This window comes from Kitasatospora sp. NPDC090091 (genome assembly GCF_044747365.1).
In the GTDB taxonomy this organism is placed as follows: Bacteria; Actinomycetota; Actinomycetes; order Streptomycetales; family Streptomycetaceae; genus Kitasatospora.
Genome location: NZ_JBIVDY010000009.1, coordinates 253,698 through 343,811, shown reverse-complemented (window position 1 = coordinate 343,811; position 90,114 = coordinate 253,698). Strand labels below are relative to the sequence as shown.

64 protein-coding genes, 1 tRNA gene and 2 pseudogenes are annotated in these 90,114 nt (G+C 73.3%); 45 read left to right on the top strand and 22 right to left on the bottom strand.

Features of this window, described 5'->3' with window-relative positions; genetic code table 11:
* The 3 genes from ACIPSC_RS18585 to ACIPSC_RS18575 form a co-directional block, all read right to left on the bottom strand.
* A partial coding sequence (locus ACIPSC_RS18585; protein WP_400826817.1) for an AMP-binding protein occupies positions 1 to 777 on the bottom strand: 777 nt, incomplete at its 3' end.
* A 270-nt stretch (positions 778 to 1,047) separates the two neighbouring features.
* The gene (locus ACIPSC_RS18580) at positions 1,048 to 3,438 is read right to left on the bottom strand and encodes a SulP family inorganic anion transporter (RefSeq protein ID WP_400826816.1); all 2,391 of its coding nucleotides are present in this window, start codon (positions 3,436 to 3,438) and stop codon (positions 1,048 to 1,050) included.
* A gap of 493 nt (positions 3,439 to 3,931) precedes the next feature.
* The gene (locus ACIPSC_RS18575; RefSeq protein ID WP_400826815.1) at positions 3,932 to 4,924 is read right to left on the bottom strand and encodes an ATP-binding protein; all 993 of its coding nucleotides are present in this window, start codon (positions 4,922 to 4,924) and stop codon (positions 3,932 to 3,934) included.
* Positions 4,925 to 5,190: 266 nt separating this feature from the next.
* On the opposite strand from ACIPSC_RS18575, the gene ACIPSC_RS18570 reads away from it, so the two are divergent.
* Positions 5,191 to 6,084: an oxidoreductase gene (locus ACIPSC_RS18570; protein ID WP_400826814.1), complete on the top strand. Its 894-nt coding sequence runs from the start codon at positions 5,191 to 5,193 to the stop codon at positions 6,082 to 6,084.
* Positions 6,085 to 6,565: 481 nt separating this feature from the next.
* Here ACIPSC_RS18570 and ACIPSC_RS18565 read toward each other — a convergent pair.
* Positions 6,566 to 7,363, bottom strand: a pseudogene (locus ACIPSC_RS18565) (HAD family hydrolase); the annotation flags it as partial.
* A gap of 1,038 nt (positions 7,364 to 8,401) precedes the next feature.
* Between ACIPSC_RS18565 and ssd the strand changes: the two are divergent.
* From ssd to ACIPSC_RS18530, 7 genes are all read left to right on the top strand, one after another.
* Positions 8,402 to 9,523, top strand: a complete 1,122-nt coding sequence (gene ssd, locus ACIPSC_RS18560; protein WP_400826813.1) for a septum site-determining protein Ssd — start codon at positions 8,402 to 8,404, stop codon at positions 9,521 to 9,523.
* Positions 9,523 to 10,863, top strand: a complete 1,341-nt coding sequence (locus ACIPSC_RS18555) for a TadA family conjugal transfer-associated ATPase (RefSeq protein ID WP_400826812.1) — start codon at positions 9,523 to 9,525, stop codon at positions 10,861 to 10,863. The genes ssd and ACIPSC_RS18555 overlap by 1 nt, the downstream gene beginning before the upstream one ends.
* 487 nt (positions 10,864 to 11,350) lie before the next feature.
* Positions 11,351 to 12,247 carry a type II secretion system F family protein gene (locus ACIPSC_RS18550; RefSeq protein WP_400826810.1) on the top strand — a complete coding sequence of 299 codons (897 nt, stop codon included), beginning with the start codon at positions 11,351 to 11,353 and terminating at the stop codon, positions 12,245 to 12,247.
* 278 nt (positions 12,248 to 12,525) lie between these two features.
* Positions 12,526 to 13,161, top strand: a complete 636-nt coding sequence (locus ACIPSC_RS18545) for a type II secretion system F family protein (RefSeq protein WP_400826809.1) — start codon at positions 12,526 to 12,528, stop codon at positions 13,159 to 13,161.
* Positions 13,162 to 13,237: 76 nt separating this feature from the next.
* Positions 13,238 to 13,594: a DUF4244 domain-containing protein gene (locus tag ACIPSC_RS18540; RefSeq protein WP_400826808.1), complete on the top strand. Its 357-nt coding sequence runs from the start codon at positions 13,238 to 13,240 to the stop codon at positions 13,592 to 13,594.
* The gene (locus ACIPSC_RS18535) at positions 13,584 to 14,135 is read left to right on the top strand and encodes a TadE family type IV pilus minor pilin (RefSeq protein WP_400826806.1); all 552 of its coding nucleotides are present in this window, start codon (positions 13,584 to 13,586) and stop codon (positions 14,133 to 14,135) included. The genes ACIPSC_RS18540 and ACIPSC_RS18535 overlap by 11 nt, the downstream gene beginning before the upstream one ends.
* Entirely contained in the window at positions 14,123 to 14,638 is a 516-nt protein-coding gene (locus ACIPSC_RS18530) for an Rv3654c family TadE-like protein (protein ID WP_400826805.1), read from the top strand. Before ACIPSC_RS18535 ends, ACIPSC_RS18530 begins: the two co-directional genes overlap by 13 nt.
* Here the strand turns inward: ACIPSC_RS18530 and ACIPSC_RS18525 are convergent.
* Positions 14,633 to 17,239, bottom strand: a complete 2,607-nt coding sequence (locus tag ACIPSC_RS18525) for a DEAD/DEAH box helicase (protein ID WP_400826803.1) — start codon at positions 17,237 to 17,239, stop codon at positions 14,633 to 14,635. The genes ACIPSC_RS18530 and ACIPSC_RS18525 overlap by 6 nt on opposite strands.
* Before the next feature lie 221 nt (positions 17,240 to 17,460).
* On the opposite strand from ACIPSC_RS18525, the gene bldG reads away from it, so the two are divergent.
* From bldG to ACIPSC_RS18460, 13 genes are all read left to right on the top strand, one after another.
* Entirely contained in the window at positions 17,461 to 17,802 is a 342-nt protein-coding gene (gene bldG / locus ACIPSC_RS18520; protein ID WP_148644090.1) for an anti-sigma factor antagonist BldG, read from the top strand.
* Between the two features lie 159 nt (positions 17,803 to 17,961).
* Positions 17,962 to 18,381 (top strand): ATP-binding protein, encoded by a 420-nt coding sequence (locus ACIPSC_RS18515; RefSeq protein ID WP_400826849.1) that lies wholly within the window; start codon positions 17,962 to 17,964, stop codon positions 18,379 to 18,381.
* 256 nt (positions 18,382 to 18,637) lie between these two features.
* Positions 18,638 to 19,006 (top strand): cyclophilin-like fold protein, encoded by a 369-nt coding sequence (locus tag ACIPSC_RS18510; RefSeq protein WP_400826802.1) that lies wholly within the window; start codon positions 18,638 to 18,640, stop codon positions 19,004 to 19,006.
* Positions 19,007 to 19,203: 197 nt separating this feature from the next.
* Positions 19,204 to 19,944: a hypothetical protein gene (locus ACIPSC_RS18505; RefSeq protein ID WP_400826800.1), complete on the top strand. Its 741-nt coding sequence runs from the start codon at positions 19,204 to 19,206 to the stop codon at positions 19,942 to 19,944.
* 274 nt (positions 19,945 to 20,218) lie between these two features.
* A complete protein-coding gene (locus ACIPSC_RS18500; RefSeq protein ID WP_400826799.1) occupies positions 20,219 to 21,751 on the top strand; it encodes a methyltransferase in 1,533 nt (510 codons plus the stop codon).
* Positions 21,752 to 22,060: 309 nt separating this feature from the next.
* A complete protein-coding gene (locus ACIPSC_RS18495; protein ID WP_400826798.1) occupies positions 22,061 to 22,522 on the top strand; it encodes a DUF3592 domain-containing protein in 462 nt (153 codons plus the stop codon).
* Positions 22,523 to 22,995: 473 nt separating this feature from the next.
* Positions 22,996 to 25,869, top strand: coding sequence for a type I DNA topoisomerase (gene topA / locus ACIPSC_RS18490; protein WP_400826796.1), 2,874 nt, complete (start codon positions 22,996 to 22,998; stop codon positions 25,867 to 25,869).
* 168 nt (positions 25,870 to 26,037) lie between these two features.
* Positions 26,038 to 29,643: a dTMP kinase gene (gene tmk / locus ACIPSC_RS18485; RefSeq protein WP_400826795.1), complete on the top strand. Its 3,606-nt coding sequence runs from the start codon at positions 26,038 to 26,040 to the stop codon at positions 29,641 to 29,643.
* Between the two features lie 380 nt (positions 29,644 to 30,023).
* Positions 30,024 to 31,235, top strand: a complete 1,212-nt coding sequence (locus ACIPSC_RS18480; protein ID WP_400826848.1) for a DNA polymerase III subunit delta' — start codon at positions 30,024 to 30,026, stop codon at positions 31,233 to 31,235.
* A 318-nt stretch (positions 31,236 to 31,553) separates the two neighbouring features.
* The gene (locus ACIPSC_RS18475; protein WP_400826794.1) at positions 31,554 to 32,777 is read left to right on the top strand and encodes a hypothetical protein; all 1,224 of its coding nucleotides are present in this window, start codon (positions 31,554 to 31,556) and stop codon (positions 32,775 to 32,777) included.
* Between the two features lie 80 nt (positions 32,778 to 32,857).
* Positions 32,858 to 34,555: an alpha/beta hydrolase gene (locus ACIPSC_RS18470; RefSeq protein WP_400826793.1), complete on the top strand. Its 1,698-nt coding sequence runs from the start codon at positions 32,858 to 32,860 to the stop codon at positions 34,553 to 34,555.
* Between the two features lie 116 nt (positions 34,556 to 34,671).
* Complete coding sequence (leuE, locus tag ACIPSC_RS18465) at positions 34,672 to 35,331, top strand: leucine efflux protein LeuE (protein ID WP_400826846.1); 660 nt, start codon at positions 34,672 to 34,674, stop codon at positions 35,329 to 35,331.
* An 81-nt stretch (positions 35,332 to 35,412) separates the two neighbouring features.
* Positions 35,413 to 35,486 (top strand) — tRNA-Thr (locus ACIPSC_RS18460).
* A gap of 175 nt (positions 35,487 to 35,661) precedes the next feature.
* On the opposite strand, the gene ACIPSC_RS18455 is transcribed toward ACIPSC_RS18460, so the two are convergent.
* The 3 genes and pseudogenes from ACIPSC_RS18455 to ACIPSC_RS18445 form a co-directional block, all read right to left on the bottom strand.
* Entirely contained in the window at positions 35,662 to 36,546 is an 885-nt protein-coding gene (locus ACIPSC_RS18455; RefSeq protein ID WP_400826792.1) for a phosphotransferase family protein, read from the bottom strand.
* Complete coding sequence (locus tag ACIPSC_RS18450) at positions 36,543 to 37,553, bottom strand: hypothetical protein (protein WP_400826844.1); 1,011 nt, start codon at positions 37,551 to 37,553, stop codon at positions 36,543 to 36,545. The genes ACIPSC_RS18455 and ACIPSC_RS18450 overlap by 4 nt, the downstream gene beginning before the upstream one ends.
* A 162-nt stretch (positions 37,554 to 37,715) precedes the next feature.
* Positions 37,716 to 37,934 (bottom strand): annotated as a pseudogene (locus tag ACIPSC_RS18445) (helix-turn-helix domain-containing protein); the annotation flags it as partial.
* Positions 37,935 to 38,132: 198 nt separating this feature from the next.
* Here ACIPSC_RS18445 and ACIPSC_RS18440 point away from each other — a divergent pair.
* From ACIPSC_RS18440 to ACIPSC_RS18420, 5 genes are read left to right on the top strand one after another with little or no spacing between them, the layout of a single operon-like run.
* Positions 38,133 to 38,846 carry an ATP-binding protein gene (locus ACIPSC_RS18440; protein ID WP_400826791.1) on the top strand — a complete coding sequence of 238 codons (714 nt, stop codon included), beginning with the start codon at positions 38,133 to 38,135 and terminating at the stop codon, positions 38,844 to 38,846.
* A complete protein-coding gene (locus tag ACIPSC_RS18435) occupies positions 38,843 to 39,745 on the top strand; it encodes a phosphotransferase (RefSeq protein WP_400826790.1) in 903 nt (300 codons plus the stop codon). The genes ACIPSC_RS18440 and ACIPSC_RS18435 overlap by 4 nt, the downstream gene beginning before the upstream one ends.
* Positions 39,746 to 39,779: 34 nt before the next feature.
* A complete protein-coding gene (locus ACIPSC_RS18430; protein WP_400826789.1) occupies positions 39,780 to 40,775 on the top strand; it encodes a nucleotidyltransferase domain-containing protein in 996 nt (331 codons plus the stop codon).
* A gap of 10 nt (positions 40,776 to 40,785) precedes the next feature.
* The gene (locus ACIPSC_RS18425) at positions 40,786 to 41,460 is read left to right on the top strand and encodes a histidine phosphatase family protein (RefSeq protein ID WP_400826787.1); all 675 of its coding nucleotides are present in this window, start codon (positions 40,786 to 40,788) and stop codon (positions 41,458 to 41,460) included.
* Positions 41,461 to 41,469: 9 nt separating this feature from the next.
* Positions 41,470 to 42,606, top strand: a complete 1,137-nt coding sequence (locus ACIPSC_RS18420; protein ID WP_400826786.1) for a hypothetical protein — start codon at positions 41,470 to 41,472, stop codon at positions 42,604 to 42,606.
* 313 nt (positions 42,607 to 42,919) lie between these two features.
* Here ACIPSC_RS18420 and ACIPSC_RS18415 read toward each other — a convergent pair whose 3' ends face one another.
* From ACIPSC_RS18415 to ACIPSC_RS18400, 4 genes are all read right to left on the bottom strand, one after another.
* On the bottom strand, positions 42,920 to 45,994 hold the full coding sequence (locus tag ACIPSC_RS18415) for a type I restriction endonuclease subunit R (RefSeq protein WP_400826785.1): 3,075 nt from the start codon (positions 45,992 to 45,994) through the stop codon (positions 42,920 to 42,922).
* A gap of 1 nt (position 45,995) precedes the next feature.
* Positions 45,996 to 47,201: a restriction endonuclease subunit S gene (locus tag ACIPSC_RS18410; RefSeq protein ID WP_400826783.1), complete on the bottom strand. Its 1,206-nt coding sequence runs from the start codon at positions 47,199 to 47,201 to the stop codon at positions 45,996 to 45,998.
* Complete coding sequence (locus tag ACIPSC_RS18405) at positions 47,194 to 48,708, bottom strand: N-6 DNA methylase (RefSeq protein ID WP_400826782.1); 1,515 nt, start codon at positions 48,706 to 48,708, stop codon at positions 47,194 to 47,196. Before ACIPSC_RS18405 ends, ACIPSC_RS18410 begins: the two co-directional genes overlap by 8 nt.
* Positions 48,709 to 49,133: 425 nt before the next feature.
* On the bottom strand, positions 49,134 to 51,269 hold the full coding sequence (locus ACIPSC_RS18400) for an AIPR family protein (protein WP_400826781.1): 2,136 nt from the start codon (positions 51,267 to 51,269) through the stop codon (positions 49,134 to 49,136).
* 501 nt (positions 51,270 to 51,770) lie between these two features.
* On the opposite strand from ACIPSC_RS18400, the gene ACIPSC_RS18395 reads away from it, so the two are divergent.
* A complete protein-coding gene (locus ACIPSC_RS18395) occupies positions 51,771 to 52,535 on the top strand; it encodes a thioesterase II family protein (RefSeq protein WP_400826780.1) in 765 nt (254 codons plus the stop codon).
* 105 nt (positions 52,536 to 52,640) lie between these two features.
* Here the strand turns inward: ACIPSC_RS18395 and ACIPSC_RS18390 are convergent, their stop codons facing one another.
* Positions 52,641 to 54,155, bottom strand: coding sequence for an MFS transporter (locus ACIPSC_RS18390; RefSeq protein WP_400826778.1), 1,515 nt, complete (start codon positions 54,153 to 54,155; stop codon positions 52,641 to 52,643).
* Positions 54,156 to 54,283: 128 nt separating this feature from the next.
* Between ACIPSC_RS18390 and ACIPSC_RS18385 the strand changes: the two genes are divergently transcribed.
* From ACIPSC_RS18385 to ACIPSC_RS18360, 6 genes are all read left to right on the top strand, one after another.
* The gene (locus ACIPSC_RS18385) at positions 54,284 to 55,309 is read left to right on the top strand and encodes an Lrp/AsnC family transcriptional regulator (protein ID WP_400826777.1); all 1,026 of its coding nucleotides are present in this window, start codon (positions 54,284 to 54,286) and stop codon (positions 55,307 to 55,309) included.
* Positions 55,310 to 55,442: 133 nt separating this feature from the next.
* On the top strand, positions 55,443 to 56,360 hold the full coding sequence (locus ACIPSC_RS18380) for a sterol desaturase family protein (protein ID WP_400826776.1): 918 nt from the start codon (positions 55,443 to 55,445) through the stop codon (positions 56,358 to 56,360).
* Positions 56,361 to 56,668: 308 nt separating this feature from the next.
* Positions 56,669 to 66,523, top strand: a complete 9,855-nt coding sequence (locus ACIPSC_RS18375) for an amino acid adenylation domain-containing protein (protein ID WP_400826775.1) — start codon at positions 56,669 to 56,671, stop codon at positions 66,521 to 66,523.
* A gap of 115 nt (positions 66,524 to 66,638) precedes the next feature.
* Positions 66,639 to 67,829 carry a cytochrome P450 gene (locus ACIPSC_RS18370; RefSeq protein WP_400826843.1) on the top strand — a complete coding sequence of 397 codons (1,191 nt, stop codon included), beginning with the start codon at positions 66,639 to 66,641 and terminating at the stop codon, positions 67,827 to 67,829.
* Between the two features lie 116 nt (positions 67,830 to 67,945).
* The gene (locus ACIPSC_RS18365; protein WP_400826773.1) at positions 67,946 to 69,652 is read left to right on the top strand and encodes a phytoene desaturase family protein; all 1,707 of its coding nucleotides are present in this window, start codon (positions 67,946 to 67,948) and stop codon (positions 69,650 to 69,652) included.
* Positions 69,649 to 70,707, top strand: coding sequence for an MDR family NADP-dependent oxidoreductase (locus tag ACIPSC_RS18360; RefSeq protein WP_400826772.1), 1,059 nt, complete (start codon positions 69,649 to 69,651; stop codon positions 70,705 to 70,707). Before ACIPSC_RS18365 ends, ACIPSC_RS18360 begins: the two co-directional genes overlap by 4 nt.
* 131 nt (positions 70,708 to 70,838) lie before the next feature.
* On the opposite strand, the gene ACIPSC_RS18355 is transcribed toward ACIPSC_RS18360, so the two are convergent.
* Together ACIPSC_RS18355 and ACIPSC_RS18350 are read right to left on the bottom strand one after the other, a co-directional pair.
* Positions 70,839 to 71,414, bottom strand: a complete 576-nt coding sequence (locus ACIPSC_RS18355) for a TrmH family RNA methyltransferase (RefSeq protein WP_400826771.1) — start codon at positions 71,412 to 71,414, stop codon at positions 70,839 to 70,841.
* Complete coding sequence (locus ACIPSC_RS18350; protein WP_400826770.1) at positions 71,411 to 72,052, bottom strand: class I SAM-dependent methyltransferase; 642 nt, start codon at positions 72,050 to 72,052, stop codon at positions 71,411 to 71,413. The genes ACIPSC_RS18355 and ACIPSC_RS18350 overlap by 4 nt, the downstream gene beginning before the upstream one ends.
* Positions 72,053 to 72,300: 248 nt before the next feature.
* Here ACIPSC_RS18350 and ACIPSC_RS18345 point away from each other — a divergent pair, with 248 nt between their 5' ends.
* On the top strand, positions 72,301 to 72,495 hold the full coding sequence (locus ACIPSC_RS18345; RefSeq protein ID WP_313764447.1) for a hypothetical protein: 195 nt from the start codon (positions 72,301 to 72,303) through the stop codon (positions 72,493 to 72,495).
* Positions 72,496 to 72,577: 82 nt separating this feature from the next.
* Here ACIPSC_RS18345 and ACIPSC_RS18340 read toward each other — a convergent pair whose 3' ends face one another.
* A complete protein-coding gene (locus ACIPSC_RS18340; RefSeq protein WP_400826768.1) occupies positions 72,578 to 75,103 on the bottom strand; it encodes a lysylphosphatidylglycerol synthase domain-containing protein in 2,526 nt (841 codons plus the stop codon).
* Between the two features lie 186 nt (positions 75,104 to 75,289).
* Entirely contained in the window at positions 75,290 to 76,051 is a 762-nt protein-coding gene (locus ACIPSC_RS18335) for an SDR family oxidoreductase (protein ID WP_400826767.1), read from the bottom strand.
* 235 nt (positions 76,052 to 76,286) lie between these two features.
* On the opposite strand from ACIPSC_RS18335, the gene ACIPSC_RS18330 reads away from it, so the two are divergent.
* The 5 genes from ACIPSC_RS18330 to ACIPSC_RS18310 all read left to right on the top strand — a co-directional run bounded on the left by ACIPSC_RS18330 (position 76,287) and on the right by ACIPSC_RS18310 (position 80,638).
* Complete coding sequence (locus ACIPSC_RS18330) at positions 76,287 to 77,231, top strand: helix-turn-helix transcriptional regulator (RefSeq protein WP_400826766.1); 945 nt, start codon at positions 76,287 to 76,289, stop codon at positions 77,229 to 77,231.
* A gap of 55 nt (positions 77,232 to 77,286) precedes the next feature.
* Positions 77,287 to 77,553 (top strand): UBP-type zinc finger domain-containing protein, encoded by a 267-nt coding sequence (locus ACIPSC_RS18325; RefSeq protein WP_400826764.1) that lies wholly within the window; start codon positions 77,287 to 77,289, stop codon positions 77,551 to 77,553.
* A gap of 218 nt (positions 77,554 to 77,771) precedes the next feature.
* Entirely contained in the window at positions 77,772 to 78,041 is a 270-nt protein-coding gene (locus ACIPSC_RS18320; protein ID WP_400826763.1) for a hypothetical protein, read from the top strand.
* Between the two features lie 292 nt (positions 78,042 to 78,333).
* Positions 78,334 to 79,554 (top strand): serine hydrolase domain-containing protein, encoded by a 1,221-nt coding sequence (locus ACIPSC_RS18315; RefSeq protein ID WP_400826762.1) that lies wholly within the window; start codon positions 78,334 to 78,336, stop codon positions 79,552 to 79,554.
* Positions 79,555 to 79,657: 103 nt separating this feature from the next.
* Positions 79,658 to 80,638, top strand: coding sequence for a sigma-70 family RNA polymerase sigma factor (locus ACIPSC_RS18310; protein WP_400826760.1), 981 nt, complete (start codon positions 79,658 to 79,660; stop codon positions 80,636 to 80,638).
* Here the strand turns inward: ACIPSC_RS18310 and ACIPSC_RS18305 are convergent.
* On the bottom strand, positions 80,549 to 80,959 hold the full coding sequence (locus ACIPSC_RS18305; RefSeq protein ID WP_400826759.1) for a hypothetical protein: 411 nt from the start codon (positions 80,957 to 80,959) through the stop codon (positions 80,549 to 80,551). The genes ACIPSC_RS18310 and ACIPSC_RS18305 overlap by 90 nt on opposite strands.
* 223 nt (positions 80,960 to 81,182) lie before the next feature.
* Here ACIPSC_RS18305 and ACIPSC_RS18300 point away from each other — a divergent pair, with 223 nt between their 5' ends.
* The 4 genes from ACIPSC_RS18300 to ACIPSC_RS18285 all read left to right on the top strand — a co-directional run bounded on the left by ACIPSC_RS18300 (position 81,183) and on the right by ACIPSC_RS18285 (position 83,510).
* The gene (locus tag ACIPSC_RS18300; RefSeq protein WP_400826757.1) at positions 81,183 to 81,620 is read left to right on the top strand and encodes an SRPBCC domain-containing protein; all 438 of its coding nucleotides are present in this window, start codon (positions 81,183 to 81,185) and stop codon (positions 81,618 to 81,620) included.
* A 147-nt stretch (positions 81,621 to 81,767) separates the two neighbouring features.
* Complete coding sequence (locus ACIPSC_RS18295) at positions 81,768 to 82,265, top strand: MarR family winged helix-turn-helix transcriptional regulator (protein WP_400826755.1); 498 nt, start codon at positions 81,768 to 81,770, stop codon at positions 82,263 to 82,265.
* Positions 82,266 to 82,384: 119 nt separating this feature from the next.
* The gene (locus ACIPSC_RS18290; protein WP_400826754.1) at positions 82,385 to 82,843 is read left to right on the top strand and encodes a hypothetical protein; all 459 of its coding nucleotides are present in this window, start codon (positions 82,385 to 82,387) and stop codon (positions 82,841 to 82,843) included.
* A 175-nt stretch (positions 82,844 to 83,018) separates the two neighbouring features.
* Positions 83,019 to 83,510, top strand: a complete 492-nt coding sequence (locus ACIPSC_RS18285) for an NUDIX domain-containing protein (RefSeq protein WP_400826753.1) — start codon at positions 83,019 to 83,021, stop codon at positions 83,508 to 83,510.
* A 56-nt stretch (positions 83,511 to 83,566) separates the two neighbouring features.
* On the opposite strand, the gene ACIPSC_RS18280 is transcribed toward ACIPSC_RS18285, so the two are convergent.
* From ACIPSC_RS18280 to ACIPSC_RS18265, 4 genes are all read right to left on the bottom strand, one after another.
* Positions 83,567 to 84,340, bottom strand: coding sequence for a Clp protease N-terminal domain-containing protein (locus ACIPSC_RS18280; RefSeq protein ID WP_400826751.1), 774 nt, complete (start codon positions 84,338 to 84,340; stop codon positions 83,567 to 83,569).
* Between the two features lie 314 nt (positions 84,341 to 84,654).
* Positions 84,655 to 85,392 carry a tyrosine-protein phosphatase gene (locus ACIPSC_RS18275; protein ID WP_400826750.1) on the bottom strand — a complete coding sequence of 246 codons (738 nt, stop codon included), beginning with the start codon at positions 85,390 to 85,392 and terminating at the stop codon, positions 84,655 to 84,657.
* A 160-nt stretch (positions 85,393 to 85,552) separates the two neighbouring features.
* The gene (locus tag ACIPSC_RS18270; protein ID WP_400826749.1) at positions 85,553 to 86,290 is read right to left on the bottom strand and encodes a VC0807 family protein; all 738 of its coding nucleotides are present in this window, start codon (positions 86,288 to 86,290) and stop codon (positions 85,553 to 85,555) included.
* Between the two features lie 293 nt (positions 86,291 to 86,583).
* Entirely contained in the window at positions 86,584 to 87,297 is a 714-nt protein-coding gene (locus tag ACIPSC_RS18265; RefSeq protein ID WP_400826748.1) for a hypothetical protein, read from the bottom strand.
* 441 nt (positions 87,298 to 87,738) lie between these two features.
* Here ACIPSC_RS18265 and ACIPSC_RS18260 point away from each other — a divergent pair, with 441 nt between their 5' ends.
* Together ACIPSC_RS18260 and ACIPSC_RS18255 are read left to right on the top strand one after the other, a co-directional pair.
* Positions 87,739 to 88,635 (top strand): RNA polymerase sigma factor, encoded by an 897-nt coding sequence (locus ACIPSC_RS18260; protein WP_400826841.1) that lies wholly within the window; start codon positions 87,739 to 87,741, stop codon positions 88,633 to 88,635.
* Positions 88,632 to 89,726, top strand: coding sequence for a hypothetical protein (locus ACIPSC_RS18255; protein WP_400826746.1), 1,095 nt, complete (start codon positions 88,632 to 88,634; stop codon positions 89,724 to 89,726). The genes ACIPSC_RS18260 and ACIPSC_RS18255 overlap by 4 nt, the downstream gene beginning before the upstream one ends.
* Positions 89,727 to 90,114 lie beyond the last annotated feature (388 nt).

The window sequence follows — 90,114 nt, the reverse complement described above, 5'->3', positions numbered from 1 at the left end:
CAGCGGGTGCTCGGCCTCGTGCGGCTCGGGCGTGTGCTCGGCCGGCTGACGGCCGGTGATCTCGTGCCACCACACGTCACGGCCCTCGGTGAACGGGGTGTCCTGGCCGGTGCGGCGCACCACCAGCACGTGCTCGACGCCGTCGACCTTGGTCAGCGCCTCGTCGATGGCGGGCTTGAGGGCGGACGGCTTGCCGCGCCGGTAGCCGCCGTCGGCGGTGATGACCAGCTTGGCGCGGGCGTCCTGGATCCGGGAGGCGACCGCGTCCGCGGAGAAGCCGCCGAAGACCACGGAGTGGGTGGCGCCGATCCGGGCGCAGGCGAGCATCGCGACCACGGCCTCGGGGATCATCGGCAGGTAGACCGCGACCCGGTCGCCCTTGCCGACGCCGAGTTCCAGCAGCGCGTTCGCGGCGCGGGAGACCTCGTCCTTGAGCTGGGCGTAGGTGATCGAGCGGCCGTCGCCGGGCTCGCCCTCGAAGTGGATCGCGACCCGGTCGCCCAGGCCGGCCTCGACGTGGCGGTCCACGCAGTTGTAGGCGACGTTCAGCCGGCCGTCGGCGAACCACTTCGCGAACGGCGGGTTCGACCAGTCCAGCGTCTCGGTGGGCTCGACCGCCCAGCTCAGCCGGCGGGCCTGCTCGGCCCAGAAGCCCAGACGGTCCTCGGAGGCCTGCGCGTACGCGGCCGCGGTGACGTTGGCGCCGGCGGCGAGCTCTGCCGGCGGGGCGAAACGCCGCTCCTCCTTGAGCAGGTTGGCCAGGCTCTCGTTGCTCAACGCGCACTCCTCATCGAGTCATGATCGGGGTCGTTCCCGTGCGTGGGGATTGTCCCGTGTGTCCCAGCGCACAGCTCACCAGGCGAACAGGTCGGTTGACAAGAGGCGCCGGAGAATTGGTGTAGACCTTTGCTCGAATATCGAAGGGGGAGTCGAAGGCGGGTGCGAGTGGCCCGGTCGCGGCGGTTGCGGCGGGTGTGTGGAACTCGCCCGTGCGGAAAGGAGGTGGGTCCGCGCCCCTGCCCGCCCGGCGGGGCGCGGACCCGGCTCTCAGGCAGCCAGGCGGGGGTCGCCCCCGGTGGCAGCCGATGCGGCGGAGACCTGTTCGATTTCGTTCACCCGCTCGGGCGTGTCGCAGGGCGCGGGCCCGGCCGACTTGCCCTCCAGCGCCTCGACTGGGCTGAACCGGCCGCTCTCGCGGTCGAGCACGTAGGCCTGGGCGGTGGCGAAGTCGAAGTACATCCCGACCAGGCGCAGGGTTCCCTCGGCGACCCGTCGTTCCACTGCGGGGTTCGCCATCAGCTGGTCCAACTGCTGGACCACGTTGGTGATGCAGAGCTGTTCGACCAGATCGACCGCCGGCCGGGTGGTGAACCCGGCGGGGGCCCGGCGCAGCCGGTCGAGGGCGCCGCGGCCGTTGCGCAGCCAGCGGGCCAGCGGGGTCGGCGGCCCCGGGCGTTCGTGCACGCCGTCCAGCAGGGCCTTCATCGCGCCGCAGCCGGAGTGCCCGCAGACCGTGATCGACCGGACCTCCAGGGCCTCGACGGCGTACTGCACGGCGGCGGCCACCGAGTCGTCGGCCGCGCCCGGTTCGAACGGGGCGGGCACCAGGTTGCCGACGTTGCGAACGGTGAAGAGGTCGCCGGGGCCGCTGTTGGTGATCATGCTGGTGACCATCCGCGAGTCCGCGCAGGTCAGGAAGAGCTGGGAGGGGGTCTGCCCCTCCCTGGCGAGCCGGGCCAGCTCGGGGCGGACCAGCGGGGCGGTGTGCAGCTGGAAGCCGCGGACGCCGTCCAGCAGCCGGCCGTGCGGGTCCTCCTGCTGCTCGATGCAGTGGTGACCGACCCAGGGCGTCCACGCCCGGCACCGGTGCGGGCCGGGGGAGCTGCCCGTGCGAACCGTGCCGTCGGGGTCCAGCACCTCGTCGTCCTGGCGCCGCGTCACCATCGAGACCCGGCCGCCCGCCGCCAGGTGGCCGATCCGCCAGCTGTGCAGGGTCTCGTACGCGGCGTGGTCCAGGAAGGACCCGTCGTGGACGACCGCGACCTGGGCGGTGCCGGGGATGCCGGCCAGCGCGCGGCTCAGCCGGGGCACGGCGGCGAAGGTGAGCGGGCCGTGCGTCTGCACCGTGAACGAGTCGTCGGGGCCGGGCAGGACGTCCACGTGGGCGCGGGTCAGCCGGTAGAGCGCGAGCAGGACGGCCGTCGCGGCGCCCAGTGCGACGCCGAGCAGGACGCCGAGCAGCACCACGCCGAGGACGGTGGTCAGGTAGACCGGGAACTCGCGGTGCCGGTGCACCTTGCGGATGTGCGCGAAGCTCACCATCTGCAGCCCGACGACCAGGACCAGGGCGGCCAGCGCGGCGAGCGGGATCCGGCGCAGTCCGCCGGCGAGCAGCAGTGCGGCGGCCAGCACCCAGACGCCGTGCAGGATCGAGGACCAGCGGGTCTGCGCGCCGGCCCGGACGTTCGCGGTGCTGCGCACCGCGCCGCCGGCGATTGGCAGACCGCCGAGCAGGCCGCTGACCATGTTGGCGATGCCCTGGCCGCGCAGCTCACGGTCGAGGTCGCCGGTGCGGTGCGACATCCGGTCGATCGCGACGGCGGAGAGCAGCGACTCGACGCTCGCCACGGCGGTGACGGTCAGCACCGCGGCCAGCACGCCGGCGATGGGGCCGTGCGGCAGCTCGGGAATGATGCCGTGCGGCCGCCAGGTGGGCAGTTCGACCCGGGCGAGCCGCAGGTCGAGGGCCATGGCGAGGCTCGTGGCGACGGCCACGGCGACCAGCGGGCCCGGCACCTTGGCCAGTCGGGCACCGAACTCGCCCGCCCGGCCGGGGAGCCGGCCGAGCCGGGGCCAGATCACCAGGAGGGCCGCGGTGACCGTGCCGACGGCCAGTGCGGGCGGGTGCGAGCCGGCCAACTGGCCCGGCAGGGCGAGGAGATTGGCGGGCGCCGAGCTCTGCGGCGAGCCGCCGAGGACGACGTGGAGCTGGGCGATGGCGATGGTGAGGCCGATGCCGGCCAGCATGCCGTGCACGATGGCGGGTGAGACGGCGAGCGCCGTCCGGGCCACTCGCCGCACCCCGAGCAGGAGTTGGAGGAGGCCGGCGGCGAGGGTGACGGCGCAGGTGGCCTGCCAGCCGTACTGGGCGATCAGTCCGGCGGTGATCACGGTCAGCGCGGCGGAGGGGCCGCTGACCTGGAGTGTGCTGCCGCCGAGGAAGCCGACCACGAGGCCGCCGACGGCCGCGGCGGCGAGCCCGGCGGTGAGCGGGGCGCCGGTGGCCAGGGCGATGCCGAGCGAGAAAGGCACCGCGATCAGGAAGACCACGAGGGAGGCGGAGAGGTCCTGTGCCCAGCGGGCGCGGGAGTGCGGGCCCGGTGGGGCGTGGTCGTTGGTGTCGGAGGCGATGGGGGCGCTGGAGATGTCGAGGGTCATTGTCTTCCCGTCTGTCCGGGGGGAACGAACGCAGTCAGGTCCGGCGGGGAGTCCGGTTGTCGGCTCACCGGGGCGGATCGGCTGTCGTGGGTCGCGACGGTGTGGCGGGATGGCGTGGTCGCAGCGGGGATCGCGGGTGTCGCCGGCCGGACCGTGGACCATCTGGGGGCCTCGCTGAGGCAGTGGGCGGCTGCCTCGAAGAGGACCATCAAGAGTCGGTAAACCGAGGGTAATGAAAGCTTTGCACAGCGTCATCCCGGGCGACAGTGACAAAGCGCCCGATTCACCCCATTGGGTGGTGGTCGAACAGACGGGAATCTGCTGGTGACGGGCTCGGACGGGTGAGGCCGGGCGATGTGCGGCCGCGGTGGCCCTTCCGGGGTCGTACCGGGGGTGCGAAGGGGAACGGGCTGCGGCCCCCGGTGGACAGGGGGCCGCAGCCCGTTCGGCGGCTGCTCCGGTCGGCCGTGCGCGTCGCCCGGCCGGCAGTCGCTCAGCCGAGCGCCCCCGCGGTCGCGGCCTGCTCGCCACCGAGGACGAACGCATGGTCCACCTGGGTGGCGAGGTCGATCCCGACCTTGGCGTTGGCCCAGCTCTCGGCGTTGCGGAGGTGGAAGAGGACTGCCTGCTCGGTGTAGCGGCGGGCGTCCCGCAGCTCGTGGGCGGCGTCGGCCTCCTCACGCAGCTGCTCCAGCGCGGTCCGGTTGCCGGCTTCCAGCGCCCGCAGCGGCGGCTCCGCGCCCTGCTCCAGCCGGCGGACCCAGTCCGAGTGCCCGAAGGCCGTCAGCAGGTCGTCGCCGACCTCGCGGCGGAGGAAGTCCAGGTCGTCCGGGCCCTGCACCTTGTTGCCGACCACCCGGAGCTGTACGTCGAAGTCGCTCGCGTAGTCCTTGTACTGGCGGTAGACCGAGACGCCCTTGCGGGTCGGCTCGACCACCAGGAAGGTGAGGTCGAAGCGGGTGAACAGCCCGGAGGCGAACGAGTCGGAGCCCGCCGTCATGTCGGTGACCACGTACTCGTCCCGGCCGTCCACCAGGTGGTTGAGCAGCAGCTCGACCGCCCCGACCTTGGAGTGGTAGCAGGCGACCCCGAGGTCCTCCTCGGTGAACGCGCCGGTCGCCAGCAGTCGCACCGATCCCTCGTCCAGCGCGATCGGGCGGGCACAGGCCGCGTACACCGGGTTCTCCTCGACGATCCGCAGCAGGCGCGAACCCCGGCCGGGCGGGGTGGTCTTGATCATCTCCTCGGCGGACCGGATCAGCGGGTTGGAGCCGCGCAGGTACTCCTTGATCTCGGGCAGGTGGGCGCCGAGCGACGGCAGCTCCGCGGCCTGGGCGTCCGTCAGTCCGAGGGCCGGGCCGAGGTGTTGGTTGATGTCGGCGTCGACGGCGATGACCGGGCGGCCGGTGGCGGCCAGGTGGCGGATGAACAGTGAGGACAGCGTGGTCTTGCCGCTGCCGCCCTTGCCGACGAACGCGATCTTCATCTGGGACTCCGGCTCTCGCTCTGGGGCCCGCCGCCGGGCCTCGTGCTCGGTGCCTCGCCCGCGCCGCTCCGGGCCGCTCGTCCCGAGCCGGTGCCGACCGCGCCGAGGCGGGACGATCTCCAGAGTTGGAAATCGTTATCGTCTCCGATAGCGGCCATGCTATCGGCGGTTTCGGGTTCGTCGCCGGAGGGAAGTGATGATTGCCTCGAACGGGTGATGCGGGGTTGCTGTTCCAGGAGGGGCGTCCGGTCATTACTCTCGGGTAGGTGAGCACTGGAACAGATCCCCTCGCCCCGCTGGCCCAGCTCCCCGGGGTGCCCGACGCGGTGGCCGAGGTGCGCAAGGCCGTCGACCGCCTCTACGGGCACCGGGTGATGCGCCGCCGCGCGGCCGAGGTCACCTCCGAGTCCGCCCTGCGCGGGGCCCGTGCCTCGGCGGCACTGGCCGGGGCCGACTGGCCACTGGAGGAGGTTCGTCGCCGGAGCGACTTCGGCGCCGACGAGGAGGCCCGCACCGTCGGCGCCGCGCTGCGGATCGCCGCCGAGGCCGGCCAGCTGCTGAGCATCTGGCGGCACTCGCCGCTGCAGGTGCTGGCCCGGCTGCACCTGCTGGCGGTCGGCGACGCGGACCCGACGGCGGGTCGGCCGCGACAGGCCGGCGAGTCCGCCGAGGAGCTGTTCCCGCTGGAGCTGGAGCCGGTGGAGGGCGTCGACGCCGCTCCGGCGTCGGCCGGGCCGCCGGCCGCGCTCCCGCCCGCCCCCGGGGTCGAGGAGGTCGCCGCCCGGCTCGACCAGCTGTCCCGGCTGCTGGTCGCCCGCGCCGAGGGGCAGGGCGTCGGGACCCCGGCCCTGGTGGTCGCTTCGGTGGTGCACGGGGAGCTGCTGGCCCTGCGACCGTTCGGCGCCCACAACGGGGTGATCGCGCGGGCCGCGCAGCGGATCGTGCTGATCGCCGAAGGGCTCGACCCGAAGTCGATCTGCCCGGCCGAAGTCGGCTTCGCCGAGCTCGGCACGGAGTCCTACCGGCGGGCGCTGGCGGGCTACCTGGCGGGCACCCCGGAGGGGATGGCGGCCTGGATCGACCACTGCGGGCGGGCGCTGCGGCTCGGCGTGCGCGAGAGCACGGCGGTCTGCGAGGCGATGCAGCGCGGGATGGTCTGACGGCTCCGGTCCGGCCCGGGGTCCCGTGCGCGGACGCCGGTCGCGGAACACGCATCGGAACGCACGTCCGAACACAAGGATGCGGCGGCACCTGATCCTGCCGGGTGCCGCCGCTGGCACAGGTACCGGGTGACCATGCATGCACCGGAAGTGCCGATCAGACGGGGATCCTGCCCGTTCGTCTGGTCCGGCGGCCCGACAGCGGGTCGGCTGCATGTGGGTGCTCGGCTACTGTACACACGGTCCGTGGGGCCTGAACTGCGTTGTCGGTTTGACCTCTTCGGGTCCTGACCGGGTCTCGCGGGCCGTGCTTCATTTGTATCGCGTTTCGGGCGAAAGGGGAACCCGAAACGAGAAGTCTTCGGCTTTTGCCCGTTTTGTCCCAAAGTGCAGGGGTTTAGTGGCCCCTACCCCGTCGGCTCGCGGGCCGCGCTGGGCTGCGGGCACGGGGGTTCGGCCCCGCCGGTGCCGCGGGCTCGGCTCAGACGGCCGGGCGACGGCGCCGCGCGGCGTACCAGATCACCCCGGCGGTGAGCACCGCCGTGCCGACCGCCACCGCGGTCAGCACCGAACGGCTCGGCGTCGAGAACTCCGGGAGCCGGCGCCGCAGTTCCACCGGTCGGTCGAAGACCAGCACCGGCCACTCGCGGGCCACCGCCTCCTTGCGCAGTGCCCGGTCCGGGTTGACCGCGGACGGGTGGCCCACCGCCTCCAGCAGCGGCAGGTCGGTGGAGGAGTCGCTGTACGCGTAGCACGCGGCCAGGTCGTAGCCCTCGACCTCGGCCAACTCCCGGATGGCGGCGGCCTTGTTCTCGGCGTAGGCGTAGTACTCGATCTCGCCGGTGTAGCAGCCGTCCTCGATCTTCAGCCGGGTGGCGATCACGTGGTCCGCGCCGAGCAGGGCGCCGATCGGCTCGACCACCTCCGAACCGGAGCTGCTCACGATCACCACGTCGCGGCCGGCCGCGTGGTGCTGCTCGATCAGCGAGGCGGCCTCGTCGTAGATGATCGGGTCGATCAGGTTGTGCAGGGTCTCGGCGACGATCTCGCGGACCTGCTGGACGTTCCAGCCCCGGGTGAGCGCGGAGAGGTACTCGCGCATCTTCTCCATCTGGTCGTGGTCCGCGCCGCCGACCAGGAAGACGAACTGGGCGTACGCGCTGCGCAGTACGGCCCGACGGTTGATCAGGCCGCCCTGGTAGAAGGGGCGGCTGAAGGCGAGGGCGCTCGACTTGGCGATGATGGTCTTGTCGAGGTCGAAGAAGGCCGCGGTCCGCGGGCCGACCGGGCGGGTGCGGGCGAGCGGGGGCCTGGGGGAGGTGCTCCCGTCGGGCTCGGCGGTCCCGGGAGCTCCGGCGCCCTGGCCGGCGGACGCAGGGCCGGCGGCCGGACCGGCGGTGGCCCCGCCGGTGGTTCCGGGTGTTCCGGAGGGAGTCTCGGAAGGTGTCCCGGAAACCGTCTCCGGGGCGGCGTCGGCCGCCTCGGCGGCCCCGGTGGTGGAGTCCGCGGACTCGTCGGCGTACTCGTCGGCGTTCTCGGTGGTGTCCACGGGAACCGAGGATAGAGGGCGCCGCAAAACGGGCCGCCATTCGGCGTACTCGTGGGCGTGCGGGTTTGTGTTTCTGGCCGCTCGGGTACACCATGGAAGTCACGGATCGTTCGCGACCGTGCTAACCCGGTCCGGCTCCTCCCCCCCGAGTCGGGCTGTGGATAGACGACCCCCGCTCTCCCCCCCGGCGGGGGTCGTCGCACGTCCGGGGCCATTTTCAGGGCTTGAACGGCCGGCGCGGCGAATGCCGCGCCGCGTGTGCGGCTGTCTCCAGGGGGTGTCGGGTCGAGGAGCCGCCGACCCGCCTTCGTCACTCTGCGTTGCCGGTTGCACATGGTGGCCGGCCGCTTCGGCATGCCCGCCACGAGGGATCGGAGTGACCCCGAAGGACCGCCCGGAGGACTGGCGCGGAGGCGCCCGAAGGGGCCGGCGAGCGGGGCCGGCGGGGCCGGACCGGCGTGCCCTTCGGGGCAGCGACGGGCCCGCCGCCGGGCAGGCGCCGGGCCGGGCGGTTCTCCTCGGTGAGGCCTTTCCGTCAATTCTTCGCTCAATAGCCCCCCGCCCGGGTGAACGTAGTTATCCACAACCCCGAGTTGTCCACAGGGATTCGGAACCCGGCTGACGAAATCCGCACCTCCCCCCACCGTGGTGCACGGCAGCGGTTGCCGGGATCTCCTCGCGAGGTGTCCGGGCCGGCCGCCTGCCGGACCATCCGGACGCGTCCCGGACCGCCTCGCGCGGACGGGCGCCCGCAGAGGGGAGAGCACCATGTCGACGCCGATCGCCGGCCACACCGCCGCCCAGGGCCCGGAGACGGGGCCGCTGGTCGTCACCGACGACGAGGCCCTGGCCGAGCACCTGCTGCGGCTCTGTGCGGCCGCCGGCACCGAACCCCGGCTGATCCGGGGCGCCCCGCCGCCGCGCGGCCTCTGGGAGGGCTCCTCGCTCGTGCTGGTCGGGGACGACCAGGTCGAGCGGTGTGCGGCGATGCCCCGCCGCACAGGCGTGCTGCTGCTCGGGCTGGACCTCGACGACCCCGGCATCTGGGTCAGAGCCGTCCAACTCGGCGCCGAGCACGTGTTGTTCCTGCCCGACGCGGAGGCATGGCTGCTCGACCGGATCGCCGACGCCGCCGAGGGCGTCGGCACACCCGCCCTCACCGTCGCGGTCCTCGGCGGCCGCGGTGGTGCCGGCGCCTCCACCCTGGCCTGTGCGCTCGCCGTCACGGCCGCCCGGACGGGCCGCCGGACCATACTCGTCGACGGCGATCCGCTGGGCGGCGGGATCGACATCCTGCTCGGCGGTGAGACGGCCGGCGGCCTGCGCTGGCCCGACCTGGCCGCTGCCCGCGGCCGGGTCAGCGGGGCCGAACTGGCCAAGGCGCTACCGGTACTGAAGCGGCTTACCGCGCTCTCCTGCCTCTCCTGGGACCGCGGCGACACGCTCGCCGTGCCGCCCGAGGCCATGCGCAGCGTGCTGGCCGCCGCCCGGCGGCGCGGCGGGCTGGTCGTGGTCGACGTTCCGCGCCACCTCGATCCGGCGGCCTGCCAGGCGCTGGAACAGGCGGACACGGCGCTGCTGGTGGTCCCCGGCGAGCTGCGTGCGGTGGCTGCCGCCGACCGGGTCGCGGCCTGCGCCCGGATGCGGCTCGACGACCTGCGGGTCGTGGTGCGGCCGCTGCGCCCCTTCGGACTCCCGGCCCACCGGATCGCCCGCGGGCTGCGGCTGAAGCTCGCGGGCGTCCTGGAGGGCGAGCCCGGCCTGGCCGCCGACGTGGAGCAGGGCGTGCCGCCGGGGATCCGCGAGAACGGACCGCTGGCGCGGTTCTGCCAAACCTTCCTGGACGAGGTGCTGCCGCCGGTTCCGGCGGTCGGAGGAGGTGTCTACTGATGGTCCGTCTGCGCAGAACGTGCAGTGGGGCGGCGGCCGGTGGCCGGGTCGACGGTGCACGGGAGCACCGGTGGCTGAGGAGCGTCACCGCGGCCGACGAGCCGGGGCCCCGTCCGCGCCCGGAGCCGAACCCCTACGGTCGAACGGCCCGGGAGGAACGCACCGCGGCGCTGGTGGACGCGGTGCGGCTCCGGCTGGCGGAGTCCGGGGCGCCGCCGACGGCCGGGTCCGTCGCGGCGGTGCTGCGGGCCACCAGGCCGCCACTCGGCGGCGACGAAGTCCTCGACACGGTGCGGTCGCTGCGTGCCGAGCTGGTGGGTGCGGGCCCGCTGGACCGGCTGCTGGCGGCGCCCGACGTCACGGACGTCCTGGTGAACGGTCCCGACGAGGTCTGGGTGGACCGCGGCGGCGGGCTGCGGAGGGCGGTCGGCGTCCGCTTCGCCGACGCGGAGGCGGTCCGGCGACTGGCCCACCGGCTGGCCACGGCGGCCGGGCGGCGGCTCGACGACGCCCGGCCCTGGGTGGATGCGCGCCTCCCCGACGGCACGCGCCTGCACGCGGTGCTGCCGCCGATCGCGACCGGCTGCACCCATATCTCGCTCCGGGTCTGCCGGCCCCGCCCGTTCACGCTCGACGAGTTGGTGGTCGGCGGGGCGGTCCCCGAGGCCGGCGCCGGGCTGCTGGCGGGCATCCTGCGCGCACGGTTGTCCCTGCTGATCTCGGGCGGGACGGGCACGGGCAAGACCACGCTGCTGTCGGCCCTGCTCGGGCTGGCCGGACCGGACGAGCGGATCGTCGTCGTCGAGGACTCGGCCGAGCTCCGCCCGGCCCACCCGCATGTGGTCCGGTTGCAGAGCCGGCCGCCCAACCAGGAGGGGCTGGGTGAGCTGACCCTGCGCGACCTCGTCCGCCAGGCCCTGCGGATGCGGCCCGACCGGCTGGTGGTCGGGGAGGTCCGCGGAGCCGAAGTCTCCGACCTCCTGGCCGCGTTGAACACCGGCCACGAGGGTGGGTGCGGCACCGTGCACGCCAATACGGCGGCGGACGTCCCGGTCCGGCTGGAGGCGCTCGGCTCGCTCGCGGGGCTGGACCGGTCGGCCCTGCACAGCCAACTCCGGGCGGCGCTCGACCTGGTGGTGCACCTGGTGCGGGAGCCGGGCACCGGGCGACGCAGGGTCGCCGAGATCCACACGCTGGCCGGCGACCGCGACGGCCTGGCCGTCACCGAACCGGCGGTGCTGTTCGCGGCGGACGGCCGCACGGTGCGCGGTGCGGGCTGGGAGCGGCTGTCCGGACTGCTGGAAGCGCGGGGCGTGACGGCCGCGGACCGGGCGCTGTGATGCCGGCCCTCGTCGAGGCGGTGTTCAGCGTCGCGCTCTGCGGGTGCGCGGTGGCGGCCCTGTTGCTGCTCGGTCGCCGGGGTGGGTGGCCGGGCGGCCGGGCGGGCGGGGATCGGGTGGGGAATCGGAACGACGGAGCTGATCGAGAGGCCTGATCAGGGCCCCGGTCGAGAGGGAGGTGCGGGACATGGCGCGTGATCAGTTGTCCCTGTGCTGGGCGGCGGTGCTCGTCGTGGTGGCGTTCGCCGGGTGGTGGTCGCTGCAACCGGCCGCGCGCGGGTCGCGGAGGCGCCGGTTGGTGCTGGCCGGAGGTGACGGTGGCTTCCGGGGTGCCGCTGGAGGCGGCGGAGGCGGGGGAGGTTCCGGAGGTGGTGCGGGGTGCGGTGCGCGCCGGGCGCCGGGGGTGTGGTGGCGCGGCCCTGTCAGGTCCGGGGCCTCCGGGGCGTCGGCGGGCGGGCTGCGGGGCGGGTGCCGCGGGCGCGACCGGGTGATCCCCGAACTGCTGCTGGTTCCGGGCGGATTGGCCTTCGCGTGGGCGACGGGCTCGCCCGTCCCGGTGCTGGTGGCTGCGCTGGCCTTCGTGCCGCTGCGGCGTCGGCGGCAGCGCCGTGCCACGGAGGAGGAGGCCCGGCGGCGGGCCGCCGCGATCGTGGACCTCTGTGCCGGGCTGGCCGGCGAGTTGCGCGGCGGGGCGACACCGGAGCAGGCGCTGCACCTGGTGACGACCCGCCTCGCGGCGGACCGCGAGGCGCTGCACCGGATCGGTGCGGAGCCGGTGGCACGGCTCGCCGCGGGCTGGTACGGCGGGGACGTTCCGCTGGCCTTCCACCTGCTCGCGGAGCTTCCGGGCGGCAGCGGGGCCACGGCGCTCGCCGCCTGCTGGCGGGTCACCGCCGACGGCGGATCGGGGCTGGCGACGGCGCTGGACGGCGTGGCGGAGGCGCTGCGCGCCGAGCAGACGCTGGCCGAGGAGATCTCCGCCGAGCTGGCCGCACCGCGGACCACGGTCGCGGTCCTGGCGGCACTCCCGGTCGCGGGGCTGCTGCTCGGGGCGGCGCTCGGGGCCAGGCCTCTCACCGTCCTGCTCCACACCCCCGCCGGGCTGGCCTGCCTGCTGGGCGGGGCGGTCCTGGAGGGTCTCGGCCTGCTGTGGACGGCAAGGATCGTCCGGGCGGCGTCGCGCGGGGCCATGGAGACGCCGGTGGACGGTGGACCGGCGGCCGTTGAGGGCTCGGGCGGCCCGGATTCGGTCTCCGGCGCGGGTACGGGCTCGCGTCGCGGGCGGGACCGTGACGGCGAGGCCCGGCGGTGCGGCATTTCGCGGACCGGAACCCGCTCGGGGTGGCCGAGCGGCGTGTCCCGGACGGAGGTGATGCCGGCGTGATCCGGGGTGCGGGCAGCGCGGCCCTGGTGCCGGCGGTGACTGCCGGGGCGCTCCTGCTGCCCCGGACGGCGGTTCGGTGGGCTGGGCGGCGGCGGGCGGCAGCCTGGCTCCGCGCGGGGAGCCGGTCGCCGGACCGGGCCCGGAAACCACCCGTGCGACGGCTCCGCGAGCGGAGGCCCTGGGCCCCCGGTGGGGCCGGGGCGGACGGTGCCGGGCCGGGCGGAAGCAGGTCCGGGAGCACTTGGACGGATGGTGCGGGGACGGGCGGAAGCGGGCCGGTGCCGGAGGCCGTCGGCGCGGACCGCCTGCGGCGGGCGGTCGTCCCGGCCGGTGCCGGACTGGTCACGGCGACGGTGCTCGAAGGTGCGGCCGGGCTGGTGGTCGGTGTGCTGCTGGCCGCCGGGCTGTACCGGTGGCTGCCCAGGCCGCGGTCGCCGGCCGAACGGCGGGCCGCGCTGGAGGACGAGCAGCTGACGCGCCAGCTCCCGCTCACCGCGGAGCTGCTGGCCGCCTGCCTCGGCTCGGCCGCCTCGCCGGCCGTGGCGGTCGCGGCGGTCGGCCGGAGTGTCGGCGCTCCGATGGGGCCGCGGCTGGTGGCGATCGCGGCCGAGCTGGCCCTCGGCGCACCGCCGGAGGTCTGCTGGGTCCGCTTGGGCGAGGAGCACCCGGCCCTGGCGCCGCTGGCCCGCTGCCTCGTGCGGACGAGCCTCAGCGGCGCCCCGGCGGCCAAGCCGCTGACCGGGCTGGCGCACGGGCGGCGGTCGGAGGCCGTCCGCACGGCACACGCCCGGGTCCGCCGGGCCGGGGTGCTGGCCACGGCCCCGCTCGGGCTCTGCTTTCTCCCGGCCTTCGTGCTGATCAGCGTCGTCCCGGTGGTCCTCGGCCTCACCTCCCGCTTCGCGCAGGCACTGTGAGCGTCAGTGCTGCGGGCGCAGTCCTTCGTCGGCCGGGCCGACACCGAATCATCGTCTTCGATCGAGGAGTGAACTCATGACCGCAGTCACGACGCCCAAGTCGGTCGGCGGACGCCGCCGGCGCCGCCTGGTCGGAGTGCGCCGACGGCGAGACGCCTGGGTGGTCGGCCGGGTCCGGCGGGCACTCGGGCGCAGGAGCCCCGGCGGGGGCGAGGGCCGGGGCCTGGAGTTGCGCACGGCCAGGTCCAAGGGCAGGCCCGGTGGTCGGTCTGCCGGCAAGAGGCGGTCGGACGCCGGCATGACGACCGCGGAGTACGCGGTCGGGACGCTCGGGGCGTGCGCGCTGGCCGCCGGGCTCTACAAGGTGGTGACCAGCGCGGCCGTCATCGGCACCCTGACCGACCTACTGGACCGAGCGCTCCATGCGACGTGACGGCCGGCCCGCCGGTCGGCCGTCCTGGGCCGGCCGACCCGCTCGGTGGGCGTCCTGGGCCGGTCGGTGCGCCGGGCGGTGGCGCCGGGTTCGGTGGGCCCGGCGCCGGCGCGACGCCGGGTTCGCCACGGCCGAGACGGCGGTGGCCCTGCCCGCGCTGGTGCTGCTCGCGGCGATGCTGGTCTGGGGCGTACTCGCGGCGGGCGCACAGCTGCGCTGCGTGGACGCCGCACGGGCAGGGGCGAGAGCGGCCGCCCGCGGTGAGGTGGACGCCGTCGCCATCGCCCGCTCGGCCGCCCCGGCCGGGGCGGCCGTCCGGATCGATGCCGAGGCCGACACCGTGCGGGTCACGGTCGAGGCGCGGTCGGCGGCTCCGGGTCGGCTCGCAGCCCTGCTCTCGGTGCGGCTCGGCGCGGCTGCCGTGGCCGCCCGGGAGGACACCCTGGGCGGTGGCAGCGGCAGCGGTGGCGGTGGCGGCGGTGGTGGCGGCGGTGGCGGTGATGGCGGGGCCGGTGCCGGAGGCGGCCCGTGGCCGGCCTGATCGCGGGACCGGTGGCCGGCCCGCTGAGGCGGGCGGCGGGTCGGGCAGCGCGACTCCGGGCCGGCCGTGCGGCGGCGAGGGCAGGACGGGGCCCCGACGCGGGGTCGGCGACGGTCTGGCTGGTCGCCTTCGCGGTGCTCGGGTGCGCGGCGTTCACCGCGACCCTCGCGGTCGGTGCGGTGGTGGGCGCCCGCCACCGGGCGGAGGCGGCCGCGGACCTCGCCGCCCTCGCGGCGGCCGACCGGCTGCTGCTGGATCCGGACGGCGGGTGCGGGCGCGCGGTCGCCATCGCCGCTGCGCAGCGGGCCACGGTGGTGTCCTGCACGGTCGACCGGGAGGAGGATGCCGTCGAGGTGGTGGCCGAAATCCCGGTCGCCGGAGTGCCGGTGCGGTTGCCGGTCGGTCCGGCCCGCGCCAGGTCCCGGGCCGGACCGGTTCGCGCGGCGCCGGCTCCGGCCGGAGCCGAGGCGGGCGTGGACCTCAGCGCGGTGGGCGGCTCATGAGCCCCCGGTACCGGGCCCCTGCGGCCCGCCCGCCCGGTTCTGGCCCTCCGGACCACCAGGTCCCCTCGTCGGGCCCTGGCCGTCCGACGAGGACTGTCCGTCGGCCTCTGCCGGTTCGGCGGCCGTCGCCTCGGCGTCCGGTTCGTCCGGCGAGTCCGCCTCGCCGGGCCTGCCGGGCCTGCCGAGCCCTCCCGGTCCTCCCGGTCCTCCCGGTCCGCCCGATCCGTCCGGTGTGGCCGCGCCGTCCCCGGCCGGGCCCGCCACCGCGTCGGCGCGCCCTTCCTCCGCCGCCGGGGCTCCGGCGAGCAGCACGTCCAGCAGCCGGACGGCGGCCGCCTTGTCCAGCGGGTCGTTGCCGTTGCCGCATTTGGGCGACTGCACGCACGAGGGGCAGCCGCGCTCGCACTCGCAGGCCGCGATCGCCTCCCTGGTCGCGGTCAGCCACTGGACGGCGCGCCGGAAGCCGCGTTCGGCGAAGCCGGCCCCGCCCGGGTGGCCGTCGTAGACGAACACGGTGGGCAGTTCGGTGTCGGGGTGCAGCGGCACCGAGACGCCGCCGATGTCCCACCGGTCGCAGGTGGCGAACAGCGGCAGCAGGCCGATGGAGGCGTGCTCGGCGGCGTGGGCGGCGCCGGGCAGCTGGTCGGGCGGGATCTCGGCGTCGAGCAGCTGGTCCTCGGTGACGGACCACCAGACCGCCCGGGTGCGCAGGGTGCGCGGCGGCAGGTCGAGCTTGGTCTCGCCCATGATCTCCCCGGTGGAGATCCGCTTGCGGAGGTAGCCGACCACCTGGTTGACCACCTCCACCGAGCCGAAGCTGAGCCGCCCCTCGCCCCAGTCGATCGAGGTGTCGGTGGAGAGCACGGAGATGGAGGTGATGTCCCGGGCGGCCGTCGTGTAGGGCGGGTCGGCCGGCTCGACCAGCGCGACGGAGGTCTCCAGGTCGAGCTCCCGGACGAGGTAGCTGCGCCCCTGGTGCAGGTGGACGGCGCCGGTGTGGACGGTGGTGTGGGCGGCCGCGGCGTCCACGGTGCCCAGCAGCCGGCCGGTCGGAGCTTCGACGATCTGCACCGGGCTGCCGCCGCTGCCGCGCAGGTCGACGGCGTCGGCGGCCCGTTCGCGGCGGGTCCAGTACCAGGAGTCGCCGCGCCGGCGGAGCAGGCCGCGCCGCTCCAGGACGGGCAGCAGCGGGCCGGCGGACGGGCCGAACAGCTCCAGGTCGGCGTCGGTGATCGGGAGTTCGGCGGCGGCCGCGCACAGGTGCGGGGCGAGGACGTGTGGGTTGTCCGGGTCGAGCACGGTGGCCTCGACGGGGGTGGCGAAGAGGGCCTCCGGGTGGTGCACCAGGTAGGTGTCCAGCGGGTCGTCGCGCGCGATCAGGACGGCGAGCGCGCCCTGGGCCTCGCGCCCGGCCCGGCCGGCCTGCTGCCAGAGCGAGGCCCGGGTGCCGGGGTAGCCGGCCATCAGGACGGCGTCGAGGCCGGAGATGTCGACGCCGAGTTCGAGGGCGGAGGTGGAGGCGAGGCCGAGCAGCCGGCCGGTGTGCAGCGCACGTTCGAGGGCCCGGCGCTCGTCGGCGAGGTAGCCGCCGCGGTAGGCGGCCACGCGGTCGGCGAGCGGCCTGCCGAGCTGGTCCTGGGTCTGGAGGGCGACGAGTTCGGCGGCCCGCCGGGAGCGGACGAAGACGACGGTCCGGGTCTGCCGCTCGACCAGGTCGGTCAGCAGGTGGGCGGCCTCGGCCGTGGCCGTCCGGCGGACGGGGGCACCGTGCTCGCCGACGTTCTCGGTGAGCGGCGGCTCCCAGAGGCCGAAGACCATCGGGCCGCGCGGGGAGGCGTCCTCGGTGACCGCCCGGGCCGGCAGCCCGGTCAGCCGGCGGGCGGTGGCGGCCGGATCGGCGGTGGTGGCGGAGGCGAGCAGGAAGGTGGGGGAGGAGCCGTACCGGGCGCAGATCCGGCGCAGCCGCCGGAGCACCTGGGCGACGTGCGAGCCGAACACGCCCCGGTAGCTGTGGCACTCGTCGACGACCACGTAGCGGAGCGTCTTGAGGAAGGAGGACCAGCGGGCGTGGGCGGGCAGGATGCCGCGGTGGAGCATGTCCGGGTTGGTGAGCACGTACGAGGCGTACTGGCGCACCCATTCGCGTTCCTCCGGCGGAGTGTCGCCGTCGTAGAGCGCGGCGCGGACCCGGGGCGGGGCGAGTTCGGCGGCGCGGCGGCGCTGGTCGGCGGCGAGCGCCTTGGTCGGGGCCAGGTAGAGCGCGGTGGCGCCGCGTCCGTTCCGGGCCTCGGTGCCGTCCAGCAGATCGCTCAGGACCGGGGCCAGATAGCCGAGCGACTTGCCCGAGGCGGTTCCTGTGGCGATCACCACGGAATGGCCGGTTTTGGCCAGGTTCATGGCTTCCGCCTGGTGGGCCCAGGGCTGCTCCACGCCGAGGTCGTGGGCGGCGGCCACGACCTCCGGACGGATCGAGTCGGGCCACGGCGAATAACGGGCAGGTCGGGCGGGAAGGTGCTCCGTATGGGTGAGCCGGTCCGACCGCCCCCGGGTGGCGGACAGGGTCGCGAGCAGTGCCTCGGGCAGGCTGTGACGGGGCGGCATGGGGACCCAGTGTGTCACCGGCGTGACGGAGAATCGTTGTAAGCCATCGTGCGGGCATGGTCGCAGGTGGTTGAATGTGGCCGTGACGGCCGTACGGCCGTGGGTCGCAGCGCCGAGGCTTGCCGCGTGTTGGCTGGCGCGCCCGGGCTCGCGACCATGCGGTTGCGGCTGTCCGGCCGGAGATCGCACATGACGTAGCAAGGCAAGGTGCTGGAGGTTCCGTGGACCTGTCCCTGTCGACCCGTACAGTCGGCGATCGCACGGTCGTCGAGGTTGGCGGCGAGATCGATGTGTACACCGCCCCGAAGCTGCGTGAGCAGTTGGTCGAGCTCGTCAACGACGGCAACTACCACCTCGTCGTCGACATGGAGGGCGTGGACTTCCTCGACTCGACCGGCCTCGGTGTGCTGGTGGGCGGTCTCAAGCGCGTGCGTGCCCATGAGGGTTCGCTGCGGCTGGTGTGCAACCAGGAGCGCATCCTGAAGATCTTCCGCATCACCGGCCTGACCAAGGTCTTCCCGATCCACACCTCGGTGGACGACGCGGTCAACTCGACCGACTGACGTGGCCGGGCCGGCCTCCGGGCCGGTCCGCCCGATCCATGCGTCCGGCGTGCCGGGGCCGCGGTGCGGCCCCGGCTGTCCCGGCCGCCTCGGAGCCGGCTGGTGCCGGCTCACAGGGGCCGCATGCCCGGCCCCGGTCGGACACCCCGAGGGGGAATGATGGCAACCGTCGAACTTCGATTCAGTGCGCTTCCCGAGCACGTACGTACGGCCCGGCTGGTCGCCGCGGCTGTCGCCAGACGAGCCGGGGTGGACGAGTCGGTGCTCGACGAGGTGCGGCTCGCCGTGGGCGAGGCCTGCTCCCGCGCCGTCGGCCTGCACCAGCGTGGTGGGATCACCGGCACGGTCCGGGTGGCGCTCAAGGACGAGGAGAAGCGTTTCCTCATCGAGGTCGAGGACGAGGCCGGCCCCACCACCGCTCCGGCCGATGCCGCGGCCGAGGGCGCCGATCCGGACGAGGACACCCTGGGCCTCGCGGTGATCACCGGCCTGGTCGAGGACCTGGAGGTCGCCGACGGCGCCGAGGGCGGCGTGATCCGGATGAGCTGGCCGGTCTCGGTCGACGCCGTGGCGGTCTGAGGCCGCTCCCTGCTCGCGTTCGGTCTGCCCGCTGCCCGCTCGGACCTCTGCCGGTTCGACGTACCCGCACGCTGATTCGCCTGCGTTCGCGACGGTGCGCCCTTTGCTGCCTGCGTTCCGGCGCGAGGCTGCCCCTCCGTGCTCCACGGGTCCATCCCGCGGGAACGCGTTGACAAATTGTTGAGCCTGGCGGTTCGCTGCTTCCGGCACGACCGGGTCCGATCGTTGATCGGACCTGTCGCGGAAGAGGAAAGCCATGCGGATCCGCATTCTGTGGCCGGCCGGGCAGGCCACCGCCACGCTCGACCCCACGGCCACGGCCGAGGCGCTTTGGGACGCGCTGCCGATCAGTTCGTCGGCGAGCCTCTGGGGCGAGGAGGTCTATTTCGACACGCCCGTCAGCGTGCCGTGCGAGGCCGGGGCCCAGCAGGTCGTCGAGCCGGGCACGGTCGCGTTCTGGACGGACGGCGACAGCCTCGCGCTGCCCTACGGGCCGACGCCGATCTCACGCGGTGACGAGTGCCGGCTGGCGAGCCCGTGCAACGTCCTCGGCGCGCTGGACGGGGACGCCCAGGTGCTCCGGACGGTCCGTCCGGGCGACCCGATCCGCGTCGAGCGCGCCTGACCGGGCCCGCCTGGTCCGGCACCGGCCCCGAACCGGCCCCGAACCGGTCGCGGGCCGGTCGCCGATGGGTGCCCGGACCCGGGGCCGGGCCGCGGCGGTCGGTCGAGGAGCGGGAGCGGGAACCGGGGGTCGGTCGGCGGCCGTGTAGGTTCGCAGTTCGACGACCCAAGACGACCGAAACCGAAAGGCTTCTCCCGGTGAACAAGCGACTGCTGGCCGTACCCGCGCTCGGCGCGCTGCTCGCGTTCGGCGCCGTCGGCTGCGGCGACGACAACACCAAGCAGCTGGAGTCCTGGGCGGCGAACGTCTGCGGCGCGGCCAAGGACCCGATCGCCCAGGCCCAGACCGCGCTCGCGGACACCGGCCAGGTGAAGACCGGCGAGGTGCCCGCAGACCTGCAGAAGCGCCTCTCCACGGACATCGGGCGTCTGGCCAAGACCAACCAGGACATCGCCGCGGCGATCGACTCCGCCGGGGCGCCCAAGGTGGACGACGGCGCGACGATCCAGAAGGACACCGTCGCCGAGCTGAACAAGGCGGCGGACGGCTACCTGGAGGTTCAGAAGAAGCTGGACGCCGTCTCCAACGCCGACCAGTCGAAGTTCGCGGACGGGCTGCGCAGCGTGGCGGACCAGATCCAGCAGCTGGCCTCGCTCTCCACCCAGGCGCAGGCCAAGCTGCAGCGCGGCGAGCTCGGTGCCGCGATGGCGAAGCAGGAGGGCTGCAAGCCGGGCTCGGCTGCGGCGGCTCCGACCGCCGGTGCCGGCGGCTCCCCGGCCACGGGCTCGCCGGCTTCGGGCTCCCCCGCCGCGGGCGCCCCGACGCCGGGAGCTACGGACCAGGCCGCCACGCCGGCCCCGTCCGGCTCGGCGTCCGGCGCGGCCGCGACCACCCCCGCGGCCACGTCCGCGACGACCCCCGCCCCCACCGCGAGCTGACCCTCGAGGGCTGATCCCTCGACCGAGCCGTCCGGGGGATCGGCCCGCGACGTCCGCCGGGCCTCGACCGGTCGGGCCGCCGGAGCGGCAGACGGCCGGCCGCCGGACCACCTGCCGCCGGACCGCCGGCCGCCGGACCACCTGCCGCCGGACCGCCAGCCGCCGGACCACCTGCCACCGGATCGCCTGCCACCGGACCGCCCGCCACTGGACCGCCCGCCGGCGGGCCGGCCGAGCGGGGGAGCGCGGGCGGTGGCCGGGGGACAATGGCGGGGTGATCAGTAGCCCCGTTCTCGACCCGACCCGCCTCGCCAAGCTGCGCGAGGCGCTGCTCGCCGCCTCGTTCACCGCCGACGGCTGCCTCGACCTGCTCGGGCCCACCGGCTATGCGGCGCTGGCCCGCAGTGAGGCGGTCCCGGCGCTGCGCGCGACCCGCGGCGGCAGCCCGCTGGAGACGCTGGTGCGGCTGTTCCTGCTGCAGCAGCCCGTGCCGTACAAGGCGGCCGCCGCCGCCCTGCCGGTCGAGGACTGCCTGGCCGACGGCTGGCTGCGCCCGGACGGCGATCTGGTGCGCGCCACCGTCGACGTCCGCCCCTACGCCAACGAGGTCGCCGGCCTGCCCAGTTCGGACGCCTGGGTGGTCTCGGACCTGGGCTGCGCGGTCGGCGGCGCGGGCGGGATCGGCTCCGGCGAGACCGCGCACGGCGTGGCCCGCCGGGACTTGGTGCTCGGCGTGGGCGGCGCGTCCACCACGCTGGCCAACATCACCGTGCGCCGACCGGTCCGGACGGCGCTGGACCTCGGTTCGGGCTCCGGCGTGCAGGCGCTGCACGCCGCCCGGCACGCCCAGCGGGTCACCGCGACCGACCTCAACCCGCGCGCGCTGCGGTTCACCGAACTGACCCTGGCACTCTCCGGGTTCGAGAACACCGACACCGCTGCCGGCAGCCTCTTCGAGCCGGTCGGGGAGCGGAGGTTCGACCTGATCGTCTCCAACCCGCCGTTCGTGATCTCGCCGGCCGGCCGGTTCACCTACCGCGACGGCGGGATGGCCGGCGACGACCTCTGCCGCAGCCTGGTCCGCTCGGCCGCCGACCACCTGGAGCCCGGCGGCTACTGCCAGCTGCTGGCCAACTGGCAGCACGTCAAGGGCGAGGACTGGCAGGAGCGGCTGGCCGGCTGGGTCGCGGGCACCGGCCTGGACGCCTGGATCGTCCAGCGCGAGGTCCAGGACGTGGCCCAGTACGCCGAGTTGTGGCTGCGCGACGGCGGCGACCATCGCGGCCCCGGCGGCGACTACCAAGCCCGGTACGGGGAATGGCTGGACGCCTTCGAGGCGGGCCGGGTCGAGGGCATCGGCTTCGGGTGGATCACGCTGCGGGCGAGCGGCGCCGAGCGGCCGACCGTGCGGGTGGAGGAGTGGCCGCACCCGGTCGAGCAGCCGCTCGGCCCGCACATCGACGAGTGGTTCGACCGGCAGGACTTCCTGCGGACGCACGACGACGCTGGGCTGCTGGCCGCCCGGTACGTGCTGGCCGACGAGGTGGTCCAGGAGCAGGTCGGCGAACCCGGGGCGGAGGATCCGGAGCACGTCATCCTGCGGCACAACCGCGGCATGCGGCGCGCGACGAAGGTGGACACGGTGGGCGCCGGGTTCGTCGGTGTCTGCGACGGCACGCTGTCGGCCGGGGAGATCGTGGACGCCATCGCGCAGCTGCTCGGCGAGGACCGCGTGGTGTTGCGCGACCGGGTGCCGGAGTCGCTGCGGCTGCTCACCGAGCAGGGCTTCATCCAGCCGGTCGCCTGATCGACCGACCGTTCATGGCCCGGGCTGTCCGCAGCCCGGGCCACCCGCGTTCCCGCCTCCTCCGGTCACCCGCACTTCGCTGGTCACCCGCACTCCTCGGGCTGCTCGGAGTTCTCGGGTCACCCGCGCTCCTGGGCAGGTCCGCCGTCCTCGGTCCGTCCGTCCGTCGCCGGGGAGGCACGGGCAGGCCATTCGGGTTCATCTCGCGGTAGCCCCCGATTTGCCCGGCAGTCGTCGAACGTCTGTCCCTCGTTGGCCGTTGACTGTGAGGCTCTGTCCACAGGCTGTGGACAGAGCTGGGGGCGAGGGGTGGAGCCGACGACGGCGACGGTGGGCGGCGCGGTGCTCGCGCTCTTCGGGGGCGCGCTGTTGCTCTGGTGCGCCGCTGAAGTGCGCCTTCGTCACCGGCTGCGGCGGCGCGGTGTGCCGGCGGTGGCCACCGTGGTGGCCGAGACCGACGCGCACGGCGAACTCGACAGTGCGCCGTTGCTCTCCTTCTCCACCTTGGCCGCGGTCGGCGGGCCCGGTGCCGCCCGCTGCGCCGAGGCGGTGATCACCCGGCCGCGTGGCCACACCCCGCTGCGCCGCCCGCCGGGCCTGGTGCCGGGGGCCTCGGTTCGGGTCGCCTATGACCCGCGTCGTCCGACCCGCGTGGTGCTGGCGGCGGCGGAGACGGGCCGGGCCGCTCTGACGGATCTGCTGTGGGCGGCGCTCGGTGCCGGCTTCCTGGCTGCAGGCGCCCTCCTGCTGGCGGCCGTCGCCACCCGCTGAGCCGCACCCGGGCCCCCGCCCCGGACACCCGCCCTTTGGCCCCCGCCCCGGACACCCGCCCTTGGCGCCCGTCCAGGGCCCCGCCCGGCCACCCCGGTCGGTCGGTCCACCCGACGCCGCACGCCGTGCGCCCACCCCTACCTCTATCACCGCCACCGCCCCCGCCGCCGGTGCGGCGAATCTCCGTTGACAGATCTTGAAATCCGTCATTCCATCCTTCGAAACCCGCCGAAGCCCCCCTCCACGGGGCGCGATCCTCCATCATCGGGTTACCGTTCGAGTGGCGTCGGTCGGCCTTGCCGGTGAAAAAGCAGGATCCGTCCGTTTGACAAGGGTGGCCGGGGTACGGTCACACTCCGCTGGTGGGGTCGTCGTACAGCGGCAGCCCCGGGACGGTGGAGGGGTCGGGCGGAGCGCAGCCCGTGCTGCCAGCGCCGACCAGCTCACATAACGACCGGGAGAGAAGAGCGAAGGTGTCCCCGAGCAGCGAGACCGCGCACGGACAGCGACTCGTCATTGTCGAGTCGCCGGCCAAGGCGAAGACGATCAAGGGCTACCTGGGCCCCGGCTACATCGTCGAGGCGAGCGTCGGGCACATCCGCGACCTGCCCAGCACGGCGGCCGAGGTCCCGGACAAGTACACCGGCGAGGTGCGCCGCCTCGGCGTGGACGTCGACCACGACTTCGCTCCCATCTACGTCGTCAACGCTGACAAGAAGTCCCAGGTCAGCAAGTTGAAGTCGCTGCTCGCGGAGTCCGACGAGCTCTTCCTCGCCACCGATGAGGACCGCGAGGGCGAGGCCATCGCGTGGCACCTCCAGCAGGTCCTGAAGCCCAAGGTGCCGGTGCACCGCATGGTGTTCCACGAGATCACCAAGTCGGCGATCCAGGAGGCCGTGGCCAACCCGCGCGAGCTGAACCAGCGCCTGGTCGACGCCCAGGAGACCCGCCGCATCCTCGACCGCCTCTACGGCTTCGAGGTCTCGCCGGTGCTGTGGAAGAAGGTCATGCCGAAGCTCTCGGCAGGCCGCGTGCAGTCGGTCGCGACCCGCCTGGTGGTCGAGCGCGAGCGCGAGCGGATGGCCTTCCGCTCCGCCTCCTACTGGGACCTGGTCGGCACCTTCGGCACCGGCCGCACCCCGGCCGACGCCGCCAACCCGGAGACCTTCGGCGCCCGCCTCTCCGCCGTCGACGGCAAGCGGATCGCCAGCGGCCGCGACTTCGGCCCGGACGGCCGGCTGAAGGCGAGCAGCACCAACACCCTGCACCTGGACGAGCAGGCCGCCCGCGCGCTGGCCGCCGCCCTGGAGCAGACCGCGTTCAGCGTCCGCAGCGTCGAGTCCAAGCCCTACCGCCGCTCGCCGTACGCGCCGTTCCGCACCACCACGCTGCAGCAGGAGGCCAGCCGCAAGCTGGGCTTCGGCGCCAAGCGGACCATGCAGGTGGCCCAGAAGCTGTACGAGAACGGCTTCATCACCTATATGCGTACCGACTCGACGACCCTCTCGGACACCGCCGTCGCGGCCGCCCGCGCGCAGGTCACCCAGCTCTACGGCGCCGACTACCTGCCGGACGCGCCGCGCACCTACGCCAGCAAGGTGAAGAACGCGCAGGAGGCGCACGAGGCCGTCCGCCCGTCCGGCGACCGCTTCCGCACCCCGGCCGAGACCGGCCTGACCGGTGACGACTTCCGGCTCTACGAGCTGATCTGGATGCGCACCGTCGCCTCCCAGATGAAGGACGCGGTCGGCCAGTCGGTCACCGTCAAGGTCGGAGGCCGCGCCTCGGACGGCCGGGACGCCGAGTTCTCCGCCTCCGGCAAGATCATCACCTTCCACGGCTTCCTCAAGGCCTACGTCGAGGGCGCGGACGACCCGAACGCCGAGCTCGACGACCGCGAGCGCCGGCTGCCCCAGGTCACCGAGGGCGACCCGCTGGCTGCCGAGCAGCTCACCCCGGAGGGCCACGCGACCAAGCCGCCCGCCCGCTACACCGAGGCCTCGCTGGTCAAGGAGCTGGAGGACCGGGAGATCGGCCGCCCCTCCACCTACGCCTCGATCATCGACACGATCATCGGCCGCCGCTACGTCTTCAAGAAGGGGACGGCGCTCGTGCCGTCGTTCCTCTCCTTCGCCGTGGTCAACCTGCTGGAGAAGCACTTCGGCCGGCTGGTCGACTACGACTTCACCGCGAAGATGGAGGACGACCTCGACCGGATCGCCGCCGGTGAGGCGCAGTCCGTCCCGTGGCTGAAGCGCTTCTACTTCGGCGAGGGCGAGGGCCACGCCACCGGCGGCGCCGCCGAGGCCGGCAACGGCGACGGCGACCACCTGGGCGGCCTGAAGGAGCTGGTCACCGACCTCGGCGCGATCGACGCCCGGGAGATCAGCTCGTTCCGGATCAGCGAGGACATCACCCTGCGGGTCGGCCGCTACGGCCCGTACGTCGAGCGCGCCTCCGCCGTCGAGGGCGAGCCGGGCCAGCGCGCCGACATCCCGGACGACCTGCCGCCGGACGAGCTCACCGTCGAGCTGGCCGAGGAACTGCTGGCCAGCCCGAGCGGCGACTACGAGCTCGGTCCGGACCCGGTCAGCGGCAACATGCTGGTCGCCAAGAAGGGCCGCTTCGGCCCGTACGTGACCGAGATCCTGCCGGAGGGCACGCCCAAGACCGGCAAGAACGCCGTGAAGCCGCGCACCGCCTCGCTGCTCAAGACGATGACGCTGGACACCGTCACGCTGGAGGACGCGCTGAAGCTGCTCTCGCTGCCGCGCGTGGTCGGCGTCGACGCGGAGGGCGTGGAGATCACCGCGCAGAACGGCCGGTACGGCCCGTACCTCAAGCGCGGCACCGACTCCCGCTCGCTCGCCGACGAGGAGCAGATGTTCACGGTCACCCTGGAGGAGGCCCTGGCCATCTACGCGCAGCCCAAGCAGCGCGGGCGGGCCGCCGCCGCTCCGCCGCTCAAGGAGCTGGGCACCGACCCGGTCAGCGAGCGCCCGGTGGTGGTGAAGGACGGCCGCTTCGGCCCGTACGTCACCGACGGCGAGACCAACGCCACGCTGCGCAAGGACGACGACGTCGAGACCATCACGCCGGAGCGCGGCTACGAGCTCCTGGCGGAGAAGCGGGCGCGCGGTCCGGTGAAGAAGGCCGCCAAGAAGGCCCCGGCGAAGAAGGCGGCCGCCAAGAAGACGGCCACCAAGACCGCCGCGACCAAGACGGCGGCGAAGAAGACCGCGGCAAAGAAGACGGCCACGGCCAAGGCGACCGCGAAGAAGACCGCCGCCAAGAAGACCGCGGCGAGCAAGTCCGCGACGAGCGAGACCACCACGGACGAGGGCTGATCCGCCCCCGCCGGCGGAACCCCGGGCCCGTGCCCCTCCCTCCCCGGGAGAGGCGCGGGCCCGCGGCCGTCGAGGAGCCGTGCGGACTGCGTCACAACCCTGCAATGACCGGTATCCGGAGGCCCGCTCCCCTCTTTTCCGGCCTGCCCCGACCGCTACGCTGACCGTATGACGAGCGAGGAGCAGCCCACCCCCAGCGCCCCCGCGGCCGCGAGACCCGGTTCGCCCGACCTCCTGGAGGTCGTGCCCGCCGGAACCCCCGGTGAGCGGGCCCGCGCGCTGCTGCGGCTGCGCCCGTACCGGCGGCTCTGGACCACCCAGCTGATCGGCGGCACCGCCGACCGGCTCGGGTTCCTGGTGCTGCTCGCCCTGACCGTGATCGCCGCCGCCCTCGGCGGCCAGCTCGGCGACCTGCCGCGCAACCTCGCCTTCGCGGTCGCCGCGGTCTTCGCCACCCGGGTGGCCGCCACCGGGCTGGTCGGCGTCGCCCTGCTCGGCCCGGTGCACGGCCTGCTCGCCGGGAAGCTGGACCGCCGCTGGACGCTCTTCGGGGCGGACGTGCTGCGGGCCGTGCTGGTCGGCATCGCGCCCTGGTGGATCGTCTGGCTGGGCTCCGGCCCGAGGCCGTCCGGCGCCGCGACCTACGTGCTGCTCGGCACGGTCTTCGTGACCGGCGCCGCCGAGCGGGTCTGGGCGATCGCCAAGGCCGCCGCCGTGCCGGGCCTGCTCCCCCCGGCCAACCCGTACGCACCGGCCGCCGAGCAGCGCCCGTCCGCCGCCGACCTGGACACCGTCCGGACGCTGGACCGCCGCACCGGCTGGGGCACCGTGTCCCTGGCCGCCGCCGCGCTGGTCGCGCTCACCCTGGTCAACAACGTTTTCGCCGCGCTCGGCTCGGACTGGCTGCGCGCCCACCAGACCACCTTCGCCGCGCTCGGCGCGGCCGCCCTGTTCGCGGTCTCGGCCGTCCGGGTCTACCTGCAGCAGCTGTCCGGCGGCCCGGTGGCCGTCGCCCCGCACTCCCCGCTCCAGGGCCTGCGCGCGCCGACCGACTCCACGCCCGGCCCCGCACTGCGCAAGGGCCGCACCGGCTCCGCCCCGTACTTCACCTTCGCGGTCGCCGCCGGGTACGCCTCGATGGCGGGCGTCACCGCGCTCGCGCTGCTGACCGCCGCCGAGCACCGCGCCGGGCCGATCGGCTACGGTCTGCTGGTGCTGGCCGCCGTCGGCGTCCCGGCGCTCGGTGTCCGGATGACCAGGGCCACCCTGCCCGCGCTCTCCCGCCGCCGGCTGCTCGCGCTCGCGCTGCTGGTCGAGGGCGTCGCGCTGATCCTCGCGGGCCTGGTGCTGAACTTCGTGCTGGTCCTGCTGCTGACCGTGCTGGCCGCGCTGGCCGCCGGGATCGTCGTCTCGACCGGGCGCACCCTGCTCGCCCAGGAGGTCGAGGAGGCCCGGCTGCCGAAGGTCACCGAGCACCTGTTCGCGGTGCTGCGGGCGGTGGTGGCCGCCGCGCTGGTCGTCGTCCCGCTGATCGCCGCCGCCTACGGGAACGTCGAGTACGGCACGGTCGAGCCCGGCTCGTTCACCTTCATCCACGGCGGTGCGGCCCTCGCGGTGGCCACCGCGGGCCTGCTCACCCTGGTGCTCGCCGCCGTCGTGCTGCTCAAGACCGACGACCGCCGGGGCACCGCGCCGTTCGGCCGGGACCTGCTGGACGCCGTCCGTGGCGGTGCCGTGCTCCCGCCGCACCGGACGACCGGTACTGGCTTCTTCATCGCGCTGGAGGGCGGCGACGGCGCCGGCAAGTCCACCCAGGCGCAGGCGCTCGCCGAGTGGATCCGCGGCAAGGGTCACGAGGTGGTGCTCACCCGCGAGCCCGGCGGCAGCCCGGTCGGCCAGCGGCTGCGCGGCCTCGTCCTGGACGTCGCCAACACCGGCCTCTCGCACCGCGCCGAGGCGCTGATCTACGCCGCCGACCGCGCCGAGCACGTCGAGAACGTGATCCGGCCCGCGCTCGCCCGCGGCGCGGTGGTGATCACCGACCGCTACATGGACTCCTCCATCGCCTACCAGGGCGCCGGCCGCGACCTGGCCGCGACCGAGGTGGCCCGGATCTCGCGCTGGGCGATCGGCGGGCTGCTGCCCGACCTGACCGTCGTGCTGGACGTCGACCCGACCAAGGCGCGGGAGCGGTTCACCGAGGCGCTGGACCGGCTGGAGTCCGAGCCGACCGAGTTCCACCAGCGGGTGCGCGCGGGCTTCCTCGCGCTGGCGGCCGCCGACCCGGCCCGCTACCTGGTCGTGGACGGCAGCCAGCAGCCCGGCTTCGTCACCACCGCGATCCGCCACCGGCTCGACCGCGAGCTGCCGCTCTCCGAGCAGGAGAAGGCCGCCCGCGTCGAGCAGGAGCGGCTCGCCCGCGAGGAGGCGGAGCGCCGCGCGGCCGAGGAGGCGCGGAAGAAGGCCGAGGCCGAGGCCGCCGAGCGCAAGCGGCAGGAGCTGCTGGAGCAGCTCCGGGCCGAGCAGGCGGAGAAGGAGCGGCTGGCGAAGGAGGAGGCCGAGCGCAAGGCCGCGGAGGCGGCGCGCAAGGCGGCCGAGGAGGCCAGGCGCAAGGCGGAGGAGGAAGCACGCCGGCGCGCCGAGGAGGAGGCGAAGCTCCGCGCGGCCGAGGAGGCCCGGCTGGCCGCCGAGGCCGCCGAGCGCAAGCGGCTCGCCGAGGAGGCCGCCGCTCAGGCGGAGCTCCAGCGGCAGCGGGAGCTGCAGCGCGAGGAGCAGCGCCGTCGTGCCGAGGAGGCGCTGCAGCGGGCCGAGGAGGCCCGGCTGGCGCAGGCCGCGGCGCTGGCGGCGGCTGCCGCCGCTGCGGCGGAGGCGGCCGAGCGGGCGGAGCGGGCGGCTGCTGCCGAGGCTCCGGCGTCGTCGCCGGCTCCGGCTCCGTCCCCGGCTCCGGCGCCCGGTGACGCGGTGACCACCGAGCTGCGGGTGGTGAAGGAGCGGGGCGCCGACGACGCCACGCAGGAGATCTCCGAGCGGGACCGCCGGGCGGCCGTCCGGGCCGCCGAGGCGGCTGCGGCCGGCGGGGCTCCGGCGAGTGGGGCTCAGAGCACTGGCGCTCCGGCGAGCGGTGCCGGGGCCGACAGGTCTCGGGCGGGCGGTGCCTCGGAGGTCGACGCGACGGCCAAGCTGCCGGTCGTGCCCGGTACGCCGGCGGCGCCGGCGACTCCCGCCGCGGTGGACGAGACGGCCGTGCTGCCCCGGATTCCCGCGGCGGACGCCGACCGTGGTGCCACCGACCGGACCGAGCTGCTGCCCCGGATCGAGTCGGCGGGTTCGGCCGGTCCGGCGGGTTCGGCCGGTCCGGCCGACCGGGTGCCGCCGGGTCTCTGGCGGGACGAGCCGGCCGGGCGCGCCGCCCAGGAGCAGCCGGTCGACAGCACGCGCGAGCTGCCCGTGGTCGACGACGAGGAGCAGCAGCCGGCCGTCGAGCCGCGGCCCCGGCCCTCCTGGGCCGAGGAGACGCCGATGGACGACCTGCCGAGCCTCACCGACACCCTGCTCGGCTCCCGTGACGAGTGGGCCCGCTGGGAGCAGGGCGGGCCGGCGGAGTCCGGCCTCCGCGACCCGCGTGTCCGCTACGGCTCCGGGACGGCGGACGAGGGCGGCCAGCCGGGTGACCCCGGCCGGCCCGCTCAGCCCGCTCAGCCCGGTCAGGGCGACCACGGGCAGGACGGGAGCGGGGACAAGGGCAAGGGCCGGCGCTGGCGGCGCCGGGGCTGACCCGGCGCAGGGCCGGCGGCCGCCGGTCGGCGGAGGCGACGGCCCGACACGTCGGAGGCCGAACGAGCCGGAACGGCGGTGGGCGGTGCGGTCGGGGCGCGGCGCTCCGGCGGCACCGCCCGCTGTCGTTCCCGCCACGTATGCTCGACGGCGGAAACCGCCCCGGGCCGCGTGCCCCGGGGCACGGCGGCCACCGGGGCGGCGCGGACACGGCAGACAGGCCGGTCCGGGCGGGCGCGGGCGTCCGCACCGGGATTTCGCACCGGGATTCCGCATCGGTGGTTCCGCGCGGCGGAGTTCACGCGGGGCAGCCCGCGCAGGGCGATCAGCACGAGGCAGCAGTCCGTACGAGGTGGCTCGTACCGAGCTTGGGAGCAGCAGTGGCCGTCTGGGACGACCTGGTGGGCCAGGAGCGGGTGGTCGAGCAGTTGACCGCCGCCGCCCGGGCGGCCGGGGCCACGGTCGCCGCCGGCCGCGGCGCAGCACCCGAGCCGGCCGGCAACGCCTCGCTGATGACGCACGCCTGGCTGTTCACCGGTCCGCCCGGGGCCGGTCAGACCACCGCCGCCCGCGCCTTCGCCGCCGCCCTCCAGTGCACCAGCCCCGACCTCGCGCTCGGCGGCACGCCCGGCTGCGGCTTCTGCGACGGCTGCCACACCGTGATGGCGGGCAGCCACGCCGACGTGAAGTACGTCCGCACCGACGGCCTGTCGATCGGCGTCGGCGACATGCGCGACCTGGTGCTGCGCGCGTCCAGCTACCCGACCGGCGGCCGCTGGTCGGTGATCCTGGTCGACGCCGCCCACCGCCTCACCGAGGCCGCCGCCAACGCCCTGCTCAAGGGCGTCGAGGAACCGTCCCCGCGCACCGTCTGGCTGCTCTGCGCGCCGTCCGTGCAGGACGTGCTGCCCACCATCCGCTCGCGCTGCCGGCTGCTGGTGCTGCGCCAGCCCGCCGCCGAGGCCGTCGCCGACATGCTGGTCCGGCGCGACGGCGTCGATCCCGAGACCGCCCGGCTGGCCGCGCTCGCCGGGCAGGGGGACATCGAGCGCTCCCGCCGCCTCGCCGTGGACGAGCAGGCCCGCACCCGGCGCACCGAGGTGCTGCGGATCCCGCTGGAGGTCTCCGACCTCGGCGGCTGCCTGGCCGCCGCCCAGCGCCTCGTCGACACCGCGAAGGCCGACGCCGAGGCGCTCGCCGAGACCCAGGACGCCAAGGAGACCGACGACCTCAAGGCCGCGTACGGCGCGGCCGAGGGCGGCAAGGCCCCGCGCGGCATGGCCGGGGCGGTCAAGGAGCTGGAGAAGCGGCAGAAGAGCCGCGCCACCCGGACCCGCCGGGAGACGCTCGGCGTCGCCCTGCTGGACCTGCTCGGGTTCTACCGGGACGTGCTCGCCCTGCAGCTCGGTTCGGCCGGCGCGCTGTCCAACGAGGACCAGCGGCAGGCGCTGAACCGGGTCGCCCAGGCAGGTCCGCCGGAGAGCACGTTGCGGCGGATCGAGGCGGTGCTGGCCTGTCGGCAGGCGCTGGACCGCAACGTCGACCCGCTGCTCGCGGTGGAGGCGATGACGGTCGCGCTGCGGGCGGGCTGAACCGCCCGGGCTGAACCGCTGGGCTGAACCGCCCGGGCCGGCCGGGGCGCGGACGGGCGGCGTCTCGTCGGCCGCCCCGGTCCCCGGCCCGCTCCGGGCCGTCGAGCCCCGCGGCGGCCGCCCCGGGTAGGGCTTCCCGCGCTAGCCGTACGTCCCACCTTCGAGTGAACGGGCGGTACGCGCCGCGCACACCGGCGTGTGACCGCCGGGTCGTCTTGCACGCTGGGGCCGACTGCGCCCCGACGGCGGGGCCGTCGCGTCCCGTCCGGCACCGGCGCCCACCGGTGGCCCGGCCCTCCTCCCGAGGCGGTGCGTCCCATGGTCCGTTCGCTCCTCGTCGTTCCCCTGCTCGCCGCCGCCGCGGGCGGGGTCTGGCTCGCCCGCGGCGCCCTGCAGCGCTGGCGCGACCTGCGGGCCGCCGAGACCTACGAGCTGACCGGTGACCAGCGGCCGATGCTGCTGCGGGCGGCCGGGGCGATGGTCTGCGGCGTCTTCGTCACGCTGCTCACCGTGCTGACGGCGCTGGGGACGTTCGGGGCGCTCGGGTCGTCGGAGTCGCGGTCCGGGTCCGGGTCCGGGTCCGGGTCCGGGTCCGCGGAGCTGGCCGCCGACCCGGCCGACGCCGCCGCCGCGGGAGGCGGGCGGCAGGCGGCGCCCCCGGCGGCCGACGGCGCGCCGGCCACCGCGCCCGCGCCCGGTTCCGGCGCCGCTCCCGCTGCCGTGCCCGCCGTACCCGCTGCCGCATCCGCCCCGGGCGCCGTGCCGGCGGCCCCGCCGGTGACCAGCCGCTTCGACAGCGTCGGCCACCCGGGCGGCGGCGAACTGCTGCAGTCCGCCGTCCTGGGGCCCGACGGACACCCGCGCAACGTCCGGGTCTGGCTGCCGGCCCAGTACGCCAAGGAGCCGAACGCCCGGTTCCCCGTGGTCGTGATGCAGGCCGCCGCCCCGCGGAAGACCGCCGACGCCGAGGTCCCCGACGTCTTCGACGGCCTGAGCTCGGCCGTGCAGACCGGCAAGGCCCGCCCGTTCATCCTGGTCGCCCCCGAGGCACCGAGCGGCACCGAGCACCCCTGCGACCTGGTCGCCGCGGCACCGCAGGCCGTCGCCGACGACGCCGCGCTGCGCGCCACCATCGCGGCCGCCTTCCGCACGCTGCCGCCCGGCCCGGCCTCCTGGGGCACGCTCGGGGTGGAGGGCGGCGCGCCCTGCGCCGTGGCCGCCGGCCTGGCGCGCCCCGACCTGTACGGCGCGGCCGCCGCGGTCTCCGGCCGGTTCGACACCGCCGCGCTGGCCCTGACCGGCGCCGAGGCCCCCGCCAACGCCGCCCCCAAGCTGTTGCTGGCCGCCGCCAAGGCCGACGCCGCCGGGCTGGACGCCGCCCGCAAGCTGCAGGCCGCGCTGCGCGGCGGGACCGGCGCGGCGGCCCGCGCCGATGTGCGGATCTCCGACAACGTCCAGGACTACACGCCGGACCGGGAGCGGCTGCGGCTGGTCCGGCAGGCGGTGCAGTACCTGGCCGAGACCCTGGCCAAGGCGTCCTGAGCAGGGCCGCGGCGAGGACTACGCTTCGACGTACCCGGGGTGCCGGCACCGGCCGCGCCCCTGCACCCGAGGGGGAGCGGATGAGGGCAGAGCGGGACCGGCACACGACGGCGATGGCCGCGCTGCTGGCGGCGGCCGGGCTGCTGCTCGGCGGGTGCTCCTCCACCTCGACCACGGCGTCCACTCCCGGCTCCGCCTCGTCGGACAGGGCCGGGTCGACGGCCGCCCGGAGCCCGGCGGCCGGTGGAGGGTCGTCCTCGGCTGCGGCCTCGGCCTCGGGGGCGCTCCCGGCGGGGGACGCCCGGCCGGGCGTCACACCGCTGGAACCGCTCCCGGCGGCCGTCCCCGCCGCGCTGGCCCCGTACTACGGGCAGAAGCTCGACTGGCAGCCCTGCGACGACGGCTTCGAGTGCACCACCTTCAAGGTGCCGCTCGACTACGCGCACCCGGAGGGCGGGGACCTCGCCTTGTCGGCGGTCCGGGCCCCGGCGCTCCCGGCCGACTCGGGGAGCGGCCCGGGCTCAGCGGGCGCCGGCCGGCTCGGTTCGCTGCTGCTCAACCCCGGCGGGCCCGGCGGCTCGGCGGTCGAGTACGTGGAGGCCGCCGCGAGTAGCTTCGACAGCGGTGTGCGCGCCCGGTACGACCTGGTCGGCCTCGACCCGCGCGGGGTCGGCCGCAGCAGCCCGGTCACCTGTCTGAACGGCGAGCGGATGGACGCCTACACCGCCGTCGACATCACCCCCGACGACCAGGCCGAGATCGACGCCCTGGTGGCAGCCGACAAGGAGTTCGCCGAGGGCTGCCGCCGGCAGGCCGGCGACCGGCTCGGCCACCTCGGCACGGTCGAGGCGGCCCGGGACATGGACGTCCTGCGGGCACTGGTCGGGGACGAGCGGCTCAACTACGTCGGCAAGTCGTACGGGACGTTCCTCGGCGCGACCTACGCCGGGCTCTTCCCCACCCGCACCGGCCGGATCGTGCTGGACGGCGCGATGGACCCGTCGCTCGACTCGCTCAGCGGCAACCGCACCCAGGCCGGCGGTTTCGAGACCGCCTGGGCGGCCTTCGCCGGGGACTGCGCCAAGCGCGAGGACTGCCCCCTCGGCCGGACCGAGCAGCAGGCCGGCGAGCAACTCACCGCCCTGTTCCAGGCGGTCGACGCGCGGCCGCTGCCCACCACCGACTCCGGCCGCCGGCTCACCGAGGCCCAGGCCACCACCGGCGTCATCCAGGCCATGTACGCCGACTTCCTCTGGCCGAGGCTGCGCACCGCGCTCGCCGACGCCAAGGCCGGCGACGGCACCGGCCTGCTCAGGCTCTCGGACTCGTACTACGACCGCGGCTCGGACGGCTCGTACCCCAACCTGATGTTCGCCAACATGGCGGTGAACTGCCTGGACCTGCCGGCCCCCTTCGCCGGCCCGGCCGACGTCCAGCGGGCGGTGCCGGACTTCGAACAGTCCTCGCCGCGGTTCGGCCGCGACATGGCCTGGATGGCGCTGACCTGCAGCTACTGGCCGGTGCGGGCCACCGGCTCGGCGCACACCGTCCGGGCGGCCGGCGCGGCCCCGATCGTGGTCGTCGGCACCACCCGCGACCCGGCCACCCCGTACGCGTGGGCGCAGTCCCTGGCCGGCCAGCTGGAGTCCGGCCGGCTGCTGACCTACGACGGGGACGGTCACACCGCCTACGGCCGCCGCGACGCCTGCGTCGACGGCGCCGTCAACCGGTACCTGCTGGGCGGCGAGGCGCCGGAGAACGGCAAGCGCTGCGGGTGATGGCCGCAGCCGGCGCGTGGGGCTTACAACAAGCAGATGATTTCCGCTTCAACCTCTCGCAGTACGACGTTACGATGAGCGCCCCGCCCCACCTGCCACCCCCACCGGAGCGCACCGTGCTCGGAGTCAACGACCTGGCGACCTACATCCTCGGCGCCCTCGTCATCATCCTTCTCCCCGGCCCCAACTCCCTGTACGTGCTGTCCGTCGCCGCCCGCAAGGGCGTCCGGACCGGCTACACCGCCGCCGCCGGCGTCTTCGTGGGCGACTTCACCCTGATCAGCCTCACCTCGCTGGGCGCCGCCTCGCTCCTGGAGGCCAACCCGGCCGTCTTCGCCGTGGTGAAGTTCGGCGGCGCCGCCTACCTGCTCTGGATCGGTGTCGGCATGCTCCGCGCGGCCCGCCAACTCTGGCGCGAACACCGCGCCGCGGACCGCGACCCCGACGCCGCCGCGGCCCCCGCCCCGGAGACCACCGAGCGCCCGTTCCGCCGCGCCCTGGTGATCAGCCTGCTGAACCCCAAGGCCATCCTCTTCCTGCTCTCCTTCTTCACCCAGTTCGTCGACCCCTCCTACGGCCGGCCGGCGCTCTCCTTCGCCCTCCTCGGCGGCATCCTGCAGACCTTCAGCCTGCTCTACCTCTCCATGCTGATCTTCGCGGGCACCACCCTCGCCACCGCCTTCCGCCGCCGCCGTCGCCTCTCCGCCGGCCTCACCAGCGGCGTCGCCGTCCTCTTCGCCGGCTTCGCCGCCAAGCTCGCCGTCTCCTCCGCCTGACCCCCACCCACGGAACCGGGTACGGATCACCCCCCGAACCTGTGTAGACTGGCCCGCGTTGCCGACACACTCGGCAACGGTGCCGCCTTAGCTCAGTTGGCCAGAGCAACGCACTCGTAATGCGTAGGTCGCGGGTTCGAATCCCGCAGGCGGCTCAGTGGGGAAGGCCCGGTCAGATTCTCTGACCGGGCCTTTGCCGTTCCGCGACCTGCGGGCAGGGCGACGGCGAAGTTCTACAAGATCGCTTGCGCGGACGATGCGTGAGCCCTTGGTCTTCTTGGCCTTGGACTTTGACCTTCCGAGCAGGCTCAATCCTCCCGGGAGCCCGCGTCAGCCGACGGCGGCCCAACCCCATGGCCGTGGACCGTTCTGTTCTCGTATGCAGGCGAGTCGGTGGTGGGCTTCCGCTCGGTGGCGGGCCGGATCGGCTGCCGCGTGCTGGAGGGCGAAGCAGGTGACCCGAAGCTCACGGATGTCCCGCAGCACGGTGTAGCCGGCCCAGGCCATCACGTCGACACCGTACGCGTCGCAGAAAGCCGCGTACTCGCTGTCCGAAACGGTGCCGAAGGTGCCGTAGCCGACGGCGGTGGCGGTGAGGTCCCACTCGGGAGGCCCCAGCGAGGTCCGTTCGAAGTCGAGTAGGTAGGCGGTGGTGGGCGTGACCGCGACGTTGCCGCCCCAGGCGTCGCCATGGATGACGCTTGTCAGCATTCCTGTCGGGAGACTGGACCATGCCGTTTCGAGTGCCGTCAGGCGGTCGCGTAGCCACTGCCGTTGCTCGCTGTCGAGGGTGGTCGCGCCGTCGATCCTGGCGGCCAACCGGACGAACGGGTCGAGGTAGCCCAACGGAATGGCTGGGACGGGAAGTTCGTGGAGCCGTCGGAGGAGTGGCGCGATGTCGGTGGCGGTCCCTGGGCGATGTGGGGGCAGCTCGTGCCAGAAGGTCACCGGGTGGCCGTCCACATCCAGTGGCTCCCGCAGGTGATCGAGTGGCTGTACTGCAGGCACCTCGCAGTCATGCAGCCACCGGGCGACCGCCAGTTCGCGGGCGGCGGCAGCCGCCTGCCCGGGGCGAGCGATGCGGGCCACGATCTGATGCGGCAGTCGCCACAGTGCGTTCTCCCCGATCCGTATCGGCTCGGCTCCCGCTGCGGACAGGCCGGTGTCGGCACACGCCTTGAGCAGTAGCGCGTGGGATTCCTCGGAACGACTCACGTCGCCACCGTAGCGGCGATCCGCTCCCGCAGGTCCCGGACGTCGGGGAGGTTGCGGTGGCGGTGGGCTACCCGGCCCAGCTCGGCCAGCTCATGGTTGGCGCGGAGCGAGCGGAGGTCGCCGACCTCGGCGAGCGCGCTTTGCCCCTCGGCCAGGGCCTGCTCGGGGTCACTGGCTGCCATCTGGAGCGTGGCGAGTTTGGTGCGTGAGAACGCGCGGGACCGGGCGAAACAGTCGCCATGGCTGTCCACCGCGGTCTGCAGTCGTTGGAGGGCCTTCTGCGGCGGGTGGCCGGCGAGGGCGAGGTCGAACAGGGCGTGGCCGGTGTCGCCGTGGTGCTGGGCGCTGTCGTAGTACGCCATCCACGGCCCCTCGGCTGTCGCGATGATCGAGGCGAACGAGTCGTCGGAGGTGCCGATCGCAGCCAGGGTCTGCTGGGTGCGGCCCATCTTGGCGAGGGCTCGGGCACGGGCGTTGTGGAGCATGGACTGTTCGGCGGGGGAGAGGCGGTCGGCGCGGGCGAGGCCGAGTTCCGCAAGCGTGAGGCCGGCGTCGGGGGTGCCGCGCCAGGTGGCCTGTCGGGAACGCAGGTTGTAGGAGATCGCCCGCAACGGCCAGTTGTCCACTTCCTCGGCGCACGAGGTGGCGAAGGCGAAGAGGCGGTGGGCGTCGTCATGGGCGAAGGCGTCGAAGGCGGAGGCGCCGACCACGGTCGCCAGGCGGCTGACTGCGGCGAACAGCTCGGCGCGCAGTGGAACATGGCAGCGGCTGTTCAGGAGGCCGGCAGCCCAGCGCAGTTGGGCGAGTGCGGTGTCACGGACGACGCCGGCGCCGCCGTAGAGGTTGTCCCAGCTGCGCAGTGTGGTCGCTGCGGCGCGGACCTGTTCGACGTCTGCGGGTCGAACCACGGCGGGTACGGCAGCGGCCGGGGTAGAGGTCAGGAGCTGGGCCAGCGGGCCGGCGGCGAGCGCAGCGCTCGTCGCGGCAAGGAAGTTCCGTCGTTCCATGGGGTCGGACTCGTTCCACTCGAGAGCGGGTGGTGGCTCCTCCAGCGTGCCCCCGAGCACAGCCCTCCGGGGAGCCCTGACGGGCGCACTGGGCCGTCTGTCCATTTCCCGTGAGCGGTTGTCCATTTCGGCCTGAGCCAGCGCCATGCTTCGCGCCAGGACTCCGCCGGTGTTCAGGGCAGCATCCAATGCCTGGGCGTGGTGCAGCTTGCAGGGCCGGTCAGCCCGCTCGATCTTGCTGATCAGGTCCCCGCTGAGGTGGACCAGCCGTCCGAGTTCGTCCTGGCTCAGGGTCCTGAGCTCGCGCCAGTGCCGGAGTTCCGCACCGAACCAGTGGGCCGCGGACCGCGTGGGGTCCAAGGGCTTTGGTGGTCGCGGCATTTGGTCCCCCAGGACGTCTCATGTGGACAGCGGCCGCTGTCCGAATGCCGGTACTGGTCGGGCGGCCCGCCGGCAGGGCTGAATGTCTCCAAGCGCTCAGGACCCATTACACACCGCTACGGCCCTGACGTGCAGGTGTTCGGCGCAACCGCGCCACGACCGGCCCGTGCTGTACCCAGTCACGAAGGAGAAGCGCCGATGACCCTCCCCGCGATCTCCGTCCTTGCCCGCCGTATCACGCTCATCGGCACCGACCGGGAGCACGTTCCCCCGGCCAGGGACGCAGTCGTCCGCATTGCCCGCTCCTGGGGGATCGCCGGGGAGGCGCTGGACGACATCACGGTGGTCGCCGACGAGTTGCTCGCCAACGCAGTCATCCACGCTCCGGGCAGGCTGCTGGTCGGGATCCACCTCTACCCGAACGGCGATCGGGTGGTCATCGAGGTCTACGACCCGTCGTGCCGGATGTCGGCCGCGGCCGCGAACTTCGGGAACAGCGAACTGACCAGCGGCCGGGGGATGCTGCTGATCGAGAGCCTGTCCGAGAACTGGGGCGCGGAGCCGACGACCCACGGCAAGAAGGTCTGGGCGGAGCTCGTCGTTCCCGCCGTCGCGGTGCCCGAGCGCCTCCGCTCGGCACGCCGGACAGCACTGCTCGCAAGCCTGCTCCGTGCCGGACGCCCCAGACCGCGACCCCATACTCCCGCTCACCACGGCGCCCGCCCGCACCAGTGGTTCTCCCCGAGCCGTGCTCCGCACGCCCACCGACTCCGCCCGTACCGATGCAGGCACACCGGCCGGGCGGTGACCGGGCCGGTCGCCTTTCCCCCGGGGGGCGGCCGGCCCGACCCCACGCGACACAGCCGCATCTGCCCCACCCCAACTCGGCTCTACGGAAGGATGGATGGATGAGTGACTGGGAGTTCGTAAAGGACAGAACCGCCACCGAAGGTGCGGTGTGGCGGTCGGCCGACGGCCTGCTCTACAAGCGGACCGGCGGAGAGGATCTGCGGGCGGAGACCGAGTTCCAGCAGCTGGCCGCCGGCCTGGGCTACCCGGTTCCGGAGATCACCGACAGCGGCTCGGAGGACGGGCGCTACTTCGTCGTCGAGCGTGCCATCGGCGACACCTCGCTGCACGAGGAGGCGCTGGCCGACGCCAGGCGGGACGGTCAGGTCAGCTATCAGGTGATCAGCACGGCGGCCGCCGTCGCGTCCAAGCTCCTGCAGGCCGAGGCGAGGCACCCCCTGCCCGCCACGCCGTGGTTCGAGAAGGCGGCCTTCGCGGCCGAGGTCTTCGAGGAGAACCCGGACTTCGACACCCCGCGCATCCACGAGGCGGTCAAGCATGCGCTCGACCGGCTGGCCCGGCTCCCGATGGTGCACGGGCACCTGGACTACGGCCTGCCCAACGTCCTTCAGGCCGGGGTCATCGACTGGCAGCACCACGGACCGGTCCCGCTCGGCTACGACGTCTACCCCGCGCTCGACATCGTGGCTTTCAAGGGCGGCGGCAAGGGCTACAGCATCACCCCGGAACAGCGCGCCGCCTACACCGCCGCTCTCGACGAGACCACCGCGTCCCTGATCGGGCGGCGGGTCAGCGAGCACCTGGGCGACTTCCTGCTCGTCAAGTGCTTCTTCTTCCTCGCCCTCATGCGGCCCACCGACCTCACGCGGCACGACAAGCACATCAAGTGGCAGTACCGCCGCGCCCTCTTCACGATGGGACTTGATCAGTATGAGTCGGGCAACACGATCGACACCGGCACCTTCCCCACTCTGGAACGGTTCACCGCTGAACACCGGTAGGCCGGTCCCGACCGTCCGCGACCGCGACTACCTGATGGACCACCACGGAGTCGTCTTCAAGGTCATCGGCGACAGCCACCCCGGCAGCCACTACCTCGGTTACGTCAAGTACCACCCCGACGAGAAGGGCGACCGGCGGCTGTTCGGCCGGACCTACCGGCAGAACAGCGTCGTGTCGAAGTCCTTCGGCATCCTGGCCGGCAGGCCGGAGTGCTACGTCTACTCCGACACCCTCGGCTGCGTCATCACCGGCATCCCGCGCGAGGACGTGGCCGTCCACTACTCCTGCCGCCAGGCCCTCGCCGCCATCCACGAGGACCCCGGCGCGGTCGCCGACAACCCGGCGGGCAAGGACCTCCTGGCGATCACCGAGTGGATCACCACGAACGACGCCCAGGGCCTGATCGGCGTCACCGGCTCCTTCCTCGTCGGCTGCTTCAACGAGCGCTCCGACATCGACCTCGTCTGCTACGGACCCGAGGGCTACCAGGCCGCACAGGAGCTGTTCCAGCAGACCGAGCTGATCCGGCCGTACGACGGAGACGACCTCACCCGGCTGTACATCCGCCGGGCCAAGTACATGGAGGGCAGCTCGTTCGACGCCCTCATCAAGCAGGAACGCCGCAAGCTCCAGGGGCTCACCGCGGGCGCCGGCGCACACATCAACTGCGAGCCCATCCGCTCCGACCGCGACAGGACCTTCGCCCGGATCTCCTCCAAGGAGATCGGCGAGATCTCACTCCTCGCGAAGATCACCGACCACGCCGAGGGCCTCACCACCCCTGCCGTCTACGGGATCAAGGTCAGGACCATCCTCAGCTCGACCATCGACGAGGCCGACTCCTTCGCCCGCCGGATCACCCACATGCGCTCGTACCTCGGCGCCTACACCGGAGCATTCCGATCCGGCGACACCGTCCACCTGGCCGGCAAGCTCGTGCACACCCAGGACGGCGAACACAGCGGCTTCGGCATCGAACTCACCCCCTGGACTGTCAGCGGCTCCTATGTCGCCAACCTCGCCGGATAGGAGCCTCGTCTTGTCCCTGCTCGTCATCCGACATGCCGAGTCCGTCGAGAACGCCGACAAGTACAACGGCTTCTACCAGGACCCCCGCCCCTACAGCGGAGCCGCCGCCCACGCCATCTCCCGCACCATCGTCGGCCTCACGCCGCGCGGCTTCCGGCAGGCCCAGTGGCTTGCCGAGGTCCTCCCGCAGCTCGCGGGCCCCGGGCCGCACGTCTATACCTCGACCTACCGCAGGGCGATCGACACCGCCGCGATCGCCCTGCCCACCCTCCCCAACGGCTGGCCGCAGCAGACCGCGCTCCTCGACGAGCAGCACTATGGCGACGCCACCTACATGACCAAGCGCGAGCTGTACGACAGCTACCCCGCGCTTGCCGAGGACCGCCGCCTGCGCAAGCACGTCTGGACCGCGCCGGGCGGCGGCGAGTCGCTCGCCGAGGGCGTGCTCAACCGGGCCGCCGAGTTCGCCGCCCTCGTCCAGGCCGAACTCCAGGATTCGCGCACCGTTGTCGCCTTCACCCACCAGACCGCCGCAGTGGCCCTTCGATCCCTGCTCGAAGGCTGCACCTTGCCCGAGATCCTCGCCGAGGAGCGGAAGAGCAAGATGCCCAACGCCGCGATCCTCCACTACGAACTGCGAGACGGCCGGTTCACCCGGACGGGAACGACCATCCCGCCGATCTAGGAGGAGCCCGTGCGCCACCTGTTCCTGAATGGGCCCGTCCAGAACGGCCCCTTCACCTTCTACACCCGCCCCGGCAAAGCCGTGGGCATCCGCCTTGCCGCCGCACTCAACGCCATCCTCGGCTTACCACCCGCACCCCACCTGTGGAACACCGTCACCCTCGCCGGAGACCTCCGCCACCGCCACGCCGAGAACCCGATGATCCCTCGCCAGCGGTTCGAAGCCGACCTGATAGCTGACAAGTACCCACCCGGACAGTCCCCGGTGGGCGGCATCCTGACCGACACCGACGCGGAGGTCGCCAACCTCGCGCTGGCGATGATCGAGAACAACCTCCGTGCCGGCACCCTCACCATCAGCCACGAGACCGTCCCCACCTGCCGGGCCTGCGGTCACATGACCGGTACCGGCAGCCACCCCTGCAACGCCTGCGGCAGCACCGACACCGAAGACCGCACGGGCCGCCACCTCGTCGCCGAACGCACGAAGGACCGCCCCGTCCTCGACCGCTCGGACATCCACGCCAGCCATCGCCAGCAGCCCAAGCACCTCCAGCACACCGCCGCCAACGTCGCCGAGCGGTTGATCCTCTCCCGAACCCGTGACCACGGCATCGACCTCGCGCCCCTCGGCCTCAACGGCCTCGTCCTCGACCCGCGCGTCGGTATCCACACCACCGTCCTCGCCGCAGCCCGAAACCGGCAGGCAGACGTAGCCATCATGACCATCACCCAGAACGCCGCCAACCACATCGTCGCCCACGGCCAGCACTTCCGCGAACACAACGGCATCCGGCTCCAGTACGCCCTGCACGGCCACCTCCCATACGACCACACGGCCAGCCTCCAGCCGCTGCACGAGGCGTACCGCACCACCCAGGTGATCAAGGACGGCTTCGAAGAGTGGTTCCTCCCGCTCTTCTCGCTGAGGACCAAGACCGTAACCCGGCGGGATCAGCTGCCCGCGCTCTTCAAGCATTTCATGCGGGCACACCTGGCCAAGCCTGTTGCGCTGGACGGGGCCGCCTTCGAAGCTGTTCAGCGCTCGGTTTCCGCTGGCGACACGGAATGGATCACGAACAAGCAGGCGCTGGCCAACGTGATGGTTGCCCGTGAGACAGCACGGGCAACCACCGTGGAGAGCTGACACGCAGGTCCGGGCATGCCCGTTGCTCTCGGCTTGAATGCTGTCAGGAGTGCCCCTCCTGGGTGTCCGACCGTGGGCGCACACCATCAGCCGCGCCAGCGCCCTGCCCGTCGTCCGCGGCAAGGACGATGGGCAGCAGACAGACCGCGTCGCCCGGCTCGTTCGGGGCTTTCCTGCACGATCACCCAGATGATGTCATTCGCGACCAGGCCCGCCTTCTCTTTGCGAGATCGAGAAGGCGCTGGAAGCACGGACGAAGTGACGCTTGTTCCCGATGGCAGAAGTTCTTACGACGGTCCTGGCGTGACGTCGGTCAATAGTTCTCCCGCACGTACTCGTACGTTCGGTCGAACAGCTCGCCCTTGATCGGCAAGCCGTACTCCTTCAAGACGGAACGCAGCTCGCGACGAACGCGCTTGTCGCCCGCGTCGCTCGCGCTCCAACCGGCATAGGCGACCTCGACGACGATCGAGTCGATCCGCGAGGCTATGTCGGGAACGATCTTGTGCAGCCCAGGCGGTGTGTTCTCCGCGACGATCTGAGTGAGCGCTCCACGCTTCGGATCGGCCAGCCGGTCGAGCGCTTCCTGGTCGCCCTGTTCAGCTGCCCGATCTGCTGCGACCACGTCCTGAGCGATCTTCAGCGCTTCCTCGAGGAACGCCAGCGAATCCTCTACGTTCTCGATCGCCTTGGTGCGGAGCTTCTCGATCCGCTCCGCCAGCGACCGGTACGCCGGGCTCTCCGTATCGGCGAGCCGACGCCTGAGGCGCGCCTCGATGGAGTCGAGGACCTCCTGGTACATGTCATCGGCTTTCGACTCCGGCGTCTGCCGCTCGGAGAGCTTCAACTGCTCGGCGATCTTCTTAACCAGCGCCAGGCCGGCAGCGTCGAGCGTGACTGTCTTCGACGGCATCGACTTCACGCCCACATCGGTCATGTGACCATGGATCAGATCCGTGGTCTTCGCGCCGAGACGTGCCCAGAGGAACGTCTTGGAGACGTCCTTGGGTCGGATCGACTCGTACACCTTTGCGAGCCAGAAGTACTGCCCCGTGAACGGCCGCAGCATCGGGTGAGGGTCGAGGAACTCCCACACCGTCTGCAGCGCGACGTAGGTCTCAATGAACTCGGTGCGCTGCCCGCCGCCCTCGGGAACCCGCTCGTGTGCCTCGGCGAGCGACTCGAACGACGAGTCACTGGTGTCGATGCCGTCGAACATATGCAGTAGACGCGTGAGGTCGGTGACGAACTTCCCCGCCAGCTTGGAGGCGTCGGTGACGTTGAGCTCGTCCTCTTCGTCGTCCTTCACCTTCGGACCGGCGACTGCCTTGCCGATGGCCCTTGCGAGACCGATGTAGTCGACGACCCGCCCGAAGTCCTTGCGCTGACCGGTGACATGGTTCTTCCACGGACGGTTGGGCCGTGTGATCGTCTGAAACAGGTTCGTGTCCTTGGCGGGCTTGTCGAGATACAGGACACCTTCGATGGGCGCATTGAAGCCGGTCATCCACTTCGCGGTGACGACAACGAACGTCATCGGGTCATCGACCTTCTTGAAGCGGCGCTTAAGTGCCTCCTCCTGCTCCGGAGTGAGCAGGTACTTCTTGTGCTCCTTCGGGGTCTCCTTGTTGTCGGCGACGTGCATCACAACACCGACCTCACGAAGGCGACCGTCCGGCATGACTGCAGCGCGGTGCTCCAGCTCCGCCTCGATAGCCCTGGCGTACGCAATCACAAGGCGCTGGTTGTAGGCCACGACCTGAGCCTTCTGTCCCAAAGGCGCGACAAAGGTGAGGAAGTGGTCGACGATGTCGGCACACACAGCCGCCACGCGCTCGGGGTTGGAGAGGATCGTCTCGATGTGAGAAGCCTTCCCCGACAGGAAGACCTTCTCCTCCTCGTCCAGGCCCTCCTCCGTGGCCAGCTCATCGAACGCCTCGTCCAAGGCTTCCTTGTCGAGGTTGAACCAGACAGACCGGCCTTCCACGATCACTGGCTTGGTGAACCCATCGGCGATGGATTGCTCCGGCGTGTACCGCGACATCACAAAGTCTGGGTCGTCAGGATCGCCGAACAGCTTGAACGTCGAACGGTCCTTGTCCTCGATCGCAGTACCCGTCGCACCGAAGAACTTCGCGTTCGGCACCGCCGCGCGCCACGCGTCGCCGAGCTTCCCCTCATGCGAGCGGTGCGCCTCGTCGACGAGGACCACGATGTTCGACCGGTTGTTTAGATGGCCCGCCTCAGCAAACTTGTGCACCGTCGTGATGACCACGCCCGGCTCACCGCTGCGCAGCAGAGCGTGCAGCTCGCGCCGGCTGCGGGGCACCGTCATCCGCGGCATGCCGGCAGTCTCGAACATCTCCGCCGTCTGCCGGACCAGATCCTTACGGTCGGCAATCACGATGACCGTCGGCGCGCTCCCGAACTTCTCCGTCACCGCGTCATCGCGCAGCAAACGGGCGGCGGCGAACGCCATGAGTTCGGTCTTGCCCGATCCCTGGTGATGCCAGATCAGTCCGCCAGGACGGCCGGCAAGCACCTTGGCGTGGATCGCCAGGGCCGCCTCGAACTGCGGGTAGCGAGGCAAGAACTTGATGTCGACCTCGGAGGCGTCCCGAGCGTGACGGAACATCACCAGATCCTTGAGGATCGGCAGGACCGTCTCCGGCCGCAGCAACAAGCGCGCGGCACGTTCGACACGAGCCGGTCCCGTGATGGTCTTCGGGTCGTCCTCAGTGGACCCCCATGGGGCCCAGATCTCGGAGTCGGGGTCCGGAACCGCACGGATCGGAGCCATGCGGAACTCCAGGCCCTCGGTGGCGACGTTGAAGACGTTCGTCGCGAAGAAGTTCGGGTATTCCTCTTCGTATACGTCATGAAGGTCCTTCGTGGCGTTGACCCACGAGACCTGATGTTTCACAGGCGTTTTGGTCTCGGCAACGACCAGGGGGAATCCGTTGACGTAGTAGACGACGTCGAACCGGCGCGGTTTGGTCGCACCGTTGATGGTGACCTCGTCGGCGACCGTGAAGCGGTTGTTATTGAGGTCTTTGAAGTCGATCAGCTGACGAGGCACATGCCTGCCGTCGATCGTCGTGAATGAGTGGTCGCCACGAAGCATCACGGTCAGCCGCTCGTTGGCCGCAACGAGACCATTGTGGGCATCAAGAACAGCCTGGTTGAGCTCATGCAGGACAAGATCCGCCGACTCGGGGTCGTCCCCCAGGTCCGGGTTCAGTGCGAGTAACGCTTCGCGTGCCCAATCCTCGACGATGACGTCATGCTCATCGCGCGGCAACTCCTCCCCTTGGAGGCGCTCCCAGCCGGCCTCCTCCGCCCACTCGAGCAGTGAACGCTGGATCGTGCTCGCTTCAGTCCACCCCATGTCAGGACACCTCCTCGAGTAGAGCGTCGTATGCCTCCGGGACCTCGACTTCCTGGTTTAGGAGGGAGGCCAGAAGTGCAGAGCGGAAGGCGCGGAGATTGGCTAGCTCCAGGTCCAGGCCCCCTACTGCGAACGCGACAGCATCACAGTGCTGAACGTACTTGGACTGATCCTCCAGCGACGGGATCGGCAGACGAAGAGAGCCCAAAAGGGACTTATTGATCTTCCTCATCGATGCGGTCCCACGCGCCGATGCTGTGATAATTGAGCGCACCGATGGGGAACACAACAGATGTGCCAGAAAGGCCGGCTGGCAGACCTCAGGCTTCGTCTGGATCCGCCAGATGAGGTCGGGCAAATAGGTCTGGGGTGCTACGTGTCGCGCGATGGTGACATAACCGACGCGATCGAATGAACCACTGGCTCTAGTGATAAGGAGATCTCCCTCTTTCACTAGGTGGGCGTCGGTGTAACCCGTCAGGTCGTCAAGTCGCTTTGCTTCGGAGGGTACGAAAGTGCCCAGTTGGATTGCGCTCAGTTTTAGGACGGCCGGCTCTCCAGTCTGCGGCTTTTCATCCGAGGTCTGAACGCTCTTTCCGCCTTGGAATCGGGAAACGACATTGTGCAGATCCTGTTCGGCGCCTTCGGGGTATGCATCGCGAACGATCGCCAGCAATGAGGCCGCCTTCTGCTTCTCGGCATTCAATCCGTCAATCTGCGCATCTACCGCCGCGATGACGTCGACGATTCGGCGCTGCTCCGCCACGGATGGGAGAGCAACTTCAATCGTCAAGAAATCGGTGGGTTTGACCCGCTCGCGCCTGCCTCCCATGCCGGTCGACAATTTCTGCAGTTGCTCCCAAAGTCGTTTCGTGGTCGTAAGGAGTCGGAAGTATTCGGGAAGCATTCGCTCGCCACACGTAAATGTGGGAAATTCTTGCGAAGCGTAGGATTTGCCCATATTGTTCGGAGTGACGGTGATCGCCCCTTCGAATGCCTTCAAGCGGCTGTAGACGATCTGGTTTGGCCGGATGCGATTCAACGTTTTGTATGAGGTCTCATCGCCAGCAATCGGTTCCCGGAGCAACAGGCCCCGGCCGCGGTTCAATACGCCAACGATGTTGTAGGAGGCTGTCGCAGTGATCGGGACCGCATCGACGTCCAGCGTGATGAGTTCGGCGAGTCGGACCCGCCTCCACTCACTCATTGGGCACCCCGAATACGCTCAGCTCGACGCCTGCCGCTGCGAGCCGCTCGAACATGACAGTCTCGGTGTCCATGCGATGCTGCCGGGCGTCGGCATACGCCACGATCGCGGCGCCCAGGTCGGCGGTCTCTTCTGCGGCGACCTTGATGTAACGGCCGATGTTTAGGTCGAAGCCGTTCTGCTTGATTTCCTCGAGCGGCACTAGCCGGACGTTGGCGCCGCTCTCACCTGCTGAGTCGCTACCCGTTTGGTATGCCTCGATGACAGCTCTGACGTCGTCTGCGGACATCAGGTTCTGCTTCTTGCCCTTGACAAACCGCGCCGAGCCGTCAATAAAGAGCACGTGATCCTTGCGCTCAGAAGGCTTCTGGTCGCGGAAGATCAACAGGCATGCCGGGATCTCAGTCGAGTAGAAAAGCTTGGGCGGCAGCCCGACTACGGCTTCCAGAACGTCCTTCCCGATGAGGCCCTGGCGGATCTTCGCCTCCGCGCCTCCGCGGAACAGCACGCCGTGGGGCATCACCACGCCGACGCGACCGGATCCAGGCTTCATCGACGAGACCATGTGCTGGACGAAGGCGAAGTCGCCGTTCTTCGCCGGCGGCACGCCGTAGATGGCTCGCGGATCCGAGGACCAGCGGTCCGCTCCCCAATTCGCCAGCGAGAAGGGCGGGTTAGCAATCACGGCGTCGAACTGGCGGACCGCACCGCTGAGGGCCTTGAATGCCGGAGCACGGAGGGTGTCTCCGCGCTTGATGTCGAAGTCCTCGATCTCGTGCAGGAACAGGTTCATCCGGGCGATCGAGGCCGTCGTGAGGTTGATCTCCTGGCCGTACACCCTGAGTGTGCGGTGGTCCTTGCCGGACTCGCGTAGTTGGTTGATCGTCGCGACAAGCATCCCGCCGGAGCCGCAGGACGGGTCGTAGACGGACTCGCCCGGCTCAGGCTGGAGGATCCCGACGAGCAGGTTCACGACCTCACGGGGCGTGAAGAACTCGCCGGCCTTCTTGCCCGACTCGTCAGCGAAGTTCTTCAGCAGGTACTCGTAGCCTGCACCGAGTAGGTCGTGGGAGACTGTCGAGGGGTCGAGTTTGATCTTGTTGAACGCTTGGATGAGCCCCAGCAGAGCCGACTCCGGGATGCGCTCCTGGTTGCCCCATGAGGCGTCGCCGAACACGCCAGCGAGCGAGCGGGGGTTGGCCATTTCGATTCGCTGGAAGGTCTTTGCGATCTCCGCACCGAGGTTGGTGACCTTCTCAGTAACCTCACTCCATAGCGTGCCCTTGGGTAGCTCGAACCGGTGAAAGTCGGCCTCGATCTCGTCGTCGAGGTCGTCGCCGTAGGCATCGAACGCCGCGTTGTGCTCGTGGGCCCAGGTGTCGCTGATCCACTTCCAGAACAGCATCGGAAAGACGTAGGTCTTGAAGTCAGCCGGGTCGACGGGGCCGCGGAGCGCGTTCGCGGCGTCCCACAGCCGGGACTCGAGCTCGTGCTGGGTGATCGTCACAGGGGTGAGGTCCTTCGTTGAAGACGGTGCCCCGATTATGGAGGAGGGCACTGACGTTTCGGGAGTCCGAGACAGCAAGCAGAAGCGACCTGCAGACGGCGACCTGCATCCACGTCCCCAACCGAGCGTGATCGCGAACACACTGAGACTAGATCTCTGCCTCTCCGCGTCGGTATCACAGGATGTGAGACGGACCTTCTCAGCGGAGCTGGACAGCCAAAGCTCAAGAAGGCGGCCCAGGAGCCGCAGGATGGCCTTTATCGGTGAGCCCAGGTGGGCCCTCGCCAGGCTGGCACTGCGTGAGCGGACGGAGTGAAACACGCGGGCTTGGCGGGACCGTGGATCAGGTGCAATGTCCTGGCCTGCAGGTTCATCACCAAGTGATCACGCTGGCAGCAGCCAGCGTGATCACTCTCGGGCTCGGACTATTCCTGTTCGGCCTGCTCGTCAAGCAATGCCCGAGCCAACTCTGAGAGGGTTGCACCACCGTCTACCGTCCACCGCGCAGGGCCCTGGACCGCCACAGGTGCTTCTTCCCAGCCTGCGAGCTCGTAGAGGTTGAGGACGAGGCGTGTGGGTGAGTACGCACGCCCATCGACCGCCCACACGAGGCACCGCGTTCGGTCGTTCACCCACGTGGCTTCGCCGCGTCGGGGGTCCTCGGCCAGCCATGGGGTGAGTGCGTCGATCTCGGGTTTGTTCCACAGGCGCAGGCGAACTGGCGCTCCGTTGGTGAGCCTTCCGTGGTCCACGAGGGTGGGCACGGCATTGGGGCGGCGCGGTTTGCGCTTACCCTCCTTGGCAGCCGCGTAAATGGCTGGCAGATTGGGAATGACTCCTTCCCGTGTGGCGTCGTGCAGAACCAGCTCCGCAAGTCGCTTACAGCGGCCGGCGTCAGTGAGTGTTCCACTGAGGAAGGAGGTCTGTCCGTACTCCATGTCGATGTGGTGGATCAGCCAGGACAGGACGCGACTGGTGAGGGCGGGGACCTCTCGCAGCGCCGCATCCCAGTCGTACTCCGGATCGTCGATGCGGTCCTGATCGAGAAGCTGAAAGACCAGATGAGTGACGAGTAGGTCACCTCGCTGGCTCACGTCTGCAGCGCGCTTCTGGAAGCGCTTGCGTTCTTCGTTGAGGGCGGTACCTACGGTGCGGTGCACGAGTACTGAGCGCCAAATCTGGAATGCCCCTGGACGCTCACCGAAGAGACGAGGATAGGCACCTCCGTTACCACGCTCCCAGAGAAGATCTGTGTCCCGCTTTGCGCGCACGGCGAGTTCGGTGTTGCGGTGCGCACATGCCAGGGCAATGGCTGCGTGCACCACAGAACAGCCCTCGTCTGGTGCGGGGTCGGGTTCACCGCGCTTGAACACATAAGACTTTTGGAGAGACAGCATGAAGTCCTCGCGGATCATCGCCTGAACCTCGTCCAAGGCGATGAAGTCGCGCTGCTCCACATGATTCTGTGTATTGGTTGTCTCAGTGATGCGCTGGGCCAGATCTGGCATGTTCTTGTCGACGACGATCACCTTGACCGTGACCTCGGCGTCCTCGACTGCCTCGGGGGACGCCTGTGCGGCGCGGTGAGCCGCCGCGACAGTTTGCGCGCCGTTTACGACGCTGACCCCTGACAGGTGTAGGTGTACGGGCTCGTCTGGACGGCGGCGCCCTGGCCATTCCTCTTTCAGCTGGTCGCACAGCACAGTTACGCCGTTGTTGAAGAGCCAAAAGTTCTCCGGCTCGTCCACCAGAGTGCTCAGCATGCCAGAGTTGACGCGGGTAGTACCGAGAGACTGGCGCAGGTTCTGCTCGTACAGTCGGCTTTCGTGTTCCTGGTACCACTCCGCAATATTGCTTGCCGACACGGTGCCTTGGTAGGCACTGACGGGAGTGTTCCGCCGGAGCCAGTTCGTCATCCGCGCGGTTACACGTACGGGTTCGGGAGCGAGATCCCCGCGAATCTGCCGCAGGATGTCAGCCGCGTGTACTATGCGATACTCGAGAACCGGGCCAAATCCGTTGAAGTCGTTACGAGCGTCTTCGAGAACGTTGACGGATTCCTTGCTTAGACTCCCCGTACCCATAACGGCGATTACGAGAGTCACTTTGAGTCGGGCATCGTGCATCGCAGCGTTAACACGCGCAGCGATCGGCTCTAGGCGGTCGTTGAAGCGGTCGAAGCTTCGCTGCTCAATGAGGCGGAGGCCAGCGATGAGCTTGTGCGCCGCATTGGTGTCGAGCTTGCCCTTGCCATCGTCACTCCATTTGGCTTGGACGAGCCAGACCTCTTGTGTGCCTTCCGTGACGGCCACACCGTCGATGCCTTGGTCGTCTTCACCGTCGATGACGGAGGCGCCAGCGGCCTCCTGGTCGCACCCCGTCACTTCGCGTACAGCAGCCGCTGTCAACGCGCGGGAGAGGAAGCGCTGTTCGTAGCCTCGGGGGTCGTACCCCTTGAGGTCTTCGTCATAGATGAGGCCCTGGTACTGCTGCAGAAGCGCAGTGCGGATCTGGTGGATACGGATGGGGGCTGTGGCAGCCCTGCGTTCTGACTCTTCCAAACCTGCCCCCAACGCCGTGCCTTGTTCTGCATCGCTCTGGCCACAGTCTAGGGACCGAGCGGGAGGGCCGGGTGCTGATCGGTGCCACGGCGGTCTCTGAACTCCCATACCTGACATCAGGATCAACTCTGGTTCCTCCCCAAGTGGCGAGGTGGATGCGTGAGCGATGCGTGAGCGGACAGGCCAGCATGTGCCGGTGTCGGGCGGGACCGTGGATCACGGCGCAACCTTCTGAACTGCGGGTTCATCACCCAGTGATCCACAGTGGCACCAGCCATCATGATCACTCCCGGGCTCGTAATGCGTAGGTCGCGGGTTCGAATCCCGCAGGCGGCTCAGTCGGGAAGGCCCGAGTCACGTTGGACGTGGCTCGGGCCTTCGGCGTTTTCGGGGCGGGGTGGGCGGTGGGTTTGGGGATCTTGCTGCCGGGGGAGCGGGGGTGGGGTTTGAATGGGGGCGGGGCGGGGTGCCCCGGACGGTGAGGGGATGGGGGGAATGGGGATGGAGCGCAGCAGTCTCTGGGTGCGGCGGTTCCAGCCGGCGCCGGAGGCCGGGTCGCAGCTGGTGTGCCTGCCGCACGCGGGTGGGTCGGCGGGGTACTTCCTGTCGGTGGCGCGGGCGATGCCGGCTTCGGTGGACGTGCTCGCGGTGCAGTATCCGGGCCGTCAGGACCGGGCGGGGGAGGCGTGCGTCGAGGACGTGCACGAGCTCGCCGACCTGGTGGTGGAGGAGCTGAGGCCTTGGGCGGACCGGCCGTTCACGCTGTTCGGGCACAGCCTGGGGGCGTCGCTGGCGTTCGAGGTGGCGGTGCGGATGGAGCGTGAGGGCATGGGGCTGCTGGGGGTGGTGGCCTCCGGGAGACGGGCGCCGTCGCGGCCGCGTGCGGAGGAGCGGGACGTGCACCGGCTGGACGACGAGGCGCTGATCCGGGACATGGTGCGGCTGAACGGGACGGACCCGGCGCTGCTGCGGGATCCGGAGATCCTGGCGATGGTGTTGCCGTCGGTGCGCGGTGACTACAAGGCGGCCGAGACGTATCGGAGCCGGCCGGGGAGCGACTCGATCACACGGCCGATCCTGGCGCTGGTCGGGGACGTGGACCCGCAGGTGACCGAGGAGGAGGCGGCGGCCTGGGCCGGGCACACCACGGGCGGGTTCTCGCTGCGGACGTTCTCCGGTGCGCACTTCTTCCTCGACGACCACGTGACGTCGGTGATCTGGGCGATCAGCGAGTTCATCGCCGGTCAGCAGTCGGCGGTCGCATAGGGGCGGTCGTGTAGGGCGGTCGTGTAGAGGCGGCCGGGTTCGCCGGGAGCTTCGACGCCCGTCCGCCCCCTGGGGGAGGCGGACGGACTGCGGTCTGAGGCCGGCTCAGGCGGCCTGGCGGTGCTGGGGGGCCGCGCCGTTCTGTGTCGGGGCCGGCGCGGGGTCGGTGCCGGTCCGCGGGCGGGGGCGCAGGAGGACGGCCACCAGGGCGGCGCCGGCCAGGGCGGTGAGGGCCGCGGCCAGCAGGGTGTGGTCCAGCGCCGTGGCGAAGGCGGTTCGGATCAGCGCCTCCGGGGCGTCCGCCGGGATCCGGCCGGTACTCAGGGCCTGGGCGGCGGCGTCGGGGTCCGGGACGGCGGGGGCGTCGGCGAGGCCGCTGCGCAGGCCGTGGTGCAGGACCAGGCCGAACACCGCGATGCCGAGGGCCTGGCCGAGTTGGCGGAAGGTGTTGAGCGCGCCGCCGGCCATGCCGCCGCGTTCCCGGGGGACGGCGGCCATCGCGCTCGATGCCAGGACCGGGCTGACCGCGCCGACGCCGAGGCCGGCGACCGCCAGGCCAGGCAGCAGGGCGACCCAGCCGGAGGAGCCGTCCAGGGTGCACTGGAGGAGTCCGCCGACGCCGATCACGGCCAGGCCGCCGCCGAGCGGCACCGCGGCAGGGAGCGTGGACAGCCGGCGGCCGGCCACCGCGGAGACCGCGAAGGCGACGGCGCTCATCGGCAGCATGACGAGGCCGGCGGCCAGCGGGCCCTGGCCGAGCACCGACTGCAGCCAGAGCGAGGTGTAGGGGAGGCAGGAGAAGGCGGCGGCGGAGTAGAAGAGGCCGCAGAGCATGACGCCGGTGAAGGACGGGCTGCGGAACAGCGCGAGGTCCAGCAGCGGGTGCGGGCTGCGTGCCTCCACCAGGACGAAGGCGGCGAGCGAGACGACGGCGACCGCGGCCAGCGCGAGGACCGGGGCCGAGGTCCAGCCGTCGGTGCCGCCCCGGATCAGCATCAGGACCAGCGCGCCGGTGGCCGCGGTGAACGTGACGGTGCCGGGCAGGTCGATCCGGCGGGCGTCCGGGTCGCGGGACTCGGGCAGCGTGCGCAGGGCGAGCGCCACGGCGGCGACGCTGACCGGGAGGTTGACCAGGAAGATCGACCGCCAGCCCAGGTACTCGGTGAGCACGCCCCCGACCACCGGGCCGGTGGCGGCCGCGGCGCCGCTGACGGCGCCCCAGACACCGAAGGCCACGCCACGGTCGCGGCCCTGGTAGGCGAGGTTGAGCAGGGCCATCGCGGTGGCGAACATCGCCGCCCCGCCACCGGCCTGGACCACCCGGGCGGCGATCAGCACCGGACCGTTCGGCGCCAGCCCGCAGGCCAGCGAGGCGAGGGCGAAGACCACCAGCCCGGCGGTGTAGACGCGGCGGCGGCCGCGCCGGTCGGCCAGTGCGCCGAGGCCCAGCATCAGGGCGGCCAGGGCGAGGGCGTAGCCGTCCAGGACCCATTGGAGCCCGGCGAAGTCCATCTCCAGCCCGGTGCCGATGTCCGGCAGCGCCACGATCACGATGCTGACGTCGGTCAGCAGCATGAAGACCCCCAGGCTGACCGCGACCAGCGGCCACCACTTGTGCATCCCCGTACTCCTCCGTCCGATGCCCGGTCCGGACGGCCGAGGCTCCGTCACTTTGCGCTGTGGGCGGGCGGATGTGCCGCTCGGAGGAGTTGATGTGACGGAATTCGACACTGGATACCATCCTGCTGGTGGAAACCCTGACGCTGGACGAGCTGGACCGGGGACTGCTGCACGCCCTGCACGTGGACGGCCGGGCACCGTTCCGGCGGATCGCGGAGGTCCTCGGGGTGTCCGACCAGACGGTGGCCCGGCGCTACCACCGGCTGCGCGCCGACGACGGCGTGCGGGTGGTGGGGCGGACCAGTGCCCGGATGCTCGGCGAGGTCGACTGGCTGACGCGGGTCCGCTGCGTGCCGGACGCGGCGGGGGCGATCGCGGAGGCGCTGGCCCGGCGGCCGGAGACGTCCTGGGTGAGCCTGCTGTCGGGCGGCGGCGAGATCATCTGCAACACCCGCTCGCCGGCCCGGCCGGACCGGGAGGAGCTGCTGCTGGGGAAGCTGCCGAAGACGCCGCGGGTGCTCTCGGTCAGTGCGCACTACCTGCTGCGGACCTTCGTCGGCGGGACGGCGGCGTGGAGCGGGCGGACCTCGGCGCTGAGCGCCGCGCAGGTGGCCCGGCTGCGGGCCGGGGCCGGGGTGGGGGACGAGCCGGCAGGGGCGACCGCGCCGGCGCCGGTCGCCTCCGTGCCGGCCGGGCGGCCCGGGCCGGTGGTGCTCGACGGGCTGGACCGCGGGCTGCTGGCGGCGCTGGCGGTGGACGGGCGGACGCCGCTGGCCGAACTCGCCTACCGGACCGGGGGATCGGAGGCGACGGTGCGGCGCCGGCTCGCCGCGCTGACCCGGTCCGGGCTGCTCCACTTCGACGTGGACGTGCAGCCCCGGCTGCTCGGCTTCGAGGTGGAGGCGTTCTGCTGGCTGACCGTGCACCCGGGTCGGCTGACGGCCGTCGCGCAGGCGGTGGCGGACCACCCGGAGGTGGGGTTCGCCGCGGCGACCACCGGGCCGACCAACCTGGCGGCAGGCCTGGTCTGCCGGGACATCGAGGCGTTCTACGACTATCTGACGGACCGGCTGGGTGGGCTGGACGGCGTCGTCACCCTGGAGTCGGCGCCGGTGGTCCGCAGCGTGAAGCGTGCAGGTCTGCTGATCAGATGATCCGGGGAAATTCCCTCGGATTTCGCATCGAGCTCGATCAGATAGTTTGTCTACTTATTATCCGACAAGGCTTGCCCTTGTGATTCCCCCTTTAAATCCCTCGCATCCCCTCCCGGGCACCGTTAGTATCGGAATGATCGCTTTCGGTGATCGTTCGGGCCGGGCCGCGAAGGGGGTAGCCGTGAGTGGGCAGTTGCGAGCCGCGCTGCGTCATGTCGCATACCCGACCCTGCTGGTCGTCCTTGTGTCGATATCGTTCTCCGCGCTGCGCTGGCGATGGGACCTCGGACGGGTCACTCAGCTCTTCCTGCTCGGAACCATCGGCTATCTGGTGGTCCTGGAACGGCTGATCCCGTACGAAGTCGATTGGCGTCCGAACCCGGGCGAATGGGGCTGGTACGGGGTCTACTTCGTGCTGACGATGATCGGCGGGGCGCTAGCGCAGGTGCCGGTGGCCGCCGCCGTGGAGTGGCTGGCGCCGCCGCATCCGGCGTTGCCGCTCTGGGCGGAGATCCCGGCCGCCCTGCTGCTGGGATCGCTGGCCAACTACCTGATGCACCGATGGAGTCACGCCAACCCGTGGCTCTGGCGCCTGCACGGGGTGCACCACGTGCCGGGGAAGGTCAACGTCGCCAACAACGGGGTCAACCACGTCGTCGACGTGCTGGTCACCCAGGGGGCGGTCCAGCTCTCGCTCGCGTTGGCGGGTTTCTCGGCCGGGTCGGTGTTCGTGGTGGGGCTGTTCGTCGTCGCCCAGGGCTACTTCGTGCACGCCAACGTCGATGTCCGGATCGGTGTGCTCAACCACGTCCTCGCCGGTCCGGAGCAACACCGGCTGCACCACAGCGTCGACCTGGCGGAGGCCGGCCACTACGGCTCCGACCTCTCGGTCTGGGACCACGTCTTCGGCAGCTTCACCTGGCGCCCGGGCCGCCGGCCGGTCGCGGTGGGGATGCAGGACCCGTCCGACTTCCCCCGGACCGGAGAGGTGATCGCCAGTCACCTCCAAGCCTGGCGGAGGCCGGTGCGGGCCGAGGACTCCCCGGCCTGATCGGTGACCGCTCCGGTGTGCCGGCCGCCCGAAGCCGCCTGTCCGAAGTCGCCCGTCGAAGCCGTATGTCCGAAGCCCGACGTCCACAGCCTGATGTCCACAGCCTGACGCTCCCGGCCCGACCCCATCGCCGAACCGGCCCGCCTTCGGCCGGTCCCCGCCTCGGCTTCCCCGCCCCCGCCCCCTCCCGTGGCCGGTCCGGCTTCCGGCTCGCCCCGGAACCGGCGCACGGCCGCCGTCCCCATGCCCGTGCGGCCGTCCCCACGCCGGTGCCGCGCGCGCCAACGCAGCGATACAAGGACTCGACCATGACGGATGCACTCCTCGCCGCAGCGCCCGACTCCGCCGGTCCCCCCGCCCCGGCCGGCCCCGTCGACACCCCCTCGGGCACCTCCGCCCGCACCTCCGCCCGCACCGCCGGCCACGACCGCCTCGCCCCCCCGGCCGCCGAAGGTCCGGAACGGGTCGCGGTCATCGGCATCGGCTGCCGCTTCCCGGGCGGCGCCTGTGACCACCGCTCGTTCTGGCAGAACCTGGTCGACGGCAAGGACTGCATCACGCCCACCCCGCGCAGCCGGTACGACGTGGCCACTCTGGGCAGCCGGGACGCGTCCAAGCCCGGCCGGCTGGTCGGCGGCCGGGGCGGCTACATCGACGGGTTCGACGAGTTCGACCCGGCGTTCTTCGGGATCAGTGGCCGCGAGGCCGACCACATGGACCCCCAGCAGCGGAAGCTGCTGGAGGTGGCCTGGGAGGCGCTGGAGGACGGCGGGCAGAAGCCGGCCGAGCTGGCGGGCCGTGATGTCGGCGTCTACGTGGGTGCGTTCACCCTCGACTACAAGATCACCCAGTTCTCGGACCTCTCCTTCGAGACCCTGGCCGCGCACACCGCCACCGGCACGATGATGACGATGGTGTCGAACCGGATCTCGCACTGCTTCGACTTCCGCGGTCCCAGCGTCTCCGTCGACACCGCGTGCAGCTCCTCGCTGGTCGCCGTCCACCTCGCCGTCCAGAGCCTGCTGCGCGGCGAGACCGACCTCGCGCTGGCCGGCGGCACCCTGCTGCACATCGCGCCCCAGTACACCATTGCCGAGACCAAGGGCGGCTTCCTCTCCCCGGAGGGGCGCTCGCGCACCTTCGACGCCGCGGCCGACGGCTACGTCCGGGCCGAGGGCGTCGCGGTCGTCGCGCTCAAGCGGCTCTCCGAAGCGCTGCGCGACGGCGATCCGATCCACGCGGTCGTGATCGGCAGCGGGGTCAACCAGGACGGCCGGACCAACGGAATCACCGTGCCCAACCCGGACGCCCAGGTCAGCCTGATCGAGCGGGTCTGCGCCCGGGCCGGCATCGCCCCGGGGAGCCTGCAGTACGTGGAGGCGCACGGCACCTCCACCCCGGTCGGCGACCCGATCGAGGCGAACGCACTGGCCCGGGCGCTCGCCGTCGGCCGCCGCCCCGGCGACCGGTGCTACGTGGGCTCGGTCAAGACCAACATCGGGCACACCGAATCGGCCTCCGGGCTGGCCGGGCTGATCAAGACGGCGCTGGCGCTCAAGCACCGGCTGATTCCCCCGCACATCAACCTGGAGCGGCTCAACCCGGCGATCGACCCGGCCGCGCTGCCGTACGAGATCCCGCTGGAACCCACGCCCTGGCCCGCGCACCGGGGTCCGGCCCGGGCGGGCGTGAACTCCTTCGGCTTCGGCGGCACCAACGCCCACGTGCTGCTGGAGGCCGCTCCCGAGCCTGCCTCCACCGCCTCCGAGCCTGCCTCCACGGCCGTCGTCCCGCTGCCGGCCCGGGCCGTCGCGCCGCTCCGCGCCCCGACCGTGCTCCCGCTCACCGCCCGGGAGGCCGCCGCCCTGCCCGAGCTTGCCGCCGGCATCCAGGCCGAGCTGGCCGGCGTCCGCGGCGGCGCCCCCGCGCGCCTGGCCGACCTCGGCCACACCCTGGCCCACCGCCGCCAGCACCTGGATGCCCGGCTCTCCGTCGTCTACGACTCCCGGTCCTCCCTGGACGAGGCGCTCGGCGCCTATCTGCGCGGCGAGCCGCACCCCCGGGTGCTGACCGACCGGCGCCGGGAGCCCCGGCACCGCCGGACGGCCTGGGTCTTCACCGGCATGGGCCCGCAATGGTGGGGGATGGGCCGGCAGCTGTTCGCGACCGAGCCGGTCTACCGCGAAGCCGTCGAGGCCTGTGCCGAGCACCTGGCCGAGCTCACCGGGTGGTCCCTGCTGGACGAGCTGGCCGCCGACGAGGGGCGGTCGCGGATGGCTGAGACCTGGCTCGCCCAGCCCGCCAACTTCGCCGTCCAGGTGGGCCTGGCCGCGCTCTGGCGCAGCCGCGGGCTGCGCCCGGACGCCGTGGTCGGGCACTCCACCGGCGAGGTCGCCGCCTTCCACGAGGCCGGGGTCTACGACCTGGCGGACGCCGTCAAGGTGGTGGTGCACCGCAGCCGGCTCCAGCAGCGGCTGGCCGGCACCGGTGGCATGCTCGCCGTCGCCCTCTCCGAGGCCGAGGCGGTCCGCCGGCTCCGCCCGTACGGCGACGCGGTCTCGGTGGCGGCGGTCAACAGCCCGATCTCGCTCACCCTCGCGGGGGACGAGGAGGTGCTGGCGGAGCTGGCCGAAGCGCTCACCGCCGAGCAGGTCTTCGTCCGGCGGCTGGCCGTCGACGTGCCGTACCACAGCGCCCGGATGGAGCTGATCAAGGACGAGTTGCTGGAGTCGCTGGCCGAGCTCAAGGCCCGCCCCGCCCAGGTGCCGCTCTACCTGACCGCCCGTGAGGGCACCGCGCACGGCACCGAGCTGGACGCCGGGTACTGGTGGCACAACGTCCGGGACAGCGTCCGGTTCCAGCAGGCGGTGGAGCGGCTGGCCGACGACGGCCTCGGCGTCTTCCTGGAGATCGGCCCGCACCCGGTGCTGGGCCGCGCGATCCAGGAGACGGTGGCGGCCCGGACCCCGGCGCCGTCGGCCCGCGCCGCCCCGGAGCCGCCGGCGGCCCGGGCCCGGGCCCAGGCCCTGGCGCCGGCGGCCCGCCCGGCCGGGGCCGACCGCCCGGAGGTGCGGACGCTGCCCTCGATCCGCCGCCAGGAGGACGAGCGGTCCGTCTTCACCGCCTCGCTGGCCGCCCTGCACAACCTGGGCGTGGAGGTGGACTGGTCGGTGCTGCAGCCCGCCGGACGGCCCGTGCCGCTGCCGCGCTACCCGTTCCGCCGGGACCGGCACTGGGTCGAGCCGCGGTCGGTCGAGCAGGTCCGCCGGGGCCGGCTGGACCACCCGTTGCTCGGCCGCCGCCTGGCCGGCGCCGAACCGGCCTGGGAGGCCCGGCTGGACGCCGAGGCGCTGCCCTACCTGGAGGACCACCGGATCCAGGGCAGCGTGCTCTTCCCCGCCGCCGGGTACCTGGAGATGGCCGTCCAGGCCGTCCGGGCGCTGACCGGCGGCACCGACGCCGCGCTGGCCGGGATCGAGCTCCGCAAGGCGCTCTTCCTGCCCGACGACGAGAGCCGGGTCGTCCGGCTCTCGCTCTCCGCCGAGAACGGCGCCTTCACCGTCGCCACCCTCACCGATGAGGAACGCACCGTGCACGCCACCGGCAGTGTCCGGCCCGGCCAGCGAAGGCGCCGCCACGGGCACCGGCTGGACGCCGAGCGGATCCGCGCCCGCGCCGTCCGCCGGTTGGCCGGCCCGGACTGCTACACCGAGCTGGCCGCACTCGGCTACCACTACGGCCCCGCGTTCCGGGGTATCGAGGAGGTCTGGATCGGGCCCGGCGAGGCGCTGGCCGTGGTCCGGCCGACGGCCGCGGTCGCCGGGCAGGGCGGCGGCCACCACGTCCACCCGGTGCTGATGGACGCCTTCTTCCAGACCCTGCTGACGCCGCAGCTGCTGGTGGCGGCGCCAGGCGGTACCGGCATCAGACTTCCGCTGGCCATCGACGAGGTGCGGCTGGAGGCGGTCGGTGAGCGCCCGCTGCTGGTGCACGCCACCGTCACCCGCGACGCCGGCCCCGAACTCGTCGGCGACATCGCCGTCCACGACGAGCACGGCGTCCCGCTCGGCGGGATCACCGGCTTCCGGGCCGCGGACGTGGAGAAGGCCGCCGCCGCGGTCGGCCTCGCGACGATCGACGGCTGGCTCGCCGAGCCGGTCTGGACCGAGCTGCCGGACGAGCCGGACGCCCCCGACCTGCTGGCCGAACACCCCGACCACTGGATGGTGTTCGCCGACAACGGGGGCGTGGCCGACGCCCTCGCGGCCCGGATCGTCGCGCGCGGCGGCAGCTGCCAACTGGTCCGCCCGGGCCCCGACCACCGGCCGGCAGCCGACGGCAGGCCCGCGGCTGACCACCGGCCCGCAGTCGCCGGCCGGCCCGCCGACGGCCGCCCGGCCACCGTCGCGCCCGGCTCCGCCGCGGACCTCCGCCGGCTGCTGGTCGACCGGCGGGCCTCCGGCGCCCCCGACCCGGCCGCCGTCGTCCACCTCTGGAACCTCGACCGGCCGGAGCTGGAGGTGGCCGACCACGCCGCCGTGGCCGGCCACACCGGAGCGGGCGCGTACAGCCTGGTCGCACTGGCCGCGCTGCTGTCGGCCGAGTTGCCGGACGCCCGCCTGCACATCGTCACCCGCTCGGCACAGGCCACCGCCCCGGGCGAGCCGGTCGAGCCGCTCGGCGCCCCGGCCTGGGGCATCGGCCGGGTGCTGCGCCACCAGGAGCTGCCCGGCCACCTCGGCAAACTGGTCGACCTCGGCCCGGCCGCAGCGCCGGCCGGCCCGACCACCGCCCCCACCGCGTCGACCCCCGCCGCCGCCCCCACCGCGTCGACCCCCGCCGCCGCCCCCACCGCGTCGACCCCCGCCACCGCCCCCACCGCGTCGACCCCCGCCGTCCCCACCGGCCCCACCGCCGACGAGGAAGCGGTCGCCCTGCTGCGCGAGTTCGCCCGCGCCGACGAGGCCGAGATCGCGCTGCGCGCCGGCCGCCGGCTGACCGCCCGGCTGCGCCCCGCCGAGGGCCTGACCGGCCCGCTGCCCCCCAACCTGCGGCCGGACGGCAGCTACCTGGTGACCGGCGCCTTCGGCGCGCTCGGCAGGCTGCTCTGCCGCACCCTGGTCCGCCGGGGTGCCCGGCGGCTGATCCTGGTCGGCCGCAGCCCGGTGCCCCCGCGCGAACAGTGGCGCGGGCTCGACCCGGACACCCCCGCCGGGCGGGCTGTCGCGTTCCTGCGCGAGCTGGAGGCGCTCGGCGCCGAGCCGCTCCCGGCCGTGCTGGACGTCACCGACGAACGGGCGCTGGCCGACTGGCTCGCCGAGCACCGCGCGCTCGGCCGGCCGCCCGTCCGCGGCGTCTTCCACCTGGCCGGACAGGTCCGGGACACCCTGGTACCGGAGCTGGACCGCGCGGTCTTCGACGCCGTCCACGGGCCCAAGGTGCTCGGTGCCTTCGCCCTGCACCGCTGCCTCGCGGACGAACCGCTCGACCACTTCGTGCTCTTCGCCTCGATCGCCTCCCTGCTCACCACCGCCGGCCAGGCCAACTACGCCGCCGGGAACGCCTTCCTGGACGCGCTGGCGCACCACCGCCGCGCCCTCGGCCTGCCGGCGCTCAGCCTGGACTGGGGCCCGTGGGCCACCGGGATGATCGAGGAGCTCGGCCTGATCGACCACTACCGCAACAGCCGCGGCATGAGCTCGCTCGCGCCCGAGGCCGGGATGGCCGTGCTGGAGCGGGTGCTCGGCCAGGACCGGGCCCAGCTGCTGGTCGCCACCGTGGTGGACTGGCCGGTCTTCCTCTCCTGGTACCCGGCGCCGCCGCCGCTGGTCGCCGACCTCGCCGCGGCCGCCCGGGAGAACGCCCCGGCGCCGCGGCAGAGCAGCCTGCTGGAGGCGCTGCGGGCGGCCGGCGAGGAGGAGCGCCGGGCGCTGCTCACCGAGCGGTTCACCGCGCTGGCCGCGGTCGTCCTGCGGATGCCCGCCGACCGGATCCGGCCGGGCTGCGGCCTGAGCGGGCTCGGCCTGGACTCGCTGCTCGCGATGGAGCTGCGGGCCCGGCTCAACACCGAGCTCGGCACCGCGCTGCCGGTGGTGGCGCTGCTCTCCAACGCGCCGGTGGCCGAGCTGGTGGCGCAGCTGTACGAGGGCCTGGCCGAGCTGCTCGACGAGGACGGCTCCGGTGCCGGGGCGGCCGGGGCCGAGCGGTACGAGGACGAGTCGGCGTACCCGTTGACGCAGAACCAGAAGGCGCTCTGGTTCCTCAAGCAGCTCAACCCGGACGGCTTCGCGTACAACATCGGCGGCGCGGTCGAGGTCCGGGTGGAGCTGGAGCCGGAGCTGATGGCCGCGGCCTTCCGGGCGATGGTCGAGCGCCACCCGAGCCTGCGGGCCAACTTCGTGCTCGACGGCGGCCGGCCCGTGCAGCGGATCTCGCCCGCGGTCGAGCCGGACTTCGGGGTCTTCGACGTCGAGGGCCTGGAGTGGGCCGACGTCCACGACCTGATCGTGCGCGAGTACCGCCGACCGTACGACCTGGAGCGCGATCCGCTGGTGCGGTTCCGGCTGTTCCGGCGCGGGCCGGCCCGCTGGGTGATCATGAAGGCCGTCCACCACATCATCTCGGACGCGATCTCCACCTTCACCTTCATCGAGGAACTGCTCGCGGTCTACGAGGGCCTGCGGCAGGGGCGGGCGCCCGAGCTGCCCCCGGTCGGGGCCCGCTACCTGGACTTCCTCAACCGGCAGAACGCGTTCCTGGCCGGCCGCGAGGCGCCGCGGATGCTTGAGTACTGGCGCTCACACCTGCCCGCCGAGGTGCCGGTCCTGGAGCTGCCCACCGACCGGCCGCGGCCGGCGGTGCAGACGAACAACGGCGCCTCCGAGTTCTTCGTCCTGGACGAGGAGCTGAGCGCCCGGGTGCACGCGCTGGCCCGCGCGCACAACGTGACCGTCTTCATGGTGCTGCTCAGCGCCTACTACCTGCTGCTGCACGCCCATTCGGGCCAGGACGACATCATCGTGGGCAGTCCGGTGACGGGCCGGACGGACGAGGAGTTCGGCTCGGTCTACGGGTACTTCGTCAACCCGCTTCCGTTGCACGTCTCGCTGTCCGGTGCGCCGACGGTGGCCGAGCTGCTGGCACGGGTGCGCACCGCGGTGCTGGGCGGGCTGGACCACCAGGAGTACCCGTTCGTGCTGCTGGTGGAGAAGCTCGGGCTGCAGCACGACCCGAGCCGCTCGGCGGTGTTCCAGGCGATGTTCATCCTGCTGCACCACAAGGTGGCCGCCGAGAAGTACGGCTACCGCCTGGAGTACATCGAACTGCCGGAGGAGGAGGGGCAGTTCGATCTGACGCTGTCCGCCTACGAGGACGAGGCGGAGCGCCGGTTCCACTGCGTCCTCAAGTACAACACCGACCTCTTCCTCCCGGAGACGGCGGCCCGGCTGGCCGGCCACTACGTCAACCTGCTGGCGGGGCTGACCGGGGCGGCCGCCGAGCAGCCGGCCACCGGGCTGGAGCCGCTCGGCCGCGGTGAGCGGGCCGTGGTGCTCCAGCGGTGGAGCGGGGCCGACCGGCGGGTGGCGCACGAGGAGCCGGTGCACGAGCTGATCCTGCGCGCGGCCGCCGCCGCCCCGGAGGCCTGCGCGGTCGTCGCGCCGGCGGAGTCCGGTCCCGCGGCCCGGCTTGGCTACGGAGAGCTGGCGCTGCGCTCCGGCCGGGCCGCCGCCCGGCTGCGGGCGCTCGGCGCCGGGCCGGGCGCGGTGGTGGCGCTCTGCCTGGAGAAGTCGCCGGAGCTGATCACCGTGCTGCTGGCGGTGCTCTGCACCGGCGCCGCCTACCTGCCGCTCGACCCGGCCCACCCGGCCGACCGGCTGGCGTACATGGTGGAGCAGGTCGGCGCGGTGCTGCTGGTCGGCGACGACGCCGAGCGGCTCGGCGGGCTGCCGGTGCGGCTGGTCGCCGCCGGCGAGCTGCTGGACGGGACCGCCCCGACAGCGGCCGACGCCGCCCCCGCCACGGAGGCCGCTTCCGCCCCAGGCGCCGCCCTCACCCCGGACGCCGTCCTCACGCCGGACGCCTTCACCGACCGGCCGGTCGACCCGCAGTCCCCGGCCTACGTCATCCACACCTCCGGTTCGACCGGCCGCCCGAAGGCCGTCGCGGTCTCGCACGCCAACCTCGCCTCGGCCTACCAGGCCTGGCGCACCGAGTACCGGCTGGAGAGCGAGGCCCGGGTCCACCTCCAGATGGCCGGTCCGTCCTTCGACGTCTTCACCGGGGACGTGGTCCGTGCGCTCTGCTCGGGCGGCACCCTGGTGCTGGCCGGCCGGGAGCTGCTGTTCGACACCGCCCGGCTCCTCGACGTGATGCGGGCCGAGCGGGTGGACGCCGGCGAGTTCGTCCCGGCGGTGGTCCGGACGGTGGCCGGCCACTGCGAACGGTCCGGCCTGCGGCTGGACTTCATGCGGCTGTTGGTGGTCGGCTCGGACGTCTGGAAGGTGGAGGAGTACCAGCGGCTGCGCGCGCTCTGCGGCCCGCGGACCAGGCTGGTCAACTCGTACGGCCTGACCGAGGCCACCATCGACAGCGCGTACTTCGAGGGCCCGGTCGAGGGACTGGAGCCCGGCCGGATGGTTCCGATCGGGCGGCCGTTCCCGAACACCGCCTGCTACCTGCTGGACGACCAGGGCCGGCCGGTCCCGCCGGGCGTGCCGGGGGAGCTGTGGATCGGCGGCTCAGGGGTCGCGCTCGGCTACGTCGGCGACCCGGAGCAGACTGCGCGGCGGTTCGTCACTCTGCCGCTCGGCGGGGCCGACGGCACCGAGCCGGTCCGGCTCTACCGCACCGGCGACCTCGCCCGCTGGGACGCCGGGGGCGGGGTGCACCTGCTCGGCCGGGCCGACTCGCAGATCAAGGTGCGCGGCCACCGGATCGAGCTCGGCGAGATCGAGAGCCGGCTCGCCGCCTGGCCCGAGCTGGCCGAGGCGGTGGTCACCGTCCGGGCCGACCGGGGCGGCGACAACGTGCTCTGCGCCTACTGCGTCCCGGCCGCCGGGCGGACGCTGGACCGCCGGGAGCTCCGCCGCCACCTGGCCGGCTACCTGCCGACCTTCATGATCCCCACGCACATCACCGAGCTGCCCGCGCTGCCGCTCACCGCCAACGGCAAGGTGGACGTCGCCGCGCTGCCCGCGCCCCGGGCGGAGGCGGAGCCGGCCGCGGAGCCGCCGACCACCCTCTACGAGGTCCGGATGGCCGAGCACTGGCGGGCGCTGCTCGGCGTCGACGGCCTCGGCCTCCAGCACGACTTCTTCGAGTGCGGTGGCAGCTCGATCAGGCTGATCGAGCTGATCCACGGGCTGCGGACCGAGTTCAACGTCAGCGTCCCGGTCAGCCTGCTCTTCAAGGTCACCACCCTGCACGGGATGGCCCGGGCGCTGGAGCAGGTCGTCACCGGCCGGATCGAGGGCGGCCGGCCGTACCTCTGGTTCAACCGGGAGCGGCAGCAGACGCTGTTCTGCTTCCCGCCGGCCGGCGGCCACGGCCTGGTGTACCGGCAGTTCGCGGCGCACCTGCCGGAGTACCGGATGGTCGCCTTCAACTACCTCGCGGGGGACGACAAGGTCGCCCGCTACGCGGACCTGATCGAGGCCGTCCATCCGGAGGGGCCGTGCGCGCTGCTCGGCTACTCGCTCGGCGGCAACCTCGCCTTCGAGGTGGCCAAGGAGCTGGAGCGGCGCGGCCGGGCGGTGCCCAACGTGGTGATCATGGACTCGCACCGGATCCCGGAGTGCTACACCCTCCGGGACGAGCACGTGCAGGCCTTCGAGCGCGAGCTGGCCGAGCACCTGCTGCGGCACACCGGCTCGACCGCCGTCGCCCAGGAGACCCGCGAACAGGCCCGGGACTACCTGCAGTTCTGCAGCCGGACGCCCAACCTCGGGGTGATCGCGGCGCCGGTCAGCGTGATCTCCGACGACGCCACGGCCGCCCGCTACGCGGCGGGGGAGCACGGCGCCTGGCACGGCAGCTCGGCGGCCGGGACGGCGGTGTTCCAGGGCTTCGGCGCCCATGCCGAGATGCTCGACAGCGAGTACAGCGCCCGCAACGCCGGGCTGGCCCGGTCGATCCTCGCCGGGGGTGCCGCCGATGCGTCCTGAGACCGGAATCCGCGCCGGCGTCCCCGGCCCTGTGCCCGTTCCGGTCCCCGGCGGGCTCGCCCCCGGCGCAAGCTCCGCCCCCGTCCCCGGCCCCGTACGAGAGGTGGACCTCGCCGTGCTCCGGCAGCACCCGCCGCTGTCCTACCCCTTCGAGCCGGTCGGACTCGAACTCCACCCCCACTACGCCGAATTGCGGGAGCGGCCGCTGACCCGCGTCCGGCTGCCGTACGGCGACGGGGCGTGGCTGGCCACCCGCTACGAGGACGTGCGCACCGTACTGGCCGACCGGCGCTTCAGCCTGGCCGAGGCGATGGGCCGGGACCAGCCCCGGATGCGCCCGGTCGCCCGCACCGGTGCCGGTCTGTTCTCCACCGAGCCGCCCGAACACACCCGGCTGCGCTCACTGGTGGCCCGGGAGTTCAGCGCCCGCCGGGTCGAGCGGCTGCGCGACCGGGCCCGCGAGCTGGCCGACGGGCTGATCGACGCCTTCGTCGCGGCCGGCCAACCGGCCGACCTGGTCGGGGACTTCGCCGTGCCGATGCCGACCACCATCATCTGCGAGCTGCTCGGCATCCCCGCCGAGGACCACCGGATGCTCTGGGCCTGGGCCGAGACGGTGCTTTCCGCCGTCACCCCCGGTGAGGTGCTGGCCGTCGAGGGCCGGGCGTTCATCGAGTACCTGGCCGGTGTGCTGGACCTGCGCGGACGCGAGCCCGGCCCGGACCTGCTGACCGTGCTGGTCCGGGCCTGCCGCGAGGAGGGGCTGATCACCGAGGAGGAGCTGCTCTCGATCGGCTGCGACCTGCTGATCGCCGGCTTCGTCTCCACCACCAACCAGATCGGCAACTTCTTCCACCAACTCCTGGTCAATCCAGACCAGTTGCAGCAGCTGCGAAAGCAGCCCGAGCTGATCCCGAAGGCAGTCGAGGAGCTGATGCGCTACGTGCCGCTGCTCACAGGGTTCAGCCTGCCCCGGTACGCCACGGCCGATGTGGAGCTGGGCGGTGTGACCGTTCGGGCGGGCGAGGCGGTGATGATCGCCACCGCCGCGGCCAACCGCGATCCGGAGGTCTTCGAGGAGCCCGAGCGCCTCGTCCTGGACCGTCCGGGCAACCCGCACATCGGCTTCGGCCACGGCGTGCACTACTGCATCGGCGCCCACCTGGCCCGGCTGGAGCTCCAGGTGGCGATCGAGACGGTGCTGGACCGGCTGCCCGGCCTGCGGCTGGCCGTCCCCGAGAGCCGGCTGCGCTGGAAGGAGGACGCCATGGTGAACGGCCTGCAGGCGCTCCCGGTCGCCTGGTGACCACCCCGGGAGGTGCGCCCCCACGAAGGACCCACCTCCGCGACCACGCAACGGCAACGACGAGGAAGGCCAGGGAATTGGCACGGGACAAGGCGCCAGAACGCCGACGGGAATCGATGATCATCATCGGTGGCGGCCTGGGCGGGCTCTCCACCGGCTGCTACGCCCGGATGAACGGCTACCGCACCCGGATCTTCGAGATGCACGAGATCCCCGGCGGCTCCTGTACCGGCTGGGACCGCAGCGACTTCACCTTCGACTGGTGCATCAGCTGGCTGCTCGGCAACGGGCCGGGCAACGAGATGTACCAGATCTGGCTGGAGCTGGGCGCGCTCCAGGGCAAGGAGATGCGGCACTTCGACGTGTTCAACATCGTCCGGGGCCGGGACGGCCGGGAGGTCCGCTTCTACTCCGACCCGGACCGGCTGGAGTCCCACCTGCTGGGGATCTCCCCGGTCGACGCCGTCCCGATCCGGGAGTTCTGCGACGGCATCCGGACCTTCCAGAAGGCGCTGGCGGTCTACCCGTTCCTCAAGCCGGTCGGGCTGATGCGCCGGTCCGAGCGCTGGCGGATGCTCGCCTCGTTCCTCCCCTACTTCGGCACCATCCGCAGGTCGATCAGTGTGCTGATGACCGACTACGCGCTCCGGTTCCGCGACCCGCTGCTGCGCGAGGCGTTCAACTTCATCCTCTACGAGAAGCACCCGGCCTTCCCGGTGCTGCCGTTCTACTTCCAGCTCGCCTCGCACGCCAACCGGGCCGCCGGGGTGCCGGAGGGCGGTTCGCTGGCGCTGGCCCGCTCGATCGAGCAGCGCTACCTCGGGCTCGGCGGCGAGGTGACGTACAACGCCAGGGTCGAGGAGATCCTGGTCGAGGACGACCGGGCGGTGGGCGTCCGGCTGAGCGACGGCCGCGAGTTCCGCGCCGACGTCGTGGTCTCCGCCGCCGACGGCCACACCACGGTGATGAAGCTGCTCAAGGGCCGCTACCTCAACGACACCTACCGGCGGCTCTACACCTCGCTGATCGACGAGCCGGGCCAGCTCTCGCCAGGCTACGTCGCGCTCTTCCTCGGTCTGCGCCGGCCGTTCCCGACGGGCGACCCGTGCACCACCTACCTGCTCTCCGAGCGGGAGACCGCCGGTCTGACCGGCATCCGCTGCCCCAGCATGAACGTGCAGTTCCGGACCCGGCACTACCCGGAGCTGGCACCCCGGGACTCCACCGTGGTCTTCGCCACCTACTTCTCGGACATCGCCCCCTGGCGGGCGCTGCACCAGGGCCCGGAGCAGTTCTCGCGGGTACGGCGCGGCGAGGAGCTGCACACCCTGCCGGTCAAGCACGGCCGGGAGTACACGGAGGCCAAGCGCCGGGTCCGCAACGGGATCGTCGCCTTCCTGGAGGAGCGGTTCCCCGGCTTCGCCGGGGCGGTGGCCGTCGCGGACGTCTCCACCCCGCTCACCCAGGTCCGCTACACCGGCGTCCACGACGGCACGTTCCCGGGCTGGAACCCGTTCGTCGAGGGCGCCGAGACGATGGAGAAGGAGATCAAGCGGCACGGCCCGGTCCTGCCCGGGCTGTCCAACTTCTACCTCTCCGGGGTCTGGGCCACCATCGGCGGCCTGATCCGGGCCGCCGCGGCCGGCCGGCACGTGATGCACTTCGTCTGCCGGGACGACGGGCTGGAGTTCACCGCCTCGGTCGACCTCGGCTCGCCGCCGCCGACCCATCTGATCCTCCCGGTCGACCCGCCGGCGCAACCGGCCGAGCTCGTCGAGGAGAACCCGTCCACCAGCACCGTTTCGACAGGGGCCCTGGCATGAAGATCGAGAAGTGGGTGGTCCGCGAGCACCTCGACGGGGTGCCGGACGTCAACCGGATCTACCGGAAGGTCGTCGAGGACGTCGAGGTCCGGCTCCGCCCGGACGAGATGCTCTTCCGCACCCGGTACGTCTCGGTGGACCCCTACCAGAACGGGCTGGCGCTGGAGACGCCGATCGGCGACCACATGGGAGCCGACTCGGTCATGGAGGTGGTGGAGGCCGGGCCGGAGGCCGCCTTCGGGGTCGGCGAGCTGGTCCAGGGCTTCGGCGGCTGGCGCAGCCACGTCGTCCACAACGGGGCCGAGGAGCTGTGGCGGACCGGCGCCTTCCCGATGGTCTTCCCCGCCTACCGGCGGCTCGACCCGGCCGACTACGACGAGCGGCTGCCGCTCTCCACGGCGCTCGGCATCATGGGCGCGCCGGGGATGACGGCCTGGGGCACGATGACCAGGTTCCTGGAGGTCCGCTCCGGGGACACGGTGGTGATCAGCGGTGCCTCCGGCTCGATCGGCACCCTGGTGGCCCAGCTGGCCCGGCTCGCGGGCGCCGGCCGGGTGGTCGGCACCACCGCCTCGCCCGGCAAGGCCGAGTACCTGCGGGAGCTGGGCTTCGACGAGGTGGTGCTGTACGACCAGGCGGACGACGCGGAGACGGTCCGCCGGGAGCTGCTCGCCGCGGCCCCCGACGGGGTCGACCGCTACTTCGACAACCTCGGCGGGACGGTCACCGACGCGGTGTTCACCATGCTCAACGTGGACAGCCGGGTGGCGGTCTGCTGGCAGTGGGCGACCACCGTGAACGGCGAGCTCACCGGGCCCCGGCTGCTGCCGTACATCATGTTCCCGCGCACCACCGTCCGCGGGATCTTCGCCCAGGAGTGGTTCACCGGACCGCTGCTGGCCGAGATGCACCGGGACCTCGGCGGCCTGGTCCGCGAGGGCCGGATCCGCTACCACCAGACCGTGCACAAGGGCTTCGACGAGATCCCGAAGGCCTACCGGAGCCTCTACCTGGACCGCGAGGCCAACCGGGGCAAGGTGCTGGTCGAGGTGTGAGCGGTCCGAGCGGCGAACGGCCGGTGGGAGGGGGCCCGGAGCCTCCCTCCCACCGGCCGGCCGGTCGTTGCCGGTCACCCGCCGTCGGTCACACCTCGTAGGCCGACCCGGCGCCGGTCACCCGCCGCCGGTCACTCGTCGTCGAAGTCCGGACCGCCGTCGACGTCCCCGTCCGGGGTGCCGCTGATCGCGTAGCCCTGGCGGCGCGCCTCGTAGCAGGCCACCGTCGCGGCGGCCGAGACGTTCAGCGAGCCGACCCGGCCCAGCTGCGGGACGAACACCACCTGGTCGCAGAGGCTCAGCGCCTCCGGCGTGATGCCGCGGTCCTCGTGGCCCAGCACGAAGGCGACCGCCGGGGTCAGCTGGGCGGCGAACATCGGCACCGCCTCGTCCGCCAGCTCCAGGCCGACCACCTTGAAGGCGTCCGCCTTGGCGGCGGCCACCGCCTCGCCGACGGTCGGGAAGTGCTCGACCTTGAGGTACTTGTCGGTGCCCATCGCGGCCTTCTGCGCGCCGGACGAGCGCACCGACGGAGTGTCGCCGGTGAGGTAGAGCTTCTCGGCGCCCATCGCGGCGGCGGTCCGGACGACCGAGCCGACGTTGAACGGCGACTGCAGGTTCTCCAGGATCAGCGCGAGCCGGAACTCGTTGCTGCGCCGCCACGAGCGGTGCAGCCGCTTCAGTTCGGTCCCGCGGAGCTGCTTCACGTCGTCGTACCTCGTCCACTCTCGGGGCCCTCACCCTCCGGGCGGGGCCGCGCTTCCAGAATCCGGAACCCGTTGACCGACGTGACCCGGGTGGTCGGGTAGCCCTGCTCGTTCAGCCACTTCTGCAACGAGTCCGAGCCCAGGTTCTTCTGCACCACCAGGAACGCCGAGCCGTCCGGCGTGAGCCGGCCGAGCCACTGGTGCAGCAGCCGGCGCAGGGCGGCCTTGCCGATCCGGATCGGCGGGTTGGAGTAGATCGCCGCGAACCGCTGGTCCGCCGGGACGTCCTCCGGCAGCGCCGCCTGCACGTTGCCCAGCCCGAGCCCCTTCGCGTTGAGCCGGACCAGCTCCAGCGCGCGGGTGTTGACGTCCACCGCCCAGACCGGCAGCCGCTTGCGGCGGGTCGCCCAGGTCAGCGCGATCGGGCCGTAGCCGCAGCCGACGTCCAGGATCGGGCCGCGGACCCGCGGCGGCGGCGCGTGCTCCAGCAGGATCCGGGTGCCCGGGTCGAGCCGGCTGCGGGAGAACACCCCGCTGTCGGTGGTCAGTTCCAGGGTGAGGTCCGGGAGGGTCACCGTGATCGGGCGGCGGTCGCTCTCGACCTCGGGTGCACCGGTGAAGTAGTGCGAGCCGGACATGATTTCCCCGTCGTTCGTAAGGGCCTCGGGGCCACCGGGTGGGTGTGGGTAAGCCCTGCTGGTACGGCACTGATCGTACCCCCGGGCGGCCGGGACCCCGGATTCCGTCCGGCCGGGCGGCGGCCGCCGGGCGGGCCCGGCAACACGCCGGGCGGCCGTCGGCGCATCGCGCCCGGGCGGCGGTCGGCGGATACTTCCAGTACCCGGGGCGGGCCCGTGGGAGCCTCCGAGCAGCAAGGACGGATGCCATGCCGCAGAATCACGAGGACTACCTGGACGAGGTCGCCGAGGTGGTGGAGCCGGACGAGGAGCCCGAGGAGGGCGACGAGTACGACGAGCTGGCCGAGCGCCGCGCGCTCGGGGCGGACCCGGCCACCGAGGTCGCCGACGTCGCCGAGCAGAGCCGGATCGTCCAGCTCGACGAGGACGAGTACCGCGAGTAGTCGCAGGGGGCTTTGGGTTCCGCCGCCGCCGCGAGCGGACGCGGCAGCCGTCCCTCGGCGTGGCGGCCGCCCGCCGCCCTCGCTACAGCGCGCCGCGCCGCTGCAGCCAGGCGAAGGCCGCCCACCCCGGCAGCACCGGCAGGACCAGGGTCAGCAGGCGGTAGAGCGCCACGGCGGCCAGTGCGCCGCCCTCCTCCATCGACGCGGAGTGCTCCAGCAGCGTCACCAGCGCGCTGTCCACCGCGCCGGCCCCGCCCGGGGTCGGCGCCGCGTTGCCGACCGCGTTGCCGATCAGGAAGACCACCGCGACCGCGGCGAAGGCCGGCTCCCGCCCGACCGCCCGGGCACAGCAGTACAGACAGGCGACCAGGCAGAGCGAGACCAGCAGCTGACCGGCCACGCCGACCGCCAGCCGCCCCGGACTGCGCAGCAGCTCCACCAGGCGGGGCAGCACCTCGGAGGTGAGCGGCCGCAGCCGGGCGGCCAGCCAGCGGCGGGCCGGCGGCACCGCGGACACCAGGGCCAGCAGCACGCCCGCCCCGACCAGCCCGCCCACCACGGCGGGCAGCGCGTCCAGCTCCGAGCCGCCGGGCTCCATGCCCATCAGGTAGACGAACGCGCCCAGCTGCAGCAGGTGCAGCACCAGCCCGAAGAGCTGGCCGACACCGACGGTCGACAGCGCCTGGGCGGTCGGGATGCCGGCCCGCTGCAGGAACCGGGTGTTCAGGGCCACCCCGCCGACGCCGCCGGGCGACACCAGCTTCACGAAGGAGCCGGCGACCTGCGCGTACACCGCGTTGCGGAAGTCCAGCCGCTCGGGGACGAAGCCGACGAAGCCCATCGCGGCCGTGACGTGGCTGGTGGCGGCGGCCAGCAGGGCCAGCACCAGCCAGAGCGGGTCGGCGTCGGCGACGGCGGCGATCGGGTTCTGCTCGGTCGCGAACAGCTGTGGCAGCAGCAGCCAGCCGGCCACCACACCGCCGCCGACGGCGAGCAGTGTCCGCGGCCGCAGCCGCTCCACCTTGACCGCCCGGACCGGCGCCTGCGGCTGCGTGCGCAGGACCTCGGCACGGATGGCGTCCAGCAGCTCCACCGGCGGCGCCGCAGGGGTGGTTGCCGGTTGCGGCTGCTCCGCCGCGGCGGCCCGGGCGGCCGCGGCCGCCCGCCGGAGCTCCCGCCGGGTGGTGCCGGCGAGCGCGATCGGCTGGAGCAGCGGGAGGGCGGCGGCGACCGTGTCCGCACCGAGGACCGCGACGGCCGTGCGCACCGCGCGCTCGGCCCCGGTGCGCAGGGCGAAGGTGGCGAGCAGCTGGGCGGTGTCGCAGCGCAGCACCAGGTCGCTCGCGGCGATGTCGCCGTCGGCGAGGTCCACCAGGTGCACCGCGCCGGCGTCGTCCACCAGCAGTGCGGAGGGGACCAGTGCCCGGTGCGAGATCTCCCGCCGGTGCAGCAGCGCGAGCTGGGACCACGCGTCGGTGAGCAGCGCGTCGGTCAGCTCCTCGTCGGCCAGCCGGTCGAGGGTGCGGCCGGGCAGGTACTCGTAGGCGACCAGCGCGGTGTCGCGGCCGAGCTCCGCGGTGGCGGCGATCCGGCGGGTGCGGACGCCGGCCGCGACGGCCGCGTACGAGACCAGCGCCTCGTGCTCCAGCCCGGTGCGCAGCGAGCGCAGCGCCCGGGGGTGCGGGGCGGTGCGCAGCCGCATCCGGCGCCAGGCGCGCTGGACCAGGGCGGCGGTGACGGCCTGCCGGTCGAGCAGCTGGACGTCGAGGTCGGGGCGGCCGGCCTCCTGGGTGACCAGGTAGCGGTCCGGGCCGGCCGGGAGGGCGGCGACCGGGCGCAGCCCGGCCTCGCGCAGGCTGCGCAGGAGCTGCGCCGGCCGGGGGCGCGGGTCGGGGGTGCCGACGGCGTAGCTGGTGCCGTGCGCGGCGGTCCAGCCGATCAGCAGTCCGAGCAGCAGGGCGGTGGGGGTGGCGTACCCGGCGGCCAGGCCGGCGAGGGCGGAGGCTGCGAGGGTGAGCCGGGGGAGCCGGCGCTCGCGGGCGCCGGAGGCGGCCAGGAAGGCGAGCACCGGGGCGAGGTAGCCGTAGACCGGTTCGGTGTGCGCCAGGCCTCCGCCGGGCAGCCGTTGGGTGAGCGCGGCGACCAGGGTCGGGGAGGCGGCCTCGTCCACCCAGAGGTCGAGCGCGAGCGAGATCCCGTAGGCGAGGACGGCGGCCAGCAGACCGTCGGAGAGGTGCTGGAGGGTGCGCCGGCGGTCGGCCGGGGCCGAGGTCAGCCGGCGGGCCGCCGAGTAGGCGGGGACCAGCAGCAGGGCGGCGGTGGTCAGGCCTCCGGCGAGCCCGGCCAGGGTGCGCGGCACCAGTTCGGCGGCCTGCGCGACGTCGCTGGCGATGCCGGAGGTGGTGGCCCGGGCGTAGTCGGCGAGCAGCAGGGTCAGGGTGATCGCGGCGACGCCGGCCAGCAGTCGGATCAGCGCCACCGGCTGGCGGAACCGGCCGGTGTCGGCCGGGCCGGGCGCCGCGTCGCCGCCGGGCCCGCCCGGTCCGGGTATGCCGCCGGACCGGGCACCGCCCGTGTCGCTGTCCACTCTCCCCGTCACGATCGCCACGGTTGGCATGCTCCCATGGCCCGGCCCGGGCGCGGCGGAGAACCCTTGACCCGGGCGGTCCGGGGTGGTCCCGCCGGTCGGGTGGCCCGGGCGGTCCCGGAGCTCCCGGTGGTCGGGCGTACCGGTCGGCCCGGGCGTACCGGGCGTACCGGGCGGGCGCCCCGGCCTGCCGGGCCGCCGGATGGGTCACGCCTGCCGGGTGGGCAGGGCGACCAGGTGGCGGAGGTTGACGTGCCGGGGCCGGGTGACGGTGTAGCTGATCAGGTCGGCGATGTCCTCGGAGGTCAGGGCCGGGATCGCGGCGAACATCCCGCCGAGCTGCTCGCGCAGTACCGGGTTGTCGATGTGCCCGCCGAGCTCGGTGTCGGTCAGCCCGGGCTCGATCGCGCTGACCCGGACGTCGCGCGGCCCGAACTCGGTGCGGAGCGCGGTGGAGAGCTGGGTCAGCGCGGCCTTGGTGGCGCCGTAGACGGCGTAGTCGGGGAAGGCGACGTGCGAGGCGATCGAGGAGACGTTGACCAGGTCGGCCGGGCGGCCCTCGGCGGCGGCCTCGGTGAGGTCGGCGGCGAAGGCGCGGACGATCCGCAGCGCACCGGTGAGGTTGGTGTCGATCATGCGGGTCCACTCGTCGATCCGGCCGTCGGCGACGGGGTTGGGCAGCATCACGCCGGCGTTGTTGACCACCAGGTCGACCGGGCCGAACGCGTCGTGGACGGCCTTCACGGCGGCGTCCACCGAGGCCTGGTCGGTGATGTCGGCGGTGACGGCGAGCGCCCGGCCGCCGGCGGCGCCGATCTCGGCGGCCAGCGCGTCCAGCCGCTCGGTGCGGCGGGCCAGCAGCGCGACATGGGCCCCGGCGGCGCCGAGCAGGCGGGCGGTGGCCTCGCCCATGCCGCTGGCGGCTCCGGTGACGACGGCGGTGCGGGTGGCGAGGGCGGGGTAGCTCATCGGGTGCTCCTGCTCGGGTGCTGCCGGCGCTCGGGGAAGCCGGGCGGTTCGGCCGGTGCGGACCGCCCCGGGGCGGTCCGGCCGGGCCGCGGCGGCCTGGCCGGACTCACTCTGCCGGCGCCGCGACCGGCCACCCAGGGCTGCGTCCGACCCGGGACGGCGCAACCCGGGAAGGGCCATCCTGGGAACGCCGTTACCACCCTCGCCCGGGCCGTCCCGGTCTACGCTGCCGGGCATGGAGAACACCGTGGGGGACTTCCTCCGTTCGCGTCGGTCCCGGATCCAGCCCGAGGAGGTCGGCCTGCCCGCGCACGGCCGCCGCCGGGTGCAGGGGCTGCGCCGCGAGGAGGTCGCCCAGCTCGCCGGGGTCAGCGTCGACTACTACGTCCGGCTGGAGCAGGGCCGCGGCGGCAGCGCCTCCGACGCGGTGCTGGACGCGGTGGCCCGGGTGCTGCGGCTGGACGAGGTGGAGGCCGCGCACCTGCGCGCGCTGGCCCGTCCGCCGCGCCGGGCCGACGGCGGACCCGGCCGCCGTCAGGTGCGCGACGGCACCCGCCTGCTGCTGGACCTGATGCCCGGCGTGCCGGCCTTCGTCCTCGGCCGGCGGATGGACGTGCTCGCCTGGAACGCCCTCGGCGACGCCGTGAACGGCTTCTCCGCGCGCCCGGCCGGCGAGGTCAACGCAGCCCGCCACACCTTCCTCGACCCGGCCGCCCGGGAGTTCTACCCGCAGTGGGAGGCGGTGGCGGCCGAGACCGTGTCCTACCTGCGGCTGGATGCCGGGCGGTACCCGGAGGACCCGAAGCTGGCCGCGCTGGTGGGCGAACTCTCGGTGCGCAGCGAGGAGTTCCGCCGGCTCTGGGCGGACCACCAGGTGCGGGAGAAGACCCACGGGACCAAGCTGATCCACCATCCGCTGGTGGGCGAGCTCGACTTCGGCTACGAGACGCTGGCCGTCAACGGGGCGGCCGACCAGCTGTTGGTCGCGTACACCGCGCCGGCGGGGTCGCCCACGGCGGAGCGGCTCGCCCTGCTGGCGAGCTGGCGCGCCGACGGCGGGCAGGCCGTCGGTACGCGGGTCGTCGGTACGCAGGACGGAGCGGCGAGGGCCGGAGCGGCGCGGGCCGGAGCGGCTCGGACCGAAGGGGCGGGGGCCCCGGGCGGGCCCGCGGCGGACTGACCGGCAGGGCGTGTCTTGGACCCGCGGGCCGGGGCGCCGTCACTACCCTGCGTCCATGAGCGCCTGCGAAGACCTCACCGCGGCACCCCTGGACATCGAACCCCTCCCGCCGGTCGACGGTTGCGCCGACTGCCTGGCCCAGGGGCGCCGGGACTGGGTGCACCTGCGCATCTGCCTGGACTGCGGCCACATCGGCTGCTGCGAGTTCTCGCCGCAGCGGCACGCCATCGCGCACTTCCACAACAGCTCCCACCCGGTGGTCCGCTCCTACGAGCCGGGGGAGGACTGGCGCTGGTGCTACGTGCACGAGGTCATGGGCTGAGCCGCACCGGACGGGCCCTGCCGCCCGAGCCGCCGGAGGCCGAGGTGTCGACGGACGAGCCGCCGGCGGCCGAGGAGGGGCGGCCCGGGCAGGGCGGGAGGTCAGGCCGACCGGGTGGGCGAGCTCAGGTGTAACCCGGCTAAAATCCGGACATAACGCCCGTGCGGCCCTCCCGGTCGGCGCATGTCCGGCCGGTGACCGCCGAAGGGAGGCCCACGATGGCCAAGTCGATGCCGAGCAGCAGCACCAAGCTCCGCCGGGGCACCCAGGACCTGCTGGAACGGCGGGGCATGGCGACGAGCCCGAGACCGCTCCCGCCGCGGCTGCGGACCGACGCCCCGTCCTCCGCCGGTGCGTCCTCGGGCGGATCCTCCTTCCGCCACGGCGGGCGCGACGTCGAGGTGGCGGCCATGCACTCCGCTCCGGCGATGCACGCCGAGCTCAAGGGCCACCGCCACCGCGGTGCGGAGAAGCACTCCGCGCATTAGGTCCTGCCCAGATACTGCCCCCGGCGGCCCGGCGGCCCGGCGGCCCGGCGGCCCGGCGGCCCGGCGGCCCGGTCGGACGGGGCCCGGGCGGCGGACCCGCACCCCAGGGGCGGGAGTCGAGCACCGGCTCCCGCCCCTGACGCATGCTCGGCGACCGGCCCCGGGCCGTCTCGGGGTCGGCTGGGGGACGGGTGGGGGACCGTCCCGGATGGCCGCTGCGCCCGGCTCCCACAGACTCGTTCCCGGAAGCGATCACCGCCCGTCGGACGAGCCCGAGTTGGAGCCCCAGTCGATGAACACCCCGCAGCGTGAAAGCCGTTGGACCACCCTCGCGATCTCCGGTGCGCTGGTCGCGGCCGTCGCGGCCGGTGCCGCGACGCCCGCCCTGGCGGCGGACCGGCCCGCGGACACGGCGGCCGTCGCCGCCGCCCGCCCGGCCGCGCCGGTGGACCGGGCGGCCCTCTCGCGGGCCCTCGCCGACCTGCCGGCCGGCATCACCGGCGCGCTGGTCCGGGTCGACGGTCCCGGCAGCCGGTGGTCGGGCGCGGCGGGCGGCGTCCCGGCGGACGCGCGGTTCCGGATCGGCAGCATCTCCAAGGTGTTCACCGCCACCGTGGTGCTCCAGCTCGCCGCCGAGCGGCGGCTCGACCTGGACGGCACCGTCCAGCAGTACCTGCCCGGCCTGCTCCCGGCGGCGTACCCGCCGGTCACCGTCGGCCAGTTGCTCGACCACACCAGCGGCCTGCCCGGTGGCGGCGGGCTGACCTCCGGGGACGGAACCGAGCGGTGGTTCGCCGAGCACAAGGCGGACTCCTGGACCCCGCAGCAGGTGGTGGCGGACGCCGTCCGGCAGCCGATGGGCTTCGCGCCGGGCACTGCGCAGCAGTACAACGGCATCAACACCCTCGTCGCGGGGATGCTGGTCGAGAAGGCGACCGGCCGCTCCTTCGCCCAGGAGGTGCAGGCCCGGATCACCCGCCCGCTCGGCCTGCGGGACACCTTCGTCCCGGCGCGCGACGACCTCGCCGTTCCCGGCCCGCACGCCACCGCCTTCCTCGACGTACCCGGCCCGGACGGCGGCCGGGTGGACGTCACCGAGCAGAGCCCCTGGCCCTGGGCGGAGGGCGGCATGATCTCCTCCGCCGCCGACCTGGACCGGTTCATGACCGCGCTGCTGCGCGGCCGGCTGCTGCCGCCGGCCCAGCAGGCGGAGCTCTTCCGCGTCCCGGACGTGCCCAACAACCGGAACAAGAACTGCGAGGTCGGCCCGACGGCCGGCCACGCCTGCTTCAGCAAGGGCCTGATGAGCGCCACCCTGCCCAACGGCACCGTGGTCTGGGGCAAGACCGGCTCCCGGCCCGGCTACTACAGCGGCGTCTTCGCCACCAAGGACCTCAGTCGCAAGGTGGTCCTGACGCTCAACCCGACCGGCCTGAACGGCGCCGAGTTCCCGAAGGTCTGGGAGATCGTGACCGCCTCCTTCGGCTCCGGCCAGGTGTACGAGGCCAAGTAGCGGCAGGTCGGGTGGGCGGGGTGAAGCAGTCGCAGACCGGGTGTCGGTCCCCTGCGGTACGGTCGGTCCGATCGTTGGCGGTGGGTGGACACGGGGGCGCGTGATGGCCGATCTGATGACCGGGACGGAGGAGCCGCTGGAGCTCCGGCTGGAGCGGTACCGGACGGAACTGACCGGCTACTGCTACCGGATGCTCGGCTCGGTCTTCGAGGCGGAGGACGCGGTCCAGGAGACGATGGTCCGCGCGTGGCGCGGCCACCAGGGCTTCGAGGGGCGGGCCGCGCTGCGCTCCTGGCTCTACCGGATCGCGACCAACGTCTGCCTGGACGCGCTGAACGGCCGCAACAACCGGGCCCGTCCGATGGACCTGGCCGGCCCGTCCACCGTGGCCACCGCGAGCGGGGCCCAGCTGTCCGAGGTGTTCTGGATCGGGCCCGCGCCGGACGGCCGGGTCCTGCCCGAGACGGGGGACCCGGCCGAGGTGGCCGCCCAGCGGGAGTCGGTGCGGTTGGCCTTCGTCTCCGTCCTGCAGCGGCTGGCGCCCCGGCAGCGGGCGGTGCTGATCCTGCGCGAGGTGCTCGGCTGGAAGGCCGCCGAGGTCGCCGAGCTGCTGGGCGTCACCGTGGCCTCGGTCAACAGTGCGCTGCAGCGGGCCCGCGCGGTGCTCGCCGCGGACGCCACGGCCTCCCGCCCGGCGCCCGCGCTGGACGACGACCACCGGGCACTGCTGGCCCGCTACGTCACGGCCTTCGAGGCGTACGACATGGACGGTCTCGCGGCCCTGCTGCACGAGGACGTCACGCTCAACATGCCGCCGTACGAGATGTGGCTGCAGGGGCGGGGCGAGATCCGCGAGTGGATGCTCGGCCCGGGCTGTGGCTGCCGGGGTTCGCGGCTGGTGCCGGTGGACGCCAACGGAAGCCCGGCCTTCGGGCAGTACCGGCCGAGCCCGGACGGCGGCCACGAGCCGTGGGCGCTCATCGTGCTGGAGGTGTCAGCGGGGCGGATCACCGGGCTCACCAACTTCCTCGACACCGATACGGTCTTCCCGCTCTTCGGGCTGCCGCCCCGGCTGGACGCCTAGGCCGGGGCCCGCGCAGACCGGGCCGACCTCGCCGAGCGGGCCGGACGGGGGCGGGTCGAACGGGGGCGGTTCGGACCGACGCGGGTCGTCCGTCGCGCCGGGCGGGTCGTCGTCAGGCTCCACCGGCAGCACTCCGGCGAGGCCGGCGAACGCGAGCAGCTCCCGCAGCGGGCCGCTCGCGTTCCTCAGGACCACCCGGACGCCGTGCCGGGCGGCGGCGAGCCGGAGCCGGGCGAGCGCGTCGACGACGGCCAGGTCGGCGGCGCCCGGGCCGGCGGCGGGCAGGGCGTCGAGGTCGCAGGTCAGCCGCGGTTCACGCACCGGGTCCGGGGCGCGGGGAGGTGTCCGGGCGGGTGCCGGATCCGGTGCGGGGGGTGTCGTTCGGTAGGTGTCCACAGAGGTCAGACCGGCGCGGTGGGCGCGGCTCATCGGCCCGGCGGGAGATTCGCTGAAGAATTCTCCCGGGGAGCGATGAGTTCCGGCCGCGCCCCCGGTCCAACCCTGTGAGAGCGACACACCGAACCGCGAGCACGAGGAACACCCCATGACCGAGAACCTTGGCGAGCTGACCATCACCCGCGAGCTGCCCGGCACCGCGGCCGCCGCCTTCCGGGCCTACCTCGACCCGGAGCAGTTCGTCCGCTTCTGGGGCCCGGCCGGCATCCACGTCCCGCTGGACACCGTGACGATCGAGCCGCGGGTCGGCGGGCGCTACGACAGCACGATGGTCGTCGACGCCACCGGCGACCGGTACCCGATGAAGGCCGAGATCGTCGAGCTCCGCGAGGGCGAGCTGCTGGCCGTCGTCGAGGCGAGTGCCGGGATGCGCTCCACGCTGACCTTCCGGGACCTCGGCGACGACCGCGCCGAGGTGGTCCTGCACCAGACCGACGTGCCGGACCGGTACAACGGCCCGGACGCCGTGGCCGGCCTCAACTCCAGCTTCGACCGCCTGGTCGAGCACCTGGCCGGCCGGGGCTGATCCGTGGCGTTCGGGGGTGCGCAACGGCTGTGTTCGAGTCGGGCGCACCCCCGGGCCGCGGAGGCGTGGAGGCGGGAGTCCGTGGAGGCGTGGAGAAGTCCGCGGAAATAGTAGCCATGGCAACAGTAGCCATGTACTGTATCTGTCATGAGCGAGAACGTGATTCCGCAGAAGGGCCCGACGCCGGGCTTCCTGGTCTGGCGGCTGTCGACGCGGTGGCGCACCGCCGTCGACCGGGCGCTGGCGCCGCTGGGGCTGACCCACGCGCAGTACACGCTGCTCGGCTCCCTGCACGGGATGCACCGGTCCGGGCAGCGGCCGAGCCAGCGCCAACTGGCCGACCACACCGGGCTGGAAGCGCTCTACGTGTCCAAGATCGCCCGGTCGCTGGAGGCTTCCGGCCTGATCGAGCGGACTCCGGACCCGGCCGACACCCGGGCGGTCCGGCTCTCGCTCACCACCGAGGGGGAGCAGGCCGCCCGCCGCGCGGTCGCCACCGTCCAGCTGCTGCTCGACCGGCTGCTCGCGCCGCTGGGCGGCCTGGGCGGGGAGCGGACCGCGGCGTTCGCGGCCGAGCTGACCGCACTGCTCGACGTCCCGCTGGACGTCGCGCTCGACATCCCGCTCGACGACCGGCTCGGCTGACCCGTCCCGCCGGACGTGCCACGGGACTGCCCTGCCGAAGCAAGGCGAAAGCCCGCGCCACCCGAACCGCTCAGCACACCTGCTCGATGACCTGCTGGATCTGTCGAAGGAGTGACCTCATGTCCACCACTGTCGCCGTCCTCAACGGCCGGACCATCGGCCTCGCCCACTACGCCACCCGCGCGGTGGCGGAGACCGTTTTCGAAAGCCTCGGCCTGACCTTCCACCAGGAGGTCGCGATCAATGGCCTCGGCGACCGGCCGGAGGGTGTCGCCGGCCGCGACCACCTGATCGCCCGGCTCACCGATGGGCTGAAGATCGACGCCGCGGCCGCCGACGCGGTGATCGAGCAGCTGCTCGACGCCGGCCTGGCGACCGCCTCGGGCGGCGACGGCGGCGGCCCGGCCGTCCTCGCCCTCACCGAAGCCGGGCGCGAGATGCACGGCCGGATCCAGGACGGGGTGAAGCGGATCGTGGCCCGGATCTACGGTGACCTTCCCGCCGAGGACCTGGCCGTCGCCGCCCGCGTCCTGACCACCGTCACCGAGCGTGCCAACGCCATCCTGGCCGAAGCCTGACGCCCGCGGCCGGTGCCCGCCCCGGCGCCTGTCCTGCCCCGGCGTCGGCCCCGACGCAGTGTCGGCCCCGCCCCGGCGTCGGTCCCGCCCGCGTGCCGCCGTCCGGCCGACGGGCGGCGGGTGCCGGATGGCAGAGTGGGCGCGGAGACCCGTTCTGCGTCGGAGGAGGACCACCGTGTCGGCTGAGCCGTTGAAGTCCCGGGAGGAGTGGCTGGCGTCCCTGCCGCGGATCTACGCGGCGGCCGGCTGCGTGCTGCGCGACGAGTCGGGGCGGATCCTGATCGTGAAGGCCGGATACCGCGAGCACTGGCAGTTCCCCGGCGGGACGATCGACCTCGGCGAGGGGCCGGCCGAGTGCGCGGCGCGCGAGCTGGAGGAGGAGACCGGGATCGTCCGGTCGGCCGGCGACCTGCTTGCCATCTCCTGGACCCATGCGTCCGGTGAACTCGACCACCCCGCCGAGCACTTCCTCTTCGACTTCGGCACCGTCCCGGACGGCACCCCCGTGACCGTCCCGGCCGGCGAGCTCGACGACCACCGCTGGGCCACCGATCAGGAGGCGCTCGAACTCCTGGGCCCGGCCCGCTCGTTGCGGCTGCGGGCGGCGACGGAGGCCGCCGTCGACGGGCGGGTGCGGATCGTCACCACCCACGTGTCCGGCTTCTGAGCACCGGTGCGGGCCCCGGCCGCCCGGGGTCCGCACCGTCCGCACCCGCCCGCGTCTCAGGCCCGGTCCGTGTCGCCGGCATCGTCCACGTCGGTCGCGCGGGCCGCGATGAAGGCGGCCACCGCCTCGGAGACGAAGACCTCCACCTCCGGCTTGTCGACGTGCAGGTCGCCCAACGGGCCCTCGCCGTGCTCCAGTTCCAGCAGCGCGAGCAGGATGTGCTCGGTGCCGACGTAGTTGTGGCCCAGCTTGAGCGCCTCGCGGAAGGTCAGCTCCAGCGCCTTCTTGCCCTGCGCGTCGTACGGGATCAGGCCGGGCACCTCGTCCACGGGCGCCGGCAGCACGGCCGCCACCGCGGACCGGACGGCCTCGGGCGCGACGCCCTGGGCGGCGAGCGCCTTGACGGCCAACCCCTCCGGCTCGGCCAGCAGGCCGAGCAGCAGGTGCCCGGTGCCGATCTCGGCGTTCCCGGCCGTGCGCGCCTCCTCCTGCGAGGCCATCACGACGCTCCGGGCCCGGTCGGTGAACCGGCTGAACCCCTGGGAGGGGTCGAGGTCGGCCGGGGTGGCCGGATCCTTGGGGACGAACCGCTTCTGGGCGGCCTGCTTGCTGACGCCCATGCTGCGGCCGATCTCGGTCCAGGACGCGCCGGAGCGGCGGGCCTGGTCGACGAAGTGGCCGATCAGGTGGTCCGCGAGTTCGCCGAGGTGGTCGGCGGCGATGACCGCGCCGGAGAGCTGGTCGAGCGCGTCGCTGTGAAGGTTCTTGATCGCCTCGATCAGGTCGTCGAGGCGCAGCGGAGTGGTCCGGGGAACGGCTGAATTCTCCATGCGTCAACCGTAGGTTGTCGATGGATGGGCGTCAACCTGTCGTTGACGATGGTGGGAGTTGGGTCTGCATTCCCTCGGGGGCCGAGCCGTTCCCGAGCGACCGGGAGGGCTTCGACAGGGTCACCATGGCCGGCTTCTTCACCGCGCACGCAGCCCGGCACCGCGCGGACTTCGCGGGGAGCCGGATCGCGCTGGACCCCGGGCTGGCCGACCGGCTCTGGTGGCCGGACCGGAGGCCGGGGCGGGCGGCGTCGGGTGGCGTCGGGCGGTGGCGGCGTTGCGTCGGCACGCCGCCCCGGGTGCGCCGGTGGGCGTCAGGCGCCGAGCAGCCGGGCGCGGACGGCGGCGAGGCCGGCCGGGTCGACGCCGGCGGCGCGCAGGTAGCCGGCCGGCTCGAACCCGTCGAGGGCGGCGAACAGGGCGGCCTCCGCGGTGGTCCCGGCCTCGGCGAGCACCGCGTCGATCCGGCGGTACTGGTCCGGCAGGCCGAGCATGCCGTACAGCGGGCGGACGTTGGGGGCGCTGAGCAGGTAGTCGGCGACGATCTCGGTGGGCTCCACGCCCGCGAGGGCGAGCAGCAGCAGGGCGGCCAGGCCGGTGCGGTCGCGGCCGGCGCCGCAGTGCACGACCAGCCCGCCGGGCCGGGCGCCGGCGATGGCGGTGACCAGTTCGGCGGCGGCGTGCGGGCAGTGGTCCAGGTAGGGGCGGAACGCGAGCGGGGTTCCGTCCAGCCTCCCGTGGGCCTCCCACCAGGCGGGGCCGGCCAGTTCGTCCAGCGGGACGCGGATCAGCTCGATGCCCTCGGGCAGCGGGAGGAGCGGCTTGTACTCGGCGATGTCGCGCAGGTCGACGACGGTGCGTATGCCGTGGTCGAGGAGGGCGTCCCAGCCCTCGGCGGTGAGGCGGTCCAGGTTGTCGGCCCGGACGACGGCGCGGTGGGCGGTGCGGGCGCCGTCGGTGGTCGGGAGTCCGCCGAGGTCGCGGACGTTCAGGCAGCCGTCCCAGACCAGGGTGCGGTCCTCGGTGGTGGTCAGCGCGTCCGTCCGGCTCATCGGGGCTCCCCGTTCTCGTCGGGGGTCCGTTACCCCCTCGTTATAGAGAGGACTCCCGGGCCGTCCCGATGGTTCCTCGACTTCGCCGGATGTTCGACGGATCGTCAGCGGATGTTCGTGGGCGGATGGATCGGGGCGGGCGTTCTGACCTGCACGTCTCTCAGCAGTCGGTGGGACGGTCGGCCTCGGCGCGGACCAGCTTCTCCATCGGGTCGGCGGCGATCTGGCCGAGCACGGCACCGGCGGCGATCGCGCCGACCAGGAAGACCGTGGAGAGCCAGGCCATGGTGGAGACCGGCAGGGTGAACGCGCCGACCACCCGGGCCACGCACTCGGTCAGCAGAGCGGTGCCCCAGATGGTGGAGAAGAGCCGCTCGTGGCGGCGGAAGCTGCGCGAGCCGGCCGCCCGGCCGCCGGCCAGCCGGTGCCAGGCGTCGGAGCGTGCCCGGTCGCCCTTGGTGAGGAAGGGCATCAGCGCCGAGGACATCAGCGGCCGGCCGAGCAGCACCGAGCCGAGGATCGCCAGCGCGATGGTGGCGCTCAGCGCGCCGTCCTTGGCCAGCATCAGCCGGGCGTCGCCGGTGACGGTGGTGAGCGCCAGGCCGACCACGTTGACGCCCAGCATCATCGAGGCCCACAGGTTGAGCTTCCGTTCGCGGAGCAGGCCGACGGTGGTCCGGACGGCGGGGATGGCACCGCTCCACGCGAGGGCGGCGAACTCGCTCATGCCGAAGGCGGAGTGCAGCAGGTAGTAGCCGGCCAGCGGGGCGGCGACGTCGAGGACCAGCGGGCGGAGGGCGTTCGGCGCCTTCGCGGCGGGGGCCGGGGCGGCGGTGGTGGCCGGGGCGGCGGTGACGGCGATGGCGGTGACGGCGGGGGCGCTGAGGGTCTGGCTCACGGTGGGTCCTCCCCGGACTGGGTGGTCGGCCCGCGGGCCCGGTGCCCGCGTCGTGCCTCCAGTTTTCCGGCCCGACCCTCCGTCAGAGCAGTGCCGTCCGTTGCGGGATCCGCATGACAGTTGTCACGGTCCGCGTCATGACAGCGCCTCCGACCTGCGGTTCCTCCGGCCGGGGCGGGGCCGTCCGGGGCGGGCGTTCCGGGGTGCATCCGGGGTGCACGTCAGGGGTGCAAGGTCCGGGACGCGGGCGGACATGCGGGTGGCCGTGCGGGCGGGCCGCGCGCAGCCGGGGCTCAGGACGGGAACGACCAGAGCGCGCGGCCGAGGGTGTCCAGACAGCGCACCGTGTCGAAGCGGTCGTCCCCGGCGGAGCGGAACCCGCGGGCGACGCCGTGCAGCACGGTCCGGGCGACCGCGTCCGCCCCGGTCCAGGCCCCGGTGAGGTCGAGGCGCCCGTCGACCAGCTCGGCCCGCTGGATCCGGGCCACCGAGGCACCCAGCAGGACGGCGTTGACCTGCTCCAGCTCGGCGGGGGAGAGGTAGGTCTCCCCGCCGCCGCTGCGGTCCCGCTCGATCCGGCGCAGCAACTCGGGCAGGCCGTAGTGGCGGACGGCGGCGACCGAGTCGTCCAGCGCGACCCGCCAGCGGGGGCCGGGCAGCACCTCCCACCAGATCTCCTCGCCGACCGGCAGCACGTCGCCGATCCGGGCCCGCCAGACCTCGATGCCGTAGCCGGTGCGCGGGTCCGGGCGCAGGCCGGGGAGGCCCGCGGCGGTCCAGTCCGCCTTGCGCACCAGGCTGAGGCCGAAGGTGAAGCGCACCCGGTCGTCGGGGCTCGGCCCGGTCGGCCGGGTCGGCCCGGTCTGCTCGACCAGGCCGAGCAGCGCCCAGTGGGTCCGGTCGGGGAGGCTGAAGCTCCGGCGCCACCCGGCGAGGCCCAGGGCGCGCAGGGCGGGCGCGAGGTGGTCGCGCAGTCCCTTCGCGTAGAGCTCGCGGGCGGTCGTCATCGTGCTCCCAGTCGTGGTGAGGGGTGGCGTACGGGCGGCGTGGTTCCGCGGTCGCGGGCGGGTACCGGGCCGGTGCCGGGCGGTCGCCGGGCGTGCCGGTGGAGGGCGCAGGGTACCGGCGGCCGCGGGTGCGGCCGGCCGACGGCCTGGCCGGCGGAGGCGGTGGGAGTGGCGCGGGAGGGGTCCGCGGGGTCGGTCCGGACCGCCCGGCCGCCCTCCACGGTAGGCGGGAGGCCGTCCGCGGGGCCGCGGGCGAAGGCCCGCCGCACGACCGGCCGCGAGGCCCCTGACCTGCGGCCCTTGGTCCGGACGGCCGAACGTCCGGCAGACCCGGGCGACCCGCCGGGGAGTCCGGCATCGTACCCGGAGCCGGGCCGTCGGGCGGGCGCCGGAGCCTCCGGTCGCCCCGGCGGCTCGGACCGATCACCCGGATGGCGCATGATGTGGCGGGTGCAGAGTGCAGAGCGCCCCGGAGCGGGCACCAACAGCCCCGTCGGCCGGTCCGGACCGGTACCGACGTCCGGCCCACCGCCCGGTCCACCGTCCGCCCGGCCCCCGGGCGCAGCCCCGACCGACCTGACCGCCGCCGTCCGAGCCGCGCAGGACGGCGACGAGGAGGCGTTCCGGCTGCTGTTCCGCAGCGTGCAGCCGGGCCTGATCCGCTACCTCCGGGTGCTGATCGGCGGCCGGCCCGAGGACACCCAGGACGCCGAGGACATCGCCTCCGAGGCCTGGCTCCAGATCGCCCGCGACCTGCCGTCCTTCACCGGCGACGGGGACGGCTTCCGCGGCTGGGCCGCCACCATCGGCCGCAACCGCGCCCTGGACCACCTGCGGGCCAAACGCCGCAGACCGGTCGCGGACCTCCCCTTCGAGTACCTGGGCGAGCTGGCCGCGGGGGACGACACGGCGGGCGCGGCGATGGCCGCCGTCGGCACGGCGGACGCGCTGGCGCTGATCTCCCGGCTGCCGCACGACCAGGCCGAGGCCGTGCTGCTGCGGGTGGTGATGGAGCTCGACGCGGAGAGTGCCGCGCGGGTGCTCGGCAAGCGGGCCGGGACGGTGCGGATGGCCGCGCACCGGGGGCTGCGGCGGCTGGCCAAGCTGCTGGAGCAGTCCTTCGCGTCCGGGGTCGGGATCCCGGCGCAGCAGATGGCCCAGCAGGCAGCCCGACGGGCGGCCTCGACCACGGTGCAGCAGCCGACCGGGCAGCCGGTGCCGCACCAGTCGGGCCGGGTCGGACGGGGGGCCCGGCGGGGCTCCGGAAAGTCCGGCGAAGAAATTTCTTCGCAGGGTGTGACAGAACGCAGGGCCGCGACGCTGAAGGACATGAGATGAGCACCAACCGATCCCGTCGGATCGACCGCGACACGGCCGAGCAGCTGCTTGGCGGCGCCGTGGGCGGCCCGTCGGCCGGGCAGGACGCCTCACTCACCGGACCGGACGTCGGCACCGGGTCGACCGGACTGCCCGCGGGCGGGCCGGTGGACCGGGTGGCCCGCGTTCTGGCCGCTGCCTCCGCCCCGGCGGTGGCGGAGGAGCTCTCCGGCGAGGAGGCGGCGCTGGCCGCGTTCCGGGAGGCCCGTCTCGCGCCCGTCCCTGCTGTATCCGCCGTACCTGCACCCGTCCGGAGACGATCGATGGCAACCGCCGCGCTGGCCAGGGCCTTCAGCACGAAGGCCGTTGCCGTCGTGCTCGGCGCCACCGCGCTCGGCGGGGTGGCGGTCGCGGCCGGCACGGGCAACCTGCCGTCGGCGCTCGGCGGCGGGTCCGAGGACCGCGGCCGGACGCCGGTCGTCCCCGCGGCCACCGGAACGTCCGCACCGGGGACGAAGTCCGGCGCGGCGGCCGCCTCCTCGGCCGCGCGGCAGCCCTTCGACGGTCCGTCGACCACCGGTGGCGGGCCCTCCGCCGGGGCGGGCCGGCAGTCCGCGCCGGGTGCGCCGTCCTCGACCCCGGCCAACGGGGAGACCAAGGGCGGTCCGAACGGCCTGGCCGCGCTCTGCCGCGGCTTCACCGACCGGACGGGCAAGGGCGAGCGCCCGCGCCTGCTCACCGCGGACCCGCAGTTCGCCGCGCTGGTCGCGGAGGCCGGCGGCGCGGACAAGGTGGAGGAGTACTGCGCGAACGTCCTGCGGCGCGCCGGCGAGGACGACCGCCGGAACTCCTCCCAGCAGTCCGGCGGCGCCTCCGGCAACGGGGGCAACAACGCGGGCGGCACCCAGGACGGCAACCAGAACGGCAACCAGAACGGTGACGGCGGCAAGACCTCCGGCTCCGGCTCCGGTGGTTCGGGCGGCTCCGGCTCCGGTGGGAACGGCGGCAAGGCCACCGGCACCCCCGTGCTGCCTCCGCTGCCGACGCTCGACGACCCGCGGCCGAAGCCCGACCGGACCGACAAACCCGCCGAAGCCTCACCCAAGAGGTGACCCGAGACTCCGGATGGGCGGCGAGCGAATCCCCCCGGGCCCGCCGCCCATCCGGGAAGCACCACCGCAGTGCCCGCTCCACCCGCAGACCGTACGACCCGCAGTAGCTCCACCGCCCGAAGACCCCGGGTGGCCGGTCGGCTCCCCCGTGCCCACCGTCCACCCGGCCGGCCCCGGCCGGACCGCAGGCGCACCCCCCGGACGCGCCGCGGTCAGGCCGGGACCGGAACCGTCGGCCCGTCCGCCCCGCAGTCGGGGGGGGCGCCGGCCCGCGCGAACCGGGGAGGCTGCGGCGGGATCGGCCGCGCCGCAGGTGTCGGAGAAGCGGTGGGACCCCATGTCGGGGGTGTGGAATGCGGGGTGGTGGGTGGCGGCGGGGGCGGCGGCG

Excerpts from the sequence above, each read along its gene's own strand:
- ACIPSC_RS18335 (WP_400826767.1), bottom strand. The coding sequence starts at position 76,051 with ATGAGCTACCCCGCCCTCGCCACCCGCACCGCCGTCGTCACCGGAGCC.
- ACIPSC_RS18310 (WP_400826760.1), top strand. The coding sequence starts at position 79,658 with ATGGCCGATCTGATGACCGGGACGGAGGAGCCGCTGGAGCTCCGGCTG.
- tmk (WP_400826795.1), top strand. The coding sequence starts at position 26,038 with ATGACGAGCGAGGAGCAGCCCACCCCCAGCGCCCCCGCGGCCGCGAGA.
- ACIPSC_RS18330 (WP_400826766.1), top strand. The coding sequence starts at position 76,287 with ATGGAGAACACCGTGGGGGACTTCCTCCGTTCGCGTCGGTCCCGGATC.
- ACIPSC_RS18440 (WP_400826791.1), top strand. The coding sequence starts at position 38,133 with ATGACCCTCCCCGCGATCTCCGTCCTTGCCCGCCGTATCACGCTCATC.
- ACIPSC_RS18265 (WP_400826748.1), bottom strand. The coding sequence starts at position 87,297 with ATGACGACCGCCCGCGAGCTCTACGCGAAGGGACTGCGCGACCACCTC.
- ACIPSC_RS18325 (WP_400826764.1), top strand. The coding sequence starts at position 77,287 with ATGAGCGCCTGCGAAGACCTCACCGCGGCACCCCTGGACATCGAACCC.
- ACIPSC_RS18510 (WP_400826802.1), top strand. The coding sequence starts at position 18,638 with ATGCGGATCCGCATTCTGTGGCCGGCCGGGCAGGCCACCGCCACGCTC.
- ACIPSC_RS18255 (WP_400826746.1), top strand. The coding sequence starts at position 88,632 with ATGAGCACCAACCGATCCCGTCGGATCGACCGCGACACGGCCGAGCAG.
- ACIPSC_RS18260 (WP_400826841.1), top strand. The coding sequence starts at position 87,739 with ATGTGGCGGGTGCAGAGTGCAGAGCGCCCCGGAGCGGGCACCAACAGC.
- ACIPSC_RS18315 (WP_400826762.1), top strand. The coding sequence starts at position 78,334 with ATGAACACCCCGCAGCGTGAAAGCCGTTGGACCACCCTCGCGATCTCC.
- ACIPSC_RS18345 (WP_313764447.1), top strand. The coding sequence starts at position 72,301 with ATGCCGCAGAATCACGAGGACTACCTGGACGAGGTCGCCGAGGTGGTG.
- ACIPSC_RS18375 (WP_400826775.1), top strand. The coding sequence starts at position 56,669 with ATGACGGATGCACTCCTCGCCGCAGCGCCCGACTCCGCCGGTCCCCCC.
- ACIPSC_RS18540 (WP_400826808.1), top strand. The coding sequence starts at position 13,238 with ATGACCGCAGTCACGACGCCCAAGTCGGTCGGCGGACGCCGCCGGCGC.
- ACIPSC_RS18410 (WP_400826783.1), bottom strand. The coding sequence starts at position 47,201 with ATGAGTGAGTGGAGGCGGGTCCGACTCGCCGAACTCATCACGCTGGAC.
- ACIPSC_RS18280 (WP_400826751.1), bottom strand. The coding sequence starts at position 84,340 with ATGGAGAATTCAGCCGTTCCCCGGACCACTCCGCTGCGCCTCGACGAC.
- ACIPSC_RS18390 (WP_400826778.1), bottom strand. The coding sequence starts at position 54,155 with ATGCACAAGTGGTGGCCGCTGGTCGCGGTCAGCCTGGGGGTCTTCATG.
- ACIPSC_RS18395 (WP_400826780.1), top strand. The coding sequence starts at position 51,771 with ATGGAGCGCAGCAGTCTCTGGGTGCGGCGGTTCCAGCCGGCGCCGGAG.
- ACIPSC_RS18320 (WP_400826763.1), top strand. The coding sequence starts at position 77,772 with ATGGCCAAGTCGATGCCGAGCAGCAGCACCAAGCTCCGCCGGGGCACC.
- ACIPSC_RS18300 (WP_400826757.1), top strand. The coding sequence starts at position 81,183 with ATGACCGAGAACCTTGGCGAGCTGACCATCACCCGCGAGCTGCCCGGC.
- ssd (WP_400826813.1), top strand. The coding sequence starts at position 8,402 with ATGTCGACGCCGATCGCCGGCCACACCGCCGCCCAGGGCCCGGAGACG.
- ACIPSC_RS18295 (WP_400826755.1), top strand. The coding sequence starts at position 81,768 with ATGAGCGAGAACGTGATTCCGCAGAAGGGCCCGACGCCGGGCTTCCTG.
- ACIPSC_RS18435 (WP_400826790.1), top strand. The coding sequence starts at position 38,843 with ATGAGTGACTGGGAGTTCGTAAAGGACAGAACCGCCACCGAAGGTGCG.
- ACIPSC_RS18415 (WP_400826785.1), bottom strand. The coding sequence starts at position 45,994 with ATGGGGTGGACTGAAGCGAGCACGATCCAGCGTTCACTGCTCGAGTGG.
- ACIPSC_RS18575 (WP_400826815.1), bottom strand. The coding sequence starts at position 4,924 with ATGAAGATCGCGTTCGTCGGCAAGGGCGGCAGCGGCAAGACCACGCTG.
- ACIPSC_RS18275 (WP_400826750.1), bottom strand. The coding sequence starts at position 85,392 with ATGAGCCGGACGGACGCGCTGACCACCACCGAGGACCGCACCCTGGTC.
- ACIPSC_RS18365 (WP_400826773.1), top strand. The coding sequence starts at position 67,946 with ATGATCATCATCGGTGGCGGCCTGGGCGGGCTCTCCACCGGCTGCTAC.
- ACIPSC_RS18360 (WP_400826772.1), top strand. The coding sequence starts at position 69,649 with ATGAAGATCGAGAAGTGGGTGGTCCGCGAGCACCTCGACGGGGTGCCG.
- ACIPSC_RS18555 (WP_400826812.1), top strand. The coding sequence starts at position 9,523 with ATGGTCCGTCTGCGCAGAACGTGCAGTGGGGCGGCGGCCGGTGGCCGG.
- ACIPSC_RS18430 (WP_400826789.1), top strand. The coding sequence starts at position 39,780 with ATGGACCACCACGGAGTCGTCTTCAAGGTCATCGGCGACAGCCACCCC.
- ACIPSC_RS18290 (WP_400826754.1), top strand. The coding sequence starts at position 82,385 with ATGTCCACCACTGTCGCCGTCCTCAACGGCCGGACCATCGGCCTCGCC.
- ACIPSC_RS18515 (WP_400826849.1), top strand. The coding sequence starts at position 17,962 with ATGGCAACCGTCGAACTTCGATTCAGTGCGCTTCCCGAGCACGTACGT.
- ACIPSC_RS18350 (WP_400826770.1), bottom strand. The coding sequence starts at position 72,052 with ATGTCCGGCTCGCACTACTTCACCGGTGCACCCGAGGTCGAGAGCGAC.
- ACIPSC_RS18470 (WP_400826793.1), top strand. The coding sequence starts at position 32,858 with ATGAGGGCAGAGCGGGACCGGCACACGACGGCGATGGCCGCGCTGCTG.
- ACIPSC_RS18450 (WP_400826844.1), bottom strand. The coding sequence starts at position 37,553 with ATGGAACGACGGAACTTCCTTGCCGCGACGAGCGCTGCGCTCGCCGCC.
- ACIPSC_RS18525 (WP_400826803.1), bottom strand. The coding sequence starts at position 17,239 with ATGCCGCCCCGTCACAGCCTGCCCGAGGCACTGCTCGCGACCCTGTCC.
- ACIPSC_RS18580 (WP_400826816.1), bottom strand. The coding sequence starts at position 3,438 with ATGACCCTCGACATCTCCAGCGCCCCCATCGCCTCCGACACCAACGAC.
- ACIPSC_RS18535 (WP_400826806.1), top strand. The coding sequence starts at position 13,584 with ATGCGACGTGACGGCCGGCCCGCCGGTCGGCCGTCCTGGGCCGGCCGA.
- ACIPSC_RS18380 (WP_400826776.1), top strand. The coding sequence starts at position 55,443 with ATGATCGCTTTCGGTGATCGTTCGGGCCGGGCCGCGAAGGGGGTAGCC.
- ACIPSC_RS18475 (WP_400826794.1), top strand. The coding sequence starts at position 31,554 with ATGGTCCGTTCGCTCCTCGTCGTTCCCCTGCTCGCCGCCGCCGCGGGC.